Below are 115,343 nucleotides of genomic sequence, written 5' to 3' on the forward strand. Positions count from 1 at the left end.
TCAAGACGAACGTGATCGACGACAAAATATCCCAGATCATCGAGATGGCGACGCTGGTGACGTTTATTATCTCGACCTACCTGATCGTAATGCGCTACCCGACACCTATTGCAATTTCCGATCGCCTGCGTCGCGACTGACCGCCGTGCATCTGATTTCGCTACTACTGCGTGTGCTAACGTTTGAAATCAGGGGGAGCCAGCTTGCTGGCGATCCCCTGGATTGAATTGTTAGGCCGGGGCTAACCTGCGCGGTTGAGGATTTTTTATTTTTTCATTGGTTTTGTTGCGCTTCAAAGAATTTATGTTATTTAACGAAGAGCAAAACTTTGTTTCCCATGCATTGTGCAAAGTTTGGCATTGATTTGTCGTCAATGCCACCAACACTTCCGTCGTCCATGCAGGAGCTAAAGTCTTCTCCTTGCATTTTAATTTTTATGCATTCATTGATGCTGCCAGCCGCTGCGCAGCTTAGCCTTGAAGCGGCATAGTCTTTACATACGGATTTTGCATGGCATGTAATTTTTAAAAATTCAGAGCTCTCCATCTTGTGCTCTTTGGCCAATTTGTTTTGTTGATTGTTGGGGCCAAAGACAGCAACAACTGCCCCTATAGAGAGCAATATAAAAAATGTAACTGAGAATATATTTTCTGCTAATTTTAAATGCTTTTTACGTAACTCTGCTGTTCAGAAGTTTCCCCAGCGTGTTCAGCTTCGTCGGCATGGTGTCCAACGTAATTTAGATGACATGGATTTGCCGGATAAAAAGTGGCATGGCGGATCCGTTAACTGCATTACAGCATAAAGACGAAGAAAAGCTGCGTCTACTGGGCATGGTCCTTCCTTATCGGCGTTCTGCGCCCTCACGGGGCGGTGATGACGGAGGTATAATTCCGACGCGTTCAAACCCGCGAGGTGTCGCTTGCGCATTTTAGTTTTTCAGCATCTGGACATCGAACATCCGGGCATCTTTCTCGAGTTCCTGAAGGAGGATGGCGTTCATTGGGACACGGTGGAGTTGGACGAGGGCGATCCGATCCCGCCGCTTGAGGGATACGACGCGCTCTGGGTCATGGGCGGGCCGATGGATGTCTGGGAGGAAGATCTGCATCCGTGGCTGAAGCCGGAGAAACGGGCCATCCGCGAGGCCGTGCTGGAGCACCGCATGCCGTATCTGGGCATTTGTCTCGGTCACCAGTTGCTTGCCGACGCGCTGGGCGGCAAGGTCGGCAAAATGCCGCAGCCAGAAGTCGGCGTGATGAAAATCAAATACGCCGATGCCGCCGCCGCGGATCCGCTGTTTGCGGGCATGGCCTCGCCTGCCACCTGTCTACAATGGCACGGCGCCGCCGTGCTGCAACCGCCGGCCGGGGCCGTGGTGCTGGCGCACTCGCCGCTCTGCGCTGTGCAGGCCATGCGGGTCAACGATCATGCCTATGGCGTGCAATATCACTTGGAGATCACCGCCCGGACGGTGTCGGAGTGGTCCTCGATATCGGCCTATGAAGATGCGTTGGTGAAGAGCATGGGTCCGGGGGCGGGCGAGCGCCTGGCCGCGCAGACCATGCAGGCCCTGCCACAGTTGAACAGGGACGCGCGCCAGGTGTATGAGCGATTCATGGTCCTGGCGCGGAAGCGGCAGGCATGAATTCAGCGCGCCAAAACCTGGTCACGCTGTTGAGCCTCTTGGTGGCGATCCTGGCCCTGGCCTACTCGGCGTGGCGGCAGGGGGTGAACGAGCACAATCACAATATGCGGGACGCAGCATTCCGCACCCTGACCGAGCTCAACGAGTTGCAATTGCTGGCCGACTACGCGCATTACGAGAAGGACACCGAACGCGGCAATCCCATCAATGGCTGGGCGCGGGTGGGACTGATCAACGACTTGAGCATGCTCCAGCCGGCGACGGTGCAGGTGGCGGCGGCCAATCTCAAAACCGTCTGGGGCCGTGAGTGGCCGGCATTGCGCGACAGCGAGGAAAGCAACCGGCAAGTGACCGCCGCGGTGCAGGCGATGCGCGAGAGCGTGCTCGCCGTACTTCAACAGTTGCATTAACGAATGGCAGCGGAGGCGGCGAGCACACTCTCCCGCCGTATTGCAGCGGCAGCCATGCTGACGTTGCTGCTCGTTTCGGCGGCTGCCGCGCAGGAAATCGGCGGACGGGCGGAGCCACCAAAATCTGCACGTACGCAAAGTAGCGCCGCTGTCGAGGCCCTGGCGCGCATCGGGCAGACGGTGCAGGCCGGCGGGGCGGACACCCAGCGCGATTTCGCCCGCATCGCGCTTGAGGAAATGATCAGCGCCTACCAAAACGAGGCGCAGCAGGCGCTGGCCCAGCCTCCCGAGCCCCCGAAACGCAGCCGGAGCCCGCGCGTCAACCAGCCCAAAAGCCCGGCGGAGATGGCGCGCTGGGCGGCGCGTACCAGCGCCTACGCCGAGTGGTTGGGCCGCTTGCTGGAAGGGCTGAATGCGGCGGCCGACGACGTGCGGGTGTTGGCGGAGGGCAGGCGTACGCTGCGCCTGCTGATCGGCGCGACTTCCGTGGTGGTCAGCGGACCGCGCATCAATGAGCCACAGTTGCTGGCAGCGCCCATCGTGCGGCGCGCCTGTCTGGAAATGTCGATCTGTGACGTGCAGGAGGGCGAAGTCGGGGAAGAAACATTTCCGATCGGCGCCGGCGAGTGGAGCTTCACTCAGGATCAGGGCGCCGTGTTGCAGATCAAGCCCGGCCTGCGTTTTGTTTTCCCGGACGCAGTGCGGCTGGCCGATCGCCAGAAACGCTGTCTGGCATTGGCGCAGGCCCTGAAATCGCTGGCGCGGGAGCTCAAGGATCGCTGGCTGTTTGACGCGCGCATGGAACTTGACGATCTGGCCGTGCTGGAAGGCGGCGGAGACCACGTGGAGATTTATCTGGGCGCGGAGAGTGGCGCCCTGCCGGTGGAGTCGCCCTTGTTGCAGACTCGGCCCCAACTGTTGCGCGAAGCGCTGCCATGGTTGCGCGGCGAGATCGTGGATGTTTATGTCGAGGCGGAACTGCACCCACCCGCTGAATGGTAGTCTGAATAAGTCCATCCTGGACTTTTCAGAGATCGGGAAACAAAAAATGTGGTTTTTGTTTCCCTCCCGTTGCTGAGCAACGCCAGCACATCCCTGTGCCGGGGTCCACTACTGACATTCTCAGAGACTTCTATGGCGAGCACCAGACGTGAACGGAGGGCGGCTGGGATTTGCTGATCAGCACGGCGTAGCCGGTGTTGATCAATTCCATGCCGAGATCCACACCTTCCGGGGTTCTCAACTGGCCGCTGAACCAGGCGATTTCCTTGTGCACCCTGGAAATCACCACGGTTTTGCCGATCAGGCTGCGGGTGTAATCAAGGGCCTCCTGCGCCAGCAATTGCTCACCCTCGCACAGGCCGGTGAGCCGCGGGGACTCGATATTGTCGAGACGGAACTCCACAAGGCGCGTCACATCCGGCCACACGGACACCTCCAGGCGGAGCACGCCGGGGGCGATGATGTCGATGACGGTGGCTTGATAGGGACCGTAGGCCAGCATCAATACCAGCAGGGACACCATGCCGTCAGGTCAGTGTAAGAATCCAACCGTGCGTAGAATATGACGCTTGAGATGCCAGTGAGATGGGCCTAATAGCCGGACTGTTGGGGTGTCGTGGTATCAGCGGGCGGCGACGTGGCATCTGCGGGCGGCGCTGTATTATTGCCGGAAGTATCTCCGTTATCCGCAGGGGGCGCAGGAGGCGTACCCGTATCACCGGCAGGCGCGGGCGCCCCGCCTTCTGCAGCGGTCTTGGGGGCGGACCCGTTTTTCGAAGGATAGCCCGCCTTGTCGAGGGCACTATCCAGCGCCCCCTGGTTGTAGCCGGTCAGAACATCCTTGTCCACGCTGACCACGGGCACGGTAAGGGTGGTGCCGCCAATCAAGGCCTTGAGTTCATCCTGGACCTTGATGTCATTGGAGGCGTCCTTCTCGGTGAAAGGCACGCCACGCTTCTGTAACTGGGTCCGCACCAAATCGCAGGCGTCGCACTTGGGGGCGGTGTAGAGCAGCACCGGGTGCTTGGCGGCGATCTCCTTGACGTCCACCTGCTGCGGCTCGCCTACGCCGCCGGCCTTGCCGGGCAGTTTCTTCTCGCCTTTTTTGGCGGTACCCGGCGGGCAACTTTCCCGGAAGGAGCTGTTGCCCTGGGCGTCGATGCATTCGACCACGATGACCGCGCCGGCGGGCACGGCATAGAACAGCATGCCCAGGCACAGCCAGAGGGGAAGGGCGGCGGGTGACAGGGATGGCTTGGTCGTGTGCATGTGTGCAGTCCCGTGAGGTGGTGGACGTTATCGAGTTAAGAGCAGGCGTTTGGGGTTCGGTTCGGCACAGAAGTATAGAACTCATATCAAAAATCGTCACGCGCGCGTGTTTTGCCGCTCCACGGCGCGGCGCCGTGCGGCGGCGCACCAGATGACGCGATGCGATTGTTACAAGTCCGGGATTAACGCTGAAGGGCTGCACAGTTATACTATATATGTGACATCAAACGGCCTGCGAAAGGGATGGTCCGGCCCATGAGGGCCGTGCCGCGGGGAAACGGGTTTAGGCGCGCGAAAGTGGCGGAATTGGTAGACGCGCTGGATTTAGGTTCCAGTGGGGCAACCCGTGAGAGTTCGAGTCTCTCCTTTCGCACCATACGGCCCGATCCTGAGCGTCCGGGGCGGGTGGTTCCTCCGCACCCGGCGGTTCCCATACACTGATGCATTGCGATTTTCTACAATTAAATATTGAGAGGCGAAGTCATGCAGGTATCCGTAAACAATAGCGGCCCCTTGGAGCGGCGGGTGACCGTACAGGTCCCCGAGGAGCAGATCCACAGTCAGATGAAGGAGCGGCTGCAGGCCATCTCTCGTTCGGCGCGCATCAATGGGTTCCGCCCCGGCCGGGCGCCGTTGCAGGTGGTGGAAAAGCGATTCTCCGGTCAGGTGCGGCAGGAGGTGGTCGGCGAAATGCTGCGCAAGACCTTTGCCGATGCCGTCGAGCAGGAAAAACTGCGCCCAGCCGGCCGGCCCGTGTTCGATCCGGTGAAGAGCGATCCCGGGGAGGGGTTGTCTTATACCGCCACCTTCGAGGTTTACCCGGAGGTCACTCTCAGTCCGGTGCAGGAATTGAAAATCCGGCGCCCGGTCTGCGCCATCGGCGCCGACGACGTGGACAGGATGATCGAAATATTGCGCCGCCAGCGACGTACCTGGCGCCCGGTCACGCGTCCCGCCGCCAAGGGCGATCGGGTGACGATTGATTTCAAGGCCACGGTGGACGGACACTCCTATAGCGGCGGCGATGCGGAGGACTTCCCGGTCGAGCTGGGCGCCGGCCTTTTCATCGCCAGCCTGGAGGAAGGCCTGATCGGCAGGACGCCGGGAGACCACACCCTGGACGTGAAGTTTCCGGCTAACTATCACCGCGCCGAGCTCTCCGGCAAAGAGGCCCGTTTCGAAGTCAAGATCAAGGAAATCTCCGAGGCGGTGCTGCCGGAGCTGGATGACGCCTTTTACGCCCTGTTTGGCGTCAAGGAAGGCGGCATGGAGGCATTCCGCGCCGAGGTGCAGCGCAATATGGAACGCGAGCGCAACAACGCCAGCCGCAATCTGACCAAGCAGAATGTAATGGACGCGCTGCTGGCCGCCAATCACGTCGAGCTGCCGAAGTCGCTGGTGGACGGCGAGGCCGAGCGGCTGCTGCACGAGATGCGGCACAACCTGCAATCGCAAGGCGTGCCGCACGAACACACCCAGGCGATGAAGCCGGAGGCGTTCCGCGATCAGGCCGTGCGCCGGGTGACGCTGGGCCTGCTCATCGGCGAGATTATCCAGAAGAACAGCCTGCGTGCCGAGGAGTCCAAGGTGCGCGCGGCCGTGGAGTCCATCGCCGCGGGTTATGACGAGCCGGCGGCGGTGGTGAAATGGTATTACGAGGATCCGCAACGCCTGAGCGACATCCAGATCGCCGTGCTGGAGGATCAGGCGGTGGAATGGGTGTTGAGTCAGGCGCGGGTGGAGACCCAGCAGGTCGCGTTTGACGATCTGATGAAACCGAGGCAGACTGCAAAAGAGAAACCAGCCGCATGAGGACCGATAAACCTGTCGAAATGAGCGCCATGGACACACGCGGTTTGAACCTCGTGCCGATCGTCGTCGAGCAAACGGCGCGCGGTGAGCGGGCCTACGATATCTATTCGCGCCTGCTCAAGGAACGGGTGGTGTTCTTGGTGGGGCCGGTCGAGGACTACGTCGCGAACCTGGTGGTGGCGCAGCTGCTGTTCCTGGAATCCGAAAATCCGGACAAGGACATCCACCTCTACATCAATTCACCCGGCGGCTCGGTATCGGCCGGTCTGGCCATCTACGACACCATGCAGTTCATCAAGCCGGACGTCAGCACCATGTGCGTGGGCATGGCGGCCAGCATGGGGGCGCTGCTGCTCGCCGGCGGCGCCAAGGGCAAGCGCTTCTGCCTGCCGCATTCGCGCATCATGATCCATCAGCCGCTCGGCGGCTTCCAGGGGCAGGCCACCGACGTTGAGATCCACGCCCGCGAGATTTTGAAGGCGCGGGAACATTTGAATCTAATCCTGTCGAAACATACAGGCCAGCCCATCGAGCGGATCGCTCAGGACACCGAGCGCGACCATTTCCTGGGGGCCGAGGAGGCCCAGGCCTTCGGTCTGATCGATGCAGTGCTGGCCGAACGGGCGGCCGCGGCGGATAAATGATCGAGTCGGGCGGAAACGGATGCGCGATCACAGCGAGGTGAGACATGAGTGAGGGCAGGCCCACCAAGGGCGACGGCGATCGGCTGCTGTACTGTTCCTTTTGCGGCAAAAGCCAGCATGAGGTGCGCAAGCTCATCGCCGGGCCTTCAGTGTTCATCTGCGATGAGTGCGTCGAGCTGTGCAACGACATCATCCGCGAAGAGATCCAGGACAAGGCCGGCGGCCTGGGGCACCGCCTGCCGGTGCCGCACGAGATCCGCAAGACGCTGGACGAGTACGTCATCGGCCAGGACATGGCCAAGAAGATACTGGCCGTGGCGGTCTACAACCACTACAAACGGCTGGAGACGCGCACCAAGCAAGGCGACGTCGAGCTGGCCAAGAGCAACATTCTGCTGATCGGCCCGACCGGCAGCGGCAAGACGCTGCTGGCCGAAACCCTGGCGCGCCTGCTCAACGTCCCGTTTACCATCGCCGACGCCACCACGCTGACCGAGGCGGGCTACGTCGGTGAGGACGTCGAGAACATCATCCAGAAGCTCTTGCAGAAATGCGACTACGACGTCGAGAAGGCACAGACCGGCATCGTCTACATCGACGAGATCGACAAGATTTCGCGCAAATCGGACAATCCGTCCATCACCCGAGACGTGTCGGGCGAGGGCGTGCAACAGGCCCTGCTCAAGCTGATCGAGGGCACCATCGCCTCGGTGCCGCCGCAGGGCGGCCGCAAGCATCCGCAGCAGGAATTCCTGCAGGTCAATACCTCCAACATCCTGTTCATCTGCGGGGGGGCGTTCTCGGGTTTGGAGAAGATCATCCAGAACCGCACCGAGAAGAGCGGCATTGGCTTTTCCGCCGAAGTACGCAGTCAGACCGATCGCAAGCTGCAAAACCAGCTGTTGCATCAGGTGGAGCCGGAGGATTTGATCAAATACGGTCTGATCCCCGAGTTCGTCGGCCGGTTGCCGGTGCTGGCGGTGCTCGACGAGCTCGAAGAGGGTCAGCTGGTGCAGATCCTGACCGAGCCGCGCAATGCCATCACCAAGCAGTATTCCAAGCTGTTTGAGATGGAAGGCTGCGAATTGCTGTTCCGCGAGGCGGCGTTGCGCGCCGTGGCGCGCCGGGCGGTGGAGCGTAAGACCGGCGCCCGCGGCCTGCGCTCGATTCTGGAGCATGTGCTGCTCGACACCATGTACGAGCTGCCTTCGCTGGAGAACGTCGCCAAGGTGGTGGTCGATGACGCCGCCATCGCCGGCGAATCCAAGCCGCTGATCCTCTACGAGGGGGCGGAGCGCCCCAAAGAGGCCGCCTCTGACTAGAGGCCCTGGCGCTGTCAGCCTCATGGGAGGCTTGAATACGGGTGCGGGCGCCCCCATCTGGCCTTTAATATCTGCCGCCGCGTCGGCGGCGGTCTGATCCCCGGGATACTTGAGGAATGACGGTCATGACGGAAACCATAGCAGGCGTACCGGTGCTGCCGTTGCGGGATGTGGTGGTTTATCCGCATATGGTGATTCCGCTCTTTGTGGGGCGGGAAAAGTCCGTCAAGGCGCTCGACATGGCCATGGAGGGCAACAAGCAGATCCTGCTGGTGGCGCAAAAAACCGCCGCCGAGGACAATCCGGGCGCGCAGGACATCTATTCGGTAGGAACCCTCTCCACCATCCTGCAATTGCTGAAACTGCCGGACGGCACCATCAAGGTGCTGGTCGAGGGCACCGCCCGCGCCCGCATTACGCAGTACAACGCCACTGCGGATATCTTTACCGCCGAGGTCAGCGTGCTGCAGTCCGGTGATATCGATGAGCGCGAGGCGGAGGTGCTGACGCGATCGGCGATGTCGCAATTCGACCAGTACGTCAAGCTGAACCGCAAGATTCCCCCGGAGATCATCTCTTCGTTGTCCTCGATTGACGAGCCTTCGCGGCTGGCCGATACCATCGCCGCCCATCTGTCCGTCAAGATCCCCGAGAAGCAGAAAATCCTGGAAATCGTGGACGTCCGTGAGCGGCTGACACATCTGGTGGCGCTGCTGGAGGGAGAGATCGATCTGTTGCAGGTCGAGAAACGGCTGCGCGGGCGGGTGAAGAAGCAGATGGAAAAGAGCCAGCGCGAGTATTACCTGAACGAGCAGATGAAGGCCATTCAGAGTGAACTCGGCGAGATGGAAAACGGCGGCAATGAGTTTGACGAGTTGCAAAAGCGCATCGACAAGGCGGGGATGAGCACCGAGGCCAGGAAAAAGGCCAATGCCGAGCTCAAAAAGCTGCGCATGATGTCGCCGATGTCGGCCGAGGCCACGGTGGTGCGCAATTACCTCGACTGGATGCTGAACGTGCCGTGGAAGAAGCGCAGCCGGCTGAGCCACGACCTGACGCGCGCGCGTCAGGTGCTGGAGGAGGATCACTACGGTCTGGAGAAGGTCAAGGAGCGCATTCTGGAGTACCTGGCCGTCCAGCAACGGGTGCAGAAGATCAAGGGCCCGGTGCTGTGCCTGGTCGGGCCGCCGGGCGTGGGCAAGACCTCGCTCGGCAAATCCATCGCGCGCGCGACCGGACGCACATTCGTCCGCATGTCACTGGGCGGCGTGCGCGACGAGGCCGAGATTCGCGGCCATCGGCGCACCTATGTCGGTTCGCTGCCGGGCAAGATCCTGCAAAACATGGCCAAGACGGGCAACCGCAACCCGCTGTTCCTGCTGGATGAAGTGGACAAGATGGCCATGGATTTCCGCGGCGATCCCGCCGCCGCGCTGCTGGAGGTGCTGGATCCAGAGCAGAACCATACCTTCAACGATCACTACCTGGAGGTGGATTACGACCTCTCCGAGGTGATGTTCGTGACCACGGCCAACAGCCTGAACATCCCGCCCGCCCTGCTGGATCGCATGGAGGTCATCCGTCTGCCCGGTTACACCGAGGAGGAAAAGATCAATATCGCCCGCAAGTACCTCATCCCCAAGCAGATGAAAAACAACGGGCTGAAGGCCGGTGAACTGTCGCTGACCACACCGGCGGTGCAGGAAATCATACGTGTCTATACGCGCGAGGCCGGGGTGCGCAATCTGGAGCGCGAGATCGCCAACATCTGCCGCAAGGTGGTCAAACAGGTGCTGCTCAAACCCGCGCCCAGCAAGGATGAAGGCAAGGGGGTGACGATCACGCCCAAAAGTCTGGAGAAATATCTGGGGGTCAAGAAATTCCGCTTCGGGCTCGCTGAGGAGCAGGACCGCGTCGGCCAGGTGACCGGGCTGGCGTGGACCGAGGTCGGCGGCGATTTGCTGACCATCGAGGTGGGTGTCATTCCCGGCAAGGGCCGGGAGACTTATACCGGACGGCTGGGCGATGTGATGCAGGAATCCATCAAGGCGGCCATGACGGTGGTGCGCAGCCGCGCCGCCACCCTGGGCATCGATCCCGATTTCTATCGCAAGCGCGACGTGCATTTCCACGTGCCGGAGGGGGCCACGCCCAAGGATGGTCCCAGTGCCGGCGTCGGCATGTGCACCGCCCTGGTGTCGGCACTGACCGGCATCCCGGCGCGCGCCAATGTCGCCATGACCGGCGAGATCACGCTGCGCGGCGAGGTGCTGCCCATCGGCGGTTTGAAGGAAAAGTTGCTCGCGGCGTTGCGCGGCGGCATCAAGACCGTGTTGATACCGGTTGAAAATCAACGCGATCTCGCGGAGATTCCGAAAAACATACAACAACACCTCGATATCCGGCCGGTGCGCTGGATTGAAGAGGTTCTGCAGGTGGCCTTGCAACGACTGCCGGCGCCGGTTGCGGCGGACGCCGCGAAAGCGGCCGTACCCACGCAGGACAAGTCGCCGGAGAACGACGCCGTCCGCGCACACTAAAATTGCAGATTGGAAATAAATCACAAAATCACGCGCACGTTGCTTGACGCCTTTACAGGCGCTTGGTATAAATCTTCGCGCGAGGATCAGTGCCCCGTTCGACAAAAAATTTTTCCGCGACACAGGCCCGCGAAACAGAGCAAGACATCCGGCGTTCCAACATCTTTCTGAAGGGGAAGAAATACAATGAACAAAGCAGAACTCATCGATAAAGTTGCAGAGGCGGCAGATATTTCCAAGGCCACGGCCGCGCGCGCCGTGGATGCCGTGACGGACAGCATCGCCAAGGAATTGAAAAAAGGCCAGGTGGTGACCCTGGTCGGATTTGGCACTTTCACCGTGCGCAAACGCGCAGCCCGCATGGGCCGCAACCCCCGCACCGGTGAGGCCATCAAGATCAAGGCCTCCAAATCACCGGGCTTCAAGGCTGGCAAGGCCCTCAAGGATGCCGTAAACTAAAACGTTCTCCTTGGGGTGCTTAGCTCAGCTGGGAGAGCGTCGCCCTTACAAGGCGAAGGTCGGGGGTTCGAACCCCTCAGCACCCACCAGCGAAATCCAAGGACAAGCCGGAGCGGTAGTTCAGCTGGTTAGAATACCGGCCTGTCACGCCGGGGGTCGCGGGTTCGAGTCCCGTCCGCTCCGCCATTATTTGGAACGAAGGCGCACCCGCACACGGGTGCGCCTTTTTTGTTGCCGGCGGTGCGGTTGCGGAGGGTGACGAGCAAATGATATTAAGGGTGCGGACGCATGTTACAGAACATACGTGATCGGGCGCAGGGCTGGTTTGCGGCAGTGCTGTTCGGTTTTCTGGTGCTGACCTTCGCCGTCTGGGGCATCAACTTCTATCTGCGCGCGGAAGGCGAGGTGGTGGTCGCGAAAGTGAACGGCCAGGACATCAAGCTCAAGCAGTTCGAGCGTTATTACTACGACTACCGCCAGCACTTGCAGGCCACCCAGGGCGGCAACGCCAGGGTGAATGAGATGGATCCCGCGCAATTGCGTCCCCAAGCGCTGCAACAGATGATTGAGAGTGAATTGCTCAAGCAGGCGGCCAGCAACGCCCATCTGCACGTGGGGGACGAACAGCTGGCCCTGGCCATCAGGCAGATGGCGGTCTTCCAGCGTGACAGCCGTTTCGCCAACGATATGTATCAACAGCGTCTGCGTGATCTGGGCCTGAGCACCACCGGTTTCGAGGAGCAGATGCGCAGTGATTTGGTCATGGGGCAGTTGCAACAGGGGCTGGCGGCCACCGAGTTCGTCACCCAGAGCGAACTCAACGGCGTGATGGCCCTGAAGACCCAGAAGCGCGACCTGATCTACACGATGTTGACGACTGAAGATGTCAGGAAAGCCATCGTGCCGACGGACGCCGAACTGGAGGCTTACTACAAGGCGCATGGCGATCACTATATGAAACCGGAGACGGTCCGGATCGCCTACATCGATCTGGATGCGGAGGAACTCGCCAAGGCGGTGGCCGTGGATGAGACGCAACTCAAGGAGTATTACGAGGCTCACAAGGTCAGCTACACCACGCCGGAGCAACGCAGTGTCAGCCATTTGACGCTGCATCTCGCCAGGGATGCCAAGCCCGAAGAGATCGAGGCCGCGCGCGAAAAGGCGCAAGCCCTGCTGGCCGAGGCCAGGGCCGGGAAGTCGTTCGAGGACATCGCCGCCGCCCATGAGAAGGATCCCGGCTTCAAGGGCGAGGGTGGCAAGACCGGGTTTTTCCGCCGCGGCGTGATGGGCAAGGAATATGATGAGATCGCTTTCAAACTCAAGCCGGGTGAACTGGGTGGCCCGGTGCGCGTCGATGCGGGTTTCCAGATTTTGCGGCTCGATGAAATCAAGCCCGAGTTGGCGCGTTCTTTTGACGAGGCCCGGGCGGATGTGGAGAAGGCCTATCGCCAGGAACAGGCGGAGAAGAAGTACTATGAACTTGCGGACCAGCTCTCCACGCTGACCTATGAGAACGCCGATTCGCTGGCGCCCGCCGCCAAGGCGTTGGGTTTGACGGTGCAGGAAAGCGGCGCATTGACGCGGAATCCCCAGCCGGATCAGCGCGGCGTACTGGCCAATCCCAAGGTGCTGGAGGCCGCGTTCAGCCCGGAGGTATTGCGTGAAGGGTTGAACAGCAAGGCCATTGAAATACTAACCACCCACAGCGTGGTGCTACGTGTGGTGGAGCATCAGCCGGCGGCGCCCAGGCCGCTTTCCGAGGTGCGCCAGGAGGTGACGGAGGCGATGATCGACGACATTGCCAGGCACAAGGTGATGGAACGCGGCCAGGCGTTGCTGGGGCGGCTGAACGAGGGCGAGGATCGCAATGCCATGGCGAAGAGTGAGAACCTGAAATGGACGGAGGTCAAGGGTGCGGGCCGTGTCGATCCCGACGTCAACCGCGCCGTGGCGCGCGCCGCTTTCAAACTGGCGCCGCCCGCGGCCGGCCAGACCGCGTACACCGGCGTTGAACTGGGCACCGGCGAATATGCCGTCGTCGGGGTGAGCGGGGTTGAGGAGGGCAATGCCGACAAGGTCCCGGAGACAGATCGCAAGCAGACCCGGTTGCAATTGCTCGATGTCCTGGCCCAACAGGACTGGAAGGATTACGTCGCCGCGCTGAAGGCGCGCGCCAAGGTGCAGACTTACCCTGACAAGCTATAACTCGCCCATGCCGATGATGTTATAACCGGCGTCCACATAGGTGATCTCGCCGGTGATGCCGGAGGCGAGATCGGAACACAGGAAGGCGGCGGCATTGCCGACCTCTTCGATGGTGACGTTGCGGCGCAACGGCGCGCACTTCTCCACATGCTCGAGAAATTTGCGCATATCCTTGATGCCGGAGGCGGCCAGCGTGCGGATCGGTCCCGCGGAGACGGCATTCACGCGTATGCCCTCCGGCCCCAGCGTGTGCGCCATGTAGCGCACGCTGGCCTCAAGGCTCGCCTTGGCCAGGCCCATCACGTTGTAACTCGGCATGGCGCGCACCGCGCCGAGATAAGTCAGCGTCAGCATGGCCGCCCTGCGCCCGCGCATGAGCGGACGCAGCGCCTGGCCCAGGGCCGAGAAGCTGTAGGAACTGATCTCATGCGCGATGCGGAATCCGTCTCTGTTTACTGAATCCAGGTAATGACCCTCCAGCAATTCGCGGGGGGCATGGGCCAGCGAGTGCACCAGAATGTCGAGTTGTCCCCATTGCTGCTGCAATTGCCCGGCGACGTTCCTGATTTCCTCATCGCTGCCGACTTCGCACGGCAGGCAGATTGAAGAACCCAATTGCGCGGCGAATTCCTCCACGCGTTCCTTGAAACGGTCGTTCTGATAGGTGAAGGCGAGCAGGGCGCCTTCGCGATGCATGGCCTGGGCGATGCCCCAGGCGATGGACTTGTTGCTGGCCAGTCCGGTGATGAGCGCGCGTTTATCCTGCAGGAATCCCATGATTCATCATCCTCTTTGACGCGGGGAGGCAAGTTTACAGTGTCAGCTCGCAGTTTAGTAAGTCCTTGTCGCGGAATCTCCGACTTCGTCCGAGGTTCCTTTATAATCTCCGCGTGGGCAAGGCATTGTTTCCTGCGTTTTTGCGGTGGTCACTGGCCGGCATCTGTCTCGGGCTCACGCTGGGGATCGGCGGGTGTGGTGACGCGCCGTGGAATGATCCGTATCCCGCCGCCGACAGCCACAAGAACATCTACTACGATTCCTTCGCCGAGCGCCCCAAACATCTGGATCCGGCGTTGTCCTACGTCGAAAACGAAGCGGAGTTTCTGGCGCAAATCTACGAGCCGCCGCTGCAATATCATTTCCTGAAGCGGCCCTACCAGTTGGAGCCGTTGACGCTGACCGGGATGCCGCATCCGCAATACCGCGATGCTCATGACGCGCCGCTGCCTGATGATGCGCCGGTCGGTGCGATCGCCACCACGGTCTATCGTTTCCACCTGCGTCCCGGGATCATGTATCAGCCCCATCCCGCCTTTGCCCGCGATGCCTCGGGACATTACCGCTACCAGTCGTTGACGCCCGCGGATCTGGACGGCGTGCATACGCTGGCCGATTTTCCGGAGACCGGCACGCGCGAATTGGTGGCCGACGACTATGTCTATCAGATCAAACGGCTGGTCCATCCGGCGATGCCGTCGCCCATCGCCGCCCTGATGAGCCAGTACATCGTCGATCTCAAGACGCTGGGCGAACGCATGGCCGCCGATTACCAGGCCGCCAAGTCGGGCCGGCCGGCCGCAGCACCGTTTTTTGATTTGCGCAAATATGATTTTGCCGGTGCGCGGGCGATTGACCGCTACACCTGGGAGATCACCATCCACGGCAAGTATCCGCAGTTCCTCTTCTGGCAGGCGATGACGTTCTTCGTGCCGGTGCCGTGGGAGGCGGACAGGTTTTATTCGCAGCCGGGCATGGCCGAGCGCAATCTGACGCTGGACTGGTTCCCCGTCGGCACCGGTCCCTACATGTTGACGGAGAACAATCCCAACCGGCGCATGGTGCTGGATCACAATCCGAATTTCCGCGGCGAGGTCTATCCGTCCGAGGGCGAACCGGGCGACGCCGCCGCCGGTCTGCTCAAGGACGCCGGCAAGCGCATCCCGTTCGTGGAGCGCGCGGTGTACAGCCTGGAGCCGGAGCAGATCCCCTACTGGAGCAAGTTTCTACAGGGTTACTACGATACCTCCGGCATCGGCTCGGATAATTTCGATCAGGCGATACAGTTCACGGGGCGCGGCGACGTGGTGCTGACCGAGGAGATGCAGGCGCGCGGTCTGGAATTGCTGACCGCGGTCAGCGCTTCCATCTCCTACATCGGCTTCAACATGAAGGATCCGGTGGTCGGTGGTGATGGCGAACGCGCGCGCCGGTTGCGGCGGGCCATCGCCATCGCGGTCGATTTCGAGGAGTACATCAACATCTTCGCCAACGGGCGCGGCGTGCCCGCCCAGGGACCGTTGCCGCCGGGCCTGTTCGGCTACCGCGACGGCGAGGCCGGGATCAATCATTATGTTTACGATTGGGTGGACGGCCGGCCACGCCGCAAACCGCTGGCTGAGGCGAAACGGCTTCTTGCGGAGGCCGGCTACGCCAACGGCATCGATGTAGAGACCGGCCAGCCGCTGGTGCTTTACTTTGATACGACCGCCATCGGTCCCGGCGCCAAGGCCGTGGTCGACTGGTGGCGCAAGCAGTTCGCCAAGCTCAACATCCAGCTCGTGATCCGCGATTCGGATTTCAACCGCTTTCAGGAAAAGGTGCGCAAGGGCACGGCGCAGATTTTTCAATGGGGCTGGAACGCGGACTATCCTGATCCGGAGAATTTTTTCTTTTTGCTGGACGGCCCCAACGGCAAGGTGGATCACGAGGGGGAAAACACCGCCAACTATGTCAACCCGGAATTCGATCGCCTGTTTGACCGCATGAAAAACATGGACAACGGTGCGGAACGCCAGGCCCTGATCGATCAAATGACCGAAATCGTGCGCCGCGACGAGCCCTGGCTGTGGGGCATGCACCCCGTCGGCTTCAGCCTGCATCATGCCTGGTATTACAACGCCAAGCCGAACCTGATGGCGCGCAACACGCTCAAGTACAAGCGCATCGACCCCGAATTGCGCGCGCGACGCCGGGCGGAGTGGAACCGGCCTGTGTTATGGCCCGTGTTCGCGTTGGCGCTGATTTTTGTCATCAGCATCCTGCCCGCGGCGCGGGCCTACCGCCGCAAACAGCGGGCCACGGCCCTGGAGCAGACTGCCGCATGATCGCCTACATCCTGCGCCGATGCGGCTATGCCGTGCCCATCCTGATCGGCATCAATCTGCTGACCTTCTGGCTGTTTTTTTTCGTCAACAGTCCGGACGACATGGCGCGCATGCAGCTCGGCACCAAACACGTGACGCAGGAGGCGGTCGATCAATGGAAACGGGAGCGCGGTTACGATCGCCCGTTGCTGTGGAACCAGGAACAGACGGGGATGCGCCGGTTCACCGACACCATTTTCTACGAAAAATCGCTGCGCCTGTTCGTATTCGATTTCGGAATTTCGGACAGCGACAACCGCGACATCGGCTACGACATCCGCCAGCGCATGGGGCCGAGCCTCGCCATCCAGGTGCCCGGGCTGCTGGCGGGGCTGGCGGTGGATCTTTCGCTGGCGCTGCTGGTGGTGTTTTTCCGCGGCACCTACATCGATTTCTGGGCGGTGGTTTTATGCGTGGTGCTGATCTCCATCTCCGGCCTGTTTTACATCATCACCGGCCAGTTCCTGGCCGGCAAGCTGCTGCGCTGGGTGCCCATTTCCGGCTTCGGCACCGGCTGGGTGAATATCAAATTCATCATTCTGCCGGTGCTGATCGGCGTGATCGCGGGGATCGGCTCCGGGGTGCGCATCAACCGCACCTTTTTCCTCGAGGAGATGGGGCGGGATTTCGTCCGCACCGCCCGCGCCAAGGGTTTGCGCGAGCAGCAGGTCATGATCAAGCACGTGCTGCGCAACGCATTGATCCCGATCCTGACCGGCGTGGTGGTGGTGCTGCCCTCGCTGTTTCTCGGCAGCCTCATCACCGAATCCTTCTTCGGCATTCCGGGGCTCGGCAGCTACACCATCAATGCCATCGGCTCGCAGGATTTCGCCATCGTCCGCGCGATGGTGTTTCTGGGCTCGGTGCTCTACATCCTGGGCCTGCTGCTGACCGACATCTCCTACACTCTGGTCGATCCGCGCATCCGGTTGAATTAGCGCATGAGCGCCTGGCCCGCCGGAATGGGAAAGCCCGTCGTGTTGTGGACGGACGGATTGCTGTTCCTGCTGATGGGCATCGTGCTGTTGTTCGTCCTGTATGCGCGCCGCCAGGAGCATCTGCGCGAGCCCTGGCGGCAGGTGGCGCACAGCCGCGTGGCGATGGCCGCCGCGGTCGTGCTGGCAGTATACGCCATTGTCGCGGTGCTGGACTCGCTGCATTTCCATCCGGCGATCAAGACCGCCAATGGAGCCGCCACTTCACCGGCCATCGTCAGCGTGCTCGACGTGCTGCTGTGGCCGCTGCGCGAACGGACCGAGACCACTTATTCGGCGCCCTTTGCCACGCATGCCTATACCAAGGAGATGGTGCAGCAGGCCGATGGCTCGCGCACACGCGCCTACCCGCGACTGCGGTACGGGGGTGCGCATCTGGCCGATCCCGATCGTGACGAGACGGCGGATATTCTCCGGACCACCGTCATCGCCGTGATCGAGGCGGGTGCCGCGTGTACCCTGGTGATCGGCGGCGCGCTGATTTTCGTTGCCCGCCGCCGCCGGCTGTCCGCCGGTGTGCTGCTGCGGAGGATGCTCGCCGGGCGAAACGGCGTGCCATGGAACGTGGTGCTGGGGACGGCCTGTCTCATCGTCACGATTGTTTTCGTGGCAGCGCATCTGGGCGGACGGTATCATGTCTTCGGCACCGACAAGGTGGGACAGGACGTGTTTTATCAGGCCTTGAAGAGCATACGCACGGGACTGCTGATCGGCACCTTGACGACGCTGGTAATGCTGCCGTTCGCCATCCTGCTTGGCGTGATGGCGGGCTATTTCCGCGGCTGGGTGGATGACGTCATCCAGTATCTCTATACCACGTTGAACTCCGTGCCCGGCGTGCTGCTGATCGCCGCCGCCGTACTGATGTTGCAGGTCTACATGGCCAATCATGCCGATAGCTTCACCAGCATCGAGCAGCGCTCCGACCTGCGCCTGCTGTTCCTCTGCATCATCCTCGGCATCACCAGCTGGACCGGACTCTGCCGGTTGCTGCGCGGCGAGGCCTTGAAGCTGCGGGAGGCGGACTTCGTGCAGGCGGCGCGGTCCCTGGGCGTGGGACATTTTGTCCTGCTGGCCCGGCACATCGTTCCCAACGTGATGCACATCGTCATGATTACCGTGGTGCTGGACTTCAGCGGCCTGGTGCTGGCCGAGGCGGTGCTGTCCTACATCAACATCGGCGTGGACCCGGCCATGCACAGCTGGGGCAACATGATCAACGGCGCGCGCCTGGAGATGGCGCGGGATCCGGTGGTGTGGTGGTCACTCGCCGCCGCTTTCTGTTTCATGTTCGTGCTGGTGCTGGCGGCGAACCTTTTTGCCGACGTGGTGCGCGACGCCTTCGATCCGCGCCTGCGCGTGGGGGGGCGGGGGACATGACGGCGCCGCTGCTCGAAGTCGAGGGACTACGGGTGCATCTGGGCGATCCTGCGCAGCCGGTGCGCGCGGTCGAGGGGGTCGATTTCACGCTGCAACGGGGCGAGATCTTCGTCCTGCTCGGCGAATCCGGCTGCGGCAAGTCCATGACGGCGTTCTCGCTCCTTCGCCTGCTGCCGCCCTCCGGGCGCTTCGTCGCCGGCAGCGTTCGTCTGGGCGGGCGGGACCTGCTGCAGTTGCCGGAGCGCGCCATGCGCGCGGTGCGAGGTCGGCGCATTGCCATGATATTCCAGGAGCCGCAGACGGCGCTCAATCCGGTGATGACCGTCGGTGCGCAGATCGACGAGGTGCTGCATTGCCACCGGCAGTTGCGCGGTGCCTTGGCGCGGCGGCGGGCGGTGGAATTGCTGGCCGAGGTCGGCATCCCCGATCCGGAGCGGCGCTACGGTGAGTATCCGCATCAACTTTCCGGCGGCATGAAGCAGCGGGTGCTGATCGCCATGGCCCTGGCCGGTGAACCGGATCTGCTGATTGCTGACGAGCCGACCACCGCGCTGGACGTCACCATCCAGGCGCAGGTGCTGGAAGTATTGCGGCGTCTGAAACAGAAAACCGGCATGACCATCCTGCTCATCACGCATGACCTGGGCGTGGTCGCGGAGATGGCGGATCGCGTGGCGGTCATGTACGCCGGCCATATCGTCGAGCAGGCGGAACGCGCCACCTTTTTCCGCAGCCCGGCGCATCCCTACACCCGCCGGTTGTTCGATTCGGTGCCCACCATCGACAAGCGCGCCGGACGTCTGGCGGTCATTGCCGGCACCGTGCCGCCGCTGACGCAGGTGTTCACCGGCTGCCGCTTTGAGTCGCGTTGTGAACTGCGCCTTGATGTTTGCGCGCGGGTGCAGCCGCAATGGTGGGCGGGGCAGGGTACGCAACGGGTGCGTTGCCACCTGTTCGATCCGGAAACCGCCGTGGGCAAGCCCGGCATTCAGGCGGCCCCGCCGCCGCCTGCCGCTGCGCCAGCGATCCCGCCGTCCTCCGCTCAGACGCCGCTGCTGTCGGTGCATGATCTGAAAATTCATTTCCCCATACACAGCGGCTTGTTCCGCCGCACGGTGGGCCATGTGTATGCCGTCGACGGCGTATCGCTCGACATCGCAAAGGGCAGTACGCTGGCACTGGTGGGGGAATCCGGCTGCGGCAAGACCACGGCGGGCAAGGCCATCGTCCAGTTGCTGCCGTTGACGGCGGGCCGGGTACGTTTTCAGGGACAGGAGCTGACGCAAATCGATGCCCGCCGATTGCGGCGCCTGCGCGCCGACATCCAGTTCATCTTCCAGGATCCCTATGCCGCCATGAACCCGCGCATGATGGTCGGCGACATCGTGGCCGAGGGCATGGTGGCGCAGGGCATCGGCGCGAACCGGCGGGAGCGCATGCAGCGGGTGGATGAATTGCTGCAACAGGTGGGATTGCCGCCCGAGATCAAGTCCCGGTATCCGCACGAGTTCTCCGGCGGCCAGCGCCAGCGCATCTGCATCGCCCGCGCGCTGGCGGTGAATCCCAAGCTCATCATCTGCGATGAGCCCACCAGCGCGCTGGACGTCTCCGTGCAGGCGCAGATCCTGAATCTCTTGAAGGACCTCCAGGACCGCCACGGCCTGAGCTATCTCTTCATCACCCACAATCTGGCGGTGGTGGAGTATCTGGCCCATCACGTGGCGGTGATGTATCTGGGGCGCATCGTCGAGCACGGCACGGTGGAGGACGTGCTCAAACGCCCGCAGCATCCTTACACCCGCGCGCTGCTTTCTGCTGTGCCGCAGATCGACGCGCGCACGAAACGTGAGGTCATCCGTCTGGCCGGTGAGTTGCCCTCGCCATCCTCGCCGCCGCGCGGCTGTCACTTCCATCCGCGTTGTCCGCAGGTGATGCCGCAATGCCGCGCGGCCTATCCGGCGAAGGTCGCCGTCAGCGACACGCATTCAGTGCGTTGCCTGCTGTACGGGCCTGGGCAACCCCAGGTGGAGCATCATGACGCGCCGCCGCCGAAGTAAGGCCGCGTCGCGGCGGGCCCGGCCCACCCTGCGGGTGCTGCTTGGCGCGGTCATTGCCATCGGCCCAGGCAAGGCCGATCTGCTGGAGGCCATCGCCGCGACCGGCTCCATCTCCGCGGCCGCCAAGCGCATGGGCATGAGCTATCGCCGCGCCTGGATGCTGGTGGACACCATGAACCGCTGTTTCAGCGCACCGTTGGTGGCGGCGGCCACCGGCGGGCGGCGCGGCGGCGGTGCGCAGGTCACGCCAGAAGGATTGGACGTCCTGCGTCGCTACCGGGCCATGGAAACGCGGGCGATGGTGGCCATCCGACCGGATTTGTCGCGATTCATCGGACTGCTGCGGCCCCGTCCCGGACGTTGACATCACAGGCCCGCATCATACGGGTTGCCGCGGCGGCTTACGTTATATACCATTATATATAACGATACGCCTCAAGGAGCAGATGAAATGAAATGGATGAAAGTGGCAATACTGGGTCTGTTGTTCACGCTGGGGCAGGCAGTCCACGCGGATACGCTGGTGTTCGCGGCCGCGAGCCTGACCAACGTGCTGGACGACATCATGAAGGCCTTCCGGGCGGAAACCGGGAAGAGGGTGGCGGCGTCCTATGCCGCCAGTTCGGTGCTGGCGAAACAGATCGAGGCCGGCTCGCCTGCGCAAATCTTCATCTCCGCGGATCAGGACTGGATGGACTATCTCAAGAAACGGGACCTCATCAGCGGCGAACCCCAGCTTCTGGCCCGCAATCAACTGGTGATGATCGCGCCGGCGGACAGCACTCTTCAGGTCAATGTCGGCAAGGGAATGCAGCTTGAAGCACTGCTGGGAAAGGAGCGGCTGGCGCTCGCCGACCCGACCGGCGTTCCCGCCGGAAAATATGCCCGCGCCGCGCTGGAGTACTACGGCGAATGGTCCTCGCTGGCGGACAAAATCATACCGCTCGATAATGTCCGTACCGCATTGATAGTGGTTGAGACGAAGGAGGCGCCGCTGGGCATTGTATACGCCACGGATGCGAAGGTGAGCACGCGAGTCAAGGTCATCGGTGTATTCCCCGGGGAAAGCCATCCGCCCATTGTCTACCCGGCGGCACTGGTGGGAAGACAAAATGCCGGTGCGGAGGCCGCTGCGTTTTTTGCCTATCTGCGATCGACAAAGGCGCGGGACCTGCTTGAGAAATATGGCTTTGACGTTGCGCAATGAGCGGGGATGAACTCCAGGCGCTGAAACTCAGCCTGCAAGTCGCCGCCTGCAGCGTATTGTTCGGCCTGCCGCTCGCGCTGGCGATCGCCACGTTGCTGGCGCGCGGCCGCTTCCCCGGCAAGGCGCTGATCGATGCACTGGTGCATCTGCCATTGGTCGTGCCGCCGGTGGTGAGCGGTTATGTGCTGCTTTTATTGCTCGGCAGGCACGGGATGATGGGCGGCTGGCTCTATGACCATTTCGGCATCGCGCTGGCCTTCCGCTGGACCGGCGCGGTGATCGCGGCGCTGGTCATGAGTTTCCCCCTGATGGTGCGGCCGCTGCGGCTGTCGATCGAGACCATCGATCACCGCCTGGAAGAGGCGGCGCGAACACTGGGCGCTACTCGTGCATGGGTCTTCCTGTCCGTGACCCTGCCGCTTGCGCTGCCGGGGATGGTGGTGGGCGCGGTTCTCGGTTTCGCGCGCAGCCTGGGCGAATTCGGCGCCACCATCACCTTCGCCGGCAACATTCCCGGGGAAACGCGCACGCTGTCGAATGCCATCTACACCCTGATGCAGATGCCGGGCGGCGACGCCGCGGCGCTGCATCTGGTCGTTTTTTCCATCGCGTTGTCGATGCTGGCGCTATTACTCTCGGAATATTGTTCGCGGCGCGTGCAGGCGCGGGCGCGGGGACTATGACACTGCGCATCGACGTCGAGCGGCGGCTGGGCGCCTTCCAACTGCGGGTGGCGTTTGCGGCGGACGCGGGCATCACCGCGTTGTTTGGCCGCTCCGGCGCGGGCAAGACCTCCGTGGTCAACATGATTGCCGGCCTGCTCAAGCCCGATCACGGCCGCATCGAGAGCAACGGGCGCGTGCTTTACGACAGCGCGGCCGGCGTCAATGTGCCGGTACACGAACGGCGGGTGGCCTGTGTGTTCCAGGACGCGCGCCTGTTCCCGCATCTGTCGGTGCGTAATAACCTCCTCTACGGCTTTCGCCTGTGCCCGGCGCGCGGACGGTACATCGAATTTAATCACGTGGTGGAACTGCTGGGCATTGCGCCATTGCTGTCGAGGCGGACGGGCACGCTGTCCGGCGGCGAACGGCAGCGGGTCGCCATCGGCCGCGCCCTCCTGGCGCAGCCGCGGCTGCTGCTGATGGACGAACCGCTGGCCTCGCTGGATACCGAGCGCAAGGTGGAAATACTGCCCTATATCGAACGGCTGCGCGATGAATTCAAACTGTCCATCGTGTACGTGAGCCACGCCCTGGAGGAGGTGGTGCGGCTGGCGGGCAATGTCGTGGTCATGCGCGACGGCGCAGTCACGGCGGTCGGACCGGTGGCGGAAACGCTGGAACGCGTCGATCTTTATCCAATCACCGGACGGCAGGAGGCCGGCGCGATACTGTCCGCCACCGTGGCGTCACATGACGATGCCGACGCGTTGACCATGCTGCGCTTCAACGGTGGCGTGATCTTCGTGCCCCGCGTCGACCTGCCGGTCGGCGCTGCGCTGCGCGTGCGCATCCGCGCCCGCGATGTCGCCCTGGCGGTGCAGCAACCCGCCGGCATCAGCATCCGCAACATCCTTCGCGGGCGGGTGGCGGAAATCACCGAAAAAACGGGGGCCGATGTCGAGATCAAGCTGATGGTCGGCGCCACGGCGCTGGCGGCCCTCGTCACCCGTCCCGCCGTGCGCGATCTGGCGCTGGCGCCGGGCCGGGAAGTCTACGCCCTGGTGAAGAGCATCGCCATCGACGATGCCGGCATGGGAATGCTGGCGTTGGCCCGGCACGCGCCAAAATCGGCCCGTTAATTCGCTTCGCGCAAGGTGAAGAATTCCTCGGCGACGGTGGGATGAACGCCGATGGTCGCGTCGATTTGCGCCTTGGTGGCGCCAGACTTGATGGCGATGGCCAGCCCCTGGATCACTTCCGCGGCGCCGTCACCCACCATGTGCGCGCCGACCACGCGATCGCCCGTCGCCTCGACGATCAGTTTCACCAGCGTGCGTTGCTCGCTGCCGGTCAGGAGTTCGCGCGTGGGTTTGAATCGCGAACGGAACACCTTGATGTGTTTGTGGCGTTCGCGCGCGCGTTCCTCGTTCAGGCCCACGGCCGCGAGTTCCGGCGTGCTGAATACGGCCGTGGGAATGGCGTGATAGTCCATGCGCCCGTTGCCGGCGCCGAACAGATTACGGGCAAAAACCGCAGCCTCGGCGATCGCCACCGGCGTTAGCCGCACGCGATCGATCACGTCTCCCAGCGCGTGAATGGACGGCACGGAGGATCGAAAACCGTCGTCGACCTGCACGGCGCCGCTCGCAGTCAGTTCCACCCCGGCCCGGTCCAGTCCCAGGCCCGCGGTGTTGGGCAGGCGGCCGGTCGCATAGAGGATGAGATCCGCGGGCAGCTGCCTGCCGCCGGCGAGGAGGGCTGTTAATCCATGCGCATCGCGCTTGACGGCGGAGATGCGGGTGTTGAGTTGCAGTGTCAGTCCGCGCGCGCGCAGGGCCTCGGTTAAATGGCCGCGCGCCTCGACATCAAAGCCGCGCAGTATCGAGTCGCCGCGATGGACCAGCGTGGTCTCCGCGCCCAGCCCGTGGAAGATGCAGGCGAATTCCACGGCGATGTAGCCGCCGCCCACCACCAGTACGCGCCGCGGCAGGGTGGGGAGATGAAAGGCGTCATCGGAAGTGACGACGGATTCACGGCCGGGGAAATCCGGCACCGACGGCCGGCCACCGGTGGCGATCAGGATGTGCCGCGCCTGGAACGATTGCCCGTCCACCGCGACGGTATGCGCGTCGGCCAATCGCGCCCATCCGCGGATGATGTGCACGCCGGCCTCCGTCAACAGGCGATCGTACAGGCCGTTCAATCGATGGATGGCGGTGTCCTTGTTGTGGATCAACGTGGGCCAGCCGAAGGGAGGTGAAACATCACCCCACCCGTACGCAACGGCATCATGAAATTCCTGCCGGAAGCGCGAGGCGTAGACCAGCATCTTTTTGGGTATGCAACCCGCGTTGACGCAGGTGCCACCGAGCGCACCTCCCTCCACCAGCGCGACGCGGGCGCCGAGAGCGGCGGCCACGCGCGCGGCGCGGACACCGCCGGAACCACCGCCGATGACGATTAAATCGAATTTACTCATAACGGCGGGACGGGGATCACGGAGAATGGGTTTCCTCACCCCGCCGTGCGGGCGGGGTGCGCGCGGGCGGATTACCCGGCGCGCAGCCGTTGCACGACGGCGCGGGTGAATTCGCGGGTGGAGGCCTGACCGCCGAGATCGCGGGTGCGCACGCCGTCCTTGCGCAGGACGCCATCGATGGCGGCGCGTAATTGTCGCGCGCGTTCGTGCTCATCGATGTGATCCAGCATCATGGCCGCCGCCAGCATGAGCGCGACGGGATTGGCCACGCCCTTGCCGGCGATGTCGGGCGCCGAGCCGTGCACCGCCTCGAAGATGGCGGCGTCTCTGCCGATGTTGGCGCCCGGCGTCATTCCCAGGCCGCCGACCAGGCCGGCCATGAGATCGGAAAGGATGTCACCGAACATGTTGGTGGTGAGCAGTACGTCGAATTGTCCCGGATTCAGCACCAGTTGCATGGCGCAGGCGTCGACGATGCGGTCCTCGATCTCGATTTTGCCCTCGTACCGTTTGCCGACCTCGCGCACGGTTTCCAGGAACACGCCGGTCAACGCCTTCAGGATGTTGGCCTTGTGGACGATGGTGAGTTTGCGGCGCCTGTTCCTGACGGCGTAGTCAAAGGCAAATTCGGCGATGCGGCGGCAGCCGGCGCGCGTGTTGACGCCGGCGCCGATGGCCACTGCGTGCGGGTCCCCGGCGATGGGGACATAGTGTTCGAAGCCGACATAGAATCCCTCGGTATTCTCGCGCACCAGCACCAGATCGATGCCCTCGTAGCGACCGCCGGGGAGCAAGGTGCGGGCCGGCCGGACGTTGGCATATAGATCGAAGGTCTGGCGCAGGGCGACGTTGGAGGATCGGTAGCCGCCGCCGACCGGCGTGGTCAGCGGCCCCTTGAGCGCCAGTTTGGTCCGCCGGATGCTGTCGAGGGCCGCTGCCGGCAGCGGATCGCCGTGCTGCTCCACGCCGGCCATGCCCGCCACCTGTGTTTCCCATTCGAAGGGCGCCTCAATGGCGTCCAGGATCTCCACCGTGGCCTCGACGATTTCGGGGCCGATGCCGTCGCCGGGAATGAGCGTAGCCGGATATTTGGAGGACTGTGCCATGAATGCAAAAGAATTTTTATTATCGGTGCATTATACGTTAGTTTTACCGGCCCATGATCGCGACAAACCGGCACGGGGACGCGGAATTCTGATAAGTTACGCCATCATTTGAATATCACGGGGGATCGCATGACCCAAAAGACCAAAACCACCCGCCAATTGCGGGAGTTGATGCACAAGCCCGGCATCATCCGCTCGCTGGGCGCCCATGACGTGCTGACGGCGGTGCTGATCGAGCAGGCCGGATTCGAGACTGTGTTCATCGGCGGTTTCGGCACCAGCGCCAGTCTGTTTGGCCTGCCGGACCTGAATTTTCTCGGCATGCAGGAGATGGCCGATGCCGTGCGGCGCATGGCGCATCGCGTGTCGATCCCGGTGATCGCCGACGGCGACACCGGCCACGGCGATCTGCACAACGTTATGCGCTGCGTCGAGGAGTTCGAGGGCGCGGGCGCCGCCGGCATCATCCTCGAGGATCAAATCTTCCCCAAGCGTTGCGGCCATTTCGAGGGCAAGCAGGTCATCCCCGCGGAGGAGATGGTACGCAAGTTCAAGGCCGCCGTGCGCGCCCGCAACGACAAGGATTTCGTCTTCATCGCCCGCACCGACGCCCGCGAGCCGAACGGCCTTGAGGACGCCATCAACCGCATCAATAGTTACTGCGACGCCGGCGCCGATGTCGCCTTCATTGAGGCGCCGCTGGCGATGGCCGAGCTGGAACTGATTTGCCGCAAGGTGTCGTATCCCAAGTTCGTCAACATGCTGGTGTTCGGCAAGACGCCGATTTTGAGCGTGAAGGAACTGGAGGAGATGGGTTTCAAGATGATGGTGGCGCCCATTGATTCCGTGTTGCTGACTGCCAAGGTCATGCGCGACATGGCGGAGGTCTTCGCGCGTGATGGCCACACTTTGGCGCTCACAAATCAGATGCTGCGTTTCGACGAGATCAAAAAGATCCTTGGGGTCCAGCAATTCCTGTCGTTGCGCGATTCGCTCGGCTGATTCGCGATGCGTGTTGGCGCTTAGTTACCAGTGATGGCTAGGCGCTTATATAAAACCTCTGTAGAGTACATCGGCAGCGAGCAGTTGTTGTTGGTGCAGACGAAGACCGCGGTCTTGGGCAGTTTGGGATATTGCACATCCGGGTTGGGTAAAGGTCCCTCGTCGCGATCCCACCATTCCAGCTGCTTGTAAACCACAGGCCAGCGTCGCGCTGCTTCGTAAAGACTTTGTGCCACGGCGTCGGATTTGCCGCCGACGATGGTGATGTGCAGTGGCGCTTCCGAAAGTTCGTGATCAGCGAGCAGCAGGCCGGGCAGTAATCGTCGCTTTGCAATAACGCCGGGTGCAGTTAAATAACGCATCGCATGCCGGGCCATGTTCTGGTAACGCTGCTCGCCGGTGTAGTGGAAAAGCAGATTAGTGGTACGGGCAACGGCTACATTCTCGTCGATCTGCCGCACGCCGTTACGGAACACGCCCACCGCATCGGTGGTCACCGGCGCCGTCAGAAAACCGCCATCCTCGGCACGAAAAGCGCGTTCGATAAAATCCATGGCTTTGCGGGACTGCATCAGCCAGTCGCGTTCGCCAGTGGCGGCGTAGAGATCGAGGAATGCGCGCGCCATATACAGCGTGTCACCCAGCTGCGGCGGCGTCGCAGCCGTCAATTCACCGTGACTGAATCCGCCATCCGGCAGTTGCCGGTGCGCCAACACCCAGCGGGCCGCATTCTCAGCAAGTGACAGGGCCTCGCTGTCACCTGTAGCGGCGGCGTACGTGACCAGCGCATGGCTGGCCCAGCCGTTTTCGCGCGCGTAGATGTGGCGGTCGATGGGCGGCTGCGGGTGCGCGCGGCGCTCGGCGTCGTTCAAGGCGTAGAAGGTTTTGCCGGTGAGTTCCATGGAGACGTCGGCGTCCTGGCTCACGTAAAAGGCCCCCTCCGGCGCGCGGAGAAAATCGCGGAGATAGTGATAGATTAGTTGTGCGGCTTTCAGATCGCGCGGTTCATGCCAAAGCGCGTGGGCCAGCGAGTAGTGCTGCAAGTACTGCGACTGGAACGACATGATCTTTTCAAAGTGCGGATCATTCCAGGTGGGGCCGATGGAATATTGATACACCCCGCCCCATACTGGGTCGATGAGGGCTTGGGCGGCGTCCAACGTTTGCCGCGCTATTTGCCGGTATTGTTTATCGCCGGTTCCGGCCTTGAGCAGCGCAAACTCCATGCTGTCGCCATCGATGTATTTCTGTTCCGTGCCCCAGCCGCCGTATTGCCGGTCGTACAACGCCAGATAATCGTCGAGTATTTCCTTGCGAGCCTCCGCAGTGAGCGCATGGCTCTGCGCGGCCTCCACCGGCTGCTCTTCACTCACGGAAGGACCGGGCGTGGGATCGTCGATGATGGCCTTGAGCAGGGCGGCGAAACGCTCCGGCGGGATGTAGCCGCGGCGCTTGACGATCTCGGTGCCGTCGGGCGCGAATACCACCGTGGCCGGCCAGCCGTAGTCCTCGTAGCGGTTGGAAAGTTCCGGATTGGCGTCCTGATCGACGCGCACCGGCAGGTAGCGCGATTGGATGAGCGCCATCACCGCCGGATCGCGGTAGGTGGTCTCTTCCATGACATGGCACCAGTGACACCACACCGCGCCCAGATCGAGCAACACGAAGCGGTGCTCCTGCTTGGCGCGATCGAACAGGTCCTTGTCCCAGTCGCGCCATTCGATCCCGGCGCCATGAACGCAATTAATGCCCGCCAGCAGCAGCGTGCACATCATTAACGCCTTGCCCCATCGACGGCCCATGTGGTGCTCCATTTTCAAAACCACAGCATCACTACGAGACGCATGCCTCCATGGATTCAACTCCCATCCAATCGTCGGTGCTTTGCGTATCTTCAGGATGGGGGAGATCATATGCCGGCCGACGGCATATTGACCTGTTAGATCCAGGCAGTAGCCCAGAAGTTACGCCCGACATGCACCGCGCTTCCCATCGTGGAGGGGGGCGTCTGTTACAATTTGTGCATGAGCGAGATGCCAAAGCCGGCCGACCAGCCCGCGCCGGAGGCGGAGTTTGACGCCCAGGACGCCGCGCTGCGCGCGCTGCTGTCGGGCATCCGTGGCCATGACGATGCGGATTTGGCCGCGCTTTATGACGCAACCGCCAGGCGGTTGTATGCGCTGGCAATGCGCATCACCCATGAGGCGGCGGGCGCGGAGGAGGTGCTGGGGGATGTCTACCTTCAAGTCTGGCAGCAGGCCGGACGCTATGATCCTGCGCGGGGCAAGGTCATGCCCTGGCTGTGCACGATCTGCCGCAGCCGCGCGCTCGATTATCTGCGCCGCCGGGAACAACACGCCGGCAGCGACGAATTGGCGGGTCATCTCGAAGCAGCGGAGAGCAACGAGGGTGATCCGCTGGATGCCCTGGCGGGGCTGGAACGCGGCAGCCTGTTGCGTGCCGAGTTGCAAAAACTGGATGCCACGCAACGGCAATTGCTGGCGCTGGCGTTTTTCCGCGACATGAGCCACCAGGAGATCGCGAAGCACACCGGCATGCCATTGGGCACCGTCAAGACCGTGCTGCGGCGGTCGATCCAACAATTGCGGCGGCGGTTCGGGGATATTTGATTTTGGCAGGTAATCATGGCTGAGCAGGACGACAACGTGATGGACGCTACACTGCTGGCCCGCTGGGTGGAGGCGCTGACGCCCGTGCCGCCGCCGGCGGCGCTGCGCGAGCGGGTATTGGCGCGCGCGCGTGGCGGACAGCCGGATCCCTATCGCACGGTGCGCGCGGAAGAGGGCTGGGTGCCTTATGTCCCCGGCATCGACATGAAGATGCTGTACCGTGACGTGGGCAGCGGCGCGCGCACCCTGCTCGCCCGCCTGCGCCCCGGTGTCGTCATGCCCGAGCATGAACACATCGGCGCCGAGGAGTGCTACGTCATCGAAGGCGAGATCACCTACGGCGACCTCACCATCCGCGCCGGCGATTTCCATCTGGCGCCCGCAGGCAGCGCGCATTGCCCCATGACCACCCGCACCGGCGCGCTCGTCCTCCTGCGCGTCAAATTGGGCCAGCACGTGCCCGAGGCGGGGCTCCCGTAGTCGGCCTGCTTCGGCGGCGGGCTGCGGGGAATCGCCGCGGCCTGTTAAGATAGCGCCCCCTGAACTTTAAATCCGGACTCTCAGCATGCCTGCAACCCGAATCGCCGTCTGCGGCGCCGCCGGCCGCATGGGCCGCGCCATCATCGAGCTTGCCCGGCAAGCCGACGGCATGGTTTTGAGCGGCGCGCTGGAACGGCCCGGTTTGCCTGCCATCGGCAGCGATGCCGGCGAGCTTGCGGGCGTGGGCCGCCTCAACGTGCCAGTCCGCGACGACGTCGCCGCAGTGCTCTCCGGCTGCGACGTGCTCATCGATTTCACGACCACGGCCGCGACGCTGACGCACGTCGATGCCTGCCGCAAGGCCGGCCGGCGTATGGTGATCGGCACCACCGGACTGGATGCCGGTGCCCGCAAGCACATCGAAACGGCGGCCCGCGAGATCGCCATCGTGTTTGCACCCAATATGAGCGTGGGTGTGAATCTGTGTTTCAAGCTGCTGGATCTGGCCGCGCGCGCGCTGGGCGACAGTGTCGATGTCGAGATCATCGAGGCCCACCATCGCCACAAGCTTGACGCGCCCTCCGGCACGGCGCTGCGCATGGGCGAGGTGGTGGCCTCCGCGCTCGGCCGCGATCTCAAGGACTGCGCCGTGTACGGGCGCCAGGGACAGACCGGCGAGCGCGCCCGCAAGACCATCGGCTTCGAGACCATCCGCGCCGGCGACATCGTCGGCGATCACACCGTGATGTTCGCCGGCGAGGGCGAGCGCGTGGAGATCAGCCACAAGGCCACCAGCCGCCTCACCTTTGCCGCCGGCGCGCTGCGCGCCGCGCAATGGCTGATGCAAAAGCCCGCCGGTCTGTACGACATGCAGGATGTCCTCGGCCTGCGCTGATGCAAAACTACTGCGAGGGTCATCTGCGTTGTTACTCCTCGCTCGAAAGCTCGCCGTACTGCTTTGTACTGTCTCGCTTTCTCGCATCGTCGCGCCTAGCAGCTGAACCCTCTCATGACGTTTTGCATCGGCCTTAAAGAATTTCTCCCCGTGACAGGCGGATCATGTAACTTTTCTGGACTCGTTCTCATCTTTATATGGTGAGTTGGCGGCAACATTCCATTACGATATATGTCCAATCCTTCCATGACGAAACCACGTCCATCCGCAGAACGGCCTTATCTCGGTTTCGGGCTGGGATTGCGTCCCGATCACTACGAAACCATTCTCAACGAGCACCCTGCCGTGGACTGGTTCGAGATTATCTCCGAGAACTATATGGTGGCTGGTGGCAAGCCACTGCACATGCTCGATCGCATCCGTGCCGATTATCCCGTGGTCATGCACGGCGTGTCATTGTCCATCGGTGGTAGTGATCCGCTCGACCGCGAATACCTGAAGCAACTCAAGGCGCTGGCATTGCGCGTCGAACCCCGCTGGATTTCCGATCATCTGTGCTGGACCGGTCTCAATGGCAAGAACATGCATGACCTCCTGCCGCTGCCATACACCGAGGAAGCCGTGGCGCACGTTGCCGGCCGTGTGCGCGAGGTGCAGGAATATCTCGGCAGGAGAATCCTGCTGGAGAACGTGTCCAGCTACGTCACTTATACACACTCGGCAATGAGCGAATGGGAGTTTCTGACGGCAATCGCCGGGCGCGCCGACTGCCTGATTCTGCTCGACGTCAACAATATTCATGTCAGCGCGCACAATCACGGCTTCGATCCGCACGATTTTCTGCGCGGCGTCCCGGTGGATCGGGTCTGGCAGTTTCATCTCGCCGGCCATACTCACGACGGCCCCATCATCGTGGACACGCACGATCACCCGATCATCGACCCGGTGTGGGAGCTGTATCGCGCCGCGGTTCGCCGCTTCGGGCGCGTCTCCACCATGATCGAGCGCGACGATCACATCCCGCCGTTGCCGGAACTGCTGGCGGAACTCGATCACGCCCGCCGCATCGCCGCGCCCGCGCTGGCGGAGGAGGCCGCATGACCGACTTGCGTCGGCTGCAAGAGGAGTTCCAGTCCTACTTGCTTGACGGCGACACCGCCATCAATGCGCAGGTGGTCGATGCGCCGCCGGCCTCGGCGGTCGATCGATTGGCGGTGTACGGCCATGCCTATGGTGCGCGGTTGATCGAGGCCCTGGGCAAGGATTTCCCCGCGCTCAAGGCCCTGCTCGGCGACGATTCGTTTCAGGCCATGGGCGAGGCCTATGTCGCCGCCCACCCTTCGAGCCATCCCTCAATACGCTGGTTCGGCCGGCATCTTTCCGGATTCTTGCGCGACGCTGCCCCCTACCGCGGCCGGCCGGAGTTGGCCGAGATGGCCGCTTTCGAATGGGCGCAGGGCGGGGTATTCGATGGTCCCGATGCGCCGCCATTGACACTTGAGGCGATGGCTGAGATCCCGGCTGAACGCTGGGGCGATCTGCAGATTGGTTTCCAACCCACGCTGCGGCAACTGGAACTCCAATGGAACATTCCGGCATTGTTGCAGGCGGTGCAGAAAGGGCAGCTGCTGCCGGCACCCCAACGCGGCGATACTCCCACCACCTGGCTGCTGTGGCGGCGGGGGCTGCTCATCTACTGGCGTTCGCTCCCGGAGGACGAACGCCTGGGGCTTGATCTCTGCCAGCACGGCGGCAGTTTCGGCGAACTCTGCGAATTCCTGGGCGGCCGCATGCCCGCGGAGGAAGCGCCCGCACGGGCGGCCGGTCTGCTCAAACAGTGGATCGTGGATGGTCTCGTGGGCCGCATCCATCTGGATTGACAGTGATTTCGGTGTCAAGTCTTGCGCTCAAAAGCGATCCGCTGTGACTGCCAGTCATAAGCCGCGTCGATACGCGCGGCGGCCGTTGTAAATAAATCATCTTCCGCGCCGTATTCCTGCAGCAAGCGCTGTTCCGCCGCCGCATTACTTTCCGTCGTGCCATCCGCAAGGATGTGGCGGATGAGGAAATCACCGTCACGCAGGTGGCGAGTCACCAGGATCATCCGGTGGCAGGTGATCGGATCGCGCTCCGCGCACAGCAGGGCGGTGTTTTCTTCCCTGGCGCGCGCGCTCAACTGAGTCAGGCTGTTTCGGAAGGCGGCAGTGGCGGCGAGGCGTGTATATACGACCCTGCCATCCCGATAGCACGAGGCGTCCGCGGTTCTGGCGCCGAGCGTGTCTCCCATGAAGCGATATTGAATATGCACCCCGGCCAGATTTTTCTTCAGCGTTTCACGACGGTATTGCGGATATCGCCGGCTGTAAGGCTGCGAACGGGCATCACACACGAGGGTGATGCGGTGCCGTTGTAACAACGACAAAAACTCTTCCCACGCATGATTCGAATGGCCGATTGTGTAGAGCCCGGTGACTGGGGAAGGCATGGTGGCGTTGAATAACCTTGTTCCGGTAATTATGCTGCCACGGGACAAGTCATCTCAATCAAAACGGGAGGACAGCATATGAGCTTCATGAAGGAATTCAGGGAATTCGCCGTCAAGGGCAACGTGGTCGACATGGCGGTTGGCATCGTCATCGGCGCGGCCTTCGGCAAGATCGTGTCCTCGTTCGTGGGCGATGTGCTGATGCCGCCCATCGGCCTCCTGCTCGGCGGCGTTGATTTCACCGGCCTCAAGATCACGCTGAAGCAGGCGGCCGTCGACGTGCCGGCGGTGACGCTGAATTACGGCACCTTCGTGCAGACTGTCGTGGACTTCACCATCATCGCCTTCGCGATCTTCCTCGTGGTCAAGGCCATCAACCGGCTCAGGCAGAAACAGGAGGAGGCGCCGGCTGCGCCGCCGACCACCGAGGAAAAACTGCTGGCGGAAATCCGCGACCTGTTGAAGACCCGCTGATGCGGGTTGTCACCGGGGAATAACTATTTCTTTTTGGGCGGGGCCTTCGGCCGTTTATGTGGGCGGGTTTTGCCGTAGCTGCCCCGGAAGAGTTTGCCGCGGCGACTGCTTCTATCACCTTTACCCATGAATCCTCCCGATGTTTTTTATGATGAGTGAGGGTCAGTTTATCGCGCAGGAGCCGGGTGCGTTGCCGCAGCGCGCGCAAGTTTCTTCCACCGACTGCTGAGCGGTTGTTCCGCCGCCAACGGCGAAGGCGGACATTTGTTTGTGCAGCGCATGGCTGCCGCAGCCGGGGCATTGCGCCTGTGCATCGGCGCGCACCAGCGTTTCAAATTGCCGGCCGCACTTGTCGCATTCGTATTCGTAGATGGGCATGGCAGTCCCAAAATATCACCGAGTTCCAGTTTCCCCAATCCTAACGCCACCGCGTTTCGCACAAAAGCGTGGCATTACCCGTGCGGATGACACCATTTCGGTGCGTTGGTCCGATCAATGATCCAATCCGACTCATTGAATAATCAATGGGATGAGGACTTGGCTTGGATATTGCAGCGCAGCAACCGGAGTATTTTCATGCCTGATGAAGGGCTGCTCGCAAAGAAGCGACGGTTTACTCAGCAACCACTTAATCCGTATCCGCGGAGGCGGGGTTGATATGAATAAATTTCACACTGAAAGGAAATCGTTATGGCCCTTCATGGCATGGCCCGTTTCGGGGCACATGTGTGGTGCAGGCGGGTGGTCGCATGCAGTCTGATCATGTTCGTTAACACAGTCCGCGCCGATGATTTCTGGCAGGCGCTGACCGGCGGCAAGCCGGATTTGTATCTGCGTTATCGTTTCGAGAATGTCGATGACGGGCAGACGCCCGCGCTCAAGGACGCCTACGCCAGTACGCTGCGCACGGCGATTGGCTACAACACGGGGCTGTACCACGATTTTGGCGCGTATGTGCAATTGGAGGACGTGCGGGTGATCGGCAACGACCTCTACAACGACGGCGGCATCAACGGTGTGACCAATCGCGCCACGGTAGTGGATCCCGAGGGCACGGAACTGCAGCAGGCCAATCTGCGCTACCGCGGCCTGCCGAAGACCACACTGACTTTGGGACGGCAGGAGATCGAGCACCGGCAGGCGCCGTTCCACCGCTATGTGGGCAACATCCTGTGGCGGCAGAACTGGCAGAGCTTCGACGCCTTCCGCGCGGTCAACCAGTCGCTGCCGGCGACCAAAATTGACTATGCCTACCTCTGGAACGTCAACCGCATCTTCGGCCAGGACAACAAGATCCCGGACCGCGCCAACTTCCGGATGGACAGTCATGCCCTGGACGTCACCTACACCGGGTTCACGTGGGGCAGCTTCGAGCCGTACGCCTATCTGCTCGATTTCGACAGCAACGTCCCGGGCACGCAGATCTTCACCACCACCACCTACGGCCTGCGGTTTTCGGGCACCTACGACATCGTGACCCAGGCCGCCAGGATTCTTTACACCGGCGAATTCGCGCATCAGGAAGATTGGCGCGGCAATCCGGTGACGCTGGATGAAAATTATTATCTGGGCGAACTGGGCATCACCAAAATGCTCGGCAATCCGATGATCGAGTCTATCACGGTCAAAGGCAGTTACGAGGTTCTGGAAGGCAGCGGCCCCACAACCGTGACCATCGGCAAGACCAGGACGACAGTGCCGGTGGCCTTCCAGACGCCGCTGGGAACGAATCATGCGTTCCAGGGCTGGGCGGATCGATTCCTGATTACACCGAAGGACGGCGTGGAGGATCTGTATGGCACCTTTGCCGCCAAGGTTTATGGCGCCAATCTGGCCGTCATATACCATAACTTTTCGTCCGACAATCTCGGCTACGACTACGGCACGGAATGGGATGTGCAGCTGACCAACACATTCAAGGAACACTATACGGTGGGTTTGAAGTACGCCGATTACAGCGCCGATCAAAACGCCACCAATGTGGCGCGCAACGCGCCCCGGAACAGCACCACCGATCAGTTCAAACAGGCCTTCGATCTGACCAAGTTCTGGGCCTGGGTGGAGGTCAAATTCTGAGGACGCAAATGCCGGCGATGCCACAAACCACCGAACAGGCGGTGAACGAGCAGCAGCGGCCGCTGCGCGTGATGCTGGTCGACGATTTTCCGGAGCGGGCGGAGGTGTTGGAGCGCGCGCTGATCGCCTCCAGCCACCAAATCGTTGCCCGCCTTGGCAGCGGCGCCGATCTGCGCGCCGAGGTGTCGCGCCTCGCGCCTGACGTGGTCATCATCGATCTCGATTCGGCGGATCGCGACATCCTGGAGGACATGCATGCCATCAACCGGGAACAGCCGCGCCCGGTGGTGATGTTCACCCGCGATGACGATCCGGCGCTGATCAAGAGCGCCGTGCATGCGGGGGTGAGCGCCTATGTGGTCGGCGGTCTCGATCCGCAGCGCATGCTGCCGGTCATGAACGTGGCCATCGCCCGTTTCGAGCAATTCCAGGCCTTGCAGCGCGAACTCGAAGACGCGCGTACGGCGCTGGCCGAGCGCAAATGCATCGAGCGCGCCAAGGGCATCCTCATGAAGCAGCGGCGCATGGACGAGGAGGCCGCCTACGCGGCCATGCGCAAGATGGCCATGGATCGCAACATCAAGCTTGTGGAACTGGCCCGCAGCCTGATCGCGGCGGCCGATTTGCTGGTGTGAAAGGAAACGATCATGAATGATGAATCATCAGGCAGTGCGCCGCCGTCGCGGCCACGCGCCACGGTGACGCCGCTGCGGCCGCGGTCGCGCGTGGGCCTGCGCATCGGCGGTTCGGACGCGCCCGAACGGCGCGAGGTGATCGTCGGCTTCATTCCGCTGACGGACTGCGCGCCCGTCGCAGTGGCCTCGGCCCTCGGCTTCGATCGCAAGCATGGTCTCATCATCCGGCCGAAGCGGGAAGGTTCCTGGGCGGCGGTGCGCGACAAGCTGATGAATGGCGCGATCGACGCCGCGCACAGCCTCTACGGGCTTGTCTACGGCATCCAGCTCGGTATCGGCGGACCGCGCCATGACATGGCGGTGTTGATGACATTGAACCAGAACGGCCAGGCGATCACGCTGGGCAATCATCTGCGCGACGCCGGCGTCACCGATGCCGCCACCCTGTCGCGCCATCTTGCGACCCGGCACGGCGAACTGGCATTCGCCCACACCTTTCCCACCGGCACGCATGCGATGTGGCTGTACTACTGGCTGGCGGCGCACGGCATCGATCCGCTTGCGGACGCGCAGACCCTCACCGTGCCGCCGCCGCAGATGGTCACCCAGCTCCGGCTGTCGGATATCGACGGGTACAGCGCCGGTGAACCGTGGAACGCCCAGGCCGTGCACGAGGGCGTGGGGTTCACCGTCGCGACCTCGCAGCAGGTGTGGCCGGACCATCCGGAGAAGGTGCTGGCCACCACCACTGAATTCGTGCGCCAGTATCCGAACACGGCGCGGGCGCTGGTGATGGCCCTCCTGGAGGCGGCGCGTTACATCGACAATCCCGCGCACCACGAGATGGTCGCGCATGTCCTGGCAGCGCGCGGCTGTGTGAATACCGACACCGGATTGCTGCTGCCGCGTCTGCGTGGCGAATACAAGGACGGCCTCGGCCACGGCTGGAACGACGGACGCGCGGTGCGTTTCCACGGCGGTGGCAGCGTCAACTATCCCTATCTGTCGGACGGCATGTGGTTCATGACCCAGCACCGGCGCTGGGGTTTGCTCAAGCAGGATCCGGATTATCTCGCCGTTGCCCGCCAGGTGAACCGCATCGATGTGTACGCGCAGGCGGCCACGGCCGTCGGCGTGCCGCTGCCGTCTTCGCCGCTGCGCAACTCGACCTTGATCGACGGCCAATACTGGAACGGCCATGACCCCGCCGGTTATGCCCGCGGCTTTCCCATCATGGCGGCGGCGACACGGGCGAGGTCGAATCTCATGTAAAGCGGAGTTGATCAGGCGCCAGGAGTGATCAACACGGTGCTGCGGCGCACAGAATCGGTGCATTGCGATCCCGACGAACAGGGACGTGGGCGAGTAACACGTTGTATTTCTGCAAGGTTGTAATGATGGCAAGAGGTTTGCACTGGTAGTGATTCGGAACCGGCGGTGTGTGCGCACCGCTGCCGGCACATAGGCTCATCACCCAACGGCGGGTCGTGCGGCTGAAGCGAACGGCGAGGTCAGCCCTTGCGGTATCGCTTGCGGACAAAGGCGTCCGGCAGGTGGCAGCGTTATCGCCCCCGCCGACGCCTTTTTTATTTGTGTGAAATTGCCAACCGGAGGATGTGATGAAAGAGCTGTTTTCAACCGCGTATTACGTGACCCGCCATCGCCTTTGGAAACCGCGATGCGGCCTGAGGGCGGCACTGGTCCTGCTGTTGGGCGCGACCAGTGTCAGCGCTCCCGCCGCCGAGAATGTAGAAAGGGCGGAACTCAAATTCGGCTTCATCAAGCTGACGGACATGGCGCCGCTCGCCATCGCCTATGAAAAGGGCTTCTTCGAGGACGAGGGCCTCTACGTGACTCTGGAGGCGCAGGCCAACTGGAAGGTGCTGATCGACCGGGTGATCGACGGTTCGCTCGACGGCGCCCACATGCTCGCCGGCCAGCCCATCGGCGCGACCATCGGCATCGGCACCAGGGCCGAAATCATCACGCCCTTCAGCATGGATTTGAACGGCAACGGCATCACCGTGTCGACCGAGGTCTGGAACGCCATGAAGGCCAACATCAAGACGGGCGCTGACGGCAAGCCGGTGCATCCCATCTCGGCGGCGGCGCTGAAACCGGTGGTCGACAACTATCGGGCCAAGGGCAGGAAATTCAACATGGGCATGGTGTTCCCGGTATCCACGCACAACTATGAACTGCGCTACTGGCTGGCGGCCGGCGGCCTCAACCCCGGCTATTACTCGCCGACCGACATCTCCGGGCAGATCAACGCCGACGTGCTGTTGTCGGTGACGCCGCCGCCGCAGATGCCGGCGACGCTGGAGGCCGGCACGATCCTGGGCTACTGCGTGGGCGAGCCGTGGAACCAGCAGGCCGTCTTCAAGGGCATCGGCGTGCCGGTCGTCACTGATTATGAAATCTGGAAGAACAATCCAGAGAAGGTGTTCGGCGTGACCAGGGCCTTCGCCGACAGGAATCCCCGCACCATGATTGCCATCACCAAGGCGCTGATCCGCGCCGGCATGTGGCTGGACGCCGATAACGGCAGGAATCGCGCGGAAGCCGTGAAGATCCTCTCGCGTCCGGAGTATGTCGGCGCTGACGCCAATGTCATTGCCAACAGCATGACCGGCACCTTCGAGTACGAAAAGGGCGACAAGCGTTCGCTGCCGGATTTCAACGTGTTTTTCCGCTACCACGCCACCTATCCGTACTACTCCGACGCGGTGTGGTACCTCACCCAGATGCGGCGCTGGGGCCAGATTTCGGAGGCCAAACCGGATTCCTGGTATGACGAAACGGCGAAGAAGGTCTACCGCCCGGACATCTACCGGGCCGCCGCAGAGGCGCTCATCAAGGAGGGCAGGATGAAGGCCGAAGACCTGCCGCAGACCGACGGCTACAAACCGCCGACCAATGCCTTTATCGACGGCGTCGAGTATGACGGCAAAAAGCCCAATGAATATCTGACCAAGTTTGCGATCGGTCAGCAGGACGGTGCCGCGCCGCGGCCGGCGAAGAATCCGTGATGCTGAATTTGCGATGAGGAGATGACCTGATGAATGTCGCGCGCGTGACGAACTTTCTCGATCAGGCCGGACTGACCTGGTTCGCGCCGGTGATCCGATTGTGTGTCGGAGAGGATCCGAAGGCGCAATTGAAGAGCTTGTGGATGTTGATGGGCGTGCCACTGGTGGCGATTGTGCTGTTCCTGGGGTTGTGGAACGTCACCGCCGCCGGCGTGCAGACCAGTCTGGGCACCATCCCGGGGCCGGCGCAGGTATGGCGGGAGTTCCGCAATCTGGTGCAGAGCCACCATGAAGAGCGCGCCAAGGCGCGTGCCTTCTATGAACGGCAGCGGCAGCGCAATGCGGAGTTGCTCGCCAAGGATTCCCGGGCAAAGGTCGAGATCCGGCCTTGGACCGGCAAGCCGACGTTCTTCGATCAAATCCTGACCAGTCTGAAGACCGTGTTCACCGGCTTCCTGCTGGCCTCCGTGGTGGCCGTGCCGCTTGGCATCCTGTGCGGCACCAGCAGGATCGTCATGGCGGCGCTGAACCCGCTGATCCAGGTCTTCAAGCCGGTGTCGCCGCTGGCCTGGCTGCCGATCGTGACCTTGATTGTGAGCGCGGCATACGCGAGCAACGACGGCTGGCTGCCAAAGTCGTTCATCGTGTCGGCGGTCACGGTGACGCTGTGTTCGCTGTGGCCGACGGTGATCAACACTGCCGTCGGCGTCGCCTCCGTGGACAAGGACCTCATCAACGTGGCGCGCGTGCTGCAACTGTCCTGGGTGACGCGCATTATCAAGATCATCATCCCCTCGTCGCTGCCGCTCATCTTCACCGGCCTGCGCCTCTCGCTGGGCGTGGGCTGGATGGTGCTGATCGCCGCCGAGATGCTGGCGCAGAACCCGGGGTTGGGCAAGTTCGTCTGGGATGAATTTCAGAACGGCAGCTCACAGTCACTGGCGCGCATCATGGTGGCGGTGCTGACCATCGGCCTCATCGGTTTTCTGCTGGACCGCCTCATGCTGACCGCGCAGCAGTTGTTTACTTATGGCGAGCGGCGCACGTAAGCCGGATATCGGGTTCAAGGCAATCCAAAGGAAGCTGAAATGATGACCATGGCGGTGTCGCGATTGAAGAGACGGAAAACCGAAGCGCTGGTGGAGGAAATGGGAACCGCGCCCGCCGATGCGATTGTGTCAGCGGCCCCGACGCCGCTGCTCGAACTCAAGGGCATCAGCAAGTCCCATGGCAGCGGGGCGCACGCCACCGCCGTGCTCAAGGACATCAATCTCGCCATCCGTGAGGGCGAGTTCATCGCCATCGTCGGTTTCTCCGGCAGCGGCAAGACCACTCTGATCTCGCTCATCGCGGGGCTGATCCCCCCGGATGCGGGGCAGGTGCTCAAGAACGGCCGGACTATCACCGGGCCGGGGCCGGATCGCGGCGTTGTGTTCCAGAGTTATTCGCTGATGCCATGGATGACAGTGCACCAGAACGTGGCGCTGGCGGTGTATCAGGTCTGCAGACATCTGTCACCCGCCGGGCGCAGGGCGCGCATCGAGAAGTACATCGACATGGTGAACCTGACGCCGGCGATGGAAAAACGGCCGGCGGAGTTGTCAGGAGGCATGCGCCAGCGCGTGGCGGTGGCGCGCGCGCTCGCCATGAGCCCGGACATCCTGCTGCTCGACGAGCCTCTGTCCGCGCTCGATGCGCTGACACGCGCGAAACTGCAGGATGAAATCGTCCGGATCTGGGAGCGGGAGAAAAAGACCGTCATCCTCATCACCAACGACGTCGATGAGGGTCTCATGCTCGCTGACCGCATCATTCCGCTCAAACCCGGCCCCGGCGCGACATTGGGCCCCGAGTTCGCGGTCAATCTGCCGCGGCCGCGCGATCGCAAGGCGATGAACCACGATCCGGCGTTCAAGCACCTGCGCAGGGAAGTGACGCAGTATCTGATGGACGTCGGCATGGATCGCCAGTCGGCCGCGGATCAGGAGATCAGGCTGCCTGATGTGTTGCCCGTTACCGCCCGCGAGCTGCAACCGATCGGCACCGTCCACCATGACGTGCTGCCGGAGACGGAACTCGAACGCTACGTCGACTTCGCCGGCGTGTCGAAAATCTACCCGACGCGCAAGGGGCTGGTGAAAGTAGTGGATGGATTCGATCTTCACATCCGCAAAGGTGAATTCGTTTCCATCATCGGTCACTCCGGCTGCGGCAAGTCCACGGTGTTGTCGATGGTCGCGGGTCTGAGCGAGATCAGCGAAGGCGGCATCACCCTCAATTACCGCGAGATCAACGCCGCCGGTCCGGATCGCGGCGTCGTTTTCCAGTCACCGAGCCTGGTGCCGTGGCTGTCGGCGTATGACAACGTCCGCCTCGGCGTCGATCGCGTATATCCACACGTTTCCGCACAGGAACGCCGCGACATCATCGCCTATTACCTGGCGCGGGTCGGGCTGGCCGACGCCATGCATAAAAAAGCCGCGGAACTCTCCAATGGCATGAAGCAGCGCGTCGGCATTGCCCGCGCCTTCGCCCTGTCGCCCAAACTGCTGCTGCTGGATGAACCTTTCGGCATGCTCGATTCGTTGACCCGCTGGGAATTGCAGGAGGTATTGATGGAGGTGTGGGCGCGCGCGCAACTGACCGCCGTGCTGGTCACTCACGATGTCGATGAGGCCATCCTGCTCGCCGATCGCGTGGTGATGATGACCAATGGCCCGAATGCGCGCGTCGGCAGGATCATGAACGTCGATCTGCCGCGCCCGCGCACGCGCAAGGCGCTGCTCAATCATCCGGATTACTACCGCCTGCGCGAAGGGCTCATCGATTTCCTCACCGAATGTGATCACCCCTGAATAAAGGAGAACCCATGCACAAGGAAAAACTCGTCCTGATCGGCAACGGCATGGCCGGTGTACGCACGCTGGAAGAACTGCTCAAGCTGGCGCCCGACAAATACGACGTCACTGTCTTCGGCGCCGAGCCGTACGCCAATTACAACCGCATCCTGCTTTCGCCAGTGCTCGCCGGCGAGAAGACCGTGGATCAGATCATCTTGAATGACGACGCCTGGTATGCCGGACACGGGATCACTTTGCACAAGGGCAGGATGGTCATCCGGATCGACCGGAAGGCGCGGCGGGTGCACACCGCGGACGGGCTGGAGGCCGCTTATGACCGGCTCATTCTCGCCACCGGATCGAATCCATTCATGCTGCCGATACCGGGGCGCGACCTGCCGGGGGTGGTGACCTTCCGCGACATTCACGACGTCGATCGCATGCTGGCGGCGGCGGCACGAGGCGGCAGGGCGGTGGTCATCGGCGGTGGCCTGCTCGGCCTGGAAGCCGCCAACGGCCTGTCCAAACGCGGGATGGACGTCACCGTCGTGCACCTGCTCGACACGCTCATGGAACGGCAACTCGATACCGCCGCCGCGGCGCTGCTGCGCCAATCACTGGAGACACGCGGGCTCAGGTTTTACACCAGCCGCCAGACCGAGGCCATTCTGGGCGGGGAGCGCGCGCGCGCGGTGCGTTTCAAAGACGGCGAGGAGATTGCCGCCGATCTGGTGGTCATGGCCGTCGGCATCAAGCCGAACATCGATCTGGCGAAGTCCGCCGGCCTGTATTGCGAGCGGGGCGTGCTGGTCAACGATACGATGCAGACCTATGACCCCCGCATCTACGCGATCGGCGAGTGCGTGCAGCATCGCGGCCAGAGCTACGGCCTGGTGGCGCCGCTCTTCGAGCAGGCCAGGGTCTGCGCCAATCATCTGGCCGAACTCGGTTTCGCGCGCTACAGCGGATCCGTCACCTCCACCAAGCTCAAGGTCACCGGCATCGATCTTTTCTCCGCCGGTGATTTCCAGGGCGGCACCGGCACCGAGGACATCGTGCTCAAGGATGCCACCCGCGGCGTCTACAAGAAGCTGGTGCTGAAGGACAATCGCATCGTCGGCGGTGTGCTGTACGGGGACACCGTCGATGGCTCGTGGTATTTCCAGTTGATGAAGGACAAGACCGACGTCGCGCACCTGCGCGATCAACTGCTGTTCGGTCAGGCGCACGTCGGCGACTCCGGGCATGGCGAAAAGATCAGCCAGATGGCGGTGATGCCGGACAGCGCCGAGATCTGCGGCTGCAACGGCGTCTGCAAAGGCACGATCGTCCGGGCCATCATCGAGAAGAAACTGTTTACGCTGGATGAGGTGCGCGCACACACCAAGGCGTCGAGCTCGTGCGGTTCGTGCACGGGCCTGGTCGAGGAGCTGCTCGCCTCGACCGTCGGCGCCGACTATACGCAGACGCCCAGGACCAAGCCGCTCTGTACCTGCACGCATTACACGCACGAGGAGGTGCGCCGCGCGATTGTCGACAACGCCCTCAAAACATTGCCGGACGTGCGCGCCTTCCTCGAATGGAAAACACCGGACGGCTGCCATGTGTGCCGGCCGGCGCTGAATTATTACCTGGTCTGCGCCTGGCCCGGCGAATACGCCGACGACGCCCAGTCGCGCTTCATCAACGAGCGGGCGCACGCCAACATCCAGAAGGACGGCACCTATTCGGTGGTGCCGCGCATCTGGGGCGGGGTCACCAATGCGCATGAGTTGCGCGCCATCGCCGACGTCGCCGAGAAATACCAGGTGCCGACGGTGAAGATCACCGGCGGCCAGCGCATCGATCTGCTGGGCGTGAAGAAGGAGGACCTGCCGAGTGTGTGGGGCGATCTGGCGCGGGCCGGCTTCGTCTCCGGTCACGCCTACGGCAAGGCGCTGCGCACGGTGAAGACCTGCGTCGGCTCCGAGTGGTGCCGCTTCGGCACGCAGGACTCGACCACCATGGGCATCCGGCTGGAAAAGATGACCTGGGGCGCGTGGACGCCGCACAAGACCAAGATGGCCGTCTCCGGTTGCCCGCGCAATTGCGCCGAGGCGACCATCAAGGACTTCGGCGTGGTCGCCGTCGACTCTGGCTGGGAGTTGCACGTCGGCGGCAACGGCGGCGTCAAGGTGCGCGCGACGGATTTGCTGTGCAAGGTCACGACCATGGAGGAGGTGGAGGAATACTGCGCCGCCTTCATGCAGCTTTACCGCGAGGACGCGCGTTATCTCGAGCGCACGGCGCCATGGATCGAGCGCGTCGGGCTCGAATTCGTCAAGAAGGCCATTGTCAATGACGCGGAAAACCGCCGGCGCCTGGCGGCACGCTTCCTCGCCTCCCAGAAGCACGCGCAAAAGGATCCGTGGGCGGAGCGCGCCGCCGGCCTGCAACGCGGGGAATTCGCACCGCTGAAGACCGTCCCGGCGATGCCGCGGGCGGTCGCCTGATCGCTCATGAGCTGGGTCGAGATCGGGCCGTTGCAGGAAATACCGCGGCTGGGGGCACGGGTGGTGCGCACGGCGCAGGGCGACATCGCCGTGTTTCGCGCCGCCGATGACGCGGTGTTCGCGCTGGACGATCACTGCCCGCACAAGGGCGGTCCGCTGTCGCAGGGCATCGTTTACGATCGCCGCGTCGCCTGCCCGCTGCACAACTGGGTGATCTCGCTCGAAAGCGGCGAGGCCACCGGCGCCGACCAGGGCTGCACCCGCCGGCACGAGGTCAAAATCGAAAACGGCCGCGTCCTGCTGCGCCTTGCGGTGCAGGATGTCGGACCGGCACTGGAACAACGTTGCGCCGCGGCGCGGTGAACGACATGACCGCCACGGCCGTCGCCACCACCTGCCCTTACTGCGGCGTGGGTTGCGGCATACTCGCGTCCCGGCAGGCCGACGGCGCCGTGGCAGTGCGCGGCGATCCGGGTCACCCCGCCAATTTCGGCCGGCTGTGCTCCAAGGGAACGGCGCTGGGGGAGACCCTCGATCTCGAGGATCGGCTGCTGCATCCCGAACTGCACGGACAGCGCGTGTCCTGGGACGAGGCCCTGGACCTCGTCGCCGGGGAATTCATACGCATCATCCGCGCGCACGGCCGCCAGTCCGTGGCCTTCTATGTCTCCGGGCAGTTGCTGACCGAGGATTACTACGTTGCCAACAAGCTGATGAAGGGTTACATCGGCACCGCCAACATCGACACCAACTCGCGTCTGTGCATGTCCTCCAGCGTCGCCGGCCATCAGCGTGCCTTCGGCGCCGACACCGTGCCGTGCAGCTACGCCGATCTCGAACTCGCCGATCTGCTGGTGCTGGTCGGCTCCAACGCCGCCTGGTGCCATCCGGTACTGTGGCAGCGCATCATGGAGGAGCGCAGCCTGCGGCCGGAGATGAAGATTGTCGTCATCGATCCACGCCGCACCGCCACCGCCGTGGAGGCGGACCTGTTTCTGCCCATCCAGTCCGGCACGGACACCATGCTGTTCAACGGCCTGCTGCACCACTTGAACCGCGAGTCCGCGCTGGACTGGAATTTTCTCGAGCATCACACCGAGGGTTACTCGGCGGCGTTCACGGCCGCCAGCAACAGTGCGCCGTCGATTCCGGCGGTGGCTGCGGCCTGCGGTCTGGACGCGGAGGACGTGGCGGCATTCTACCGCATGTTCACGCGCACGCCGCGGGTGGTCACCTGCTATTCGCAGGGCGTCAACCAGTCCTCCTGCGGTACCGACAAGGTCAACAGCATCATCAACTGCCACCTCGCCACCGGGCGCATCGGCAAACCGGGGATGGGGCCTTTTTCGCTCACCGGCCAGCCCAACGCCATGGGTGGGCGCGAGGTTGGCGGGCTGGCCAACCAGCTCGCCGCGCACATGCACATCAACAATCCCGATCATCGCGAACGTGTGCAGCGGTTCTGGAATTCGCCGGTGATCGCGGATCAGCCGGGACTGAAGGCCGTCGAGATGTTCCATGCCATCGGCCGCGGCGAGATCAAGGCGGTGTGGATCATGGCCACCAATCCGGTGGTAAGCCTGCCGGATGCCGACGCCGTGCGCGCGGCGCTTTCCGGCTGTGAACTGGTGGTCGTGTCCGATTGCGTGCGCCATACCGACACCACGGCGCTGGCACACGTGCTGTTGCCGGCGCTGGCCTGGGGCGAGAAGGACGGCACGGTGACCAACTCCGAGCGCCGCATCTCGCGCCAGCGCACCTTCCTGCCCACGCCGGGGGAGGCAAAGCCGGATTGGTGGATCGTAAGCGAAGTGGCGCGCCGCATGGGGTTTGGCGACGCCTTCGGCTATCAGAGCGCCGCCGATGTTTTCCGCGAGCACGCCGCGCTCAGCGCCTGCGAAAACCACGGCCGCCGCGATCTCGATCTGGGCGGTCTCGCCGGCATTGACGACGGCGCCTATGACGCGTTGCGGCCGGTGCAATGGCCGGTGCCTTCCGCCGATCTTTCATCATCCGGCACGGCGCGGATGTTCACCGACGGACGGTTCTTCCACGTCGGCGGCAAGGCGCGGCTGGTGCCGATCAAGCCGCAGCCGCCCGCCCACGTGCCCGATCGGGACTATCCGCTGGTGTTCAACACCGGCCGCGTCCGCGATCACTGGCACACCATGACGCGCACCGGCAAATCGGCGCGGCTGTCGGCGCACACGCCGGAGCCGTATATCGACGTGCATCCCGTCGATGCGCAATCGCACGGCCTCACCCACAACCAACTCGCGCGCATTGAGAGCCGCTGGGGCAGCGCCGTGGGGCGCGTTCACATCAGCGCGACGCAGCGACCGGGCGAGCTGTTCATGCCCATGCACTGGAACGATCAATATGCGGCGCTGGCGCGCGTCGATGCCGTGGTCAATCCGGCCGTCGATCCGCATTCCGGCCAGCCGGAGCTGAAGCATACGCCGGTGCGCATCCAACCGCTGCAACCGGCATGGGAGGCGGTGTTATTCGGGGTCACAGAACCACCTGCGGGCAGCACGCGCTGGGTGGGGGTGCGCGGCCGCAACGGGTTGCATCTGCACGCCGCCGGATTGAGCTGGCCCGCACAAGGGCCGGCAAGCGCGGCGGCGTGGCTGCCGCCCCCCGCCCCCGGCGAGGAATTGATCGAATATGTAGACGTGGCCGCCGGCCGTTATCGCGCGGCGCTGCTGCGCGATGGCCGTCTGCGCGCCTGCGTCTTCGCCGGAAGCGGTGGCGAAGCGCGGCCGTCGCTGGAGTGGCTGGATGGCTTGACGGACGGCGATGAACCGCTGAGCGCTTCTGATCGTATGGCGCTGTTGTCGGGCCGGCCACCGCGCAACGGACGCGATACCGGCCAGATCGTGTGCTCCTGTTTCGGCGTCGGCCGCAACAACATCATAAAGGCGGCCAGGGACGGCTGCCGCTCGGTGGACGACATCGCTCGCGTGCTCTACGCCGGCACCAATTGTGGCTCGTGCCGCGCCGAAATCCGCGAACTCATCGATTCCGTTCCGTGACGCGCCGTCAGTGCGGTGTCACCGCGGCCGAGACGACGACACACAGGATCACGACGGCGATGGGCGGCACGCGCCAGCGTTCGAGCAGAAGCAGGCCCGCCACGGCGATGACCGCGTCGCGGTAATCGTGAACGGAAGTCGTCCAGACGGGGGTGCACAACGCCGCGCCCAGGATGCCCACCACAGCGGCGTTGACGCCCGCCAGCGCGCCCGACGCGAGCGGGGCGGCGTTGATCAGGGCCCAAAGACGCAGACCGGCAATGGCGATCAGCAGGCCCGGCAGGAACATGAACCCGAGCGCGACGCCCGCACTTGGCAGCATGCCTCCCTGAGGCGCGACTACAGCGCCGAGGTAAGCGGACACCGTGAACAGCGGCCCCGGCATCGCCTGCGCGAAACCGTAGCCGGCCAGGAAGGCATCGTCCGTCATCCAGCCGCCCGGCACCAGCGCGTCGCGCAGCAACGGCAGCACGACGTGCCCGCCGCCGAACACCAGCGCCCCGGCCCGGTAAAAAATGTCCGCCAGCGCCGTCATCCCGCCGGGCAGCGCCGCCGCCGCCAGCGGCAGGCCCATGAGCAGGGCGAGAAACAGCGCCAGCGCCGCGCCGGCGGCGCGGTTGCCGATGGAGTCGTGCAGGCGCATGGCCGGCCAGTGCACGCGCCGGCACCCGGCGAGTCCACCGACAGCGCCCAGAACGAGGACACCCATCTGCATCAAGGTGCCGCCGCTGATCAGCAATATGGTCATCGCCGCAGCGGCGATGAGCGCACGGAGGGGATCGGGGCTGAGCCGCCGCGCCATGCTCAAGACCGCCTGCGCCACGACCGCGACCGCCACCAGCTTGAGGCCGTGCAGCACGCCCCCCATCATCGAGCCCTGCACCCTGGGCGCGAACACGGCGAAGAGGTACATCAGCAGCGCGGACGGCAGCGTGAATCCCAGAAAGGCCGCGATCGCGCCGGGCCATCCCGCCCTACGGAGGCCGATCAGGAAGCTGACCTGGCTGCTGGCGGGGCCGGGCAGCAATTGGCAGAGCGCCACCAAGCCTGTGTATTCCTCCGCGCTCAGCCAGCGCAGCCGCCGGACGTAGACGCGCTCAAAATAGCCCAGATGCGCGATTGGACCGCCGAATGAGGTCATGCCGAGCTTGAGTGCCTCGGCCAGAACTTCCAAGGCGCCGGAATTTCGGGCGGTCATGTCCTCCCCGGCGCCTGTTTCGAACGGATCGGCATTCACGGAGATCATCTTAGAACATATCGCAGCGCGTCCTATGATGCCAATTGACTTGAGAGAGCAGTTCCATAAGAATTGCCCGTTAGGGTGAGTCAAGACGCGGGCGAACACTGGCTTGCGTCGCCATAATCAACCAAAATCGAGCGGATAGGGGAGTGTTTCGGCTATTTCTTACCGAAACAGGCAAACCACATGACGAGTAGGGGCTCCCGTTCAAGAAAATTGCTACGCCAAACCGCACTTGCCGCCATCAGTATATTGAGTCTGGCCGTGTTCGCCGAAGGGGAATCCGGCACCGCCGGGTCAAAGGCCCCCAGTCCCGCCGAAACCCAGATATTTCCTCCCGTCAGTGAATCACCGGCGCTGCCTCCCCCGGCCGCAGAAACCCCGGCATCGCCGTCTCCCGCTGCCGAAGCCGCCAAGCCTGAAGCGCCAACCGCCAGCGAGCCAGCTGCCGAGGCCGATGCGGGCGCTGCGGCCATGCCGGAATCCGACGCCCCGCCGCCCACGGCCAAGCCCGGCGAATGCTATGCCCGTGTGAACGTACCACCTGAAGTTACGACTGTGCAGGAACAGGTGCTGAAGCACGAGGCCTATCAAAAAGTCGAGGTCGTTCCCGCCGTTTACCAAAACGTGGAGGAAAACGTGCTGGTGAAGGAGGCCTCCAAACGCATCGAGGTCGTCCCGGCGGAATACGAGACCCAGACGGAACAAGTGCTGGTACGCCCCGCCACAAGCCGCATGGAAGTCGTGCCGGCGGAGTATGACGAAGTGAAGGAACAAGTGTTGGTGCGCGCCGGTTCTACCAATTGGCAACAGTGTCCCCCCACCGGCGGCAAGAGCAAGTCCACTGGCGACGATACGGACGTCCGTTGTCTGGTGGAGGTGCCGCCCGTTTATCAGACAGTCACCAAACTGGTGGTGAAGAAGCCGGAGACCACCCGTGAGGTGCCGGTGCCCGCCGAATACACCACCGTGACCAAAACCGTGATGAAAACCCCGCCAACCACGCGCGAGGTGGATGTGCCGCCGGAATACAAGAAGGTCATCGTCACCAAGGAAGTGAGCCCCGCGAAGGAAGTGAAGGTTGATGTGCCGGCGGAGTACCAGACGGTGACGCGCATCAAGCGCGTCAGCGAGGGCCGCACCGAGTGGCGCTCGATCCTCTGCCGCGCCGACGCCACGCCGGAAAAGGTGATGGATATCCAAAAGGCGTTGAAAGAGGCGGGCTACAATCCAGGCAAGATTGACGGCGTGCTCAGCACCCGGACGTTTACGGCAATCTACGCCTACCAAAAGGACAAGAATCTGCCGATCGACTACGGAACCTATCTCAACCTCGATACACTCACCGCGCTCGGCATCAATCCGCACTAAGCAGTACCTTCGCGCAGTACTTACGTCAGTTCGCCGGCGCGCCTTTCTGCGTCGAAATCCGCGAACTCATCACCTCAGTTTCATAATCTCCGCCACACGCTCGCCAGCCACGGCTGCTGCTCGCGCGGCAATCCGGCGGGCCGGTAATAGTGCTCAAGCTCGATGAATTCCGCATCCGACATCCAGCGGCGCCACGCCTCAAGATCATGGTAAGCGCCGTAGCGCCCGCCGTTCCAGCCTTCCTCATTGTTGCCGCGGGGGTTGGAGCTGAACAGCACGCCGCCGGGCTTCAGCGCGGCATGCAATTGCCGCAGCACTCGCGGCAACTCCTGGCACGGGACATGAAACAGCGCGGCGTTGGCGAACACGCCATGAAAATGCCCATCCGGTAGATCCAGCTTGAGGAAGTCCTGCTGCCACACCTCGCACCCGGTGTCGGCGCGCGCCATGGCGGCGAAGCGCGGGGCGCCATCCAGCCCGACTGCAACGTGGCCGAGTCCGGCAAAACTCCTGAGGTCGCGCCCCGGCCCGCAGCCAAGATCGAGAATCGTGAAGGGCGGTTCGTCTTCGATATGGCGCAACAGCGCGTCGATGTTCTGGCTCACATCGTGGTCGCGCGTGCCGTCGCGGAAGTCCTCCGCGCGCTGATCGTAATGTCCCAGCGTCACGGCAGTGATTTTGTCCAGATCGTGCGGATGGAGTTTCATGCGCAATCCATCATGCCTCTTCGGTGAATGATATAGGCCGCGCGCTCTATTAAATGGTACTAGACCTTTAATATTCCAGTTTCAATCGCTGATCAGACTACATGTCCAATTACGATGGGCTGATATATGGTCTCATCAAGTCGACGGCAGCCGGTGAACCCGACACCCGTCATCAGCTCGAGTAGCCGCTGGATCGAAAGCGCATAGTAGCGCGTCACTGTTCGCATTAGAGTTTCAGGTCCGTTGGAGCCAAGCTTTTCCACGATAAACGCAATCTGATAGTGCATCGATCCCTCCCAAGTCCATTCCTGCCGCAATCGAAAGACTTCATTTCCACGGCGGTGTTCACCATAAGGGTGCATCGTCGTCACGCCGCGCGGTACCGTGTCGTAGTCGCGAACCGAGAGCAGGCACAATCCGCCCGGACGGAGAATCTTTCTGAACTCCCGCAGCGCGACGCTGATATCTGAATCGCTGGTGAGGTGTGGAATGGAGTTGTCGAATGCCAGTACCACGTCAAACGGCCCTGAAACATTCGCGGCCACGAATCTCATATCGGCCACATCGGCATCGATTACGACTTCTCGTACTTCGGCTTCTCGCCGGAGCCGGGCGATAGCGCCCGGCGAGAGATCCCTGGCCGTGACCCGAAACCCTCGGAGTGCAAGGGGCAACGCTTGGGTCCCGATGCCACAGGCGGCATCAAGGATACGCGGCGGCGCCCCACTGCCCTCAGCACCGAGTTCACTCTGGATCAGATGTTCCAGCACGGCGCCCTGACGCGACATGCTCGCATCCCAGTTCTCGAAGATCAGATCGTAGTATGGAGCGAGATCATCATAGAATTGCCTCGTCTCCACGTCCCGGACTCCTGGAATCTTCTATTCGGTTTTTGGATCGGGGATGCGGGTAAAGGCGATGCGCATCGGCGCCTCGCGCAAGGCGCGGTGCGCACCACCGAAATAAACGGTGTTCTTGCCGTAGCGCAAGTTGAGTTTGTCGAGGCTGGCGGTGAGCGCCGCGCGTTTGGGTTCCTCGTCGAACAATCCGGGCGTGTGATGGGCCGCGTCCACCAGATTCAGCAGCGTCACGCCCACGCGCATGGGCTTGGTGCGTATGCGCGGTCGTTGATCCCAGAGCGTGTTGAGCGCATGAATTAATTCCAGCGTGTCCTGCGTCTCGCCGATGCGCATTTCCGTGTGCCAGTGCCGGCCGTCGGAATAACTCAAGCCCAGCGACATGCCGGCGGCGTAGTAGCCCTGTTTGCGCAATCGCATCGCCGCTTTCTGCGTGAGCCGGTGCAACACGGCGCTGGCGTCCTTGTCGTTGCGCAGATCCGGCGGCAGGACATGCGAATGGCCGAGCGTCGCCTGACCGGCGTGGGCCTGGCGCTCCACGCGCTCGCCGCGCAACTGCCGCCAGAAACGTTCGCCCTCGACGCCGCCCCAGACATTGCGAAGTTTCTCCTTGCTCGCGTTGCATAAAATCTCGACGCTGGTGAGGCCGTACTTGCGCAGCCGTGCCTCCATGCGCAGTCCGATGCCATAGAGATCGCGCAGTTCCAGACTGTGCAGGGCCTGGGGGAGGGTGTCGGGTTCGATGACCGTCAGGCCGTCGGGTTTCTGCATGTCGCTGGCGGTCTTGGCAATGAACACGTTGGGGCCGATGCCGATGGAGCACTTGAGATAGGGACTCACCTCCTTGGCGATGCTCTGCTTGATGCGCTTGGCCAACGCCTCGGCGGTCGCGCGTTCGCGCCAACTGCCGGTGAGCTCGCACCACATCTCGTCGATGGACATCACCTCGGCGACCGGCGCGCAGCGCTCAACGGCGTCGATCAGCAGGTAGTGATGCTCCACATAATGCTCATGACGGGCCAGCACCAGTTGCAGATCGGGGCACAGCCGTTTGGCGTCGCCGACGCGCGTGCCGGTCTTGACGCCATAGGCCTTGGCCTCGTAGCTGGCAGCGATGCAGAAGGTGGTGTCGGCCATCACCGGCACGACGGCCACCGGGCGGTCGCGCAGTTCCGGCCGCAGGGCCTGTTCCACCGAGGCGAAGTAGGAATTGAAATCGAGGAACAGTACGTTCACATGGACAACTTACTGCTATCTTGGCGCTATGAAAAGGCCGAAGGCCCGGCTGCCGTTTCCTGTTTTTATACTTCGCGCGATTTCAAGCGTTTCGGTGTCGATCATGTCCAGTTGATCGCCAAACCAGTTGGCGACGGCGATGCGTTTGCCACCCGGCTCCAGCATGATGCCTTCCGGATAGCCGCTGACGTCGAGGGTCTTGATGACATGATTCGTTTTCAAATCGATCACCGACACCGTGTCGACATGCTGGTTGGTGACGAACAGCCGCTGATGCGCCGGATCAACCGCGCTGGCGTAGGGGAATTCCTGCACGCCGACGGTGGCGGTGACCTTGAGCGTTGCGGCGTCAATGATGCTGACGCTGTTGTTCTGCACGTTGGCGGTGTAGAGCGTTTTGTCGTCCGGCGAGACGGTGACGCCAAACGGCGCCTTGCCGGTCGCGATCAGTGCAAGCTGCTTGTAGTTTTTGGTGTCGAACACGGCGAGGTTGTTGTCATCGCGATTGGTGACGTAAACGCGGGTGCCCTTGCTGTCGAAGGCGATGCCGGAAGGTGATTTGCCGGTCGGGAAAGTTTTGATAACGGCGAGCCTGGCGGTGTCGATGACAAATATCTTGTCGTCATACCAATCGGCGACCAGCAGTGGATTGCCGCTGGGATGCAGGGCGATACCGAGTGGTCCGCTGCCCACGGGAATCGTCGCGATGACTTTCTGTATTGCGGGGTCGATGACGGACACGCTCCTGCCGACCGGGTTGGTGACGTACGCGCGGCTGTTGTCCGCCGCCACGGCCACGCCCGCCGGTTTTTCACCGACCGTGATGGTGGCGATGGATTTGTTCCGCGCCAGATCGACGACGGAGACGGTGTTGTCGCCCTGATTGGTGACGTACGCGAATGGCGAGGCAAGGCAATGTGACGACAACAGGCATGCCGTCAGAACCGCCGCCTTGGGATGGATCATGGCTCTCCCGAATAAAAAAACCCGCCCCACCTTGCGATAGAGCGGGTCTGTTTTCTGTCCGATATTGAGATTACTTCCCGCCTTCAAGCAGGGTTTTAATTTTGGCCAGGCCGCCGTCATAGATGCCATTGATGGCGCCGGTCGCCGCCTCATCATCTTGACCCTTCTTGGGGTTGTTGGTTTGGTCGACGCGGTAGAAGCCGCCCTTCCACGTGATCTTCGAGCCGCCCTTGCCGTCATCCTCAACATGGATCTCGGAGGCATAGTTGGAGACCGGTACCACGGCGGGATCGACCTTGGTGATCATGTACTTGTACGACATCTTGGCGTCATCGTACTTCAGCAGTTTTTCGTCGATGGTCGGGCCGGTGTTGGGATCGTTCAAGCGCAACTGGCGCGTAGCGCCGATTTCGTTTCCGCCATTACCGGTGCATTTGGCGACCGCCGGGTGCCACTTTTCGATGGCGCAGAAGTCCTTGAGTAGTGCCCAGGCCTTGGCGGGCGGAACATTGACTTCGACGGATTTTTCCACTTTGAGGCGCGAGGGGCCGTGGGCCAGCGCCAGGGCGGGGGTGAGCAGCAGGACGACAGCGAGGGATTTCAAAATCTTGGACATGACTCTCTCCATTCAGTAATTATTAAAAGTTGTCAGGCGGCGCGTTTATGGGCCGCGCAGGGCGCATAATGTTACTCACAGCACAAATAATTGACCACCACCGGTTGGAGTCGTCATTACCCATGGGGTTCCGTGGAGTTCTCATTGCGGCGCTGCTTGCCCCCGTGGCATGGGCGCAGCCGCCGGAACACGCCGCGCTGGTGATGGAAACGGCCTCCGGCCAGCACATCGAATTCCAGGTCGAAATCGCCGATACACCGGATGAACGCCATCAGGGGCTCATGTCGCGCCGCACGCTGTCCGGTAACGCCGGCATGTTGTTTATTTTCGAGCAGGTCCGGCCGGTGTCGATGTGGATGTACGGTACGTTATTGTCGCTGGACATGCTGTTTATCGATGAAAGTGGCCGCATCGTCCGCGTCATGGAGGCGATGACGCCTGAATCGACGGCGCTGATCCCATCCGGGGAGCCGGTGCGGGCGGTGCTGGAGATCAACGCCGGTGTCTGCCGGCGGCTCGGCATCCGTGCCGGGGATCAGATCGACAAGAGCACCCTCAAGGCCTGGTGGTCGACGACGTCAGCGCTGCAAACGCGGTACCGAATCCCTTCAGCGACAACGGCACCTTGACCTCCCGGCGTCCGGCGCCGTGGAAGGAGACTTCCGCCTTGCCGCCTTTTTTGAGCTTGTCGATGGTGGCGTCGTCCAACTTGAGTACAGCCTTGCAGCCGTCGGGCTGGCAGATCTCGTAGGGGAATTCCAGCGGATCGGCCTCATCGATTTTCAACGCCACGCCGGGTGGCAGGATCACGCCGAGCGGCAGCGTGAAAAGCGCGAAAGGCTGGTTCTGCTCCGGCGCCAGCCCGACGACCACGCGCATGACGGTCTGCCCCCCCTGTTTCAGCACCAGGTTCTGGACAATGGCGCACTGTTTCTTGTCGCCCCGGCCGGCCGCCGCATCCTTCTTCTGATCGTTTTGCTGGGCCAGCTCGCAGCGGTAGGTCCAGTTGTCATAAGTCTTGGCTTCGGCGGTGGGACTGGCGACGCCGGCCTTGTCCTCGGTTTTATTGGCCTTGGTTTCCGCCCGGACCGCCGTCGTTGCGAAAATCAGGCACAGCATGAGCGCCAGAGTCAGTCCCTGCATGCGGTTTTTTTGTTGCTGCATTGAAATGTCCATGATGTTGGCGGATAGAAGTACGGGTGGTTTCGGATGGGCGGCAGCCTAGCAGCAAGGCCAGTCTGCATCAACATGCGCCTGACTTAACCCTTTTGGATATCGACGGCGTTTATAAGGGGACATTCACCTTATCGAAAGGAGTTTGTCATGAACATGAACGCAGTCACTTTGGCGGTATTGATGGCGGGGCTGACGTCGCAGGCGCACGCGATCGGTTCGCTCACCGATGTCACCGTTTATGATCGCAGGGAACACCGGACGCTGCCGGTTTACGAGCACAATGGACGTTATTACGTCGTCGGCAGGCCGGGCAATGAGTATCAAATCAACCTCCGCAACCAGAGCGGGGGCGACGTGTTGACGGTGATCTCGGTCGATGGCGTCAATGCCGTCACCGGCGAGACCGCCGGCTGGGGTCAGACCGGGTACGTGCTGAACACGAGCGTGGCCGCGGAAATCGCCGGCTGGCGCAAGAGCCAGGATCGCACCGCCGCATTCTACTTCACCCGCCTGCCGGATTCCTACGCGGCGCGCACCGACCGGCCGGACAACGTCGGCGTCATCGGCGTGGCGGTGTTCCGCCGCAAGGACGAACCGCAGCCGGTGCCGTATCCGGCATTCGGCCGCGAAGACGGGAGCAATTCCCACGAAAGCAAGGATGCCGCCAACGAGGCTGCCGCCGGCGCGCTGGCCAAACAGGCACCGGCCGCGGCATTGCGCGATGACGGACTCGATCGCAAGGCCATGCGCAGCGAAAGCCGGCTCGGCACCGGCCACGGCCGCAGTGAATACTCGTATGTCACGTACACCGACTTCGAGCGCGCCACGGAAACGCCGGCCGAGATCATCTCCATTTATTACGACAGCTACAACAATCTGGTGGCGCAGGGCGTGATCCCGTATCAGCCGCTGGCGATCCGGCCGTTCCCCGGCAATTTCGTGCCGGATCCGTGAACCGTGGCGGAGTTGGGCGGGCAGGAAAATAAAGTTTGCGCACAAATGCGGCGGCCTCCGCTACACTGGCGGATGTGGAAGCGGAGGTCGCCGCCGACGAGGATTTGATGTTGCGTTATGCCGCCGGAGAGGCGGCAGCCTTCGATGCGCTCTATGAGCGTCACAAGGGCGGCGTGTACCGCTACCTGCTGCGGCAGTTGCGCGATCAAACGCTGGCGGAGGAGCTGTTCCAGGACATCTGGTTGAATCTCATCAACGCGCGCGGCCGCTACCGCGTGCGGGCGAAATTCACGACCTGGCTGTACACGCTGGCGCGCAACCGGTTGACGGATCATTACCGCCGCCAGAAAGGCGTGGTGGCCATCAGCTTCGACGTGCCGGAAGAGGAAGAGGAGGACAATTTGCAGGAACCTGAGGCCCCCTCATCGGAACAACCGGAGCGGCGGTTGCTGGCGCAGGAACAACTGGCGCGGTTCATTGCGCTGGTCGAAGGCCTGCCGATGGCGCAACGAGAGGCATTCCTGCTGCACGAGGAAGGCGGCCTCGGCATCGATGAGATCGCCGCCGCCACCGGCGTCAACCGCGAGACCGCGAAGAGCCGGTTGCGTTACGCCATCGCCAAACTGAAGGCGGGGATGGATGATTGCCCATGAGCGACGCCCACGACAAGGATCAGGAACTGGAAAATCATCTGCGCGGCGGATCGGCGCTGTCGCAGCACTATGACGCAGCCTCCACCGAGACGCCCTCCACCGAACTGGACGCGCGCATACTTGCCGCCGCCCGGCGCGCGGTGCGTGCCGGGCCCGCGCCGCTGCCGGTGCGCAAGAAACCAATGCGATGGCCAATTCCCCTGGCGACCGCCGCGATCGTCGTTTTAAGCGCCACCGTCATCCTGCGGCTGGCCGAACAGGTGCATCAGCCGCCTGTTGCGACCAGCAACGTCGCGCCGCAGGCTGTTGAAGCCAGACGTGCCGCTGAACAAATTGCACCTGCCGCCGGGATGGATGATCGGAAAAATCGGCTGGATGGCAAGGCGCCGCGCCTGCAAGAAGAGAAAAAAACAGTCGTAACGGTTCCGGCGGCGCCTCCGCAAAATGCCGCCGGTTCGCTGGCGCAGCCCTTGCGCGACCAGTCGCCGTCGAAGGATGCGCAGCCGGCGCAGCAACCGCGGCAGGAGTTGTTCAAGGAATTTAATGCGCCGACGGTGAAACAGGGGATGGAGGAAACCCTGCCGATGGAAGAATCCGCGAAAATGAAGACGGAAGATCGGGCGGCGCCGGCGAGCGAATCCGCGAAGATGGAAATGGAGCGGCTGGCATCGCCGCCCCCCGCCTCATCCCTGGCCGCGCCACGGGCAGTGGCGCGGCCGCAGACTTCGTCATCGGAAGAACCCGTGGTGTTCAAGACGCCTGAATTGTGGCTGGAGCACATTCGGGAACTGCGCAAGGCGGGGAAACTTTCAGAAGCGGAGGCAGGCCTCATCCAATTCAGGAAGGTTTATCCGGACTATGCGTTGCCCGCCGATTTGAAGTGAAAGTGTTCTGAATCTGTCAGCGGCCCTTCAACTGCGTCCACCAGGCCGGCAGACGCAGATCGTTGAAGACATCATCGGTGTCATACGGTTTGATGTCGAGCACCGGCGTGCCGTCATAGGCGTCCAACCGGCGCACCTTGAGCCGGGCACCCTCGCGTGAAAGCAGCTCCACAACTGCGAGACCAATCGGATTGGGTCGGTCGCGGCCGCGGGCGGTGAATACGCCTTGCAGGGGAATGTCTTCACGCCCGCGCGGATGCGTTTGCAGTTTCATCCGTGCGTGGTCGTCGACCTTGTGCATGTAAAACAAAACGAACAGGTGCGACCACGCCTCTATGCCCTCCAGCGCCGGCGCAAAGTCCTCGTCGATGATGATTTCCGACTCCAGCGTGCGGCGTTGCCGGTGGATTTCATTTTCAGCTGCGCCGGTGTGTACGTAACCGATGGGTCGCAGGGTGATCGGGGCCGGTGGAGATTCAGGTCTGGACATTGCCGGTCATTATTTGATGCACATCGTGAGTCATGATGGCGAGGTAGGCCGTCAGCCCCAGATACCAAAGACCGTAGTGGATGCGTGTCTCCACCGGCACGGCGTAATAGTGCGCCGGCATGGTGCTCCCGCCACGCAGGGTGCTGAGCAGCTGCGGCAGGGCCAGGATGGCGATCAGGATCAGCATGGGGCTGGGATTCACCAAAAACAGTCCAAGCAGGATTGGCGCGCCCAGCCACCAGATCTTGGGCGACAGTATCGCGGTGATGCGGCCGCCGTCCATCGGCGACAGCGGGATGAGATTGAACAGGTTGATCATGAACCCGGCGTAAGCGAGCGCCATCAACAGACCGCTTTGCTGCTCGCGCGCCAGCGCGTAACACAACACCGAGGCGATGGTGCCGGCGACCGGCCCGGCGATGCCGACATAGGCCTCGGTCTCCACGTCGTGGGGTATCTCCTTCATCTGGATCCACGCGCCGACGAAGGGGATGAAGGTCGGCGCACCGACCTTGAGCCCGCGCTGCCGCGCGGCGAGGAAGTGCCCCATCTCGTGGAAAAAGATCAGCAGCACGAAACCGACCGAGTAGCGCCATCCAAACAGAAAAGAATAGGTCAACATCGACAGCAACATGGTGCCGCTCGTCGTCAGCACCGGGCCGAGCTTGAGTACCTTCAACAGCAGGAATAGGGCCTTCATGGCGGTTTCAAGAAGGTTTCTTCTTGCCGGTCAGGGTGCGGTAGAGGGCGATCACCGCCGCGGCGATCACGACCCCCAGTTTTTTGAGCAGGATCAGCAACGGGCCGAGCAGGCCGGCCAGCTTGCCGAGCAGCCCGGTCTTGGCGGCGACGCCGGCGACCAAGGCGGCCAGGCCCACGGCGGCAACCTTGTCGGTGGCGCTGTTGAAGTCGGCGTAGCGTTTGCCCTCGACAAAACGCAATTGCTTGAGCAGGGTTTCGACATACGGCTTGCGCTGCGGCAGCTCCTGAAGGCCGGTGACGAGGTTCATGCTGATGTAGCCGTGCCGGCCGAGGCTCAACGTGTTGAAGTTGACGAATTCGTGATCCGCGCTCCTGCCGGTGACGGCCCACAGCACCTTGTTGCTGGCGGAATCGTAGTGCGGTTTCTCCGCCCATCCCGTGACCAGGAGCGGCGGCAGGTTTTTCTCCTTGCGTCGCTCGTTGACCTCCTCCGTTCCCTGCTGCATGGCCTTGAGCATGGCGTCGGCGTCCCAGTTCCTGGCGTCGTCGTCCTTCACGTAGCCGCTGTCGTTGTATTCCAGGAACACGCTCCAGTCGGCGTCGGGATTTTCGGAGATGAGTCCGAGCACGCCATCGACCTCCTTGTGTCCGGCGCTGCGCAGCGCCCGCTTGGTCTGATCGGCGTCGAGAAAAACAAAGCCCGCCGGCAGATCCAGGACGGCCTGATCGGCCAGCGGGATCGACAACGGCCCGGACTTCCAGTGCAGTTCTGTCCCGGCAGCGGGCGGCGCAGTGTCCGCCGCGCCCGTCAATGGCCAGAGGACCGCACACAATAAAACGGCGACGCCGGCGTATGCGCGCATGAAGTCGGGTCAGTTTTTGTCCAGATTCTTTTCAAGCGCTTCGCACAGGGTGCGCAGCACCGTGACGCGGCCGTGGCGCTTGTCATTGGCGGCGACCAGGGTCCATGGCGCGTTGGCGGTGCTGGTGCGCGCCACCATCTCGTCCACCGCCTCTTCATAGGCGCCCCACTGCTTGCGGTTGCGCCAGTCCTCCTCGGTGATTTTGTGGCGCTTGTGGGCCAGACGCTGGCGTTCCTCGAATCGCCGCAACTGCTCCTCGGGAGTGATATGCAGCCAGAATTTCGCCAGGCAAATGCCGTGTTCGCTCAACTGCTCTTCAAAGGCGTTGATCTCACCAAAGGCGCGCCCCCATTCCTCGGGAGTGGCGAATCCCTCCACGCGCTCGACCAGCACCCGCCCGTACCAGGAACGGTCGTAGATGGTCATGTAGCCGGCGCGCGGCAGGTGCCGCCAGAATCGCCACAGGTAATGTTGTGCCCGTTCTTCGTCGGTGGGCGCCGCGACCGGAATCACCTGGATGAGGCGCGCGTCCGTGGACGCGGCGACACGGCGGATGGCGCCGCCCTTGCCGGCGGCATCCCAGCCCTCGAACAACGCCACGCTCGAACGTTTCTTCTGCCAGGCCTTCCATGTAAGTTTGTTCAACCGGCTCTGCAACTCGGCCAGCTCGCGCTCATACTGCTCGACCGTGAGCCTGGCCGAGGCGTTCACCGTGTCCAGTATGGTGCGGCGGCCGTGCGCCGGCCGCTCGGCCTTCTCCGACTCCGGTTTCTCTGCCTTGGTCTTGGCGGCACGCGCCGACAATTTTTGCTCGATTGTTTTCAGCAGCAATTGACCGGTGATCAGATCGCGGTGCCGCGCGTCCTTTGCATCCACGATGTGCCACGGCGCGTTGCCGGTATCCGTCGCCCGTATGGCCTCTTCGGAGACCTTGGCAAAACGGTTGTACATTTTATTAAAGCGTTTTTCCCAGGGCGTCAGTTTTCGTTTTTGTTTGCGCAGGGTTTTTTCCAGTCGCCGGGCCTGCTCCTTCTTCGAAATGTGAAACCAGAGCTTGACCAGCAGGGCGCCGCCGTCCGTCAGGGTGCGTTCCAGCATCGTGATCTGCGTCAGTTCGGCATGATAGGCGGTGCGACCAGACTCACGGAACGCGCGCTGGACGATGGGATTGGTGTACCAGCTGCCGAAGAGTATGCCGATGGTGCCTGCCGGCGGCAGCCTGCGCCAGAAGCGCCAGTGCCGCGGCCGCTCGCGTTCCTCGTCGCTTTCGTCCCAGAACGCCACCGAGCGGATGCCGCGGGCGTCCAGCCATTCGCACAGCCGGTTGACCACTTCGCTTTTACCGGCCGCTTCCACGCCGGACACGATCACGATGACCGGGAATTTGGCCTCGCGCAACTGCCGCTGCGCCTCCAGCAGCCGCGCCCGCAACTGGGGTTCGGCCTTGGCGAACTCCGCCTTGCTGACCTTTTGTCCGACCTCCGCTGTTTCAAACATGCCCGCCTCCTTGTCCCGCCCCATGAGCAGGATACGTCCTGATATTAGTTGCTCATGAAGGCCCGCCCTTGTCAATGTATGGATTTGATCCATATCAACCGGCGCAGCGCTACAATGCGTCTTCGCCACCCATCCTGGTCCCCCATGCCGCTGAGCCCATTCCATCCCGCTGTCGCCGGCTGGTTCGAACGCACTTTCAGTGCGGCCACCGACTGCCAGCAGCAGGCCTGGCCGGCGATCCGCAGCCGGCGCCACGCCCTGATCGCGGCGCCGACCGGCTCCGGCAAGACGCTGGCGGCGTTCCTGTGCGCCATCGACGATCTGGTGCGTCAGGGATTGGACGCTGGATTGGAGGATAAACCGCAGGTGGTGTACGTCTCGCCGTTGCGCGCGCTCAGCAATGACGTGCAGCGCAACCTCATGGCGCCGCTGGCCGGCATCCGCGACGAACTCCTGCAGAGCGGGCTTTCGGACGTCGACGTCCGCACCTTCGTGCGCACCGGCGACACGCCCGCCGCCAGCCGCGCGCTGATGAAGCGCCATCCGCCGCACATCATCGTCACCACGCCTGAATCCCTCTATCTGCTGCTGACCAGTGACAGCGGCAGTAAATTATTGGAGAGCGTGAAGACCGTCATCGTCGATGAAATCCACGCCATCATCGGCAGCAAGCGCGGCGCCCACCTGAGCCTGAGCCTGGAGCGGCTGGCGGCGCTGACAGCAGAACCGCCGGTGCGCATCGGCCTGTCCGCGACGCAACGCCCCATCGAAGCAGCGGCGGCATTCCTGACCGGCGCCGATGATCGCGGCGCGCCGCTGCCGTGCGCGGTGATTGACCTTGGTCACCGCCGGCAGCGCGACCTCGCCATCGAAATGCCGCGCGCGCCGCTCGAGGCCGTGATGTCCGGCGAGGTATGGAATGAAACCTACGATCGATTGACGGAACTCGTACGCGAACATCGAAGCACGCTGGTATTCGTCAACACCCGGCGGCTGGCCGAGCGGCTGGCCCGGCATTTGAGCGAACGATTGGGCGAGGAGGCGGTGACGGCCCATCACGGCTCGCTTTCGCGCGAGCAGCGTTTCAGCGCCGAACAACGGCTGAAGGACGGCAAGCTGCGCGTGCTGGTGGCGACGGCCTCGCTCGAACTCGGCATCGATATCGGACAGGTCGATCTGGTATGCCAGATCGGCACGACGCGATCCATCAGTACCTTCCTGCAACGCGCCGGCCGCGCCGGCCATGCCGTGCATGGCACGCCGAAGGCACGGCTGTTTCCGTTGAGCCGTGATGAGCTGGTGGAGGGCATCGCGCTGCTCGATGCGGTGCGGCGTGGCGAACTCGACGCATTGCGGCTGCTGGAGGCGCCGCTGGACGTGCTGGCACAACAGATCGTCGCCACCGTGGCGATGCGCGAATGGGATGAACAGGCATTGTACGGGCTGGCGCGCCGGGCCTGGCCTTACCGCAACCTCAATCGCGATGATTTCGACGCGGTGGTGCGCATGCTGGCGGAGGGCATCAGCGCGCGGCGCGGACGCATGTCGGCCTATCTGCACCGCGACGCCGTCAACGGCGTGCTGCGGGCCCGCCGCGGCGCGAAACTGACGGCGGTGACCTGCGGCGGCGCCATTCCCGACAACGCCGACTACGAGGTGCGCGAGCAGCCACAGGATGTTTTCGTCGGCACCGTCAACGAGGACTTCGCCGTCGAAAGCATGGCGGGCGACATCTTCCAGCTCGGCAACACCTCCTGGCGCATCCAGCGCGTCGAGCCCGGCGTGGTGCGCGTGGAAAACGCACACGGCCAGCCGCCGACCATTCCGTTCTGGATCGGCGAGGCGCCGGCGCGCACGGCGGAATTGTCGCTGGCGGTCTCGCGCCTGCGCGCCAGTCTGGCGCGGCAGTTTGCCGCCGCGGGCGGCGACGTCGCGCAAATCTGCGCGTCGGCGGCCACAGGGTTGATGGCGCAGACCGGTGTCGGCGAGCCGGCGGCGCGGCAGGCCGTCGATTATCTGTGGTGCGCCTGGCGGGCGCTGGGCGCGCTGCCCACGCGCGAGCAGCCCATCCTTGAACGGTTCTTTGATGAGTCCGGCGGCATGCAACTGGTGTTGCACGCGCCTTACGGCGGCCGCCTCAACCGCGCCTGGGGTTTGAGCCTGCGCAAATGTTTTTGCCGCCAGTTCAATTTCGAACTGCAGGCGGCGGCGACCGAGGACGCGATCGTGCTGTCGCTCGGCGAAACACACAGCTTCCCGCTGGAAGACGTCTGGCGTTACCTGAATTCCGCCTCGGTGCACGACGTCCTGACGCAGGCGGTGCTGGACGCGCCGCTGTTCAATGCGCGCTGGCGGTGGGTGGCGGCGGTGGCGCTGGCGATCCCGCGTTTCCGCGGCGGCAGCAAGGTCCCGCCGCGTTTGCAGCGCATGCTGGCGGAGGATTTGTCCGCCGTCGTGTTCCCGGATCAACTGGCCTGCCTCGAAAACGTCGCCGGCCGCCGCCAGATTCCCGATCATCCCCTGGTCGCACAGACGCTGCGCGATTGCCTGACCGAGGCGATGGACATCGACGGCCTGGAACGATTGCTCAAGAACATGGAACGGGGCGCGGTGGCGGGGCTGGCGCGCGATCTCACCACGCCGTCGCCGCTGGCGGCGGAGATTTTGAACGCGCGGCCGTACGCCTTTCTCGACGACGCGCCGCTGGAGGAGCGCCGCACGCAGGCGGTCATCAGCCGGCGCTGGTTCGACCCGCGATCGGCCTCCGATTTATCGCAGCTCGATCCCGAGGCCATCGCGCGCGTGCGCGCCGAGGCGTGGCCGGATTTTTCCAGCGCGGATGAGTTGCATGACGCGCTGTTGAGTTACGGGTTTCTGGCAGAGCCGGAATTGTCCGATGGCGGCCCGCTGCTGAAGGAATTGCGCGACGCGCGACGCGCGTGGCGGATGGAAGGACACGGCGGCGCGCCGCTGTGGATCGCGGTGGAGCGCCTGCCGCGTTTTGCCGCGCTTTTTCCCGCGTTGAAACACGATATGACGGTGCCCGCGGACTACACGCGTGAATCCTGGACGCCGGAGACGGGGCTTCCGGCCGTGCTCCGCGATCGATTGCAGGCGCTGGGGCCGGTGACCGCGATGCAACTGGCGGCGCCCCTAGGCTTGCCGGCCGCCGCCATCGCCACGGCGCTTGCGCAATTGGAGGCGGAGGGGTTCATCATGCGCGGCCGTTTCACGCCCGGGGCAGCGGACGAGGAATGGTGCGAACGACGGCTGCTGGCGCGCATTCATCGTTACACTGTCGAGCAACTGCGCGCGCAAATCGCGCCGGTCAGCGCCAGCAGCTATCTGCGATTCCTGTTCCGCTGGCAGCACGTCGATCCGGAAGGCCGGCGGGAGGGCGTGCGGGCGCTGGCCGCCGTGTTGGGACAATTGGAGGGTTTCATCGCTCCGGCGGGGGCGTGGGAGCAGGCCATACTGCCGGTCCGCGTCCGTGATTATCATCCCGGCATGGTGGACGAACTGGGCCTGTCCGGCCGGTACGGCTGGGCGCGTCCGGTGCCGGCGTCGCCGTCTGCCGCCACGGCGGTGCAGGTGATACCGGTGGCGTTCTTCAGCCGCCGCCTGATGTCCTTGTGGCGCGGCGTTTATGCCCACGCGTCGCCCGCCGGTTCCACGAAATTGTCGGCCAATGCGGCGCGGGTGTTGGATGCATTGCGCGGGCAGGGCGCCGCGTTCACCGATGATCTGATCGACGCCGCCGGTCTTCTCGCCGCACAGGTCGAGGAGGCGCTGGTGGAATTGATTGCCGCGGGCCGGGTGACGGCCGACAGCTTCGGTTCGCTCCGCTCACTCGCGCGCCGTGGCGAACGGCGTCGCCGCCGCCGCGCTGAAGGTTGGACGCACAGCGGGCGCTGGGTGGCGCTCCCGCCCGTGACCGCGGACGCGCTCACGCCGGATGCCACGGAAATGGTGGCGCGCACCATGCTGGGGCGTTACGGCGTGGTGTTCCGGCGATTGTGCGAGCGGGAACCGGAACTGCCGCCCTGGCGTCTGTTGCTCGACTGTTTGCGGCGTCTGGAAGCGCGCGGCGAAATTCGAGGCGGGCGTTTCATCGCCGGTTTCGCCGGCGAGCAATTCGCCCTGAACGAAGCGGTGGCCGAATTGCGGCATGCCGTGCCGGCCGCTGCGGAAATGGATCGGTGGGTGGTGCTTTCGGCCGCTGACCCGCTGAATTTGGTCGGTCTGCTCACACCCGGACCGCGCGTGCCGGCGGTGACGGCGCATCGCATGTTGTATGAGGACGGCATGCCGATCGCCAGCCTCAAGGGGGGTGAAGTTCAATATTATGTTGAGGTCGAGGCGCGGAAAACCTGGCAGATCCGCGACCGGCTTGCCGGACCGCTGGCGCCCGCCTCTGAACGTACGCGGGGGAGGCATCCGCGCCCAAGGATTTATTGACCACCCGCGCCCGGCGGTTTTTGTTCATGGCTGTATTGAAAGGTTATTATAAGCGGCTTATGGCTGCGGCACCCACACAAAAAACAACGACGGGCGGTGGCATTGAACATCGGGCCCATCCGCGCTACGCGGTCAACATCAGCGCCCTGCTGACCGGCCGCGGCTTCGAATCCAGGGTGTGCACCATCCGCGATTTCTGCGCGGTCGGCATGTTCATTTCCTTTGAGTCCACCGGCGGCAACGTGGCCTTCTCTTCGCAGCAACCGATCACGGCCGGCGAGACGGTGCAGGTGCATTTCTTCCTCAAGGTGGGGACCCGCGACCTGACCTTCGACATGGCGGCCAAGGTGGAGCGGGTGTTGCCCACGGGCATCGGCGTGCAATTGATCAACCCGCATCCTGATTCCATCGATGCCCTGATGCACGCCGCGCGCACGGGGCAACCGGCGACGCGAGCCGACGACCAGAAGGCGTCGCCGGCCGTTGCCGCCATGCCGGCGGTGGATCGCGCGCGCCTCCGGAAACTGGTGCAGGACACCTTGAACCGCGAATGCAACCGCTGGTTCACCACGTTCTTCAAGAAGGCGGAGGAAACACTTTTCGTTGCCTCCCGTGAATCCACCGTCGCCGCCGATCAGCGCCTGTATTGGGACACCAGCGGCCTCATCAAATCGAAGCGTCAGACGATTGAAGAGGAGGTGCAGAAGACGCTCAACGAACAGCTGGACAACGTCGGCACGGGCCAGACCAAACCGTCGGCGGGCGCCGGTAAAAAAGAGTCGACATATTCCGGCGTCGAACTGTCCCTCGTCGAGTCGCGCGAATTCGAGGAATTCCTGACTGTGAACGAGGCCATCGACAAGGCCGAGACCCTCTACAAGGCCAAGCTCAATGAACTGGAGCTGCGATTGTCGCAGATCTACGGGCTGACCATAGACATGGTCAACAATCCCATCGGCCCCCGCGCCGTGACCCGGGCCTTCAGCGACGCCGTTGCCATGGCGGGCATCGAGGGAAATCCGATGCGTTTTGTCCTGCAAGCCCTGCAGGAGACGGTCATCGCCGATCTCAACGCATTTTACGAGTCGATCAACGCTGGGTTGAAGCGCCAGGGCGTGGGGTTGCCGCAGGCCGCGAAGCCCAAACCCAAGATCGTTCACACCCGCGCGCGGCCGGGAGCGTCCGCCGCCGCGCCCGCACCTGCGCCGTCCGCGCCCTCTCCAGATCACGCGACTCCGATGCCGGAGGGAATAGGCGGCACAGCCGCCATGCCCGCGACTGGCGGCCAGTGGCCTGGCGGGGCCGTGTCACCGCCGCCGGGAGGGCAATGGCCGGGTATGGCAACACCGTCGCCTGCCGGTCAGTGGCCAAGCGGAGCAATGCCCGGAGGCCAGTGGCCCGGGGGAGCAGCGCCTCCGTCACCCGGGGGACAATGGCCGGGTGTGGCGGCGCCATCACCAGCGGCCGCGCCGTCGGGCGCGCCCCCGGCACCGTGGGGCGGCGTGGCGACGCCGCCGCTTGGAGTGGTCCCGGCCGGCTATGTGCCGCCGAAGCCTGGAAGTTTCCGCGTGGCGCAAAATCTGCTGGATCTGCAACGGCAATTTCAGGCGCCTGCAGCGCCGCTGTCGGGCGCGCCGGCCGCCGGCATGGAATCGACGATACCGCTGTCAGGCGCGCCGGCCGCCGAGATGACGGCGACGCTGCAGGAATTGCAGAACGCCCTGGAATCGGTCAACCCCGCGAGCCTGGAGCGATCCGATGGCTTGCTGCCGGCGGATTACCGCCAGCTTCTCGGTGCCGCGGTGGCGGCGCAATCCCGGAGCAAGACACCCAAACAGTTGAGCGATCACGATTGGGACGCCCTGCAACTGGTGGTCGAAATCTTCAATGCCATGATCAATGACCCGCGGGTCAACGATGACGTCAAGCCGTTGCTTCGCCGCCTGCGCACCCCGGTGAATCAGATCGCACTCTCCGATCCCTCCTTCTTCGAGAATCCGGAACATCCAGCCCGTCTGGTGTTGAATAAAATCACGTCGGTGTCCGGTATCAGCAAGGATCCCAACGATCCGGTGCGCCAGCGTCTGGACGACATCGTCAAGCTTCTCACCCGCACCGGCCGCCAGCATCCCGCCGCCTTTGCCGAAGTGGCGTCCGAACTGGACGCCATCATCCAGGAGCAGAAGCAAAAGTACGAAGCCAACATCGCTGAGCTGATCAAGGCCAGCGAGGAACAGCAGCAGGTGATCAGGGCGCGCCGCAAGGCGGCGGGGGAACCGTCGAAACCCCAGGTCAGTTTGAGCGGCGAATGGATGGAGTGGCTGAATCGCGCCAAACGGCTCAAGGTGGGCGATCGGCTGGAGCTCATCAGCGGATCGCAAAAGCAGCGGGTGGGTCTGGCCTGGGTCGGCGAGGATCAGAGTAGTTTCGTGTTGTCCGACACGCTCGGCCGGAGGGTGGCCAACCTGGGCATACAGGAGCTGGCCATGCAATTGCGACGCGGTTCCGCCAAGGTGTTGCAACAGGACGCCCTGCCCGCCGTCGAGCGCGGCATGTTTGCCTCCATGCAGAAGTTGCACGAGCAGCTGGGCCAGCGCGTCAATTCGGATTCGCAGACGCAATTGCTGAATGAAAAAACCTTCCATCATGAAATTGAAAAGGCGCTGCAAGCGGCGCAGCATGACAACATCAGCCATGCGCTGGCCATCCTTACCGCGTCGCCGCCCCCCAATGCCGCGTCGACGAATAAAACTGAATTGATCGCGGAACTGGCGGCGCGCCTGCGGGCGCAGGCCGGCGCGGAAGCGCGTCTCGGCCGGGCGGGTGAGGATCGGCTCGGCGTGTTGTTGATGGACGTTTCCCAGGGACAGGGTTATGAGATGGTCGAGCGTTTGCGCGCCGCCCTGTCCGAAAAACCGTGGAAGGAAAACAAATTGACGGTCAGCGCCGGCATGGCCCTCTTCGGGTCCGATGTCCACACAGTTGACTGCATATGGCAGGCCGCCGACAAGGCGCTGGAATTCGCCTTGCAGACGGGCGGCGTGACCCGCATCGTGCATGCGGAGGATGCCGATCAGGCCGCGGCCAGGTCGCGCGAATTGCTCGCGGAGCAGCTCACCAAGGCGCTGGCGGATGACAAATTGCAGTTGGCAGCGATGCGAGTGGTGCCGCAGCGCCCGGATGCGCGCCTGCCCGAGCATCTGGAACTGCTCGCCACACTCAAACTGGATGCCGGCATTCAGGTGGAGCCGGCGGCGTTGCGGCGGGCGGCCGAACAATCCAAATCCGATCACGAACTGGATCGCTGGCTGATACGCGCCGCCCTGAATTGGGCGGCGTCCAACATTGAGAGCATGCCCAGTCAGGGCTGGATCATCCTGCGGTTGTCGCCGGCCTCGTTGCACGATCCCGAGATGACGTCCCATATCACCAACATTCTGATGGAAAGCGCGGTGCCACCGGGGCGGCTGTGTTTTGAACTGGCCCGCACCACGGAGCTGGGCCAGCGTTCGGAGGCCGATGAACTGGTGCGGGCCCTGCGTGAATTCGGCTGTCATTTCATCTTCGGGGATTTTGGCAGCGGGCGATCGTCCTTCGCCAATGCCAAGGACCTGCAAATCGAGCTGCTCAAGATCGGCGATCTGGGGAGCCGCGACATCATCAACGATCGCGCCGATGCCGCGCTGGTGCGCTCGACCGTGGAGATGGCGCATTTTGTCGGCATACCCGTCATCGCCGACCCAGTGGACAAGCCGGCCGCGCTCGCCCTGCTGCGCGAACTGGGCGTGGAATATGTGCAGGGCACGGCGGTGGCGGCACTGCAACCCCTGTAATCACAAGGATACGCCGTGGACGATCAGACGCCGGAATACATCGGCAAATACAAAATCGTCGGCATCGCCGGCCGCGGCGCCATGGGCGTGGTCTACATCGGTCACGATCAGCTGCTGGATCGCAAGGTCGCCATCAAGGTGGCCACCAAGGCCGACATGGGCGATGAGCAGGCCGCCCGCCAGGCGTTCAAAATGTTTCTGAATGAGGCGCAGACGGCCGGCGCGCTGGATCACACCCACATCCTCAAGGTGTATGACGCGGCCGAACTCGACAACGGCATGTATATGGTGATGGAGTATGTCGACGGCGCGGACACACTCAAATCCTTCATCGAGCCCGGCAAGCTGCTGCCCGTCGACGTGCTGACCGGATATTTCCGCCAGTGCGCGGACGCGCTGGACTACGCCCACGGCCGCGGCGTCGTGCATCGCGACATCAAGCCCGCCAACCTCATGCTCACGAGCGACGGCAAGGTCAAGATCGGCGACTTTGGCATCGCCCGGCGCGTGCAGGCCGACCAGACCCAGGTCATGGGCTGGTTCGGTTCGCCCATGTACATGTCGCCGGAACAGGCGCGCGATGAGGAAATCACCGGCCAGTCCGATCTGTTCTCGCTGGGTTCGGTGATGTACGAACTGCTGAGCGGTTCGCCGCCGTTCGTCGCGCGCGGCATTTCCGGGTTGATCCACAAGGTGTTGCATGAGGAGCCCAAACCGCTGCGCGAACGGCGGCCGGAGGTGCCGGAAAAACTGGCGGCCATCGTCCACCGCTGCCTGCAAAAGGACAAGGACAAGCGTTATCAGACCGGCGCCGAAATCGTCCGCGATCTGGACGCCTTTCTCGCCGGCGGAGAGGCCGAGCCGGAACCCTCGGCCGAGGAGAAACTTGAGCTGCTGAAGGCGCTGTCCTTTTTTGAGGGGTACTCGCCGGCAATGATCAAGGAAGTGCTGAAGGTGGCGCAGTGGAGGTTTTTCTCCGCCGATTCTGTGCTGGTCCGGGAGGATTATCAGGAGCCGGGGTTCTTCATCATCGCCGAGGGGCAATTGAGCGTGTCGCGCGATGACCGTCAGGTTGGCGCGGTGCAGGCGGGGGAATGCGCGGGCGAGATTGGATATCTGACGGGTGAGAAACGACCCATCACCGTCAAGGCGCTTACCAAGGTCAAGGCATTTTTCATCGAGGCCAAGCTGACTGATTGGGCCTCCCTGCCGCTGCAAATGCGCCTTCAACGCTCGTTTCAATCGGTGCTCATCGATCACCTGATACAGGCCTATGAGCGCCTGGCGCGTTACAAGGCTTAAAATCGTGTCCATGGGAAAGATCGTTCATGAAAATCGTGCTTGCGCCGGATTCATTCAAGGAGAATCTCACTTCACTGGAGGTGGCCGGTGAGATCGAAAAGGGCATACGGCGGGTGTTTCCGAAGGCCCGCTGCGTCAAGGTGCCGGTGGCCGACGGCGGCGAGGGCACCGTGCAGTCGCTGGTGGACGCGACCGGCGGCCGCCTGGTGCGCTGCCGGGTCAAGGCACCGCTCGGCAACATCGTGACCGCGCGCTACGGTCTGCTCGGCGATGGGCGCACCGCGATCATCGAAATGGCCGAGGCCTCCGGACTGCATCTGGTGCCACGCGGTCGGCGCAACCCCATGCTGACCAGCACCTATGGTACGGGCCAGCTGCTGCTGGATGCGTTGCGCCGCGGCGTGCGCACCATCATCATCGGCATTGGCGGCTCGGCGACGAACGACGGCGGCGCCGGCATGGCCCAGGCACTGGGCGCGCGTTTTCTGGACGGGAGGGGCCGGCCTATTGCCGGGACCGCCCGCGGCGGTATGCTCGACAAGATTCGCGCCATAGATGTCAGCGGCATGAACGCGCGCCTGCGCCGCGTGAAAATCATGGTTGCGTGCGATGTGACCAATCCGTTGTACGGACCGCGGGGCGCCTCGCATGTGTACGGCCGGCAAAAGGGCGCGACGCCGGTGATGGCAGCAAAGCTGGACCGCAATCTCCGGCATTTTGCGAGGCTCATCCGGCGCGATCTCGGCACGGACGTCTCCCGGCGGCCCGGCGCCGGCGCCGCCGGCGGCCTGGGCGCGGGCCTCATGGCCTTCACCCGCGCGCAACTCAAGCGCGGCATTGAACTCGTGATCAAGGCCACCCGACTCGAGTCGCATATGAAAGGCGCCGATCTCGCCATCACCGGCGAGGGGCGCGTGGATTTCCAGACCGCCTTCGGCAAGACCCCCTCGGGCGTCGCCAAGGCGGCGCGGCGTCACGGCGTGCCGGTCGTCGCCATCGGCGGCGGGCTTGCGGATGACGCCCGCGGCGTGTTCGCGCACGGCATCGACGGCCTGGAGTCGGCCACGCCCGACGCCATGCCATTGGAGGAGGCCATCCGCAAGTCACGGCAGTATCTGCAGGATGCCGGCGAGCGTGTTGCCCGGCTTATTTTGATCGGGCGTCGCATGCGACGCCCGCGGAAACGGTGATGCCATGAACAACCGCGATCAGCTCATTGATCTCATGGCCGCGCACAAGCTGGAGCGCCGTGACGTGGCGGAACTGGTGCATGTCACCATCGACACGGTGCATGACTGGTTGCTGCCGATGGAATCGCATGGCCGCGTGGACATCCCGGACATGGCCATCGAATTGCTGACCCTGAAGCTTGCAGCCCGCGGGCAACCACCGGTGTGACTTAATGAATGGTGAGGAATTGCGGCGGCAGGAAGGTGCCGTGCGCGGAGACGTCGGTCAGGCGGGCCACGTTGTCGCTGATCGGCTCGATGATGACGTGCTGCCGTGAAATGGAACGGAAATCGTTGTTCAGGGTCACGTCGCTGCCGCGTTGCCGCCCCAGCACGTTTTTGCCAGGGTGCAGCAGATAGAAGTTGCCGTGTTCATCGACCAGCCGGTAAGTCTTGCCGGCAAATAATTTGAAGTGATGGCGGGCGAGCAGCAGGTCCACCGGTTTGCCGGCCTCCAGGCGCAGCAACACCGCCTGCCCATGCGGGAGGCGCTCGAAGGGGTTGTACAACCGGGAGGGTTCGGCGGGCGGCGGCGCCTCTTCGAAGATGGCGGTTTCCCCGGTATCGACGACCGCGGGCGCTGCCGCGTGTGTCTTCGGCGACTCCTCAGCGGGCAGGTTGGTCTTGAACTCGAAGAGGTCCTGCATCAGTTCGTGCCGCGTGCTCAGGTATTGCAGATATTTGGCGAGCGCGATGCGGCGGTAGGCGTCGCGTTCGTCACCGCCTTCCCGGAGCGCAGTGATGATCTCGCGCCAATGGTAATCCGTGGAAAATTGTTCCGGCTCCAGTTCCCGGAGCAACGTGCCGGCGGCAGCCGGATTCGCCAAACAGGCCTTCACGATCTCCAGGAAGCGCCCCTCGACGCTTTTTAGATTGATGACCTCCTTGTACAGCATCGCCGGCGGCTGTTGCATCCACTCCATCAATTTGTTGACCGGCAGAAATTTGCGGCCGGCAAGGGCGAATTCAAAATCGAGGGGGTTGTGAAAACAATATTCGCGCCCTTCGATTGTCAAATGCAGGCTCGCCGACGGCCGTATCAACCGCCGCAAACTTTTTCCCATTCGCTTCAGGAATTGAATCATACGGGTCACCGCGTCACGCCGCGATTCCGGGCGGGGAAAATGTAATCATTTCAAGATCCCGCGTCAACTTGTTGAAGCGCGGCGCGGGATCAGGATTGCGAGCCTTTGATCTCGAAGAAACGCTTGCCTGTGGCAAAGGTGTCCGGTTCGAGGATGGATTCCGAACCCGCCGATTCCACGGCCGCCACCGGCGCATGGTTTTTACCCAGATTTCGCACCAGCAGACGCCGGCGATCCGGTGCCAGCAGTATCCGATCATAGGCGGCCAGCAGATCTTCTTTACTCATGCGCAACACCGCCTGAACGATCTGTTCTCGGGTGTCGAAGTGGTACTGCTGCAGGTCGAGTTCCTTCCAGTAGCGATCAGTACGCGTCGTCAGGCTGTCATCCTGCGTCAGGATGCGCGCAATGACGCCCTGTTTCTGACGCCGGAATTCGGCGTCGCTCATGGCGGCCAGACGCGGGCGGTAATCGCGCAAAAAAGTCTCGATGTGCTGCTCCAAAGCGGCCGCCGACACGCGGGGGGACTGCACGAGAAAGACCATGCCCGGTACATCGAGGAGCGGCAGCGTACTCGCCGATACCACGTAACCCAGCTGCTGCTCCGTGCGCAGATCACTGTAGAAAGGCGCGCTCACCACCTGGGCCAGCAACTCCACGCGCGCGTGGCTCCCGGCGGTTTGATCCTCGCCCTGGAAATAGGCGGCGAGGGAGGAATCCGGATGATCGATGGAAAGGTCGCGGACATAACGCACGCCGTCATTCAGACGCACGACCTTGGCGCTGGCCACCGTCACCGGTTGCGCCGGTTGCACCAGTTCCTTCTGCAAGATCGCAGCCAGGGCGATGGCATGGGGGCGATCCAGATTGCCGTGGGCCATGGCGATGACATAGACCCTGCTCAACAGCTGTGGAATGAAGGCACGGAGATCTGCGGGCGTCAGCGACTGCCCGGCCCGGATCCGATCCTCCTCACTCCAGGAGGGACGCACCAGCAGCTTGGACACCTCGCCCATGGTTTGCTCGTAGGGATCCTCGCGGCGCACGTTGGCCAGTTCGCGGAGATAGACATCCTTGATCGCCGCGAAGCGCGCCCCGTCGATCTCGGGCGTGCGCAGGGTGCGGGCGATCTGCTCCAACAGCAGGGCCTGCTTGTCGTTGTATCCGGAGATGCGCACCGTGAAACCGCGGACATGCGGGTATATTTTATAGCTCAGCCCCGCCAGTTGCGCGGGGTAGGCGTATTCGTTCAATTGATCGCTGATGAGGCGTGTGTACAGCGTGGTAAGGGCGGAGTGGGCGGCGCTGTCGTTGGCCACCGGCGATCGCACGGAAAAATAAAAATCCGCGATCGGCAGGCGGAAAAAGTCATCCTGCTTGAACCACAATTCGAACCCCGGTTGCTGGTCGATGCGCGCCGGCACCGGCGTGACATCCGCCGCCAGCGGCAGCACCGCGGTGTTTTCGGGAATGAACGGGTTCTTCTCCGGCAGGACCAGCGCCGTGTCCACCGTGGAATTCCGCCATGTCGCCAGTTGCTGCGGCGAAGGGTGCACCACCTGGTAGGCGGTGTGATACCAGGGGTCCTGCCTGTCCATCTTCGGGCCGTGCGCAAGCACCGCGACGATGGCGTTTCCCGGCGTCAGCTTGTCGAGGTAGCCGCGGATCAGGGATTCATCATAATGTTCCATGAGAAAGTCGGCGCGCAGCACGTCGCGGACGTCCACCCGCTGCAAGTCCCCGGCGAGCGCGATCACGGTTTCCAGCGGCGGCGGGTCCTGTTGGAATTCAAAGCCGATCTCGGCCAGCCGGGCCTGCTCCTGGTAGCGCCAGGCTTCGACGCCGTGCGCGCGCAGCAGGGCGATGTCCTGGAACACCAGTCCCACCACGTCATCCGCGTGCGCCAGCCCCGTCTCGCTCAGCTTGATCGAGACGGCGAATGCCGATTCGGTGCGGTTGTCCACCACGGTGCCGGCGGACAGCTGATCGCCCCAGCCGCGTTTTTTGAGCAGCGACAGCAGGCTGCCCGGTCCTTCGTGACCCAGCAGGTTGCCGATGTAGTACAGCGGTTTGCTGCGATAGTGGCTGCGCACCTCCGGCAGTGGAAAGATCAATTGCAGTTCGCGTTCATCCTTGACCGGTTCGATGTTGACGCGCACCGGAAGCTGTCCCGCCAGTACGGGCGGCACGTTCACCTGGCGGGGTTCCGCGCCGGTGTTGCGCACGGCGCTGAATCTTTCCGTCACCCAGCGCTTGAGCACCGGCAGCGGCTCGGCGCCGAGCACCGTCAGCGTCATCAGGTTGGCGGAATAATGGTCGTGGTAGAAGCGCAGCAGTTCATCGCGCACCGGCCGGCCATCGCGGTCGGCCAGCGTGGTCAGGTTGCCGACCGTGAAGCGCGACATCGGGTGCGCGGGATTGAGCAGTTGCTGGAGCACGGAATAGCCGCGCCTCTCGTCCTCCTTGATGCGCGCCTGGTATTCCGAGTCCACGGCGTTTTTCTCGCGCGCGACATATTCCGCGGTGAACAGCGGCGCGATGAAAAACTGGCTGAATCGATCCAACGCCGGTTCGAGATAGCGCTTGTCGATGTCGAAATGAAAATTGGTTTCCTCATAAGCGGTGAAGGCGTTGTGATTGCCGCCGTGCGCGGTGATGAAGTCCTGGTATTCGCCCGCCTGCGGATATTTTTGGGTGCCCAGGAACAACATGTGCTCCAGGAAGTGCGCCAGCCCCAGGCGATCATCGGGATCGCTGCTGCTGCCGATGCCGACCTCCAATGCCGCCGCCGCCCGATCCGTCTTGGCGTCGGAAATGAGCAGCACGCGCATCTTGTTGGGAAGTTCGAGGTATTCGTATTGACGCTGGTCATGCGGGCTCTGAACAATCGTCTCCGCCGGCGGTGCGAGCGCCTGGGCTGTGCCGCCAAACAGGCCCAGTACCGCCGCAAGCAGGATTGAAAAGCGGCGTGACAGGATGGAAAAATTGCGCATGGCGGTTATGTCCGGGGCGTGGCAATCAAGGTTGGACAACGGAGTCACGCCGGGGTTCGCCATCGCCGGAAATCTTTGGGATACACGCTATCCCCGCCGCGTAATGGTGAGTATGAACGGTGTCCAGGCAAGCAGCATCAGAATCCACAGCCCGATTTCCAGGCGGATCACGCGCCGGTAACGGGCGCGGACGGTGTTCTCCATATCGGCCATGAACACACAGGCCATGGTGATGTCGAGCGGCAGGCTGAAGGCGAGCATGGCCATGAAGGTGGGGGCGATGACGGAGGGCCACAAATGCCAGCCGCGCTGCAATTTCATGTCCGCCAGCGGTGCACAGGCAATGACCAGCAGGGTCACGCACACGAGCAAAAACCGCAACCAGCCCAGATCGGCAATCAGGCGTCTTAGCATTCGATTTGACGTTCAGGGTTTCCGTCCCATGGGGAGGGTAAATCATGGCCCGCCATTCAATGAGTAGCATAACATTGTCAAGGAGTGGATGGTAAAGGACATGGCCGCTATGCTGTTCAATAATTATTCTCGGGGAACGCCCGCATAAGGTGGAGATTTCTGGCACAGGGATGTGCCACCGTTTTCAATGGCGTTCAGACATTGAAAATCGGAGGCCGGGGAAGGCGCGTTTTTTTGCCGGCCGAACCCTGAGAAGTCCATGTTGGACATATTTCAGAGCTTACTCAAGAAACGGAGGCGCGTTGAAATTTTCCCTGTTCGGACAGCGGCTCGGCGGCCGTTCGGCCATCCGCGAGTTGATGGAGGATCTGGGCACAGCGCTCACCGGTGGCCGCGAGGTGTGCATGCTGGGCGGCGGTAATCCCGCCCACATTCCGGCGGTGCTGGAACGGTTGCGCGAACGCTGGCTGGAGATGGCGCAAGACTCCGCCGTCTTTGCCCGCATGATCGGCGATTATGACGCGCCCCAGGGCGAGCGCGGGTTCATCGAGGCGCTGGCCGATCTGTTACGGCGCACCTATGGCTGGACGCTGAATCCGCGCAATATCCTGCTTACGCACGGCAGCCAGTCGGCGTTTTTCCTGCTCTTCAATCTGTTCGCCGGTCCACACGCCGATGGCAGGCTGCGCCGCATTTTTCTGCCGCTGACGCCGGAGTACGTCGGCTACGGTGACATCGGCGTACATGAGGACTTTTTAATTGCCCGACGGCCGCGGATAACCCTGCTGGATGCGCCCTATTTCAAATACCACCTCGACCTGCACGACCTGCCGGCGGCGGAGGAGGTCGGCGCGATCTGCCTGTCGCGCCCGGCCAATCCCACCGGCAACGTGGTGACCGACGCGGAACTGGCGCAACTGCATGCGCTGGCCCGTCGTTGGGATGTGCCGTTGATTGTCGATGGCGCCTATGGCCTGCCGTTCCCGGATATCGTGTTTACCGCCGCAGAGCCGCACTGGGATGAGCAGGTGGTTCTCTGCCTGAGCCTGTCGAAATTGGGGCTGCCCGCCGCGCGCACGGGTATCATCATCGCCGCCGAGCCGATCATCGACATGCTGACTGGCATGAACGCCGTGCTGCATCTCGCCACCGGCAGCGTGGGCGCGGCGCTGGCCTGCGACTGGGTGAGGAGCGGCGAGATTCTCACCCTGTCGCGCGAACACATCCGGCCCTACTACCGTCAGCGCCTCGATCACGCCTTGCAGACGGTGCAGCGGGCGTTGCGGGGTTGCGAATACCGCGTGCACCAGCCGGAGGGCGCGATCTTCCTCTGGCTGTGGTTTCCACAACTGTCCATCACGAGCTGCGAGTTGTACCGGCGCCTGAAGGCACGCGGCGTGCTGGTGTTGCCGGGGCATTATTTTTTCCCGGGCCTGCCGGATGACCCGCGCGATCCCTGGCCCCACCGGCACGAGTGCATCCGGCTGACCTATGCGCAGGAGGAGGCCATGGTGGAGCACGGGATCGGCATTCTGGCTGAAGAAATCAAGCGCGCCTGTTCAGATTGATGCCATGGATGATTGAGGAGGAGAAATTTATGAAACGCACCATCACCGGGATGAATTTGAGCGTGAATGCCATTGGCCTCGGCGCCATGCCACTGTCATTGGACCGCCGGCCCGATGAGGCGCAGGCCATGGAAGTCATCCGCGCCTTCGTCGACGGCGGCGGGGATTTCATCGATACCGCGAACGTCTATTGCATCGATAACGACGACATCGGCCACAATGAGCGGCTGATTGCGGGCGCGCTCGCCAAGCTGGGCCGCCGCGAGAAGGTGACGGTGGCGACCAAGGGCGGTCTCACGCGTCCGCGCGGCGACTGGGAGACCGACGGACGCCCCGTATTCATCCGCGCCTCCTGCGAGCGCAGCCTGCGTGACCTCCATACGGATGGCATCGCCCTGTATCAATTGCATGCCTTCGACCCGAAGGTGCCCATGGAAGACACCGTGGGTGAACTCGTACGTCTCCAGACGGAGGGCAAGATTCGCCATATCGGCCTGTCGAACGTGCGCGCGGCGCAATTGGAGGCCGCGCTGGGCATGGCCCGCATCGTGTCGGTGCAGAACCGCTGCAATGTGCTGGAGCAGAAGGACTTCCGCAATGGACTGGTGGCCCTGTGCGGCCGCCTTGGTGTGACCTATATTCCCCACAGCCCGGTCGGCGGCTACTTCGGTCACCGGCAATTGGGCGCACACGCGCTGCTGCAAAAACTCGCCGTGGCTCATGACTGTTCCCCGCAGGTCATTGCATTGGCCTGGCTGCTCGCCAGGGGGGATCACATCCTGCCGATTCCCGGTGCCAGCCGCCCCGCCAGCATTCGTGACAGCCTCACTGCGACGCATCTCACGCTGACAGAGGAGGAAATGCGCTCGCTGGATGCCATGTCCGGTTAGCTTGAGCGTTCTGTTCAGGCGATACGATTGCGGCCGGCGCTCTTGGCGTTGTAGAGCGCCGTGTCCGCCTGCTTCACCAATTGCGCCGCCAAGGCGCCGGCGGCCTGATCCGTGGGAAAATTTTTCAGCGAGCCGACGCCGACGGACACGGTCAGCGAGAGGGTGGCCTGATCCATGAGGTTGACTGGCGCGCCGGCGATGCGCAGCCGTATGCGTTCGGCGACCTCGCGCGCCAGCTTGTCCGGCGTGTTGGACAGCAACACCGTGAATTCCTCGCCGCCGTAGCGCGCCACAAAATCGATGCTGCGCAGCTGTTCGCGGATGCGCAGGGCCGCCGTGCGCAGGACTTCATCACCCACGAGATGGCCGTGCTGGTCATTGATGCGCTTGAAATGATCGATGTCGATGAACAGGCAGGAGAGCGGCGTGCGTGCGCGCCGGGCGCGGGCGACCTCCTCCGGCAGGCGCTGATCGAAATAACGCCGGTTGTTGATGCCGGTGAGCGGATCGATGAGGCCGAGATGTTTGAGTTGCTCGCGGTTGCAGGCGTTCTCCAGCGCCAGGGCGATGACGGCGGCGATGTGCTGGAGGAAATCCGTGGCGCTGCCGGTCTCGAAGCGATCCACCTGCCGGCTGCCCAGGTTCAGGCTGCCGAGGTATTCCTGGCCGCGCATGAGGGGCAGCAGCGCCACGCTGGCAGGCGCCGTGACGCCGGTGGTCCTGAAGCAGTCGCCGTGCCGCTTGGGGTCATACGACCCGAGGACGGGTATGGTCAGGCCCTCATAGAGCGCCACGAAATGATGCTGGTTGTCGTGATAAATAATCTCCAGCACCTGGCTTTCCAGCGTGCGGCTGATCTCGATCAACATGCGCTGGATTTCAAATTGCGGATCAAAGATCTCGAGCGAGACGACGTCACAATCAAAGCGCTCGGGTGCATTGCGTAACAGACGTTCGAGCAGCGTGGGCAAATCGGCGCTGCTCATCAATTCCAGCTCCAGCGTCTGGAATTTTTTCAGCGTGATTTCGTTCTCCCGGGCGGCGGCCAGGAATGCATCCAGCCGTTGTCTCAGTTCGGCTTCACCGGCATTTTGTGTGGCGGACATCGGCAGGACAGAGGCGTCTTGAGTGGCGGCGGGGGAATGATTGATTGGGTTTTAGTTGGCGTGCGTGACCAGGCCGTTCTGCGGCACGCCGGAACCCGCCTGCTGGGGCGCGGGGACGATTAGATCGCTCAACACATGCGCCGCCTCGTTCAGGACGATATCGAGGGGCTTGGCCGCATCCTTGCGCGGAGTTTCCGCGGCTTCGTCGTCACTCTTGTCCTCTTCAGGCGGCGGGGGCTGGCCGGTGGCGGCGCGGAAGGCCGCCTCACGTTGTTTCAGTTCCTGCTGTGTCCGGTCCTGCTCCTGCTTGCGTATGGATTCCACCAGTGACAAGCGCGTCTTGGCGCGCGCCTCGCGCACGGCCTTGTCTTGTTCCAGCAGCAGTTGAAAGGCGCGATCCTGTTGCAGGCGTTGCTCGTGTCTGGCGCGCTCGGCGGCATAGGCGCTGACCGGCGCCTGCGCGGCGACGAAGTTGGCCGGATCGATGTGCGCCCACGGCAGCGCATTGGGCAGGGATCGTTCGCCGTCCTCCACCGTTTCCAGCTCGGGCGGGAAGGGCACGTCCGGCAGCACGCCGCGGTGCTGTGTGCTGTCGCCGTTGATGCGGAAGAACTGCGCGATGGTGGCCTTGAGCTGGCCCAGGTGGCCAGCGTTCTTGTGATCATATTGATCCAGATCCACGAGATTCTGCACAGTGCCCTTGCCGAACGTCGGTTCGCCGATGATGACGCCGCGCCGGTAGTCCTGGATGGCGGCGGCGAAGATTTCAGAGGCCGAGGCGCTGTTGCCGTCAACCAGCACCGCCAGCGGCCCGCCATAGGCAATGCCCGGATCGTCGGCGCGTTCGACGTGCAGCGAGCCGTCGGCGCTCTTCACCTGCACCACCGGGCCGCTGCCGATGAACAGCCCCGTCAGTTCGGTGGCTTCCGACAACGATCCGCCGCCGTTACCGCGCAGGTCAATGAGCAGTCCTTCAATGCCCTCGGCGGTCAGTTCGGTGATGAGCTTGTGCACGTCGCGCGTGGTGCTGCGGTAATTCCTGTCGCCCCGCGCCCGCGCCTCGAAGTCCTGATAGAAAGTGGGCAGGTTGATGACGCCAATTTTTATCTTTTTGCCGCCATCCCCCACCTCAATGACGGATTTTTTGGCGGCCTCATCCTCCAGCTCGATTTTATTGCGTATCAGGGTGATGGTGTGCGTGGGTCCGCCCGGTCCGGCGCCCTTGGGCAGGACCTGCAGACGCACGGTGGATCCCTTTTTGCCGCGAATGAGGTCGACCACGTCGTCCAGCCGCCAGCCGATGACGTCGATGATCGGTTCCGTGGCGCCCTGCCCCACGCCGGTGATGCGATCGTCTTCACGCAGCAGGCCGCTTTTGTCCGCCGGTCCGCCCTTCAGAATCTGCCGCACCTGGGTATATTCATTGTCGGATTGCAGCACCGCGCCGATGCCCTCCAGCGACAGGCTCATGCGAATGCGGAAATTCTCGGACGTGCGCGGCGAAAAGTACGCCGTGTGAGGTTCGATGGCGGTGAGATAGGCGTTGATGAACAACTCATACACGTCCTCGGAATTCAATTGATCCATGCGCCGTTGCATGTCCTCATACCGGCGCGTCAGGATTTTTTTTATTTCGTCCATCGATTCCTTGCCGGTAAGACGCAGGCTGAGTACATCGTTCTTCACCCGCTTGCGCCAGTAGTCGTCCAACTCGGCGCGGCCGGCCCACGGCGATTTGCTGCGATCAAAGGCATAATCTTCGTTGACGGTGAAATCCATGGGCCGGTTCAGCAAATCGAGTTCCCCACGGGTGCGTTCATCCAGGCGTTCACGGAACCGCACGAATATGGCGAAGGCGGTATCCAGCTTGGCCTGGCGCAGTTGATCGTCGAGCTGATCCCGGGCGGGGGAAAATTCCTTGATGTCGCCGTCGAGCAGGTAGCTGTGGTTGGGATCGAGGCTGTCCAGGTAACGATCAAATATCTGCTCCGACAGCGCGTCGTCCAGCGGCACTTTCTTGTAGTGATAGTTGGCGATGAAGTCCGTGATGAGTTCCGTGGCCCGCGTCTGGCTCTCGTTCGGCACCAGGTCGGCCTTGTTGACCACGGGCACGAGGGCGCATACGCCCGCGGCCGCGATCAGCAGCAGCCCCAGTAACGGCAAACGTAAACGGCGTGTGGACAAGAACATGGCGTCTAGAGAATATTTCAAGAAACGATTTTAACCGAAAATATCAGCGGCTGCCTCCGATGGTCTGGGTGTCCGCCACCGGTGAGTGATACACTCCTGCGCATGTCCCGCCCAAGGTCTCCCAGTCTTGACCGGCGCGCCCGCCACAGGTTCCTGGCGCTTGCGGTTGTCGCGGCGGTATTGTTGTCGACGGGTTGTGGCCGCAAGCATGCCCCGACAGCGGTGACTCCTGCGCCCCCCCCCGTTCCGGCCTGCGATCCGGACAACGGTGGGTTAAAGCTCCCTCCAGGTTTCTGCGCCCTGATAGTCGCCGATCATTTCGCCAATTTGCACGATATCGTGGTGACGGCGCGGGGAAATATTTATGGTTCCCTGCTCAACCGCCGGCTGGGCTTCGGCCGGCTGGTGGGATTGCGGGACAGCGACGGCGACGGCCGCGCCGATCAAATTCAGGAATTCGGCGATCGCGGCGGCGTGGGACTGGCGCTGTGGAACAATTATCTGTATCTGGGCGCGGATGACGCCGTGTGGCGTTATCCGCTGCAGGAATGGATACCGTCGGCCCCGGCGGAACTCATGGTGAGCGATCTGCCCACCAGCGAAGTGCTGGCCTCGAAGACACTGGCCTTTGACGACAGAGGCGATCTGTATGTCAGTGTCGGCGCGCCCTCGAACGCCTGCCAGCGGGTCGATCGCGGCCCCGGTTCGCCGGGATTGGATCCCTGCCCGCAACTTGAGCAGCGCGCGGGCATCTGGCGTTTTGCCGCCGATCGGCCCGGCCAGAAGTTTGGAGCGGATGGACAGAAATACGCCGGCGGCATACGCCACGCGCTGGCCCTGGCCTGGCACCGTCAGACGCAGGCGCTGTACGCGGTCCAGCACGGACGCGATGAGCTGAATGAGCTCTGGCCTGAACGCTTCACTGCGGAACAGGGCGAACTGCTGCCGGCCGAGGAAATGTTGAAGATCACGCCTGGCGCTCAATTCAGCTGGCCCTATTGTTACTATGACGGCTTCCAGCGGCGCCGCGTGCTGGCGCCGGAATACGGCGGCGACGGTCTGCGCACTGATCGCTGCACGGACTATCCAGCGCCAGTGGAGGCCTTCCCGGCGCACTATGGCCCCAATGACATGGTGTTTTATCAGGGCGGCCAGTTCCCGGCCCGCTACCGCGGCGGCGCCTTCATCGCCTTTCACGGCGCCTACAAGCAAATCAGCTCCGGGGCGGCGGGTTATCAGGTGGTTTTCGTCCCCTTCGAGCAGGGTTCGTTCTCGGAACGGTGGGAGGTGTTTGCCGACGGCTTCGCCGGTCAGCCAGCGGTGGATCAGGGGACGGGAAATTTTACCCCGGAACACCGACCGACGAGCGTGGCGGAGGGGCCGGATGGCTCGCTCTATATCGCCGACTCGGAGACAGGAAGGATCTGGCGCGTGCTGTACCGCTCCCAATCACCCGCGCCGGCGAAGACGGTGCCCAACAAAAATTAGGCACGGAATTTCATTTCGGATCGCAGGAAAGGGCCGCCCGGGATTTTTCGCTTTTACGACGCGGCTTATTTCCCCGAAGAGTTCGATTTTGGCGCCGCCGGCGATTGGGCGGGCTCGACGGTCAAAAGTTCGATCTCGAACACCAATGTTTCGTTGGGGCCGATGCCCCCCTGTGGCGCGCCTTGCGCGCCATAAGCGAGTTGCGGCGGCACCACCACTTCCCACTTGGCGCCCGGCTTCATGAGTTGCAACGCCTGCTGCCAGCCCTTGACAATGTTGGCCAGCGGAAATTTCACTGCGCCGCCGTGCCTGTCGGAGGCGTCGAAGACGGTGCCGTCGATGTGCCTGCCGGTGTAATTGACCGTGACCTGATCCTGGAGCGTGGGCGAGGCGCCCGCACCGTCCTTGATGGCGCGGTATTGCAGGCCGCTCTCCAGCTCCTTCACACCGGGCTTCTTTTTATTCGCGGCGCGGTAGTCGTCGCCCGCCTTCTGATTCTTTTCCGCCCTCGCCTTGGCTTCTTCCATCATCTTCTGATCATGCGCGGTGACCACGCGTTTGATCTCCTCCGCCGGCAGGCGCAACGGCTGGCCTTTCATGGCATCGCCGACGCCGAGGGCGAAGGCGTCGGGGTCGATAATCACGCCTTGGTGGACCAGGCTCTGTCCAATCTGAACGCCGGCGCCGTAACTGAATTTCTGATCATCGGTGGAAAGGTCGCTCTTGACGCCTTCGGCATGGGCCGACGCGACAAGCAGGCATAAAATGGAGATGCTTGAGAACGGTTTCATGTATTTTCCTTGGTGTCTCGGGAGCGGGCGGTTAAGCGTCAGCCCAGGAATGGTTTGGGGATGAAAATTCGGCGGTTGAATGCGCCATCGGCTCGACTATGGGCGCGCATCATCCCATATTTGAAACATATCTCAAAATTACACGGATTTCTCCCCGCGGATCGTCAAGTGCATTTTGAGAAGTGCCCCGCTATGATGCTATCGAGGTTCACTGCGCGGGCCGGGTGCACATGAATGCTGATCGCTCCAAGTTTTCCACCCCTGCCGATCTGGAGGTTGTGGCCGGCAACGGCCTTCTGCACCGCCGCGTGTTTCTGAAAAATAGCGCATGGCTTGCCGCTGGATTGACGACTGCGGCAACGGCGGAAACCCTGACCACGCCGCCGTGGATGCGTGTGCCCGGCAAACCGTTCTCCAACTACGGCAAACCCTCCCCGCATGAGCAGGTGATACGCTGGATCTCGGCCAACGCGGCGGTGCCCGGCAACGGCGTGTCGTGGACGCCGTTGCAGGATCTGGAGGGCATGCTTACGCCGAGCGGCCTGCACTTCGAGCGCCATCACAACGGCGTGCCGCAGATCGATCCCGTCCTGCATCGCTTGTTGATTCACGGCATGGTTCAACGGCCGCTGATCTTCACGATGGACGATTTGGCGCGGTATCCCCTGCGCTCTCACATGATTTTTCTCGAGTGTGGCGGCAACAGCAACGCCGGCTGGCGGGAGGAGCCGGTGCAGAACACTGTCGGTGGTTTCAACGGCCTGGTGTCTTGCAACGAATGGACGGGCGTGCCGCTCTCGATCCTGCTCGATGAGGCCGGCATCGATCCCAAGGCCGTCTGGCTGGTGGCCGAGGGCGCCGATGCCATCGCCATGAATGTCAGTCTGCCGGTGAAGAAGGCCATGGACGATTGCATCCTCGCCATTTACCAGAACGGCGAGAGGGTCCGCCCGGAAAACGGTTACCCGTTGCGTTTGATTGTGCCCGGCTGGGAGGGGGTTTTGAACGTGAAATGGCTGCGGCGCCTGGAAGCGACGACGCGACCGGTGATGTCGCGCAATGAAACGGCCAAATACACCGAACTCACGCCTTCCGGCAAGGCGCGGCAGTTCACATTCTTCATGGACGCAAAATCGGTCATCACCGCGCCTTCGCCGGGGCGAAATCTGAATGGTCCGGGATTTTATGAGATCAGCGGGCTCTCGTGGTCGGGGCGCGGACGGATTCGAAAGATCGAAGTGTCCGCCGATGGCGGCAAGACTTGGGGAGAAGCGGCATTGCAGGAACCCGTGCTGTCGCGCTGCTTCACCCGCTTTCGCATGGCCTGGCGGTGGAATGGCGGGCCGGCGATTTTAAAAAGCCGCGCCACCGATGAAACCGGCTACGTGCAGCCGGAGCGCGCGGCGCTGGTCGCCGAGCGTGGTCGCAACGGCTACTTTCACTACAACGCCATCATTGCCTGGGAAGTCGGCGAGGATGGCAAACTTCATCACGTATATGCGTAATCTCGCGCACGTGTTGAAACGATGGGCGGGTCTCTGGGCAGGCGTGGCACTGGCGGCGTTCAACATGCCGGCATTGGGGGGGGATGTGGACGGCCCGCATCTGGGCAGGCCGGCCAGCGCGGCTGACATCGCCGCCTGGCAGTTGAACGTTTTTCCCGATGGCACCGGACTGCCGGCGGGCCGCGGCACTGCGAAACAGGGCGCACCACTTTTCGCACAAAAGTGCGCCAGTTGCCATGGTGAGGAGGGTATCGGCGGCACGGCGGAGGAACTGGCCGGCGGGCGTGAACCGCTTACCAGCCCGGTGCCCGACAAGAACATCGGCACCTACTGGCCCTATGCCACGACGATTTTCGATTTTACCCGCCGCAGCATGCCCATGGACGCGCCAGGCTCGCTCAGCGCCGATGAGATTTACGCCATTACCGCGTATTTGTTGTTCCGCAACGGCATCATCAAGGCGGATGAGGAAATGAACGCGCGTACCCTGCCGAAGGTGAAGATGCCGAACCGCAACGGCTTCATATGGATCGACGCCAAGGATCAGCCTGCGCCGTCACCATGACGCGGCGCTGCGCTTGCCGGGCTTAAATACCCGCCACCTGCGCCGTGTTATTGCTCCAATAGCCGCGCGCCTGCATCCAGTCCAGCAGTTTTTGCGGTGGCAACGGCGGGGCGATGAAATAACCCTGGGCTTGGGCACACCCGACATTCAGCAGAAATTCCTGTTGCGGCGCAGTCTCCACGCCTTCCGCCACGGTGGACAGCCCCAGATTGTTACCCAGATGGACGATGGCGTTGACAATGCCCCGGTCGTTGGAATCGGTGGTCAGGTCCTTGATGAAGGAACGATCGATTTTGAGTTTGTTCAACGGGAACAGCTTCAGGTAACTCAAGCTGGAGTAGCCGGTGCCGAAGTCGTCAACCGAGATGTTGATACCCAGTTCCGCCAGCTCGCGGAGGGTGCGGATGGAGGCGTCGACGTCGGCCATCAACACGGTCTCGGTGATCTCCAGCTCGAGGCAGCCGGCGGACGACAGCCGGGTTCCTTCGAGTATGCCGACGATGAACGACAGCAGGTTCTTGCGACGGAAGTCATGGGCAGAAAGATTCACCGACACGGCCGGAATGGGCACATTGGCCTCGCGCCAATATTTGATCTGTTCGCATGCGTGCAACAGCACCCACTCGCTGATGCCCTGGATGAGCATTCGATCCTCGGCCACCGGAATGAATGAGGATGGCGAGACATCGCTGAAGTCGGGGTTGTCCCAGCGCAACAGCGCCTCCGCGCTCATCAGCTTTCCGCTCCGCAATTCAATGATGGGTTGATAATGCAGTGTAAATTCATTGCATTGCAGGGCGCGGCGCATTTGATTTTCCAGGCGCATTTTCCGCGTGGCGACCACATTCATGGACTCGGTGAAAAAGTGATAGGTATTGCGTCCATTGTTCTTTGCATAGTACATGGCCGTGTCGGCGTTCTTGAGCAGGGTGATGTAATCCCGGCCGTCATCGGGATACAGGCTGATGCCGATGCTGCACGAGGTGGCCAGGTGATGCCCTTCGATTTCGTACGATTGGCACAGCCCCTCCTGCAGTTTGCTGGCCACATGCACCGTGATGTCGCTGTCGGTAACATCCGGTAGCAGGATCAGAAATTCATCGCCGCCCAGCCGGCAGACGGTGTCGCTCTGACGCAGGCAGGACTTGAGCGTGTCGGCGACTTTTTGCAGCAATTTGTCGCCCACGGTATGGCCGAGGGAATCGTTGATGTTTTTGAAGTAGTCGAGGTCCAGAAACATGAGCGCCACATGGCTGCGATCACGATCCGCCTGGGCCTGGGCCTGTTCGAAACGGGTTTGCAGCAGGGTGCGGTTGGGCAGACCGGTCAGGGCGTCGTGGTGGGCCAGGAATTCGATCCGGGATTCGCTGGCCTTGAGCGTGCTGATGTCGGCCAGCACCGCGATGTAGTGCGAGACACTGCTGGCCTCATCGCCCGCGGCGCTGATGTTGAGCCAGGTCGGGAACACGCCGCCCGCTTTGCGTTTGCACCATAATTCGCCATACCACCGTCCGTTTTCCGACAGCGCGGTTTGCAGCGTCTTCAGAATGCCAGGCTCCCGCCGCTCCGAAACGATGATGTTCAAAGGTTGCCCCAGGACGTCATCGTCTGAAAATCCCGTGACCTCGCTAAACGTGCGGTTCACACGCAGGATCCGTTGCTGCATGTCCATGATCAGGATCATCTCGCCGCTCTCGGCGAAGACATCGGCGGCCAAACGGACATCGGCCTCCTTGGCCACGCGCTCAATGGCAAGACTGGCCATGTGGGCATAAGACTTCACCTGCTCAATCTCGGCGGCAGTCGGCGCGCCGGGGGTGCGGCGGTAAACGGCGAAGGTGCCGATGATCTCGTTCGTGGAGGAGCGGATCGGCAGCGACCAGCAGGATCGCAGTCCGGTCGGGCGGTAAAGTTCGCGGTAGGCTCCCCAGTTGGGGTGGGTATAGATGTCCTCCGCGATCACACATTCGCCACTATGGGCGGCGGCCCCGCAGCTGCCGGCTTGCGGGCCGATGGCCAGGCCATCGATTGCGCGGATGACGAAGTCCGGCAGGCCGGGGGCAGCGCCGTGCTTGAGCACTGCTCCCCGCACCAGCAGGATGGAACAAATGGTGCCGGCCACCTCCTGCTCGATGGCCAGCACGATGCGGGTGAGCGCCGCCTGCAGCGGCGGGGCGCCCGCCAGGTATTCCAGCAGGGCGCGGTGACGTTGTTGCCAGGCCTCCACCTGTTTGCGCTCGCGGAGCGCCGAGGCCAGATGGGACGTGAGTTGCCTGTTCTCGTACAGGCTGTATGACTGTCGCACGACGACCAGCAATACGATTAAACCCGCGGATAGCAGCAACGGTATGCCAAGGAAGGTGTCGCCTGTTTGATAGTGAAGGGCGGCGACGATGGCGCCGAGGATCAACAGCAGATAGGGGGCATTATCCGCCCAGCGTGGCAGCAACACCGACGGACGCTGCTTCAGCAGACGGATGGCTTCCTGATCGGATAGCTTGCCCAGCGCCTCCAATTGCGCACAACCCGCCAGCATGATTGACAAGAGAGAAGCGCTCCAACCAAGGTCGATGAGCGTGCCGGCGCGGTAAGTACCCGCGGCGTTTTGGATTCCATAGACGATGTCCGCCGAGACCATCATGGCCATGCTGAACATCAGGAGAGACATGGGCTGGCGGATGAAGTAGGGATTGCGGCGCATCAGCAGCAGAAACAGGGCGCTTGCAAGCAACACATCGAAAATTACATAACTGACGGCCACCACCTTGCCGATGGACGTGAAGGTATTGCTTTGCAGCGCCGGCTGAAACAGGAGTTCCCACCACACCAGGCAGAAGGCCAGCGTCATGCCGAGCAGGTCAAGCGCGTAGGTGAGCAACTCCCCTCGATTGAAGCGCGGCTTGGGCAGCAGCAATACGCCCGCCGAGTAAAAGAAATACATGCCCAGATAAAAATAATCGTTAATGGAAGGGAACGGCACCTCCAGCGACTGCAACTGCTGGCTGGTCCAGAGCATGTCGGCCGTGGCATAGCTTACAGCGGACAGGCCGAAGCACATCCACGCCGGTACGAAGTGGGGATGCGTTTTGCGCAGGCGGACGACGACCCACAACAGCACGCAACTCGCCGCCAAGCTGCACACGGCCCAGGAAAAACTTGAGTAAAGACCGCGAAAACGGTCGTCGACGCCAAACAAAATGCCCGCGCCATGCGCCAGCCAGAGAATCATGGCGATGAGAATGGCAGTGCGAAAATTCATATGGGCACGCATGAATTGGCGCAGTCCCGGCGGCCGAGTAGGGAGATTGTGATTCTATATGGATAGATACCCATATGGGGTAAGGTATAGACCTTGTCCAGAACGATTTCCAGCTATTTTCACTGATCGCTGCGTGCGGGTGAGTTTGCATCCGCGCCTTGACGGCGCAGGGGCGTATATTGGGTCTTGCATCCTCCACCTGTTGCGTGCTTCCCGACATTGGATGCTGACGGAACTGGTTGCTCAGCGCTCGCCAGATTGGCAATGACGGTCATTACGGCGCGTGATGCAGAAAATTGATGGACCTGTCCCCCATTGAATTCACTGGCAGCGCAGCGAATTCTTGAGTGAACCGATTTATACTTCGAAAACGCGATAACAATCTTCGACAGGATGGTGTGAGAGTGAAGTGGGAGATGAGTTAGGGTGCGCGTGACCTCCGCGGAATGGCGGCGGTTCCAGGAATGGGATCGCCGGGTCGTTGAAGCCGGTCAGGCCATCAGGGTGTTGACCACACTGGCCTGGCCGGAGTCTGTCTATGAACAGTTCAAACAAAACTGGCAGCGTGGTCAACCACGGCTGCCGGTCGTCGAGCCGGTCTCGCAGGCTTATTCCGGGCAGGTTCAACTTCTGGAGACCGTTCTTCATGAGTGTGATCGCACGCACCCAATCGGCGAATATCTCTACCTGACGGCGAATAGCTATCTTCTTGCGGCGGAAATGCTGGCGGCGGCCGGCCATCCGCGTTTCACTGAACTTTCCATCGCGCTCTACGGGCAGCCCGGCGACGATATCGCCCGTGGTGCCTTGACCCATCTGGATGCCGCAACCTACTTCATCGACGCCACCCGTGAATTCATGGATGCCGCCACGGTCTCGCCGCCGGTGGAGGACTTGAGCGCCGAATCCGTGTCGTCGCGTCTGCAAGATACTCTGACCGCTTTTTTCAGAGACGATGACATCCGCGTGGTGCTGGACCCGGCGATGGCCTCCAAGGCCGCCGCCGGCGCGCAACGTATCCGCATCCGCGGCGCGACACTATTCAGCGCCCTGGACGTCGCACAGTTACTCTGGCATGAAGGTTACGTTCACATGCTGACGGCGCTCAATGGCCGCAAGCAGCCGCGGCTGACCAGCTTGAGCCTGGGCGCACCGCGCACCACATGGACCCAGGAGGGATTGGCCACCTTCTCGGAGTTGGTGAGCGGCTCCATCGATCTGAATCGAATGCGGCGGCTGGCCCTGCGTACGCGCGCGGTGCAGATGGGACTCGAGGGCGCGGATTTCCTCGACATCTACCGCTTCTTTCTCGAACAGGGCCAGGATGAGCACGAGAGTTTCCAATCCACGGCGCGCATCTTCCGCGGCGGCGATCCGCGCGGCGGCGGTGTCGTTTTCACGAAGGACGTGGTGTATCTGCAGGGCCTGATCCGCACGCACACCTTCCTGCGCAAGGCGGTGCAATCGAACAAATTCCAGTACGCGGAGCACTTGTTCGCAGGCCGCCTGACGCTGGGCGACGTGGTGGCGCTGGAGCCGTTCTTCGAAAACGGCGATATCGCGCCGCCGCATTATGAACCGCCATGGCTGCAGAACCGCAGTACGCTGGCGGCGTATCTGAGTTATTCCGTGTTTGCCAACCGCATCAATCTGGGCACGGTCAGTCTGGATGATTTTCTATTAATGGAGAATCGCACCGTGCGTTGAATGGTGCATTTTCAGGATCACGTGCGGATGGCATCCAGACTCAGCACCGGCTCCTCGCCCACAACTTCCGCGAAATGCACCAGGCCGGCCGGGATATGCACATACTCGCCGGTTCCCAGGATTACGATCTCCGCGCCGCTGCCGATGCGGAAGCGCCCGCTCAGCACCGCATCGATCTTGTCCACCGCGTGTGCATGGTCGTCGAAAAACGTGCCGGGCTCATAACGGTAAATACAGCAGGTATAACCGAGCGATTCCAACTTGCGGCGCAATGCGATTTCACTGAATTCGCCGTCGCGCGCCGGATCCCAACGTTGAATCCGTAACGCGGCCATGATGCCGGGGATGCTTGCCGTTCAGGCGGCAGCGCGATGATCAGATGGAACCCGCGGCGGGGGGGCGTGGAGCGCCATTCGATCCTTGAGCCAGGTGAACAGCAGATAAATTCCAGGCACGAATGCCAGGCTGTACGACAGCCACTCGCCATAGCGCCCCTCTGGGCCATACGGCTCTGAAAGGTTGTGCCAGTAATGATTGTCGAGGAAGGGCAGGGCCTGCGCCTCGCTGAATTCATGGAAGGCGTAGATCACCAGTTGAATGGAGAACAGCACCATGAAAATCGCCGTCACCCTGAAAAAACGCGACAGATTGACGCGATGGCCATAACGCGACCAGGCCCAGGCCATCGTTGCCGCGCACAGGACCCCCATCAACCCACCGGCCACCATGTGCACGGTGTCGCCCTCGGCGATCAACGCCGCCAGCATCGTGGCGGTCTCAATCCCTTCACGTCCGACCATGAGCAGGATGAAGACGAAGACCCCGATCGCCGCGGCAAGGGTGGTATTTGCGCTCATGCTCTGCAAACGGTTGGTGATCTCCTTCTTCATGCGCTTCCCATGCCGCAGCATGTGCACCGTGCAGGAGACGACCAATACCGACGCCAGCAACGCCAGATACCCCTCCCAGATGGGTGTCATGCCGCCGATGTGGGCCAGTACAATCCCCAGTGTCACGCTCATCAACACGGCGGTGACCACCCCCCAATTGATGGCCCGTAACAGTGGCCGGCGGCCGGTCTGAATGAGATAGGTCGCGCTGATGGCGACGATCAGGAAGGCCTCCAAGCCTTCGCGGAAGGTGATCATGAACGTTGGAAACACGTGACGTAATCTCGCGCTGATGTAATTACGCGTAATATTAAATGAGAATTATTACTAATTGCAACTACAAGCTCTATAAATCAATGTCGTGGTTGCTATGGGAGACGTAAAAATTAATGAATGATGGTGGAGCTGGGGGGGATCGAACCCCCGACCTTCGCATTGCGAACGCGACGCTCTCCCAGCTGAGCTACAGCCCCACTTGAGCGGGCGCATAGTGTAGCGATTCAACCCCGCAGGTGCCACTCCGTTTTGCACCGCGGCTTGGAATTTACGGCCTGGATTTTCCGATTACCGCCATCGCTGATCCGTGTACAATCGCGCCCCTGACCTGCACTGCTCATCCACCGGGATCATCAGTGCGGGTCGGTTCGGAGAGGTGGCCGAGTGGTCGAAGGCGCACGACTGGAAATCGTGTATATGTCCAAAAGACGTATCGAGGGTTCGAATCCCTCCCTCTCCGCCAATTCATGAAAGTTGCCGCAGCGCGTGAATTTTCATGAATCGGAAGAGGGAGACTCCCCAGTCCGCCCGATTCGCCGGGAGCGAATCGGAACGCCGCAAAATGGCGTCCGCAGGGCGAAGGCATGGACAGCCCGGAGTAATCCTCCTCCCCGTCAGAATCATGGTGGCCGCGCCGGTCCCCTCGCGACGCTACGTTGTGAATCCCGTCAGGCCCGGAAGGGAGCAGCGGTAGCAGCCGATGCGGGTGCCGGGGTGTGGCTGGCGTCGGCCGCCTCCTCATGCCATAGTTTACAGACAATTTCGGAGCAACTTTCGAGCACCGTGACGACATATTTGGCGGTAGTGATCCCATCATGAGCTATCAGGTTCTGGCCAGAAAATGGCGGCCCCGCCGCTTCGAGGACATGGTGGGGCAGCAGCATGTCCTGCAGGCGCTCATCAACGCCCTCGATCAAAACCGCCTGCATCACGCCTATCTCTTCACCGGCACGCGCGGCGTGGGCAAGACCACCCTGGCGCGCATCCTGGCCAAATCGCTCAACTGCGAGCAGGGCGTGAGTTCGCGTCCCTGTGGCCAATGCTCCGCCTGCCGTGAGATCGACGAGGGCCGCTTCGTGGATCTGATCGAAGTCGATGCCGCCTCGCGCACCAAGGTGGACGAGACCCGTGAGCTGTTGGAGAACGTCGTTTATGCGCCGACGCGCGGGCGCTACAAGGTGTACCTCATCGACGAGGTGCACATGTTCTCCAATCACAGTTTCAACGCGCTGCTGAAGACGCTGGAGGAGCCGCCGCCGCACATCAAATTCCTGCTGGCGACGACCGATCCAAAAAAACTGCCGGTAACGATCCTATCGCGCTGCCTGCAATTCAATTTGAAGCGCCTGACGGTGGCGCAGATCGAGGCGCAGTTGGAAAAAATATTGACGCAGGAGGGCATCGCGAACGACAAGACGGCGCGCCATCTGATCGCGGAGGCGGCGGACGGCAGCCTGCGCGACGCGTTGAGCCTGCTGGATCAGGCCATCTCCTACGGCGGCGGCGCGTTGCGCGAGCAGGAGGTCGCAACCATGCTGGGCGCCATCGATCGCCGGCAGGTCCATGAATTGCTGCGCCTGCTCGCCGAGCATGACGCCCCTGGCGCGCTGGCGCTGACCGCGCGCGTGGCGGAAACCAGCACGGATTTCTCCAGTGTGCTCGTGGAGATGCTGAGCCTGCTGCAGCGCGTGGCCGTGGTGCAGGCGCTGGGCGCGTCAGGGACGGCGGCCGACGTGGAGGATGATCCGCAGGTGCAGGAACTGGCCCGGAGACTCTCGCCCGAGGATACGCAACTTTATTACCAAATCGCCATGGTGGGCCGGCGTGATCTGCCGCTGGCGCCCGATCCGCATGGTGGTTTTGACATGGTGCTTTTGCGCATGCTGACCTTCCAGTTGCGGCCTGGTGCGCGAACCCATGCCAGTCCGGCGTCGTCCCCCGCTTCAAAAACTTCAGAAACTCCGGCTCCTCCATCGCCGGCGTTTGAGAGCGCGCCGGCCGCAGCCCGCGCGGAGCCGGCGGGAGAGTGGCAGGAAATGATCAACGAACTGGGATTGAATGGGCTGGTCCGCGAACTCGCGGCGCATTGCGTTTTTTTGGGGATCGACGGCGAGCAATTCCGCCTGGCGCTGCTGCCGGCACAGGCGCATCAGCGCAACCCCCGGATTGAATCGCGGCTGGAACAGGCCATACAGGATCGCTATGGCAAACATCTGAAGCTGGTGCTGTCGGTTCAGAGCCTGGCTGCGATTGAAACGCCGGCGCAGCAACGTGATCGCCGTGAGCAGGAGGCGCAGGCCGCCGCCGCCGCCGCCATCGAAAGCGACCCCAACGTCAAGGCGCTGCGGGAAAAGTTCGGTGCGGTGGTGGAGAACGCCACGCCGCAGCGCTCCGGGGCTTGAAGAGTGCACGTTATTTCTTTCAGGATATTGCCATGACGATGAAAGGTGCCTTGGGAAATTTGATGAAGCAGGCGCAGCAGATGCAGGAGAATCTGCAAAAAGCGCAGGAGGAGATCGCACGCATGGAGGTCATCGGCGAATCGGGCGCCGGCATGGTCAAGGTGACAATGACCGGCCGGCACGACGTGCGCCGGGTGGAAATCGATCCTGCGTTGCTCAAGGATGACAGGGGCATGCTGGAGGACTTGATCGCCGCCGCCGTCAACGACGCCGTGCGGCGCGTGGAACAGGCAAGCCAGCAGCGGCTGAGCGGGCTGACGACGGGGTTGAATCTACCGCCGGGCATGAAACTTCCTTTTTAAGAACCGGCGATTGGTCGCGTGAAGGACGTTCCACTATTGGAGCAGTTGATCGCCGCGTTACGCTGCCTGCCCGGCGTCGGGCAGAAGACGGCGCAACGCATGGCGTTTCACTTGCTGGAGCGTGACCGGCCCGCCGGTCGTACGCTGGCAAGCACGCTGGCAGCGGCGATGGAAAAGATCGGCAACTGCAGCCGCTGCCGCAACTTCAATGAAACCCCGCTGTGCCGCTTGTGCGCGGGCGACAAACGCGATCCATCACTTCTGTGCGTGGTCGAAAGTCCGGCGGACGTGGCCAGTATCGAACAGGCGGCGGATTACCGCGGCCTGTATTTCGTCCTGATGGGCAAGCTCTCGCCGCTGGACGGCGTGCGGCCGGAAGACCTGGGCATGGAACAACTCAATGAACGTCTCGGCGAAGGCACCGTTAACGAAGTCATCCTCGCCACCAGCGCCACCATGGAGGGCGAGGCCACCGCGCACTACATCAGCCAGATGGCGCGCAGTCACGGCGTCCGCGCCACCCGCATTGCGCACGGTATTCCGTTGGGCGGCGAGCTCGGCTACATCGATGGCGGCACGCTGTCACACGCCATCTCCAGCCGCCGCGACATATAGCAGATTGACGCAAAACTACTGCGGAGCCCGTCTGCGTTGTTGCTGCTCGCTCAAAAGCTCGCCGTACTGCCTTTGTACTGTCTCACTTTTTCGCTCGCGGCGCCTAGCAGCCGGGCTTCCTCAAAACGTTTTGCGTCAATCTGCTGATTGTTATCACGCCGTCGATGGATTAAGGCGGCGCTGCAGATAGGCGACGCGCAACGGCGCCGGCGGATGCGAGTCGTGATAGGCGGAGTAGAGCGGGTCCGGCGTCAGCGTATTGGCATTCTCCCGGTACAGCTTCACCAGCGCCCGCACCAGCGCGCGGCCGTCGCTTTGTTCAATTGCATAATCATCAGCCTCAAACTCATGCCGCCGCGACATCCAGGCGCCGAGCGGTTGCAGCAGGAACGTGAAGTGCGGGCTGATGAGCAGGAAGATCATCAACGCGGCGTGCGCGGAAGATTGCGATATCCCCACGCCGGCGTAAAACCACGGCTGCACAATCAGCCAGCCCAGGATGGCCAGTCCCGCCAGGCTGAGCGCCGCCATCAGCAACAGACGCTTGATGACGTGGCGGCGGCGGAAGTGGCCCAGTTCGTGCGCCAGCACCGCCTCTATTTCCTCCGGAGCCAGTTCCTTGAGCAGCGTGTCGAAAAACACGATGCGCTTGTGGCGTCCGAAGCCGGTGAAGTAAGCGTTGCCGTGGCTGGAGCGTTTGGAGCCGTCCATCACGAACACCCCGTCGGAGGTGAATCCGGTGCGACGGAGCAGCGCCTCAATGCGTTGCACCAGCCCCAGGTCGGCAAGCGGACTGAAACGGTTGAACAAGGGCGCGATTATTGCGGGATATGCCCACTGCATGAGCAGATTGAATCCCATCCACAAGGCCCAGACTTTGAGCCACCACCAGGCGCCGGCCAGCTGCATCAACCACAGCACCCCCGCGGCGAACGGCCCGCCCAGGATCAGCAGCAATATGGCGCTCTTGAGCATATCGCCGATGAAGGTGACCGGCGTGGTGCGATTGAAACCGAAGCGCTGTTCGATTACAAAGGTGCGGTAGATCGACGCCGGCAGATCGAGCAGGGCCATGAGCAGGAAGGCCGAGAGCAGGAAGGCGACGCCCAGCGCGAGTGGTGAATGCAACCAACCGCGCCAGAATTGATCAAGCAGGTTGAGGCCGCCGCCGAGCGTCCAGGCCAGCAGCAGCAGGACGCCGATGGTGGACTCGATCATGCCGAAGCGGATGCGGGCGACGTTATAATCAGCGGCCTTCTGGTGGGCGGCCAGCGGGATGAAGGTTTCGAAGGCCGGTGGCACGCGGTCGCGATGGGCGAGAATGCGCCGGATCTGGCGGCGGTCCAGCCACAGTTGCACCACCCAGTGCAGGCCCAGCGCGCTGATGAAAATTAACGAAAATGTATTCATGATGATAAGGGGGAGCGGTGTATGGCGGCGTCTGCCGGCAATTTAATCTGGATCGATCTGGAGATGACCGGTCTTAATCCGGATCGGGATTATATCATCGAGATCGCCACGCTCGTGACCGACGCGCAGTTGAACATCATCGCCGAGGGACCGGTCATCGCGATCCATCAGGATGACACGGTGCTGAATGCCATGGACGCCTGGAACACGGCGCAACACAACAAATCCGGACTGGTCAAGCGCGTGCGCGAGAGCGCGTTGCGCGAAGCCGATGCCGAGCAGCAGACACTGGCGTTCCTGAGCCAGCACGCGCTGCCCAATACCTCACCCATGTGCGGCAACAGCATCTGCCAGGATCGGCGCTTTCTCCACCGCCACATGCCCGCGCTGGAAAAATTTTTCCATTACCGCAATCTCGACGTCAGCACCATCAAGATCCTGGCCAAGCATTGGGCGCCGGCCATGCCGGCCTTCGAGAAGGAATCCGTGCATCTGGCGCTGGACGACATTCGGGATTCGGTCGCGGAACTCAAACACTACCGTACACATTTCTTCAAATGTTGAGACGGCCCTGACATGGCTGCCAATGATCCGGTGTTGCCACGCGCGCTGTATCGCGCAGCGCAGGTGCGCGAACTGGATCATGCCGCGATTGAAAAACACAAAATCCCGGGCGGCGCGCTGATGGAGCGCGCCGGCGAGGCGGCATTTGCCGTTCTGTGCCAACTCTGGCCGGGAGCGAAACGGATATTGGTGTGCAGCGGTGCCGGCCAAAACGGCGGCGACGGCTTCGTCGTGGCGCGCCTGGCGCAGACCGCGGGATTGCAGGCCACGGTGGCCGTGATCGGCAAACCCAAAAGCATCCGAGGCGACGCACTGGCCAACCTTGAGTGCCTGCGCAAGACGAAGGTTTCAATGACCGAATGGAAACCGGAGCTGTTGAACGATGCCGATGTAATAGTAGACGCATTGTTGGGCACGGGGCTGGATAGACCTGTTTCCGGCCGCATGGCGGAGGTGATTACGGCGATCAACGCCTGCGGGAAGCCCGTGCTGGCCGTCGATGTGCCGTCAGGTTTGAACGCCGACACCGGCCAGCCGCGGGGCGCGGCGATCCAGGCGCAGGCGACGGTGACTTTCGTCGGCATGAAGGCGGGATTGCTGACCGGCAGCGGGCCGGATTACTGCGGGCGCATTAATTTTGCCGATCTCGGTATTCCGGCGGCGGTGTACGACGCCGTACCACCGGCTGTCACGCGAATCAGCCGTTCCGATGGCGTGCATCATCTCCCGCGCCGGGCGCGCGCCAGCCACAAGGGGCATTTCGGCCATGTGCTGGTGATCGGCGGCGATCATGGCTACGCCGGCGCCGTGCGCATGGCAGCCGAGGCCGCGGGTCGTATCGGCAGCGGTTTGGTGAGCGTGGCCACCCAGCCTGCGCATGCCCCCATGATCAGCGCGGCGCGGCCGGAGATCATGGCGCACGGTGTCGCGGATCGGCGCGCACTGGGGCCGCTCCTCAAGAATGCAACTGTGATCGCCCTGGGTCCCGGTTTGGGACAATCGGACTGGGCGCAGGATTTGCTGGGCGCGGCGCTGGAGCAGAAATTACCGCTGGTGGTCGACGCCGATGCGCTCAATTTAATCGCACTCGATCCCATCACGCGCACCGACTGGGTGCTGACGCCGCATCCCGGCGAGGCCGCCCGTCTGCTGCGCACCGACACGGCGGCGGTGCAGGCCGATCGCTATGCCGCCGCCCAGGCGGTGCGCGAACGTTACGGTGGTGTTTGCGTGCTCAAGGGCTGCGGCACGATTGTCGCCACGCCGGACGGCCTGCACGTTTGCGATGCCGGCAATCCGGGCATGGCCAGCGGCGGCATGGGCGACGTGCTGACCGGCGTGATTGCCGGCCTGCTGGCGCAGGGGCTGTCAATCAGCGACGCCGCCAGGCACGGCGTGTGCGTGCACGCCGAGGCGGCGGATCAGGCGGCGGCACAGGGCGGCGAGCGTGGCATGCTGGCGACTGATCTCATGACCTGGCTCCGTCGGCTGGTCAATTGAAAACGATGGTGATTCGCTCGGCGCGGGCGATGGAGTCCCTCGGCCGGCGCCTGGCGGCGGTGACAGCGCCCGGCGCCGTCATTTTTCTGCAAGGCGAACTCGGTGCCGGCAAGACGACGCTGGTGCGCGGTTTTCTGCGGGCATTGGGCGTGATCTCGGCGGTGAAAAGCCCCACCTACACGCTGGTTGAGCCGTACTCGACCGCCGCCGGTCCGGTGATGCACGTCGATTTGTACCGCCTCAAGGATCCCCGGGAACTGGAGTACAGCGGCCTGCGCGATCATTTCAATGGCGAGACCATCTGCCTCATCGAATGGCCGGAGCGGGGTGAGGGTGTCTTGCCTGTTCCTGATTTGCGCATAGGAATCGACAAGCAGCTTGGAAATACGCGCGCGCTCACCCTCGGTGCAGAAACAATAGGTGGGGCAAGGAGTTATGCAGAATTTGTCTCTGCGGATAAAGTTAAAAATACTTGATATTCAATAAGTTATTACAATGTCATAATAAATACTTGAAAAAAACCGCGTATCAGATAAAAATCTATATGGAGATCAAAGAGAAATCTATAAGGCCTCATGCGCTTTCTGGTTTTATTTTTCGCACTTATCCCTGCGCTTTGCCCCGCGGCCAGCGTCGACGTGCAACGTATGCGCGTCTGGCCCGCGCCGGACAACACCCGCGTCGTCTTCGACATGAGCGGCCCGGTCAAATACGAAATCTTCACCATTCCCGATCCGAACCGCGTGGTCATCGACGTCGATCAAGCGCAGGTCATCGCCCCGCTCAACAAACCCGGCGGTGATCTACGGCTGCTGAAGGGAGTGCGTTGGGGCGAGCGTCCGGGCGGCGGATTGCGCATGGTGCTGGATGTCGCCCATCCCGTACAGGTGCGCACCGCCATGCTCAACCCGAACCAGCAATATGGACATCGCCTGCTGGTGGATTTGGTGGAACAGGCGCGGGCATCGGATGTCGCGCCCTTTGCGGGCACGCCGCTCAAGGCACAACCACTGACACTCGCATCGGCCGCGCCGTCGCTGTCACCGGCTCTCTCCGCCACCCGGTCGGTCAGCGCCGACAACGGCTCGCGCGACATCGTGGTGGCCGTGGATGCCGGCCATGGCGGCGACGACCCCGGCGCCACCGGCAGCAACGGCACCCGGGAAAAGGACATTACCCTCAGCATCGCCCGCCGTCTGGCAGGAATCATCAATCAGCAGAAGGGCATGCGCGCCGTGCTGACCCGCAATGGCGATTATTTCATTCCGCTGCGCGAGCGCATGGACAAGGCGCGCGAACAGAAGGCCGATCTATTCGTCTCCATACACGCCGATTCCTATCGTGATCCGCGCACCCGCGGCTCGTCGGTGTACGTGCTGTCGCAGCGCGGCGCCAGCAGCGAGGCTGCGCGCTGGCTGGCGGACCAGGAAAATGCCTCCGATCTGGTCGGCGGCGTGACTCTGGACGACAAGGACGCGCAACTCAAATCCGTGCTGCTCGATTTGTCGCAGACCGCCGCCATCGAGGCGAGCGTGAATGTCGCCGGCAAGGTGCTGACCGAACTGGACGACGTCGGCAACGTGCATCACCGCGAGGTGCAGCATGCCGGCTTTGTGGTACTCAAGTCTCCCGATATCCCCTCCATATTGATTGAAACCGCCTACATCACCAATCCGCAGGAAGAAAAGAAATTGCGCAGCGCCGATCATCAGCAGGCGCTGGCACAGGCCATCGCCGAGGGCGTGCAACACTACTTCGAGGACAACCCACCGACCGGCACGTTCATGGCGCAGTTGCGCCAGAGCCGCATGACCGCTGCCCGTTAACCCATCCGTTTGAACCCGCCATTTGCGCGTGGTTTAATTTCCGGCGTTTCAAATTAGCTTGTGCCCTGTTTATATTGCCGGGCGCGGCAAAATCAATGTGTTGTAAACGTAGCGCAGGATTATGCGGCGTTTAGTGCCAGAAGAATATATGGCGAAGGTGAAATCTAATTTATAGTTGGGCGTCACTTCAAGACCCAGTGGTTCTGACCAGGCAGTTCGAAAGGAGTGCGACATGATCGGTGTAGTCGTGACGTTTCGCTACGGAAACAATTTTGATGAGCAAGCCGTGCGGAAGATTGCCGAGACCGCTCGCGCAAGGTTTGAAGGGATGCCGGGGCTTCGCTCAAAGGCCTTCGCGTTCAATGCCGGAAAGCGCGAGGCCACGAACTTCTATGTCTGGGATTCAGAGGATGCTGCCAAGGCGTTCTTCACCGATCAATTGCTCGAGCGCGTGACAGGTCTCTATGGCGTGCGCCCCACCGTCGAGTTCGTGCAGATTGCCACGCTCGTGGAGAACACACGCACGTGACATGGTCCAGGGATGACGCCCAACCCTTCGTTGCACCCGCCCGCTAAACCTGTGTCATCTAAATCAAATTATGCTTAAAAGCCGGCCATGAGCGAAACCCCTGTCAACCCGAGATTGGCAGGCAAATGGAGGAGCACGTAAGCAGGGGACGTACCACATTTCTCCTTACTAATGCAAAAGACCATGCGCATTCAAAAAAGATTATGGGTTGCAGTATGCGCGGCACTACTTGCTGCTTCTGCTGTAGCTGTAGATTCGAAGCAAAGTTTCGAGAACCGGTGCGGGTGGTTTGTTAATCCGACACCGGCAAACGTGTCGCTGATTGACCGAGATGGCGAATGGATCATCGGCATACAAGGTGGCCATCAAGCCGAAGGCGATTGGCCCAGGTTCAAACGGAACCAATGGGTCGAGCAGAACGGCAGCTACGGCTACGGCTGCGCGTGTCTCAAGGTCATCGTGGACAAGGACACACATGAGGTGGTCCAAATCGATTCCGCCTCCGCCCGTCCGCTTGACAGTTGCCGGCAAGACCCTGCGCTGAAGGAGCCGAAATAGAGTTGTCATGCGGTTATGGACGCTGCACCCCCGGTATCTCGATCCGCAAGGTCTTGTCGCCTTGTGGCGGGAGGCGCTGCTGGCGCAGGCTGTTCTCCGGGGACGCACGCGCGGCTATACGCATCATCCTCAACTGGCTCGTTTCCGGTCTTCTGGAACACCGGGCGGTTCCATTGCGGCGTATCTTCGCGTCGTTCACGAAGAGGCGACGCGGAGGGGATACCGTTTTGACGCGAAGAAAATCGCGCGCGGCAGCCGGGTTAAATCCATTTCGGCCACAAAGGGCCAGCTCGCTTATGAATGGAAGCATCTCAGGGCAAAATTGCGCCGCCGCGCTCCGTCCTGGATGGCCACATTGAAGCCGCGATCCCTTCCCGCACCCCACCCTCTATTTCGCATCATTCCTGGCGGCGTGGCTGAGTGGGAAGTCATCAAGCCCGACAAGCCAGCCAACCTGACGCTGCGCAGGCATCGCGTCAGATAGCTTTCCCGGCGAATGACTCAAGTCGTGCTGTGCAAGGAGGGTGTGTTGGCGGTAGCATAGTTTCATGTTGAAGGAACGGTCGCGCATCCGGCTTTTACCGGAGGCGCTCATCAATCAAATCGCCGCCGGCGAAGTCATCGAGCGGCCCGCCTCGGTCGTCAAGGAACTCATCGAGAACAGTCTGGATGCGGGCTGCATGCAGATCGAAATCGATTGTGAGCAGGCCGGTCTGCGTCTCATCCGGGTGACGGACGACGGTCATGGCATCGAGCCGGAAGATCTGCCGCTGGCGCTGTGCCGCCACGCCACCAGCAAGCTGCAGTCCTTCGCCGATTTGAGTCATCTGAATACGCTGGGCTTTCGTGGCGAGGCGTTGCCGAGCATCGGTTCCGTCGCCAAATTGGCGGTTACTTCCCGTGGTATGGGACTAGAGGCCGCCTGGCGGGTGCGCGTGGCGGGCGACGCCAGCGTGCAGGGGCCGGAACCCGCCGCGCATAATCCGGGCACCACGGTCGAGGCGCGGGAATTGTTTTTCAATGCCCCGGCGCGGCGACGCTTTGTGCGCAGCGAGCGCACGGAGTTTTTGCATATCGAGGATCGCACGCGAACGGCGGCGCTCGGCGCCTTTCACGTGGGCTTCCGGCTGGTTCACAACCGCCAGACCATCCTGAAGTTGCGCGCGGCGGATACCGAGGCCTTGCAACGCGAGCGCCTGGTCAAACTCTGTGGCGCCGGATTCATGGCGACTGCGCACGCCGTCGAGGCGCTGGTGGAGGATTTGCGCCTATGGGGCTGGATCGCACCCGCAGAGGCGGCGCGCAATCAGAGCGACGTGCAACATCTATTCATCAATCACCGTCCGGTGCGCGACCCCAGGCTGCAACACGCCATCCGGCTGGCCTATCAGGATCGGCTCGCACCGGGCCGCCATCCAGCCTATGTGCTGTATTTGATTATGAACCCGGCCGATCTCGATGTGAACGTGCACCCGGCCAAGACCGAAGTGCGTTTTCACGACGTGCGGCGGGCGCATGATTTTGTGTTGAGCGGATTGCGCAACGCTCTGGAGCAGGGCGGTGCGGGGCGGCGGGTTTTTCTGCCGCCTTTGCCAACGCGCGCGACCCCCCCCGTCCCTGTTGTCGCCGAAACGCGGGCTGAATATGAAACAACGGACATTCGATCCGAACGCGAACGTCCGCGTGATTTGGAAGTGGTGGCCGGGCGCTATCTGTTGTCCGTGAGCGGTGATGATCTCATCATCAGCGATCTGTGGCGCGCTTTCGGCGACTTGAAGCGCCTGCGTCTGCAGCGGGCCGCGGCGGGGGGCGATATCGCGGCGCAGCCGCTGCTGTTCCCGGCGAACGTCGCCGTCGAGGAACAACACCTGGAGTGGCTGGCGACGTACGGCTCCCGGCTGCGGCGGATTGGCTTTGACGTGGAGCCTGCCGGACCGCGCGCCCTGCTTGTGCGCGGATTGCCGGCGGCACTGCGCGATGTGGAGGCATCGGCACTGATGCGACAGTTTGTCGGAACCACTCTGGATGATTTACAAGCTGATGACGCCTTGATCGAGATGCTGGCGGATATGTCCGCGACGGCCACGCCGATCAAGAGCGTAGCGCGGGCGCGGGCCTTGCTGCGCGATCTGGCGCAGGAGGAAGGTGCCGACATCGGGCGCAGCCAGCGGCGGGCGACTGTCGAGGAATTGCTGTCATTGCTTAAAACCTCCGGCTAGAAGCCGTCATGGCGCGTCACGTTCGTTCGCCCGCCATATTTCTGATGGGCCCCACCGGGGCGGGCAAGACGGCGCTGGCGGTGGAACTGGCCGCGTATCTGCCGTGCGAGATCATCAGCGTCGACTCGGCGATGATCTATCGTGGCATGGACATCGGCACCGCCAAACCGGACGCGGATGTCCTGGCGCGCGCGCCGCACCGGCTGATTGGTATTCGCGATCCCGTCGAATCATACTCCGCCGCCGAATTCCGCCGTGATGCGCTTGCGGCCATGGGTGAAATCACCGCACAGGGCCGGATTCCCCTGCTGGTGGGTGGCACCGGGCTTTATTTCCGCGCGTTGGAACGGGGGTTGTCACAATTACCACAAGCCAACACCGCAGTGCGGGAGCGCCTGCAGGCCGAGCAGGAGCGAGCCGGACTGGCGGCCTTGCATCGCCGGCTGGCGAAGGTGGACCCCGAATCCGCGCGCCGCATCCATCCCAATGACAGTCAGCGCATCCTGCGCGCGCTGGAAGTATTTGAGTTGACCGGCCGGCCTTTGTCCGAGGGTTTCCGCGACCGGCGCGGGCCGGAGTGTCCCTACCGGTTGATCAAACTGATACTGGCCCCGGCCGAGCGGGGCTGGCTGCATGCGCGCGCGGCGCAGCGGTTTCACGACATGCTCAAGGCGGGATTCATCGATGAAGTGAAAAGATTGCACGCGCGCGGCGATTTGCATCCCGCCCTGCCGTCCATGCGCGTTGTAGGCTACCGGCAGGCGTGGCGCTATTGCGCGGGCGAGGACGACCTTGCCGCCATGACCGAAAAAGCCATTACCGCCACGCGCCAACTGGCGAAACGGCAGCTCACCTGGTTGCGTGATGAGACCGACGCGCACTGGCTGGCGGCTGATCAGGAGGCAGCGGCGTTGACGGCAATGGCCGTGAAAATCCTGCGGCAGGAATTGGAGCCGGTTCAATAATATCAATGTGATGTCTGGTGTCCGCGGGCAGTTCTACGCCATGCAAAATACGGTGTATAATTAATATAATATATAGCGTGCATTGAGATAAGTCCTTGGCTGCGGAGAAAAAATATAGTCCCGGCGCGCCATAAAATCAGGGAAGATTCGGCGGCGCGGATAATAATAAGAAGGAGAACAACCCATGAGTAAAGGACAATCGTTGCAGGAACCCTTTTTAAACGCGCTACGCAAAGAGCATGTGCCGGTGTCGATTTATCTTGTCAATGGCATCAAATTGCAGGGGCAGATCGAATCCTTTGACCAGTTTGTCATCCTGTTGAAGAATTCCGTCAGCCAGATGGTCTACAAGCACGCGGTTTCGACCGTCGTCCCGGCGCGCAATGTCAAACTGCCGCGTTCCGATGAGGAACAGCCGCCGGCGCCGATGTGAGCCGATGACACCGGCCATAATCCCGTTGATGTGACACGGCGCTTTTCTTACAACGCCGGCGATTGCACCCCTTCCGATTCGCGCGGGTACTCGCCGCGCAGGAGTCATTCCTTCCTTGCTTGAACGTCCCCGCAGCGGCGAACGGGCCGTCCTGATTGGCCTTCGCCTGCGCGGCTCCCGGGCCGGCGACTCGTTGGCGGAATTCCGCGAGCTGGCGCGCTCCGCCGGAGTCGAGACGGTGGCCGAACTCGGCGGTTCGCGATCCAGTCCCGATCCGGCCTATTTCATCGGCCGCGGCAAGGTCGGGGAACTGTGCGACCTGATTCGGGCGCATCGGGCCGAGGTGGCGCTGTTCAATCACGCCCTGTCGCCCGCGCAGGAGCGCAACCTCGAAAAGGCCTTGCAATGCCGCGTCGTCGATCGCACCGGCGTGATTCTCGACATCTTTGCACAGCGCGCCCGCACCTTCGAGGGCAAGCTGCAGGTGGAACTGGCCCAGCTCGAACACCTCTCCACCCGGCTGGTGCGCGGCTGGACACACTTGGAGCGGCAGCGCGGCGGCAGTATCGGATTGCGCGGACCGGGCGAAACGCAATTGGAAATCGACCGGCGTTTGATTGGCCGCCGCATCCGGCAGATCAACGAACGCCTGCAGCGCGTGCGGTCACAGCGCCACGTACGCCGCCATTCGCGCAGCCGCGCTGGAATACCGGCCATATCGCTCGTGGGTTACACCAACGCCGGAAAATCCACCCTGTTCAACCGGCTGACCGGCGCCGATACTTATGTCGCCGATCAACTGTTCGCCACGCTTGATCCGACCCTGCGGCGGCTGGACCTGCCCGGCGCGGGAAGCGCGGTATTGAGCGACACCGTGGGTTTCCTGCGCGATCTGCCGCATGAACTGGTGGCGGCGTTCCGCGCCACGCTGGAGGAGGTGCTGGAGGCGGACTTGTTGCTCAAGGTGGTGGACGCCGCCGATGAGGAACGTGACACACGCAGCGACGACGTCGGGAGGGTGTTGGAGGAAATCCACGCCGACGCCGTGCCGGTGCTGGAGGTCTACAATCAGATCGATCGCCTGCCGGTAGTCACGCCCCGTGTGGAGCGCGATGCGGCCGGCGCGCCCAAGCGGGTATGGGTCTCGGCGCGAACCGGAGCGGGGGTGGATCAATTAATCGCGGCCATCACGGAACGCCTGGGCAGCCGCTACTCCTGCCGGATATCACTGCCGCCGGCGGCCGGTCGTTTGCGCGCGCGGTTGCACGATGAGGGCGTCATACTTGCCGAGGTTCGTGATCCCCTAGGCGGCTGGCAGCTGACACTGGGCATCGACGCGCCGCGCCTGCGGCGGTTGTGTCTGCGTTGCGGTTTCGATCCTGATCAGATCGGTCCGGCCGTGGTCCATGCGGCGGCCTGACCGGCCGGTACTCCGGAACACAACCTGTGTACATCCGATAGTTCAAGTTGCAGCCGGCGCGCGCCTGCCCGTACAATCGCTGCGGAAAAACACCATGATTTGCATGTCCTTTCACTCACGGAAAGTCTTCCACCACGTCCCTGATTTTTTTCGGAGTAATGGCGCATGAGTTGGGATGACCAAAACAATCGCGACCCCTGGGGCCGGCGGGATGATGACGGACCGCCGGACTTCGAGGAGATGGTCCGGCGTATGCAGGAAAAGTTCAGCCGCCTGTTCGGTTCGGGCAAGGCGGGGGCTCGCGGCACCGGCGGCAATTCCGGCGCCCACCTGCCGTTGCTGTTTTTATTCGCGGTGTTTGTGCTGGTGATGGAATGCGCCTACGTCATACAGCCGGGCGAACGCGGGGTGGTGCTGCGCTTCGGCCGGCATGTCGCCACGCTAACGCCGGGCCTGAGCCTGCGCCTGCCGCGGCCGATCGAACGCGTCGAGAAGGTCAATGCCGACCTCGTGCAGTCGATGACGGACAAGGCCTCCATGCTGACCCGCGACGAGAACATCGTCGATATAGAACTGGAGGTGCAGTACAAGGTGCGCGAAAACGAGGTGGACCGCTATCTATTCAAGGTACGCGGGCCGGAGGGCACGCTGCGCCAGGCCACGGAGGCCTCCGTGCGCGAGATCATCGGCGGCAACACCATGGATTTCATACTCACCGACGGGCGCAATCAAATTGCGCGATCGATCAAGGAAACCCTGCAACGCATTCTGGACGACTATCAATGCGGATTGATGGTGAATGCCGTCAACATAAAATCCGCCAAGCCGCCCGACGAGGTGAAGGCCGCCTTCGATGACGCCATCAAGGCGCGCGAGGACGAACAGCGGTTGATCAATGAGGCCGAAGCATACAAGAACGACATACTGCCCAAGGCACGCGGGGCGGCGGCGCGCGCGCAGGCCGATGCGGAGGCCTACAAGGCCAAGGTGATTGCGCAGGCCGAGGGCGACGGCAGCCGCTTCACGCAACTGCTCGAACAATACCGCCGTGCGCCGGAGGTTACCCGCCAGCGGCTGTACATCGAGACCATGGAGTCGGTGCTGGGCAGTCTCTCGAGAGTCATCATCAACGATTCCGCCGCCCGTCCCCTGCTGTATCTTCCGTTGGAGAAATCCACCGGCGCAGCCGAGACTCCGCCGGCTGTACCGCCGCCGATCATGACGCCGGAAGGGACGAGCGAGAAAGTGGAACAACCGCCGGCATCCGGCGAATTGCATTCCCGCGGCGATGGCCGGGAGCGGGAGGAGCGCTGACATGAACCCGTTGCGCTCGCTGTTGTTGATCCTGGCCTTCGTCATTCTCGGCTGGTCGTGCACGTTCGTCGTCACCGAGCGCCAGCAGGCCTTGCTGCTGAATTTCGGCAGCATCATCGGTTCGGATTATGCCCCAGGCCTGCATTTCAAGTGGCCGTGGAATCAGGTGCGGCGCGTGGAGCGGCGCATCCTGAGCCTCGATGCCGGCGAACCGGAACGGTTTCTCACCAATGAAAAGAAGGATGTCATCGTCGATTCCTATGTGCGCTGGCGCATCGTCGACGTGGAAAAGTATTACCGGGCGACGCAGGGCGACGAGAACCGCGCCGGTCAGCTGCTTTATCAGGCGATCAATTCCAAGCTGCGCGAGGAATTCGGAAAACGCTCCGTGCAGCAGGTGGTCTCCGGTGAGCGCGGAGAGATCATGAACATCGTCACCCAGACGGTGGACAGCACCACCGGCAGCGATCTCGGCATCAAGATCGAGGACGTGCGCATCAAGCGCATCGATTTGCCGGCGGAGGTCAGCGGTTCTGTATACGGGCGCATGCGCGCCGAGCGCGATCGCGTGGCGCGCGACTTCCGTTCGCGCGGCGCCGAGGCGGCGGAGCGGGTTCGTGCCGACGCCGATCGCGAACGCACCGTCATCCTCGCCGATGCCTACCGCGACGCCGAGCGGGTGCGCGGCGAGGGCGACGCGCGCGCGACAGAGATTTATGCGGAGGCTTATGGCGCCGATCGGGAATTCTACGATTTTTACCGCAGCCTCAACGCCTACAAAAACAGTTTCTCGGGCAAGAACAACATGCTGCTGCTGAGCCCCGACAGCCAGTTCCTGAAGTACTTCAACTCCGACAAGCCCCCTGCGCCCTGAGTTCCAATACATGACCGTGTGGCAGGAATTTTTCATCGCGCTGGGGCTGATGCTGGTGTTGGAAGGCATCGGCCCGTTTGTGTATCCCACCGCCATGCGGCGGGTGTATTTCACGGCCGCGCACCTGCGTGAACCGGTGTTGCGAACCCTGGGATTGCTGTCCATGTTGTTCGGTCTCATCCTCATGTACGGGGCGAGGTAGGCGCGCGTGCGCGACTCGGAACGCTGGCTGTTGCCGGAAGGCGTGGAGGAAATCCTGCCGCCGGAGGCCGAACGGTTGGAGGCGCTGCGCCGGCGCGTGCTGGATCGACTGCAGGCCTGGGGATACGAGATGGTGGTGCCGCCGTTCGTCGAGCATCTGGAGGCGCTGTTGACGGGCATGGGGCGCGATCTCGATTTGCAGACCTTCAAACTGACCGATCCGAAAAGCGGCCGGCAGCTCGGCGTGCGCGCCGACATGACGCCACAGGTGGCGCGCATCGACGCACATCGGCTGCGGCGCGACGCGCCCACACGGCTGTGCTATATCGGTACCGTGCTGCACACTCATGCCGCCATGCCGGGCGGCAGCCGGAGCCCCCTGCAACTGGGCGCCGAGTTGTATGGCCACGCCGGCGTGGAGAGCGACGCCGAGGTGATCTGTCTGATGAGCGACATCCTGACGCTGGCGGGAGTCAGACCGCTTTGTCTCGACATCGGCCACATCGGCATCTTCCGCGGTCTCGCGCGCAAGGCCGGGCTGGATGCCGATCGTGAAATGGAACTGTTCTCGCTGCTGCAGCGCAAGGCGGCGCCGGAAATCGCGGAATCAGCGCGGGCCTGGCGTCTGGCCGCGCCGCTGCGTGACCGGTTGCTGGCCCTGACCCGGTTGAATGGCGGCAGCGCGGTGTTGAACGAGTCACGGCAACGCCTGCGGGGCGCGGGCGCGGAGGTTGCGCGCGCGCTGGAGGATTTGCGCCGCATTGCCCACCTGCTCAAGCGCCGTCTGCCGGGGGTGGCGCTGCACTTCGATCTGGCCGAATTACGCGGCTATCACTATCACACCGGCGTGATGTTCGCCGCCTACCATCCGGGCGAGGGACAGGCGCTGGCATGGGGCGGGCGCTACGACAACGTCGGCAGGGTCTTCGGCCGCGCGCGCGCCGCCACGGGTTTCAGTCTCGATCTGTTGCGCCTGTTGCGCCGCCAGCCGCCGGGCAGGCCCACTGCGGTCCGCCGCATACTTGCGCCATCGACGCCGGCGGACGCGGCGCTTCACGAGACGATCGCGGCGCTGCGCCGCCGCGGCATGCGCGTCATCATGGATTTGCCCGGCAAGCGGGGCAACGCCGGCGCGCCCGGCTGCACGCACAGACTTGTGCGCAGCCGCGGCGGCTGGCGCGTCGTCAGGCTTTAAACGGTTTCCTTTCAAGCGGGCAGCCAACGTGGGCAAAAACGTCGTCGTGATCGGCACGCAGTGGGGGGACGAGGGCAAGGGCAAACTGGTCGATCTGCTGACCGATCGCGTGCGTGCCGTGGTGCGTTTTCAAGGCGGTCATAACGCCGGACACACCGTCGTCGTCAACGGCAAGAAAACGGTCTTGCATCTGATCCCGTCGGGAATTCTACGGGAGGGCGTGGAGTGTCTGATCGGCGGTGGCGTGGTGGTCAGCCCGCAGGCACTGGTCGAGGAGATCACGATGCTGGAAAAGAGCGGCATAGTCGCGCGTCCGCGGATTTTTTTGAGCGACGCCTGCCCGTTGATTTTGCCATACCACGTCAAGCTCGATCAGGCGCGTGAACTGGCCAAGGGCAAGGCGGCGATCGGCACCACCGGCCGCGGCATCGGCCCGGCGTACGAGGACAAGGTCGCGCGCCGCGCCTTGAAGGTGGGCGATCTTCCGCACCGGGAGCGCTTCGCCGCCAAGTTGGGCGAAGTCCTGGACTTCCACAATTTTTCGCTGCAGCACTATTACAAACAGCCACCGGTGGATTTTCAGCAGTGCCTGGATGAGGCCATGCAGAGCGTCGGGATGCTGGCGCCCATGATCACCAGCATTCCCGATCGCATCGCCGCGCATCAGGCCAGCGGCAGTAACATACTGTTTGAGGGCGCGCAGGGCACGCTGCTCGATGTTGATCACGGCACCTACCCCTACGTCACTTCGTCCAATACCACGGCGGGCAACGCGGCCACCGGCAGCGGCGTGGGACCGCGTTGCCTCGATTATGTGCTGGGCATCACCAAGGCCTATACCACGCGCGTCGGCGGAGGTCCGTTCCCGACCGAGCTTACCGATGACGTGGGCGAATATCTTTCCAAGCGCGGCAACGAATTCGGCGCCACCACCGGCCGCCGCCGTCGCTGCGGCTGGTTCGACGCCGTGGCGCTGCGCCGTTCGCGACTGATCAACAGCCTGTCCGGTTTGTGCGTCACCAAACTGGACGTGCTCGACGGCCTGGACACCATCCGTCTTTGCACCGGTTACCGCCGTGACGGCGAAACTTTCCTGACGCTGCCCGGCAACGCCGATGCGCTGGTGGGCTGCGAGCCGATCTACGAGGAGTGGCCCGGCTGGAAGGAATCCACGCTGGGCCTCCGCCGCTATGCCGATCTGCCGAAGAACGCGCGGACCTACCTGGAGCGGATCGCTGCAACCGTCGAGACGCCTCTGGATATCATCTCCACCGGCGCCGATCGTGCCGACACCATTATTCTCCGCCATCCCTTCGATTGAACAGGTTCCGGCCGCTGGTGCCGGGGAAAATCTGTGCTATGTTTGTGGTATGGTGGAAGAAAAATATTAGACCCGGTTCACGGGCGCTCCTTGGGGAGGTTTCCGGACCACACACGGCAGGCCATTCTCGTGGCGGTGCAGCATAAATTGTGTGTATGACGCCGGCCCATGCGGGACAATCAAATTCCTGTTTATTGGCTGAAGACAAGACGGAATATCTATGAACATATTAAATAGAATGAAATTGGCGCAGAAACTCGCGCTGATGGTGGTGATCCTCATGGTGCCGGCAGTTTATCTCATCTATCTATTGGTGGAGGAGAAAGACGTCACCATAAACATGACCCGGCAGGAGATCACGGGCACCGAATATCTGAAGCCGGTCTATGGTCTTCTGGAGCACGTCATGGAGCACAGGGGCATGACCAATCTGCTGCTGGGCGGAGACACCGGCATCAGCGCCAGTGCCGAGGAAAAGCGTCAGGCGATAAACAACGACATGCAAACGGTGGCCGCGGCCGAGGCCCTCTACGGTCGGAGCTTGAAGACCAGCGAACGCTGGACGTCGGTAAAGAATGATTGGGACAACCTCAAGGATCAAGGACAGGGCCTGACCCGGGAGGAAAGCTTCAAGCGCCACACCACCCTGATCACCGACATCATCGCCCTCATCACCCAGGTCGGCGATACCTCCAATCTGGTGCTCGATCAGGAACTGGACGGTTCTTACCTGATGACGACGGTGGTATCAAAAATGCCATCGCTGCTCGAAACCATCGAGGCCCTGCGCGAGAAGGTCGCCATGGGCCTCTTGAAAGCGCAGACGGATGACGCCCATTCCGAGTTTTCCACCATGGTGGTTTTGGTGCGCAATCAGACCTACGTATTGCAGCGTGGCATGGGTGTGGCTTTTGATTACAACCCGGCGCTCAAGTCGCAGTTGTCCGGCCCGCTGGATGAATTCATGAATCAGTCCGCGAAATTCACCGAGATGGTGGACAGGGAGATCGCGCGCGGGGCGGGCAAGGCGGGCGTCGGCGATGCCGCCGTCGCCAGCGCGCAGGACTTGTTTCAGGCGGGTAGCAACGCCATCGCCGCCGCCGTGAAACTCAACGAGATGAATCTGACCGCCCTGGATGAACTGCTCAAGAGCCGCATAGATCGTTTCAACAAAAAGAAATACCTGGCCCTGGTCAACGTCCTGATCGGCATCGCCATCGCCGTTTTTTTTGCCCTGTTCATCACCCGCTATATTTCTCACAACGTCGACGGCCTGATCTCGGTCATCAAGCAGTTTTCGAAGGGCAATTTCACCATCGAACTCTTTGAAAACAACGACAAGGACGAGATCAGCAGGCTGTTCAATTCGCTGCATGATTTGCAGGTCAAGCTGGCGGAAGTGATCAACGGCATCCGCGCCGGCGCCAACGAGGTGACCGCGGCCGCGGATCA

At 62.6% G+C, this 115,343-nt stretch carries 100 protein-coding genes, 5 tRNA genes and 1 other RNA gene (1 of these 106 running past the window's edge); 74 read left to right on the top strand and 32 right to left on the bottom strand.

Annotation, left to right across the window (positions count from 1 at the left end):
- Window positions 1-306: 306 nt before the first annotated feature.
- Complete coding sequence (locus VMH34_03300) at window positions 307-564, bottom strand: hypothetical protein (GenBank protein HTT07800.1); 258 nt, start codon at window positions 562-564, stop codon at window positions 307-309.
- 358 nt (window positions 565-922) lie between these two features.
- Between VMH34_03300 and VMH34_03305 the strand changes: the two genes are divergently transcribed.
- From VMH34_03305 to VMH34_03315, 3 genes are read left to right on the top strand one after another with little or no spacing between them, the layout of a single operon-like run.
- Window positions 923-1,648, top strand: a complete 726-nt coding sequence (locus VMH34_03305; GenBank protein ID HTT07801.1) for a type 1 glutamine amidotransferase — start codon at window positions 923-925, stop codon at window positions 1,646-1,648.
- Complete coding sequence (locus VMH34_03310; protein ID HTT07802.1) at window positions 1,645-2,058, top strand: hypothetical protein; 414 nt, start codon at window positions 1,645-1,647, stop codon at window positions 2,056-2,058. The genes VMH34_03305 and VMH34_03310 overlap by 4 nt, the downstream gene beginning before the upstream one ends.
- A gap of 54 nt (window positions 2,059-2,112) precedes the next feature.
- On the top strand, window positions 2,113-3,060 hold the full coding sequence (locus tag VMH34_03315; GenBank protein ID HTT07803.1) for a hypothetical protein: 948 nt from the start codon (window positions 2,113-2,115) through the stop codon (window positions 3,058-3,060).
- 130 nt (window positions 3,061-3,190) lie between these two features.
- Here the strand turns inward: VMH34_03315 and VMH34_03320 are convergent, their stop codons facing one another.
- The gene (locus tag VMH34_03320) at window positions 3,191-3,583 is read right to left on the bottom strand and encodes a hypothetical protein (GenBank protein HTT07804.1); all 393 of its coding nucleotides are present in this window, start codon (window positions 3,581-3,583) and stop codon (window positions 3,191-3,193) included.
- 68 nt (window positions 3,584-3,651) lie between these two features.
- Window positions 3,652-4,329: a glutaredoxin family protein gene (locus VMH34_03325; GenBank protein ID HTT07805.1), complete on the bottom strand. Its 678-nt coding sequence runs from the start codon at window positions 4,327-4,329 to the stop codon at window positions 3,652-3,654.
- A gap of 291 nt (window positions 4,330-4,620) precedes the next feature.
- Here VMH34_03325 and VMH34_03330 point away from each other — a divergent pair.
- From VMH34_03330 to VMH34_03370, 9 genes are all read left to right on the top strand, one after another.
- Window positions 4,621-4,705: transfer RNA gene (locus tag VMH34_03330), tRNA-Leu, on the top strand.
- A 107-nt stretch (window positions 4,706-4,812) separates the two neighbouring features.
- Complete coding sequence (gene tig / locus VMH34_03335; GenBank protein HTT07806.1) at window positions 4,813-6,141, top strand: trigger factor; 1,329 nt, start codon at window positions 4,813-4,815, stop codon at window positions 6,139-6,141.
- A gap of 20 nt (window positions 6,142-6,161) precedes the next feature.
- On the top strand, window positions 6,162-6,785 hold the full coding sequence (gene clpP / locus VMH34_03340; protein ID HTT07807.1) for an ATP-dependent Clp endopeptidase proteolytic subunit ClpP: 624 nt from the start codon (window positions 6,162-6,164) through the stop codon (window positions 6,783-6,785).
- Between the two features lie 44 nt (window positions 6,786-6,829).
- Complete coding sequence (clpX, locus tag VMH34_03345; GenBank protein ID HTT07808.1) at window positions 6,830-8,107, top strand: ATP-dependent Clp protease ATP-binding subunit ClpX; 1,278 nt, start codon at window positions 6,830-6,832, stop codon at window positions 8,105-8,107.
- 125 nt (window positions 8,108-8,232) lie between these two features.
- Window positions 8,233-10,647 (top strand): endopeptidase La, encoded by a 2,415-nt coding sequence (gene lon / locus VMH34_03350; GenBank protein HTT07809.1) that lies wholly within the window; start codon window positions 8,233-8,235, stop codon window positions 10,645-10,647.
- 186 nt (window positions 10,648-10,833) lie between these two features.
- Window positions 10,834-11,106: an HU family DNA-binding protein gene (locus tag VMH34_03355; protein HTT07810.1), complete on the top strand. Its 273-nt coding sequence runs from the start codon at window positions 10,834-10,836 to the stop codon at window positions 11,104-11,106.
- Between the two features lie 13 nt (window positions 11,107-11,119).
- Window positions 11,120-11,195 (top strand) — tRNA-Val (locus VMH34_03360).
- A gap of 20 nt (window positions 11,196-11,215) precedes the next feature.
- A tRNA-Asp gene (locus VMH34_03365) sits at window positions 11,216-11,292 on the top strand.
- A 102-nt stretch (window positions 11,293-11,394) separates the two neighbouring features.
- The gene (locus VMH34_03370; GenBank protein ID HTT07811.1) at window positions 11,395-13,314 is read left to right on the top strand and encodes a SurA N-terminal domain-containing protein; all 1,920 of its coding nucleotides are present in this window, start codon (window positions 11,395-11,397) and stop codon (window positions 13,312-13,314) included.
- On the opposite strand, the gene VMH34_03375 is transcribed toward VMH34_03370, so the two are convergent.
- The gene (locus tag VMH34_03375) at window positions 13,309-14,091 is read right to left on the bottom strand and encodes an enoyl-ACP reductase (GenBank protein HTT07812.1); all 783 of its coding nucleotides are present in this window, start codon (window positions 14,089-14,091) and stop codon (window positions 13,309-13,311) included. The genes VMH34_03370 and VMH34_03375 overlap by 6 nt on opposite strands.
- A 152-nt stretch (window positions 14,092-14,243) precedes the next feature.
- On the opposite strand from VMH34_03375, the gene VMH34_03380 reads away from it, so the two are divergent.
- The 8 genes from VMH34_03380 to modC all read left to right on the top strand — a co-directional run bounded on the left by VMH34_03380 (window position 14,244) and on the right by modC (window position 23,900).
- Window positions 14,244-16,418, top strand: a complete 2,175-nt coding sequence (locus tag VMH34_03380; protein ID HTT07813.1) for an ABC transporter substrate-binding protein — start codon at window positions 14,244-14,246, stop codon at window positions 16,416-16,418.
- Window positions 16,415-17,395 carry an ABC transporter permease gene (locus VMH34_03385; GenBank protein HTT07814.1) on the top strand — a complete coding sequence of 327 codons (981 nt, stop codon included), beginning with the start codon at window positions 16,415-16,417 and terminating at the stop codon, window positions 17,393-17,395. The genes VMH34_03380 and VMH34_03385 overlap by 4 nt, the downstream gene beginning before the upstream one ends.
- A 3-nt stretch (window positions 17,396-17,398) precedes the next feature.
- A complete protein-coding gene (locus VMH34_03390; GenBank protein ID HTT07815.1) occupies window positions 17,399-18,832 on the top strand; it encodes an ABC transporter permease in 1,434 nt (477 codons plus the stop codon).
- Window positions 18,829-20,889, top strand: a complete 2,061-nt coding sequence (locus tag VMH34_03395; protein HTT07816.1) for an ABC transporter ATP-binding protein — start codon at window positions 18,829-18,831, stop codon at window positions 20,887-20,889. The genes VMH34_03390 and VMH34_03395 overlap by 4 nt, the downstream gene beginning before the upstream one ends.
- Window positions 20,867-21,253, top strand: coding sequence for a LysR family transcriptional regulator (locus tag VMH34_03400; protein ID HTT07817.1), 387 nt, complete (start codon window positions 20,867-20,869; stop codon window positions 21,251-21,253). Before VMH34_03395 ends, VMH34_03400 begins: the two co-directional genes overlap by 23 nt.
- Before the next feature lie 87 nt (window positions 21,254-21,340).
- Window positions 21,341-22,096, top strand: a complete 756-nt coding sequence (gene modA, locus VMH34_03405; GenBank protein ID HTT07818.1) for a molybdate ABC transporter substrate-binding protein — start codon at window positions 21,341-21,343, stop codon at window positions 22,094-22,096.
- Entirely contained in the window at window positions 22,093-22,779 is a 687-nt protein-coding gene (gene modB / locus VMH34_03410) for a molybdate ABC transporter permease subunit (protein ID HTT07819.1), read from the top strand. The genes modA and modB overlap by 4 nt, the downstream gene beginning before the upstream one ends.
- The gene (modC, locus tag VMH34_03415) at window positions 22,776-23,900 is read left to right on the top strand and encodes a molybdenum ABC transporter ATP-binding protein (protein HTT07820.1); all 1,125 of its coding nucleotides are present in this window, start codon (window positions 22,776-22,778) and stop codon (window positions 23,898-23,900) included. The genes modB and modC overlap by 4 nt, the downstream gene beginning before the upstream one ends.
- Here the strand turns inward: modC and gorA are convergent.
- Window positions 23,897-25,240, bottom strand: coding sequence for a glutathione-disulfide reductase (gorA, locus tag VMH34_03420; protein HTT07821.1), 1,344 nt, complete (start codon window positions 25,238-25,240; stop codon window positions 23,897-23,899). The genes modC and gorA overlap by 4 nt on opposite strands.
- Before the next feature lie 71 nt (window positions 25,241-25,311).
- Window positions 25,312-26,346, bottom strand: coding sequence for an isocitrate/isopropylmalate family dehydrogenase (locus tag VMH34_03425; protein ID HTT07822.1), 1,035 nt, complete (start codon window positions 26,344-26,346; stop codon window positions 25,312-25,314).
- 129 nt (window positions 26,347-26,475) lie between these two features.
- Here VMH34_03425 and VMH34_03430 point away from each other — a divergent pair, with 129 nt between their 5' ends.
- Window positions 26,476-27,348 (top strand): oxaloacetate decarboxylase, encoded by an 873-nt coding sequence (locus VMH34_03430; protein ID HTT07823.1) that lies wholly within the window; start codon window positions 26,476-26,478, stop codon window positions 27,346-27,348.
- A gap of 20 nt (window positions 27,349-27,368) precedes the next feature.
- Here VMH34_03430 and VMH34_03435 read toward each other — a convergent pair whose 3' ends face one another.
- Window positions 27,369-29,150 carry a DUF255 domain-containing protein gene (locus VMH34_03435; GenBank protein HTT07824.1) on the bottom strand — a complete coding sequence of 594 codons (1,782 nt, stop codon included), beginning with the start codon at window positions 29,148-29,150 and terminating at the stop codon, window positions 27,369-27,371.
- A 231-nt stretch (window positions 29,151-29,381) separates the two neighbouring features.
- Between VMH34_03435 and VMH34_03440 the strand changes: the two genes are divergently transcribed.
- From VMH34_03440 to VMH34_03460, 5 genes are all read left to right on the top strand, one after another.
- Window positions 29,382-29,978 carry a sigma-70 family RNA polymerase sigma factor gene (locus VMH34_03440; protein ID HTT07825.1) on the top strand — a complete coding sequence of 199 codons (597 nt, stop codon included), beginning with the start codon at window positions 29,382-29,384 and terminating at the stop codon, window positions 29,976-29,978.
- A gap of 15 nt (window positions 29,979-29,993) precedes the next feature.
- Window positions 29,994-30,458, top strand: coding sequence for a cupin domain-containing protein (locus VMH34_03445; protein HTT07826.1), 465 nt, complete (start codon window positions 29,994-29,996; stop codon window positions 30,456-30,458).
- An 85-nt stretch (window positions 30,459-30,543) separates the two neighbouring features.
- Window positions 30,544-31,353, top strand: a complete 810-nt coding sequence (gene dapB, locus VMH34_03450; protein HTT07827.1) for a 4-hydroxy-tetrahydrodipicolinate reductase — start codon at window positions 30,544-30,546, stop codon at window positions 31,351-31,353.
- 246 nt (window positions 31,354-31,599) lie between these two features.
- Window positions 31,600-32,454, top strand: a complete 855-nt coding sequence (locus VMH34_03455) for a DUF692 domain-containing protein (GenBank protein HTT07828.1) — start codon at window positions 31,600-31,602, stop codon at window positions 32,452-32,454.
- Window positions 32,451-33,233 (top strand): DNA-binding domain-containing protein, encoded by a 783-nt coding sequence (locus VMH34_03460; protein ID HTT07829.1) that lies wholly within the window; start codon window positions 32,451-32,453, stop codon window positions 33,231-33,233. Before VMH34_03455 ends, VMH34_03460 begins: the two co-directional genes overlap by 4 nt.
- Before the next feature lie 14 nt (window positions 33,234-33,247).
- Here VMH34_03460 and VMH34_03465 read toward each other — a convergent pair whose 3' ends face one another.
- Window positions 33,248-33,838: a DUF488 domain-containing protein gene (locus tag VMH34_03465; GenBank protein ID HTT07830.1), complete on the bottom strand. Its 591-nt coding sequence runs from the start codon at window positions 33,836-33,838 to the stop codon at window positions 33,248-33,250.
- 78 nt (window positions 33,839-33,916) lie between these two features.
- Here VMH34_03465 and mscL point away from each other — a divergent pair, with 78 nt between their 5' ends.
- The gene (gene mscL / locus VMH34_03470; protein ID HTT07831.1) at window positions 33,917-34,312 is read left to right on the top strand and encodes a large-conductance mechanosensitive channel protein MscL; all 396 of its coding nucleotides are present in this window, start codon (window positions 33,917-33,919) and stop codon (window positions 34,310-34,312) included.
- A 23-nt stretch (window positions 34,313-34,335) separates the two neighbouring features.
- Here the strand turns inward: mscL and VMH34_03475 are convergent, their stop codons facing one another.
- Complete coding sequence (locus VMH34_03475) at window positions 34,336-34,440, bottom strand: 30S ribosomal protein THX (protein ID HTT07832.1); 105 nt, start codon at window positions 34,438-34,440, stop codon at window positions 34,336-34,338.
- Between the two features lie 34 nt (window positions 34,441-34,474).
- The gene (locus VMH34_03480) at window positions 34,475-34,690 is read right to left on the bottom strand and encodes a zinc ribbon domain-containing protein (protein HTT07833.1); all 216 of its coding nucleotides are present in this window, start codon (window positions 34,688-34,690) and stop codon (window positions 34,475-34,477) included.
- A gap of 384 nt (window positions 34,691-35,074) precedes the next feature.
- Between VMH34_03480 and VMH34_03485 the strand changes: the two genes are divergently transcribed.
- From VMH34_03485 to VMH34_03525, 9 genes are all read left to right on the top strand, one after another.
- Entirely contained in the window at window positions 35,075-36,388 is a 1,314-nt protein-coding gene (locus VMH34_03485; protein ID HTT07834.1) for a hypothetical protein, read from the top strand.
- Between the two features lie 8 nt (window positions 36,389-36,396).
- Window positions 36,397-37,023 (top strand): ANTAR domain-containing protein, encoded by a 627-nt coding sequence (locus tag VMH34_03490; GenBank protein ID HTT07835.1) that lies wholly within the window; start codon window positions 36,397-36,399, stop codon window positions 37,021-37,023.
- 12 nt (window positions 37,024-37,035) lie between these two features.
- Window positions 37,036-38,295 (top strand): CmpA/NrtA family ABC transporter substrate-binding protein, encoded by a 1,260-nt coding sequence (locus VMH34_03495; protein ID HTT07836.1) that lies wholly within the window; start codon window positions 37,036-37,038, stop codon window positions 38,293-38,295.
- 347 nt (window positions 38,296-38,642) lie between these two features.
- Window positions 38,643-40,055 carry a CmpA/NrtA family ABC transporter substrate-binding protein gene (locus tag VMH34_03500; GenBank protein ID HTT07837.1) on the top strand — a complete coding sequence of 471 codons (1,413 nt, stop codon included), beginning with the start codon at window positions 38,643-38,645 and terminating at the stop codon, window positions 40,053-40,055.
- Window positions 40,056-40,084: 29 nt separating this feature from the next.
- Window positions 40,085-41,104 carry an ABC transporter permease gene (locus tag VMH34_03505; protein HTT07838.1) on the top strand — a complete coding sequence of 340 codons (1,020 nt, stop codon included), beginning with the start codon at window positions 40,085-40,087 and terminating at the stop codon, window positions 41,102-41,104.
- A gap of 99 nt (window positions 41,105-41,203) precedes the next feature.
- Entirely contained in the window at window positions 41,204-42,910 is a 1,707-nt protein-coding gene (locus VMH34_03510; protein HTT07839.1) for an ABC transporter ATP-binding protein, read from the top strand.
- A 14-nt stretch (window positions 42,911-42,924) separates the two neighbouring features.
- Window positions 42,925-45,387: a nitrite reductase large subunit NirB gene (nirB, locus tag VMH34_03515; GenBank protein HTT07840.1), complete on the top strand. Its 2,463-nt coding sequence runs from the start codon at window positions 42,925-42,927 to the stop codon at window positions 45,385-45,387.
- A gap of 6 nt (window positions 45,388-45,393) precedes the next feature.
- On the top strand, window positions 45,394-45,750 hold the full coding sequence (nirD, locus tag VMH34_03520) for a nitrite reductase small subunit NirD (GenBank protein HTT07841.1): 357 nt from the start codon (window positions 45,394-45,396) through the stop codon (window positions 45,748-45,750).
- 5 nt (window positions 45,751-45,755) lie between these two features.
- Window positions 45,756-48,422 carry a molybdopterin-dependent oxidoreductase gene (locus tag VMH34_03525; protein HTT07842.1) on the top strand — a complete coding sequence of 889 codons (2,667 nt, stop codon included), beginning with the start codon at window positions 45,756-45,758 and terminating at the stop codon, window positions 48,420-48,422.
- A gap of 7 nt (window positions 48,423-48,429) precedes the next feature.
- On the opposite strand, the gene chrA is transcribed toward VMH34_03525, so the two are convergent.
- Window positions 48,430-49,659 carry a chromate efflux transporter gene (gene chrA, locus VMH34_03530; protein HTT07843.1) on the bottom strand — a complete coding sequence of 410 codons (1,230 nt, stop codon included), beginning with the start codon at window positions 49,657-49,659 and terminating at the stop codon, window positions 48,430-48,432.
- A gap of 219 nt (window positions 49,660-49,878) precedes the next feature.
- Between chrA and VMH34_03535 the strand changes: the two genes are divergently transcribed.
- A complete protein-coding gene (locus VMH34_03535) occupies window positions 49,879-51,033 on the top strand; it encodes a peptidoglycan-binding domain-containing protein (GenBank protein HTT07844.1) in 1,155 nt (384 codons plus the stop codon).
- A gap of 80 nt (window positions 51,034-51,113) precedes the next feature.
- Here VMH34_03535 and VMH34_03540 read toward each other — a convergent pair whose 3' ends face one another.
- From VMH34_03540 to VMH34_03560, 5 genes are all read right to left on the bottom strand, one after another.
- Window positions 51,114-51,740, bottom strand: coding sequence for a class I SAM-dependent methyltransferase (locus tag VMH34_03540; GenBank protein HTT07845.1), 627 nt, complete (start codon window positions 51,738-51,740; stop codon window positions 51,114-51,116).
- A 92-nt stretch (window positions 51,741-51,832) separates the two neighbouring features.
- Window positions 51,833-52,600, bottom strand: a complete 768-nt coding sequence (locus VMH34_03545) for a class I SAM-dependent methyltransferase (protein ID HTT07846.1) — start codon at window positions 52,598-52,600, stop codon at window positions 51,833-51,835.
- Between the two features lie 21 nt (window positions 52,601-52,621).
- Entirely contained in the window at window positions 52,622-53,833 is a 1,212-nt protein-coding gene (locus VMH34_03550; GenBank protein ID HTT07847.1) for a DNA polymerase, read from the bottom strand.
- A 15-nt stretch (window positions 53,834-53,848) separates the two neighbouring features.
- Window positions 53,849-54,919 (bottom strand): YncE family protein, encoded by a 1,071-nt coding sequence (locus VMH34_03555; protein ID HTT07848.1) that lies wholly within the window; start codon window positions 54,917-54,919, stop codon window positions 53,849-53,851.
- Window positions 54,870-55,415, bottom strand: a complete 546-nt coding sequence (locus tag VMH34_03560) for an SRPBCC family protein (protein HTT07849.1) — start codon at window positions 55,413-55,415, stop codon at window positions 54,870-54,872. Before VMH34_03560 ends, VMH34_03555 begins: the two co-directional genes overlap by 50 nt.
- Before the next feature lie 122 nt (window positions 55,416-55,537).
- Here VMH34_03560 and VMH34_03565 point away from each other — a divergent pair, with 122 nt between their 5' ends.
- The gene (locus tag VMH34_03565; protein HTT07850.1) at window positions 55,538-56,044 is read left to right on the top strand and encodes a DUF192 domain-containing protein; all 507 of its coding nucleotides are present in this window, start codon (window positions 55,538-55,540) and stop codon (window positions 56,042-56,044) included.
- Here VMH34_03565 and VMH34_03570 read toward each other — a convergent pair.
- Entirely contained in the window at window positions 55,971-56,579 is a 609-nt protein-coding gene (locus tag VMH34_03570; GenBank protein ID HTT07851.1) for an invasion associated locus B family protein, read from the bottom strand. The genes VMH34_03565 and VMH34_03570 overlap by 74 nt on opposite strands.
- 159 nt (window positions 56,580-56,738) lie before the next feature.
- Between VMH34_03570 and VMH34_03575 the strand changes: the two genes are divergently transcribed.
- From VMH34_03575 to VMH34_03585, 3 genes are read left to right on the top strand one after another with little or no spacing between them, the layout of a single operon-like run.
- On the top strand, window positions 56,739-57,545 hold the full coding sequence (locus VMH34_03575) for a hypothetical protein (protein HTT07852.1): 807 nt from the start codon (window positions 56,739-56,741) through the stop codon (window positions 57,543-57,545).
- 35 nt (window positions 57,546-57,580) lie between these two features.
- Window positions 57,581-58,198: an RNA polymerase sigma factor gene (locus VMH34_03580; GenBank protein HTT07853.1), complete on the top strand. Its 618-nt coding sequence runs from the start codon at window positions 57,581-57,583 to the stop codon at window positions 58,196-58,198.
- A complete protein-coding gene (locus tag VMH34_03585) occupies window positions 58,195-59,082 on the top strand; it encodes a hypothetical protein (protein HTT07854.1) in 888 nt (295 codons plus the stop codon). The genes VMH34_03580 and VMH34_03585 overlap by 4 nt, the downstream gene beginning before the upstream one ends.
- Before the next feature lie 16 nt (window positions 59,083-59,098).
- Here the strand turns inward: VMH34_03585 and tsaA are convergent, their stop codons facing one another.
- Genes tsaA through pap form a run of 4 tightly spaced genes read right to left on the bottom strand, consistent with a single transcriptional unit; the run spans window position 59,099 to window position 62,658 of the window.
- Window positions 59,099-59,572: a tRNA (N6-threonylcarbamoyladenosine(37)-N6)-methyltransferase TrmO gene (gene tsaA / locus VMH34_03590; GenBank protein ID HTT07855.1), complete on the bottom strand. Its 474-nt coding sequence runs from the start codon at window positions 59,570-59,572 to the stop codon at window positions 59,099-59,101.
- Window positions 59,559-60,272 carry a site-2 protease family protein gene (locus VMH34_03595; GenBank protein ID HTT07856.1) on the bottom strand — a complete coding sequence of 238 codons (714 nt, stop codon included), beginning with the start codon at window positions 60,270-60,272 and terminating at the stop codon, window positions 59,559-59,561. The genes tsaA and VMH34_03595 overlap by 14 nt, the downstream gene beginning before the upstream one ends.
- Window positions 60,273-60,279: 7 nt before the next feature.
- Window positions 60,280-61,137, bottom strand: coding sequence for a DUF2167 domain-containing protein (locus VMH34_03600; GenBank protein HTT07857.1), 858 nt, complete (start codon window positions 61,135-61,137; stop codon window positions 60,280-60,282).
- 9 nt (window positions 61,138-61,146) lie between these two features.
- On the bottom strand, window positions 61,147-62,658 hold the full coding sequence (pap, locus tag VMH34_03605; GenBank protein ID HTT07858.1) for a polyphosphate:AMP phosphotransferase: 1,512 nt from the start codon (window positions 62,656-62,658) through the stop codon (window positions 61,147-61,149).
- Window positions 62,659-62,778: 120 nt separating this feature from the next.
- Between pap and VMH34_03610 the strand changes: the two genes are divergently transcribed.
- The 5 genes from VMH34_03610 to VMH34_03630 are packed head-to-tail and all read left to right on the top strand — an operon-like array spanning window position 62,779 to window position 73,625.
- Window positions 62,779-67,092, top strand: a complete 4,314-nt coding sequence (locus tag VMH34_03610; protein HTT07859.1) for a DEAD/DEAH box helicase — start codon at window positions 62,779-62,781, stop codon at window positions 67,090-67,092.
- A gap of 59 nt (window positions 67,093-67,151) precedes the next feature.
- Entirely contained in the window at window positions 67,152-70,925 is a 3,774-nt protein-coding gene (locus tag VMH34_03615) for a DUF1631 family protein (protein ID HTT07860.1), read from the top strand.
- A gap of 15 nt (window positions 70,926-70,940) precedes the next feature.
- Window positions 70,941-72,227 (top strand): serine/threonine-protein kinase, encoded by a 1,287-nt coding sequence (locus VMH34_03620; GenBank protein ID HTT07861.1) that lies wholly within the window; start codon window positions 70,941-70,943, stop codon window positions 72,225-72,227.
- A gap of 26 nt (window positions 72,228-72,253) precedes the next feature.
- Window positions 72,254-73,417 (top strand): glycerate kinase, encoded by a 1,164-nt coding sequence (locus tag VMH34_03625; protein HTT07862.1) that lies wholly within the window; start codon window positions 72,254-72,256, stop codon window positions 73,415-73,417.
- 4 nt (window positions 73,418-73,421) lie between these two features.
- Entirely contained in the window at window positions 73,422-73,625 is a 204-nt protein-coding gene (locus VMH34_03630; GenBank protein ID HTT07863.1) for a hypothetical protein, read from the top strand.
- Between the two features lies 1 nt (window position 73,626).
- Here VMH34_03630 and VMH34_03635 read toward each other — a convergent pair whose 3' ends face one another.
- The 3 genes from VMH34_03635 to VMH34_03645 form a co-directional block, all read right to left on the bottom strand.
- Window positions 73,627-74,520, bottom strand: a complete 894-nt coding sequence (locus tag VMH34_03635) for an FHA domain-containing protein (GenBank protein ID HTT07864.1) — start codon at window positions 74,518-74,520, stop codon at window positions 73,627-73,629.
- Window positions 74,521-74,630: 110 nt separating this feature from the next.
- The gene (locus VMH34_03640) at window positions 74,631-77,597 is read right to left on the bottom strand and encodes an insulinase family protein (protein HTT07865.1); all 2,967 of its coding nucleotides are present in this window, start codon (window positions 77,595-77,597) and stop codon (window positions 74,631-74,633) included.
- Between the two features lie 24 nt (window positions 77,598-77,621).
- The gene (locus VMH34_03645; GenBank protein HTT07866.1) at window positions 77,622-77,948 is read right to left on the bottom strand and encodes a hypothetical protein; all 327 of its coding nucleotides are present in this window, start codon (window positions 77,946-77,948) and stop codon (window positions 77,622-77,624) included.
- 302 nt (window positions 77,949-78,250) lie between these two features.
- Here VMH34_03645 and VMH34_03650 point away from each other — a divergent pair, with 302 nt between their 5' ends.
- Together VMH34_03650 and VMH34_03655 are read left to right on the top strand one after the other, a co-directional pair.
- Entirely contained in the window at window positions 78,251-79,516 is a 1,266-nt protein-coding gene (locus VMH34_03650; protein HTT07867.1) for a valine--pyruvate transaminase, read from the top strand.
- A 29-nt stretch (window positions 79,517-79,545) separates the two neighbouring features.
- A complete protein-coding gene (locus tag VMH34_03655) occupies window positions 79,546-80,406 on the top strand; it encodes an aldo/keto reductase (protein HTT07868.1) in 861 nt (286 codons plus the stop codon).
- A 14-nt stretch (window positions 80,407-80,420) separates the two neighbouring features.
- Here the strand turns inward: VMH34_03655 and VMH34_03660 are convergent, their stop codons facing one another.
- Together VMH34_03660 and VMH34_03665 are read right to left on the bottom strand one after the other, a co-directional pair.
- Window positions 80,421-81,512: a sensor domain-containing diguanylate cyclase gene (locus tag VMH34_03660; protein ID HTT07869.1), complete on the bottom strand. Its 1,092-nt coding sequence runs from the start codon at window positions 81,510-81,512 to the stop codon at window positions 80,421-80,423.
- A 51-nt stretch (window positions 81,513-81,563) separates the two neighbouring features.
- Window positions 81,564-83,702 (bottom strand): carboxy terminal-processing peptidase, encoded by a 2,139-nt coding sequence (locus VMH34_03665; protein HTT07870.1) that lies wholly within the window; start codon window positions 83,700-83,702, stop codon window positions 81,564-81,566.
- A gap of 102 nt (window positions 83,703-83,804) precedes the next feature.
- Here VMH34_03665 and VMH34_03670 point away from each other — a divergent pair, with 102 nt between their 5' ends.
- Window positions 83,805-85,190, top strand: a complete 1,386-nt coding sequence (locus VMH34_03670; GenBank protein HTT07871.1) for a sorbosone dehydrogenase — start codon at window positions 83,805-83,807, stop codon at window positions 85,188-85,190.
- A gap of 65 nt (window positions 85,191-85,255) precedes the next feature.
- On the opposite strand, the gene VMH34_03675 is transcribed toward VMH34_03670, so the two are convergent.
- Complete coding sequence (locus VMH34_03675) at window positions 85,256-85,981, bottom strand: FKBP-type peptidyl-prolyl cis-trans isomerase (protein HTT07872.1); 726 nt, start codon at window positions 85,979-85,981, stop codon at window positions 85,256-85,258.
- A gap of 230 nt (window positions 85,982-86,211) precedes the next feature.
- Here VMH34_03675 and soxC point away from each other — a divergent pair, with 230 nt between their 5' ends.
- Together soxC and VMH34_03685 are read left to right on the top strand one after the other, a co-directional pair.
- Window positions 86,212-87,486: a sulfite dehydrogenase gene (soxC, locus tag VMH34_03680; GenBank protein HTT07873.1), complete on the top strand. Its 1,275-nt coding sequence runs from the start codon at window positions 86,212-86,214 to the stop codon at window positions 87,484-87,486.
- A complete protein-coding gene (locus VMH34_03685) occupies window positions 87,479-88,051 on the top strand; it encodes a cytochrome c (GenBank protein HTT07874.1) in 573 nt (190 codons plus the stop codon). The genes soxC and VMH34_03685 overlap by 8 nt, the downstream gene beginning before the upstream one ends.
- A gap of 22 nt (window positions 88,052-88,073) precedes the next feature.
- Here VMH34_03685 and VMH34_03690 read toward each other — a convergent pair whose 3' ends face one another.
- Window positions 88,074-91,310: an EAL domain-containing protein gene (locus VMH34_03690; GenBank protein ID HTT07875.1), complete on the bottom strand. Its 3,237-nt coding sequence runs from the start codon at window positions 91,308-91,310 to the stop codon at window positions 88,074-88,076.
- 426 nt (window positions 91,311-91,736) lie between these two features.
- Between VMH34_03690 and VMH34_03695 the strand changes: the two genes are divergently transcribed.
- Complete coding sequence (locus VMH34_03695) at window positions 91,737-93,017, top strand: flavohemoglobin expression-modulating QEGLA motif protein (GenBank protein ID HTT07876.1); 1,281 nt, start codon at window positions 91,737-91,739, stop codon at window positions 93,015-93,017.
- Window positions 93,018-93,034: 17 nt separating this feature from the next.
- Here the strand turns inward: VMH34_03695 and VMH34_03700 are convergent, their stop codons facing one another.
- From VMH34_03700 to VMH34_03710, 3 genes are all read right to left on the bottom strand, one after another.
- Complete coding sequence (locus VMH34_03700) at window positions 93,035-93,352, bottom strand: cupin domain-containing protein (GenBank protein ID HTT07877.1); 318 nt, start codon at window positions 93,350-93,352, stop codon at window positions 93,035-93,037.
- A gap of 21 nt (window positions 93,353-93,373) precedes the next feature.
- Window positions 93,374-94,180, bottom strand: a complete 807-nt coding sequence (locus tag VMH34_03705; GenBank protein ID HTT07878.1) for an FTR1 family protein — start codon at window positions 94,178-94,180, stop codon at window positions 93,374-93,376.
- Between the two features lie 124 nt (window positions 94,181-94,304).
- Window positions 94,305-94,380 (bottom strand) — tRNA-Ala (locus tag VMH34_03710).
- 173 nt (window positions 94,381-94,553) lie between these two features.
- Here VMH34_03710 and VMH34_03715 point away from each other — a divergent pair.
- The 5 genes from VMH34_03715 (at window position 94,554) to recR (ending at window position 97,562) form a co-directional block, all read left to right on the top strand.
- Window positions 94,554-94,646, top strand: a tRNA-Ser gene (locus tag VMH34_03715).
- A gap of 169 nt (window positions 94,647-94,815) precedes the next feature.
- Window positions 94,816-94,912: signal recognition particle sRNA small type (gene ffs, locus VMH34_03720), an RNA gene on the top strand.
- Window positions 94,913-94,998: 86 nt separating this feature from the next.
- Window positions 94,999-96,585, top strand: coding sequence for a DNA polymerase III subunit gamma/tau (gene dnaX, locus VMH34_03725; protein HTT07879.1), 1,587 nt, complete (start codon window positions 94,999-95,001; stop codon window positions 96,583-96,585).
- 32 nt (window positions 96,586-96,617) lie between these two features.
- Window positions 96,618-96,947, top strand: a complete 330-nt coding sequence (locus VMH34_03730; protein ID HTT07880.1) for a YbaB/EbfC family nucleoid-associated protein — start codon at window positions 96,618-96,620, stop codon at window positions 96,945-96,947.
- Between the two features lie 18 nt (window positions 96,948-96,965).
- The gene (gene recR / locus VMH34_03735; protein ID HTT07881.1) at window positions 96,966-97,562 is read left to right on the top strand and encodes a recombination mediator RecR; all 597 of its coding nucleotides are present in this window, start codon (window positions 96,966-96,968) and stop codon (window positions 97,560-97,562) included.
- Between the two features lie 153 nt (window positions 97,563-97,715).
- Here the strand turns inward: recR and VMH34_03740 are convergent, their stop codons facing one another.
- Window positions 97,716-98,972 (bottom strand): M48 family metallopeptidase, encoded by a 1,257-nt coding sequence (locus tag VMH34_03740; protein ID HTT07882.1) that lies wholly within the window; start codon window positions 98,970-98,972, stop codon window positions 97,716-97,718.
- Window positions 98,973-98,993: 21 nt separating this feature from the next.
- Here VMH34_03740 and orn point away from each other — a divergent pair, with 21 nt between their 5' ends.
- The 17 genes from orn to VMH34_03825 all read left to right on the top strand — a co-directional run.
- Window positions 98,994-99,536 (top strand): oligoribonuclease, encoded by a 543-nt coding sequence (orn, locus tag VMH34_03745; GenBank protein ID HTT07883.1) that lies wholly within the window; start codon window positions 98,994-98,996, stop codon window positions 99,534-99,536.
- A 12-nt stretch (window positions 99,537-99,548) separates the two neighbouring features.
- Window positions 99,549-101,036: an NAD(P)H-hydrate dehydratase gene (locus VMH34_03750; protein HTT07884.1), complete on the top strand. Its 1,488-nt coding sequence runs from the start codon at window positions 99,549-99,551 to the stop codon at window positions 101,034-101,036.
- Between the two features lie 5 nt (window positions 101,037-101,041).
- Window positions 101,042-101,512, top strand: a complete 471-nt coding sequence (tsaE, locus tag VMH34_03755) for a tRNA (adenosine(37)-N6)-threonylcarbamoyltransferase complex ATPase subunit type 1 TsaE (GenBank protein ID HTT07885.1) — start codon at window positions 101,042-101,044, stop codon at window positions 101,510-101,512.
- A 171-nt stretch (window positions 101,513-101,683) separates the two neighbouring features.
- The gene (locus VMH34_03760; GenBank protein HTT07886.1) at window positions 101,684-102,862 is read left to right on the top strand and encodes an N-acetylmuramoyl-L-alanine amidase; all 1,179 of its coding nucleotides are present in this window, start codon (window positions 101,684-101,686) and stop codon (window positions 102,860-102,862) included.
- A gap of 232 nt (window positions 102,863-103,094) precedes the next feature.
- Window positions 103,095-103,391, top strand: a complete 297-nt coding sequence (locus tag VMH34_03765) for a hypothetical protein (protein HTT07887.1) — start codon at window positions 103,095-103,097, stop codon at window positions 103,389-103,391.
- Between the two features lie 171 nt (window positions 103,392-103,562).
- On the top strand, window positions 103,563-103,949 hold the full coding sequence (locus VMH34_03770) for a DUF4087 domain-containing protein (GenBank protein HTT07888.1): 387 nt from the start codon (window positions 103,563-103,565) through the stop codon (window positions 103,947-103,949).
- Between the two features lie 7 nt (window positions 103,950-103,956).
- Complete coding sequence (locus VMH34_03775) at window positions 103,957-104,433, top strand: pyrimidine dimer DNA glycosylase/endonuclease V (GenBank protein HTT07889.1); 477 nt, start codon at window positions 103,957-103,959, stop codon at window positions 104,431-104,433.
- 64 nt (window positions 104,434-104,497) lie between these two features.
- The gene (gene mutL, locus VMH34_03780) at window positions 104,498-106,168 is read left to right on the top strand and encodes a DNA mismatch repair endonuclease MutL (GenBank protein HTT07890.1); all 1,671 of its coding nucleotides are present in this window, start codon (window positions 104,498-104,500) and stop codon (window positions 106,166-106,168) included.
- 8 nt (window positions 106,169-106,176) lie between these two features.
- Window positions 106,177-107,133, top strand: coding sequence for a tRNA (adenosine(37)-N6)-dimethylallyltransferase MiaA (miaA, locus tag VMH34_03785; protein HTT07891.1), 957 nt, complete (start codon window positions 106,177-106,179; stop codon window positions 107,131-107,133).
- Between the two features lie 184 nt (window positions 107,134-107,317).
- Entirely contained in the window at window positions 107,318-107,566 is a 249-nt protein-coding gene (hfq, locus tag VMH34_03790; protein HTT07892.1) for an RNA chaperone Hfq, read from the top strand.
- A 115-nt stretch (window positions 107,567-107,681) separates the two neighbouring features.
- Window positions 107,682-108,986: a ribosome rescue GTPase HflX gene (gene hflX, locus VMH34_03795; GenBank protein HTT07893.1), complete on the top strand. Its 1,305-nt coding sequence runs from the start codon at window positions 107,682-107,684 to the stop codon at window positions 108,984-108,986.
- Window positions 108,987-109,151: 165 nt separating this feature from the next.
- The gene (gene hflK, locus VMH34_03800; GenBank protein HTT07894.1) at window positions 109,152-110,300 is read left to right on the top strand and encodes an FtsH protease activity modulator HflK; all 1,149 of its coding nucleotides are present in this window, start codon (window positions 109,152-109,154) and stop codon (window positions 110,298-110,300) included.
- A gap of 1 nt (window position 110,301) precedes the next feature.
- Window positions 110,302-111,174, top strand: coding sequence for a protease modulator HflC (gene hflC, locus VMH34_03805; protein ID HTT07895.1), 873 nt, complete (start codon window positions 110,302-110,304; stop codon window positions 111,172-111,174).
- A gap of 10 nt (window positions 111,175-111,184) precedes the next feature.
- Window positions 111,185-111,376, top strand: a complete 192-nt coding sequence (locus VMH34_03810) for a DUF2065 domain-containing protein (protein ID HTT07896.1) — start codon at window positions 111,185-111,187, stop codon at window positions 111,374-111,376.
- A 6-nt stretch (window positions 111,377-111,382) separates the two neighbouring features.
- Complete coding sequence (locus tag VMH34_03815) at window positions 111,383-112,570, top strand: ATP phosphoribosyltransferase regulatory subunit (protein HTT07897.1); 1,188 nt, start codon at window positions 111,383-111,385, stop codon at window positions 112,568-112,570.
- A 28-nt stretch (window positions 112,571-112,598) separates the two neighbouring features.
- On the top strand, window positions 112,599-113,891 hold the full coding sequence (locus VMH34_03820; GenBank protein HTT07898.1) for an adenylosuccinate synthase: 1,293 nt from the start codon (window positions 112,599-112,601) through the stop codon (window positions 113,889-113,891).
- Window positions 113,892-114,111: 220 nt separating this feature from the next.
- Window positions 114,112-115,343, top strand: partial view of a methyl-accepting chemotaxis protein gene (locus VMH34_03825; GenBank protein ID HTT07899.1) — the 5' portion only. 886 nt of this gene lie beyond the right edge of the window; only the first 1,232 of its 2,118 coding nucleotides appear in the window; the start codon lies at window positions 114,112-114,114; its stop codon lies beyond the right edge, outside the window.

The sequence above is a fragment of the Gammaproteobacteria bacterium genome (genome assembly GCA_035501935.1).
GTDB lineage: Bacteria > Pseudomonadota > Gammaproteobacteria > JAJPIJ01 > JAJPIJ01 > JAJPIJ01.

Bases quoted from the DNA above. Each gene is read 5' to 3' on its own strand.
- VMH34_03455 (HTT07828.1), top strand. From the start codon at position 31,600: ATGACGAAACCACGTCCATCCGCAGAACGGCCTTATCTCGGTTTCGGG.
- VMH34_03390 (HTT07815.1), top strand. From the start codon at position 17,399: ATGAGCGCCTGGCCCGCCGGAATGGGAAAGCCCGTCGTGTTGTGGACG.
- VMH34_03490 (HTT07835.1), top strand. From the start codon at position 36,397: ATGCCGGCGATGCCACAAACCACCGAACAGGCGGTGAACGAGCAGCAG.
- VMH34_03460 (HTT07829.1), top strand. From the start codon at position 32,451: ATGACCGACTTGCGTCGGCTGCAAGAGGAGTTCCAGTCCTACTTGCTT.
- VMH34_03775 (HTT07889.1), top strand. From the start codon at position 103,957: ATGCGGTTATGGACGCTGCACCCCCGGTATCTCGATCCGCAAGGTCTT.
- VMH34_03660 (HTT07869.1), bottom strand. From the start codon at position 81,512: ATGTCCGCCACACAAAATGCCGGTGAAGCCGAACTGAGACAACGGCTG.
- VMH34_03730 (HTT07880.1), top strand. From the start codon at position 96,618: ATGACGATGAAAGGTGCCTTGGGAAATTTGATGAAGCAGGCGCAGCAG.
- VMH34_03315 (HTT07803.1), top strand. From the start codon at position 2,113: ATGCTGACGTTGCTGCTCGTTTCGGCGGCTGCCGCGCAGGAAATCGGC.
- VMH34_03485 (HTT07834.1), top strand. From the start codon at position 35,075: ATGTTCGTTAACACAGTCCGCGCCGATGATTTCTGGCAGGCGCTGACC.
- VMH34_03495 (HTT07836.1), top strand. From the start codon at position 37,036: ATGAATGATGAATCATCAGGCAGTGCGCCGCCGTCGCGGCCACGCGCC.
- VMH34_03320 (HTT07804.1), bottom strand. From the start codon at position 3,583: ATGGTGTCCCTGCTGGTATTGATGCTGGCCTACGGTCCCTATCAAGCC.
- VMH34_03770 (HTT07888.1), top strand. From the start codon at position 103,563: ATGCAAAAGACCATGCGCATTCAAAAAAGATTATGGGTTGCAGTATGC.
- VMH34_03555 (HTT07848.1), bottom strand. From the start codon at position 54,919: ATGACGGCGGCCTGGCCAAAATTAAAACCCTGCTTGAAGGCGGGAAGT.
- VMH34_03395 (HTT07816.1), top strand. From the start codon at position 18,829: ATGACGGCGCCGCTGCTCGAAGTCGAGGGACTACGGGTGCATCTGGGC.
- VMH34_03655 (HTT07868.1), top strand. From the start codon at position 79,546: ATGAAACGCACCATCACCGGGATGAATTTGAGCGTGAATGCCATTGGC.
- nirB (HTT07840.1), top strand. From the start codon at position 42,925: ATGCACAAGGAAAAACTCGTCCTGATCGGCAACGGCATGGCCGGTGTA.
- VMH34_03625 (HTT07862.1), top strand. From the start codon at position 72,254: ATGAAAATCGTGCTTGCGCCGGATTCATTCAAGGAGAATCTCACTTCA.
- VMH34_03425 (HTT07822.1), bottom strand. From the start codon at position 26,346: ATGGCACAGTCCTCCAAATATCCGGCTACGCTCATTCCCGGCGACGGC.
- VMH34_03505 (HTT07838.1), top strand. From the start codon at position 40,085: ATGAATGTCGCGCGCGTGACGAACTTTCTCGATCAGGCCGGACTGACC.
- VMH34_03685 (HTT07874.1), top strand. From the start codon at position 87,479: ATGCGTAATCTCGCGCACGTGTTGAAACGATGGGCGGGTCTCTGGGCA.
- nirD (HTT07841.1), top strand. From the start codon at position 45,394: ATGAGCTGGGTCGAGATCGGGCCGTTGCAGGAAATACCGCGGCTGGGG.
- hflK (HTT07894.1), top strand. From the start codon at position 109,152: ATGAGTTGGGATGACCAAAACAATCGCGACCCCTGGGGCCGGCGGGAT.
- tsaE (HTT07885.1), top strand. From the start codon at position 101,042: ATGGTGATTCGCTCGGCGCGGGCGATGGAGTCCCTCGGCCGGCGCCTG.
- VMH34_03310 (HTT07802.1), top strand. From the start codon at position 1,645: ATGAATTCAGCGCGCCAAAACCTGGTCACGCTGTTGAGCCTCTTGGTG.
- clpX (HTT07808.1), top strand. From the start codon at position 6,830: ATGAGTGAGGGCAGGCCCACCAAGGGCGACGGCGATCGGCTGCTGTAC.
- VMH34_03740 (HTT07882.1), bottom strand. From the start codon at position 98,972: ATGAATACATTTTCGTTAATTTTCATCAGCGCGCTGGGCCTGCACTGG.
- VMH34_03445 (HTT07826.1), top strand. From the start codon at position 29,994: ATGGCTGAGCAGGACGACAACGTGATGGACGCTACACTGCTGGCCCGC.
- VMH34_03640 (HTT07865.1), bottom strand. From the start codon at position 77,597: ATGGCGAACCCCGGCGTGACTCCGTTGTCCAACCTTGATTGCCACGCC.
- VMH34_03610 (HTT07859.1), top strand. From the start codon at position 62,779: ATGCCGCTGAGCCCATTCCATCCCGCTGTCGCCGGCTGGTTCGAACGC.
- hfq (HTT07892.1), top strand. From the start codon at position 107,318: ATGAGTAAAGGACAATCGTTGCAGGAACCCTTTTTAAACGCGCTACGC.
- VMH34_03585 (HTT07854.1), top strand. From the start codon at position 58,195: ATGAGCGACGCCCACGACAAGGATCAGGAACTGGAAAATCATCTGCGC.
- miaA (HTT07891.1), top strand. From the start codon at position 106,177: ATGGCGCGTCACGTTCGTTCGCCCGCCATATTTCTGATGGGCCCCACC.
- modA (HTT07818.1), top strand. From the start codon at position 21,341: ATGAAATGGATGAAAGTGGCAATACTGGGTCTGTTGTTCACGCTGGGG.
- VMH34_03645 (HTT07866.1), bottom strand. From the start codon at position 77,948: ATGCTAAGACGCCTGATTGCCGATCTGGGCTGGTTGCGGTTTTTGCTC.
- modC (HTT07820.1), top strand. From the start codon at position 22,776: ATGACACTGCGCATCGACGTCGAGCGGCGGCTGGGCGCCTTCCAACTG.
- VMH34_03525 (HTT07842.1), top strand. From the start codon at position 45,756: ATGACCGCCACGGCCGTCGCCACCACCTGCCCTTACTGCGGCGTGGGT.
- VMH34_03675 (HTT07872.1), bottom strand. From the start codon at position 85,981: ATGAAACCGTTCTCAAGCATCTCCATTTTATGCCTGCTTGTCGCGTCG.
- VMH34_03480 (HTT07833.1), bottom strand. From the start codon at position 34,690: ATGCCCATCTACGAATACGAATGCGACAAGTGCGGCCGGCAATTTGAA.
- VMH34_03440 (HTT07825.1), top strand. From the start codon at position 29,382: ATGCCAAAGCCGGCCGACCAGCCCGCGCCGGAGGCGGAGTTTGACGCC.
- VMH34_03355 (HTT07810.1), top strand. From the start codon at position 10,834: ATGAACAAAGCAGAACTCATCGATAAAGTTGCAGAGGCGGCAGATATT.
- dnaX (HTT07879.1), top strand. From the start codon at position 94,999: ATGAGCTATCAGGTTCTGGCCAGAAAATGGCGGCCCCGCCGCTTCGAG.
- VMH34_03760 (HTT07886.1), top strand. From the start codon at position 101,684: ATGCGCGTCTGGCCCGCGCCGGACAACACCCGCGTCGTCTTCGACATG.
- VMH34_03810 (HTT07896.1), top strand. From the start codon at position 111,185: ATGACCGTGTGGCAGGAATTTTTCATCGCGCTGGGGCTGATGCTGGTG.
- VMH34_03560 (HTT07849.1), bottom strand. From the start codon at position 55,415: ATGTCCAAGATTTTGAAATCCCTCGCTGTCGTCCTGCTGCTCACCCCC.
- VMH34_03400 (HTT07817.1), top strand. From the start codon at position 20,867: ATGACGCGCCGCCGCCGAAGTAAGGCCGCGTCGCGGCGGGCCCGGCCC.
- mutL (HTT07890.1), top strand. From the start codon at position 104,498: ATGTTGAAGGAACGGTCGCGCATCCGGCTTTTACCGGAGGCGCTCATC.
- VMH34_03600 (HTT07857.1), bottom strand. From the start codon at position 61,137: ATGCGCGCATACGCCGGCGTCGCCGTTTTATTGTGTGCGGTCCTCTGG.
- gorA (HTT07821.1), bottom strand. From the start codon at position 25,240: ATGAGTAAATTCGATTTAATCGTCATCGGCGGTGGTTCCGGCGGTGTC.
- VMH34_03570 (HTT07851.1), bottom strand. From the start codon at position 56,579: ATGCAGCAACAAAAAAACCGCATGCAGGGACTGACTCTGGCGCTCATG.
- VMH34_03595 (HTT07856.1), bottom strand. From the start codon at position 60,272: ATGAAGGCCCTATTCCTGCTGTTGAAGGTACTCAAGCTCGGCCCGGTG.
- hflC (HTT07895.1), top strand. From the start codon at position 110,302: ATGAACCCGTTGCGCTCGCTGTTGTTGATCCTGGCCTTCGTCATTCTC.
- VMH34_03565 (HTT07850.1), top strand. From the start codon at position 55,538: ATGGGGTTCCGTGGAGTTCTCATTGCGGCGCTGCTTGCCCCCGTGGCA.
- VMH34_03615 (HTT07860.1), top strand. From the start codon at position 67,152: ATGGCTGCGGCACCCACACAAAAAACAACGACGGGCGGTGGCATTGAA.
- VMH34_03750 (HTT07884.1), top strand. From the start codon at position 99,549: ATGGCTGCCAATGATCCGGTGTTGCCACGCGCGCTGTATCGCGCAGCG.
- clpP (HTT07807.1), top strand. From the start codon at position 6,162: ATGAGCGCCATGGACACACGCGGTTTGAACCTCGTGCCGATCGTCGTC.
- tig (HTT07806.1), top strand. From the start codon at position 4,813: ATGCAGGTATCCGTAAACAATAGCGGCCCCTTGGAGCGGCGGGTGACC.
- mscL (HTT07831.1), top strand. From the start codon at position 33,917: ATGAGCTTCATGAAGGAATTCAGGGAATTCGCCGTCAAGGGCAACGTG.
- VMH34_03510 (HTT07839.1), top strand. From the start codon at position 41,204: ATGGGAACCGCGCCCGCCGATGCGATTGTGTCAGCGGCCCCGACGCCG.
- VMH34_03465 (HTT07830.1), bottom strand. From the start codon at position 33,838: ATGCCTTCCCCAGTCACCGGGCTCTACACAATCGGCCATTCGAATCAT.
- VMH34_03690 (HTT07875.1), bottom strand. From the start codon at position 91,310: ATGAATTTTCGCACTGCCATTCTCATCGCCATGATTCTCTGGCTGGCG.
- VMH34_03500 (HTT07837.1), top strand. From the start codon at position 38,643: ATGAAAGAGCTGTTTTCAACCGCGTATTACGTGACCCGCCATCGCCTT.
- soxC (HTT07873.1), top strand. From the start codon at position 86,212: ATGAATGCTGATCGCTCCAAGTTTTCCACCCCTGCCGATCTGGAGGTT.
- VMH34_03630 (HTT07863.1), top strand. From the start codon at position 73,422: ATGAACAACCGCGATCAGCTCATTGATCTCATGGCCGCGCACAAGCTG.
- VMH34_03670 (HTT07871.1), top strand. From the start codon at position 83,805: ATGTCCCGCCCAAGGTCTCCCAGTCTTGACCGGCGCGCCCGCCACAGG.
- VMH34_03765 (HTT07887.1), top strand. From the start codon at position 103,095: ATGATCGGTGTAGTCGTGACGTTTCGCTACGGAAACAATTTTGATGAG.
- VMH34_03370 (HTT07811.1), top strand. From the start codon at position 11,395: ATGTTACAGAACATACGTGATCGGGCGCAGGGCTGGTTTGCGGCAGTG.
- VMH34_03475 (HTT07832.1), bottom strand. From the start codon at position 34,440: ATGGGTAAAGGTGATAGAAGCAGTCGCCGCGGCAAACTCTTCCGGGGC.
- VMH34_03375 (HTT07812.1), bottom strand. From the start codon at position 14,091: ATGGGATTCCTGCAGGATAAACGCGCGCTCATCACCGGACTGGCCAGC.
- tsaA (HTT07855.1), bottom strand. From the start codon at position 59,572: ATGTCCAGACCTGAATCTCCACCGGCCCCGATCACCCTGCGACCCATC.
- VMH34_03385 (HTT07814.1), top strand. From the start codon at position 16,415: ATGATCGCCTACATCCTGCGCCGATGCGGCTATGCCGTGCCCATCCTG.
- VMH34_03435 (HTT07824.1), bottom strand. From the start codon at position 29,150: ATGGGCCGTCGATGGGGCAAGGCGTTAATGATGTGCACGCTGCTGCTG.
- VMH34_03665 (HTT07870.1), bottom strand. From the start codon at position 83,702: ATGTTCTTGTCCACACGCCGTTTACGTTTGCCGTTACTGGGGCTGCTG.
- VMH34_03430 (HTT07823.1), top strand. From the start codon at position 26,476: ATGACCCAAAAGACCAAAACCACCCGCCAATTGCGGGAGTTGATGCAC.
- VMH34_03575 (HTT07852.1), top strand. From the start codon at position 56,739: ATGAACATGAACGCAGTCACTTTGGCGGTATTGATGGCGGGGCTGACG.
- VMH34_03325 (HTT07805.1), bottom strand. From the start codon at position 4,329: ATGCACACGACCAAGCCATCCCTGTCACCCGCCGCCCTTCCCCTCTGG.
- dapB (HTT07827.1), top strand. From the start codon at position 30,544: ATGCCTGCAACCCGAATCGCCGTCTGCGGCGCCGCCGGCCGCATGGGC.
- VMH34_03540 (HTT07845.1), bottom strand. From the start codon at position 51,740: ATGAAACTCCATCCGCACGATCTGGACAAAATCACTGCCGTGACGCTG.
- VMH34_03635 (HTT07864.1), bottom strand. From the start codon at position 74,520: ATGGGAAAAAGTTTGCGGCGGTTGATACGGCCGTCGGCGAGCCTGCAT.
- modB (HTT07819.1), top strand. From the start codon at position 22,093: ATGAGCGGGGATGAACTCCAGGCGCTGAAACTCAGCCTGCAAGTCGCC.
- orn (HTT07883.1), top strand. From the start codon at position 98,994: ATGGCGGCGTCTGCCGGCAATTTAATCTGGATCGATCTGGAGATGACC.
- pap (HTT07858.1), bottom strand. From the start codon at position 62,658: ATGGGGCGGGACAAGGAGGCGGGCATGTTTGAAACAGCGGAGGTCGGA.
- lon (HTT07809.1), top strand. From the start codon at position 8,233: ATGACGGAAACCATAGCAGGCGTACCGGTGCTGCCGTTGCGGGATGTG.
- VMH34_03700 (HTT07877.1), bottom strand. From the start codon at position 93,352: ATGGCCGCGTTACGGATTCAACGTTGGGATCCGGCGCGCGACGGCGAA.